The following is a 112,766-nucleotide window of genomic DNA, read 5'->3' on the forward strand; positions in this document are numbered from 1 at the left end:
ACGATCCCGGCCCCTGAGCCGGCGTCGGGACAGGACACCACGTGCTCCTTGCCTGGCCTGGCCTCGGTTTCCCGGTGCGCGCTGCCGGCCGTCGCGCCTGCGGTTGTCGTCCGTCGTGGGGCACGGGATGCTGAGGGAGCACGAAGGGAAGCGGTGTCATGGATCGTTTTCCGAACGCCCCCGACGTCGATTTCCACAGTCCTCTGGAACTCTCCAAGGCCGCCGCCGCAGTACTGGACGCCGCGGGCCGCATCTCCGGGTGGGGGTCCTCGGCCCAGCGCCTCCTCGGACACGCGCCCGAGGACGTGCTCGGGCAGCCGGCCACCGTGCTGCTGGCGTCGGGCCCCGGGCATCGGCTGTCCGCCCTCTGCAAGGCGCACAAGCCCCGGAGCACGGTCCTGGACCTCTGCTGCCGGGACGGACGTACCCTGCGGGCCGCCGTGACCTTCAGCCCGCTCGCGCATCAGGGCGTCGCCGCGACCATCGTGGTCGCGGCCGACCTGGAGGCGCTGCGCGGCTGGGAGGCGCAGCTGGCGCTGTTGCAGGGGATGGCGACCGAGTCTCCCGTGGGCCTGACGATCTTCGACACCGACATGCGCGTCGTCTGGGGGAACGTCTCCACCGATCTGGAGCTCGCCGGGATCGCCGACTACATCGGCCGGCCGGCCGAGGATCTCTTCCCCGAGGGCGAGTTCATCTCCCGCCACCACCCCCCGGACGAAGACCAGATCATGGAGCACGTCATGTCGACGGGGGAACCGATCATGGGCATGCACTATCGCGGGCGTGCCCCCGCCGACCCGGTGCGCGAGCACGTCTGGTCCTGTTCGTACCACCGGATGGTGGACGCCCGTGGCGAACCGCTGGGGCTGTTCGAGGAGTCCCTGGACATCACCGAGCGATACCGCGCCCAGGAACGGCTTTCGCTGCTCGTGCGCGCGGGCAAGCGCATCGGCGCCTCGCTGGACGTGCGCCGTACGGCGGCGGAGCTCGCCGACGTGGCGGTGCCGCAGCTGGCCGACGAGGTGCAGGTGGACCTGCCGCCGGCGGTCATCGAGGGACGGCAGCCGCCGACGGGCTCGGCGCCGGGGCACAGTCTGCTGCGGATGCACGGCCGGACCCCCGAGGAGTTCCGGACCAGTCCCGTCTCCTACCCGCCGTCGTCGCCGCAGGCTCTGAGTCTGGCCACCAGCCGCCCCATCGTCGACGCCGCCCCGCCCGAGTCGTCGGGCGAGGTGGGACCTGCCGCCGCGCACTCCTGCCTCTTCGTCCCGCTGCTCACCCGTGACGCGGTCCTGGGCCTGGCCACCTTCCGGCGCAGCAGCAACCCCGACCCCTTCGGGCCCGAGGAGCAGACGCTCGCCGTGGAACTCGCCGAGCGAGCCGCCGTGGGCATCGACAACGCCCGCCGCTACACCAGCCAGCACGCGGCGGCCCTGGTCCTGCAGCGGAGCCTGCTGCCGCAGCGCCTGCCCGAGCAGACCGCGGTCGACGTGGCGTACCGCTACCTGCCCGCCGACAGCCGCGTGGGCGTGGGCGGCGACTGGTTCGACCTGATCTCGCTGTCCGGCGCCAGAGTGGGCCTGACCGTCGGCGACGTGGTGGGCCACGGCATGCACGCGGCCGCGACCATGGGCCGGCTGCGCGGCACCGTACGGACCCTGGCCCTGCTGGACCTGGACCCGGCCGAGCTGCTCACCCGGCTGGACGGCCTGGTCGCGCAGGACTCGGAGCCCCGCGGTGACGACGGACTGAGCGACGAGACGCTCGGGGTGACCTGCCTGTACGCGATCTACGATCCGGTCAGCGGCCGGTGCGTCTGGGCGAGCGCGGGCCATCCCCCGCCGATCGTGGCCGACGCGAGCGGCTCGGTGGCCCTGTCCGCGCTGGCGCCGGGACCGCCCCTGGGGCTGGGCGGCCTGCCCTACGAGAACGTCGAGCTGAGCCTGTCCCGCGGCAGCGTGGTGGCGTTCTTCACCGACGGCGTCGTGGAGGACCGGCGCACCGACATCGACAGTGGCATCGACCGTCTCTCCCAGATGCTCACCTGGCACCGGTGCCCACTGGAGGAGTTGTGCGACCGGGCGATGTCGGCCCTGCCGCCCGGACCGCAGGCGGACGACGCCACGCTGCTGCTCGTCCGCACCCGGCGGCTCGGCGCCGACCATGTGGCGGACCTGGAACTGCCGCCCGACCCGGCGATGGTGGCGCACGCCCGCACGGTCGCCGAGCGCCAGTTGGAGACCTGGGGCCTGTCCGAACTGTCGTTCACCGTCGAACTCGTGGTGAGCGAACTGGTCACCAACAGCATCCGGTACGCCACCGGACCCGTCATGCTGAGGCTGATCAAGGACCGCTCCCTGCTGTGCGAGGTCTCGGACAACGCGCACACGGCACCTCACCTGCGGCGGGCGCGCCGGGACGACGAGGGGGGCCGGGGCCTGTTCCTCGTCGCCCAGATGTCCCAGCGCTGGGGCACGCGGTACACCGCGTCCGGCAAGACCATCTGGGCGGAACTGGCGATCCCTTAACTAGCGGCTGGACCTCGAACCCGCTCGTCGAGTACTACATCGTCGACAACTGGGGCACCTAGCGGCCGACCGGAACGTACAAGGGCACCGTCACCAGCGACGGCGGCACCTACGACATCTACGAGTCCACCGGCAACCACTTCGACGCCTGGGCCAGTCACGGCATGAAGCTGGGCAGCTTCAACTACTACATGATCCTCGCGACGGAGGGCTACCAGAGCAGCGGCAGCTCCAACATCACCCTGGGCGACTCCGGTTCCGGAGGCGGGGGCGGTGGTGGCGGGTGCACCGCGACTCTCTCCGCCGGCCAGCAGTGGAGCGACCGCTACAACCTCAACGTCTCCGTCGCCGGCGCCGGCAACTGGACCGTCACCATGAACGTCCCCGCCCCCGAGAAGATCCTCGCCACCTCGGCTCCACCACCTGGCTCACCGTCACCTGCACCCCCAACTGACCACCGGGCTCGCCGGAACGTCAGGGCAGCGTCCAGAACCGGACCGTGACGAGGTAGAAGATGACGGCCCAGGAGGCCATCACCACCGCGACGATACCGAGGCCACGGAGGTTGCTCCGTGCCGCCGGCTCGTCCGGCGGTGGCCGCAGCCATCGCCCGAGCAGCGGGTTCACGTAGTAGGGCATGGTCAGGAAGCTCATGATGAAGCTCGACAGCAGGTTGCCCACGAGCAGTCCGATCCAGAGCCGCAGGTGCAGCGGGGACAGAGCGAGCGTCAGCAGCACGACGGTCGGGTAGAGGCCGACCCAGATGGCGAGGGAGGTCCTCGTCTCGGATGGCGGCGGCGGTGCCTCCTTGCCGTTGCCCTCGAAGGCGAACCAACTGCCGAACGAGTTGTCGATCGTACGGAGTTTGAAGTCGCTGAACTTCTCGCCCTCGGCCAGGATCTTCTGCCGCTGGGGCGACGTCAGCCAGGCGTCGAGGTGCTCGGCGCTGTCGTAGCGGTACAGCGTGGTCCACTCCTCCTGGAGCCCTTCGATGGGGCGGAAGAGCTCGGACCCGCGAAAGCCCTCGAACTTGCTCTCCTCCTGGACCATGTGGTGCTGCCAGGCGAGGAAGTCGTCGACCTGGTTCGGGTGGACGCGGTGGGTGACGACCACGGTGACCAGCGGATCCAGTGACTGGGTGCCGCTGCTCACGACCTGCTGGGTCGCCGGCCCGTCGAAGTACTTGGCGCCGACGTCGAGATACGTCTGCCTGGTCGCGCTGTTGATCCACGCCTGCAGATGCGCCACCGAGTCGAACCGGTACACGACGACCCAGTCGGGTTGCAGCTTTGTCGGCGGGGAGATCTCGGCACCGAGGAAACCGGGGTAGTAGGAGGCCGCGGTGTTGAGGTCCTTCTGCCACGACTCGAACTCGCGCTCCTTCCCGGGCAGGACCTTCTGGCCGATGATCGCCGTCGCCGCGGCGGCTAGGTTCTTTCCGGTGCTCATGGTGGGTCAGCCTGTCGACACCGACTGCTCCGCGGGGAGCCGGCCGTATATGCGTTCCGGGGTCAGCGGCAGCGCACGGTAGCGGACGCCCGTGGCGTCATGCACCGCGTTCGCGAGCGCGGGGGCCACCGGGTTGATGCAGCACTCGGCCATCCCCTTCGCCCGCATGGGCCCCACCGAATCCGCCGAGCCCACCAGGAGCACCTCGGTGCGGGGGATGTCGGCATAGGTGGGGATGCGGTAGTTCCGGAGGTTCGGGTTGACCATGACGCCGCTGTCGTCGACGTGATGGTTCTCGGTCAGCGCGAAGCCGATTCCCTGGGCGACACCGCCCTCTATCTGTCCCCGGACCTGCGCCGGGTTGATGATCACCCCGACGTCCGCCGCCTGCACGCTGTACAGGATCCGTATCTCACCCGTCACGCGGTGCACGGCGACCCGGAACCCCTGCGTGTTGGAGGTGACGCTGCGGGGCGAGCCGTAGGCCTTGCGTGCGGCGGTGAAACGGATTCCACGCGCCCGGGCCAGCGCGACGAGTTCGGCCAGGGACACCCGCCGGTCCCCGCAGACGACACCGTCGTCGTCCATCGTGCACATCACGACGTGGACGCCCGTGTGCGCCGCGGCGAATTCCAGGATGCGGTCGCGCACCGCATTGGCCGCCCGCAGGACGGCGTTGCCCGCCACGAAGAGGCCCGCGCTCGCGAAGGCGCCGGTGTCGAATCCGGTGCGGTCGGTGTCGGACTGCACCAGACGGATCCGCGAGGGTGTCGTGCCCAGCTGGTTGGCCGCGATCTGGACGTGGGCCGTGGAGGTTCCCTCACCGAACTCGGGTGTCCCGACGGCCAGTTCGTAGATGAGATCGTCGCCCAGCGTGACCCAGGCCTCGGAGAGGTGTTCCGTCGGGGGTGCGGTCTCGTGCAGGGAACTCGCCACGCCGGCTCCGACGAGCCACTCCGGGCCGGGCGGCGGCTGGCCTGCCGTACGGGCCAGGGCCTCGCCCACCAGGTCGATGCACCGGGCGAGTCCGTCCTCGGTGTAGATCACGTCGTCGGGACCGTCGTGCATCGCGACCAGGGGCTCGCCCGGCCGCACGATGTTGCGTCGGCGCAGTTCCAGCGGGTCGAGGTGAAGGGCGCGGGCCAGTTCGTCCATCGCCGACTCCACGGCGAACGCCGGCTGCGTCATCCCGTAGCCGCGCAGCGCCCCGCTCGGCACGGTGTTCGTGTAGACGGAGTAGGCGTCGTACTTCTTGTTGGGGCAGCGGTAGATCATGACGGCCGCTCCGCCCGCGTACACCGTCTCGCCGCCGTGGTTGCCGTAGGCGCCCGTGTTCGACACGTTGCGCACCTGGAAGGCGGTGAGCGTTCCGTCGGCCTTCGCGCCGAGCTTGACCGTCAGGGTCATCGGATGCCGCGGCGAGGCCGTGGTGAACTCCTCCTCACGGGTGAACTCGAGACAGGTGGGCCGCCCGGTGTCCAGGGTGGCGAGCGCGACCAGGTCCTCCGCGATCACCTCCTGCTTGCCGCCGAATCCGCCGCCGACGCGCTTGCAGAACACCCTCACCTGGTCCGGGCGCAGCGCGAACAGGTACTCCAGTTTGACCTTCGCGATCGACGGTGACTGCGAACTGGTACGGACGTTCAGGCGGCCGTCCTCCATCCACGCGATCGAACCGTGGGTCTCCAGATGCGCGTGCTGCACCCGCGGTGTGACGTACGTGCCTTCGTGGATCACGTCGGCCGCGGCGAATCCCGCGTCGACGTCGCCGATGTGCGAGTGGAGTTCGAGCAGGATGTTGTGGACGGGGTCGCGGACGAACGGATCGTCGGAACCGTGCAGTTGGGGCGCGCCGTCGGCCATCGCCGCCTCGGGGTCGAACACCGCCGGCAGCACCTCGTACTCGACCGCGAGACGCCGGCAGCCCTCCTCGGCCGCTCCGACCGTGTCGGCGAGGACCGCGGCGACGCGCTGGCCGGCGAAGCGGACCGTGTCGTCGAGGATGTAGGTGTCGTCCGGGTCGACCAGGTGGTCGGTGTGGATCGCCGTGGTGAAGCGTCTGCGGGGCACGTCCTCCCAGGTGTAGACCCGGTGCACGCCGGGCACCGCGAGGGCGGCGCTCTTGTCGATCGAGAGGATCCGGGCGTGCGCGTGGGGCGAGTGCAGCACTTTGAGGTGCAGCATGCCGTCGATCCGCGTGTCCATGGTGAACTCGGCGTGACCCGTCACCACGTCGTGGCCCGCGGGCGCGCCGACACTCGTCCCGACGGCCTTGCCCGGTGCCGCCGTCTCCACCGCGCTGACGCCCTTCACGGCGTCCTCGATCGCCCGGTATCCGGTGCAGCGGCAGAGGTTGCCCTTCAACGCCCGCGGCAGATCCGCCTTCTGCTCCTCGGTGAAGGTCGCCGACGTCATGATCATCCCCGCGGTGCAGAACCCGCACTGGAACCCCGGGGCGTCCTCGAACTGCCGCTGCATGGGATGCGGGGCGCCGGGCCGTCCGAGGCCCTCGATGGTAGTCACCTCACGGCCCTCCGCGCGGAACGCGGGGGTGATGCAGCTGTGGACCGGTTCGCCGTCCAGCCACACCGTGCAGGCGCCGCAGTCGCCCGCGTCGCACCCCTTCTTGACGCCGAAGTGGCCGAGTTCGCGCAGGAAGGTGCGCAGGCACTGACCGGGGGCCGGCTCCCGGTCGAACTCCTTGCCGTTCACGAGGTAGCTCATGCCAGGTCCCCAGCCGTGAGTTCATGGCAGATCTCCTCGGCGAAGTACCGTGTCAGATGCCGACGGTGGTCCGGGGTCCCATTGGGGTCGGCGAACCAGACGTCGGCCGGTACGGCGTCGATGCTCTGCCGCAGGGTTCGAACGTCGGGCAGGGAGTCGAAGGCGATGCGGACCGGCCGCGTCGTGCCGGCGGTGATGGTGAGCAACAGGTCGTTCGCTCCCAGCCGTTGCGTGCCGACGAGGAACACCGTCGAACGGCCGAGCCGGGTCAGTGTGAAGCGACGGTGTGCGGTGCGTTTGCGCAGCGCGTGCTCCGGAATGGTGATGCGCCGAAGGATCTCCCCGGGGGCGAGGACGTTGCGGTGGTCGCCCGTGACGAAGTCGAGGGCGTCGACGAAGCGCACGGAGCCGTCCGGCGCCCATAGTTCGTACTGCGCCTCCAGCGCCACCGTCAACGTGATCATCGGGCCGGCGGGCAAGGACATGCAGATGTTTCCGCCGACGGTCGCCGCGTTCCAGACCTTGAACGAGGAGAGGAACGCCTCGCAGCTCTTCCGGAAGAGAATTCCGGCGGTCCAGCAGTCCGGCCAGGGGAAGGCGTACAGATCGCGGATCGTACAGGTGGCGCCGATCTCCAGGCCCTCGCCCGTCGGAACGAGAGGCTCCCAGCCCAACGCCGTCAGGTCGATCAGCCGTCGCAGGTCCGGCTGCTCCGTGGAATAGAGCCATGTGCCGCCCGCGAGCCAGGCGTCGCCCTCGTGCCAGTCCATGCCGGGACGCTCGGCCGGTGGCCGGACTACTTCGGTGATGGTGTTGAGGTCCATGAGAACCGACCTACGGGAGAACGGACCTACGGAAAGACACCTGTCCCCTGGCACTGTTGGAGTCGATCTCCCGCCGACCGAGCAGGTGTCGGCCGCCATGCCGCACCGTTCGGGCGGCTGAACCGCGAGGAACCGGCGGACACAGACACTTTTGCCATATTTGCCACAGCTTATCGCAGCATGCGGATGAGGGCTCGGCCGACAGCGTCCAAGAGTGACCGACTTGCCACAGACGGTCACCTCGATGTTCGGGTTCGCCCCGATGACCCCCGATCCTGCGGAGGCTCCGGCCCATTGACGCCCACTCACCCCGTTCCCAGGCTTTCCGAAATCGATTCCACCCCCCCGCCTCCTTCCCCCCATACGGAGCCAACCATGGTGGAACTGCCCGGAAAGCGGCGGAGACCACTCCTGTGCGCCCTCGCGGACTGGTCGCCCTCGTCCTCGCACTCCTGCCGTCCGTCGCCCAGGCCGACCGGGCGACAGCGCGCGCGGCAGCAGCCGGCGCCGCGACCTTCACCAACCCCATCAGGCAGCACGTCAGCGACCCGTATGTCATCCAGTACGGCGGCTACTACTACATGACCAGTACGGACGGCTGCGACGCGGGCTACCTGTGCGTGTGGAAGTCGGCCACCATCACCGGCTTCGCCACGGCCGAGAAGCACGACGTGTTCCGCATCCCCGCCGTACAGTCGAACTCGGCCGAAGTCTGGGCGCCCCCCGAGCACCTCCACGATGAGCGCCTGGGGGCGTCCCCCTACCGGGCCGTGGGCGTGTACATCGGCGGCAACAGCCGGGCCTGTGCCCAGCCCAATCTCACCTCGTCCTGGGTCAGCACGGTGACCGCCAACGGCTGGCACTTGATCCCGACCTACGTCGGCTCCCAGGCGCCCTGCACCTCCTTCGGCCACCGCGTCTCCACCGACCCGGCAACCGCCCGGGGCCAGGGCACCGCGGAAGCCGACGACGCCGTCGCCCAGGCACAGGCGATCGGACTCCCGGCCAACAGCGTCCTCTACGACGACATGGAGGGCTACGACAACACCAACTCCTCCTGCAGCACCGGCGTCCTGAACCACCTCTCCGCCTGGATCGACGAACTGCACGCGCGTGGCTACCGCTCCGGTGTCTACTCCAGCGCCGCCTCCGGCATGCGTGACCTGGCCGCGCAGTACACCACCGGGGCCTACAGCATGCCGGACCACATCTGGTTCGCCTGGTGGAACAACGCCGCCGACACCAACGCCGGCACGTACGTGCCTGCCGCCGACTGGGCCGAACACCAGCGCATCCACCAGTACTTCGGGGGCACCAACCAGACCTGGGGCGGGGTCACCGTCAACATCGACGGCGACTACCTCGACGTGTCCGACGGAGGCAGCGTTCCCCCGCCGCCCACCAAGTACTGGGTGGACACCTTCGCCACCGCCCCGGTCTACGCCTCGCCGACCAGCACCACCCAGACCGGCACCCTGAAGCCGGCACCAACTACGTCTACTGCAAGGTCTGGGGCCGCCAGATCGGCAACGCCACGGCCTACAACCACTGGTGGCTCAAGACCGACCCCGACACCGGACCCGCCAACCAGTACGTCTCCGCCTACTACCTCTCCCGCTGGGGCAACGACGAGGCCAAGGACAACAACGGCACCGTCATCCCCGACTGCTGAACCCCGTGCCTCCGGCGGACCACCACCCGCCGGAGGCACCGTCCGTCCGCGTGCACCTCGTCCTCTTCGCTCCTTGTGAGCTGCCTCACCCATCGATGTCGGTGCCCGTGCGCAAACCGGCTGGTTGGCAGACCGCTCCCCCTCCCGACGACCGCCTGTTGGCCGGATACGTCAATAAACTGTCATTGCGGCCAGTGCGTTGCCCGATACAGGCTGTGACCGTGCTTGAGCGACGTGTTGTTGTGGTGGTGTACGCGGGTGCGATGGTCCTGGACATCACCGGACCGATCGAAGTGTTCGACACGGCCAACCGGCTCCTCGCCCCGTCGAGCGCCCCCTACCGGATCGACCTGGTCTCCGCCGACGCACCACTGGTGCGCACGAGTTCAGGAGTGACGGTGGAGGCCTCACCCCTGGAGGCAGGGCACGGTCCCATCGACACGCTTCTCGTTCCGGGCGGGTGGAGTCTCGGCGAAGCGCTCCAGGACCGGGCGCTGGTCTCCTGGATCGGCCGTGCGGCGGCCCGTTCGCGCAGGGTGGCCTCCGTATGCGGCGGGTCCTTCCTGCTGGCCGAGGCGGGCCTGCTGGACGGCAGACGCGCCACCACGCACTGGGCGTACACCGACGCGATGGCCTGCCGCTACCCGGACGTGACGGTGGACGCCGAGCCGATCTTCGTCTGGGACGGCCCCTTCGTGACCTCTGCGGGCGTGTCCACCGGGATCGACATGGCGCTCGCCCTGGTGGAGGCCGATCACGGTGCGGGGCTCGCGTTGGAGACGGCGCGGTATCTGGTGCTCTTCCTGAAACGGCACGGAGGGCAGCCCCAGTTCAGCGCCGTCCTCGACGCCCAGTTGGCCGACCATCCACCGATCCGGACCGCACAGGAGTGGATTCTCGAGAACCTGCACAACCCCTTACCCGTGGCCGAGATCGCCCAGCGGGCCAACATGAGCCTGCGAAATTTCGCCCGGGTCTTCCGACGCGAGGTGGGCACGACGCCCGGCCAGTACGTCGAGCGGACACGCATCGCCCGCGCACGCGAACTGCTGGAAACCACCGACCTGACGATCAGCCAGGTCGCGGCCCGCTGCGGATTCGCCGCCACCGAGACGTTCTTCCGCTCCTTCGGACGCACCCTGGGGCTCACCCCGAAGGAGTACCGGCACCGCTTCCAGGTCATCACGCCATCCGGCCTCATCGACCCGCACCATGAGACGGACAGGAGCCCCGCATGATCACCCCGACCTCGGACGTGCCCGAGGCAGGAACGGTACGCCTCGTCGACCACCTGGCCGGGGAACTCGCCACGGCCGGCGTCACCCATGTGTTCGGCGTCGGCGGCGCGAACATCGAGGACCTGTACGACGCCGTTCACCGCACCGGCAGCGTCCGCTGCGTCGTCGCCAAGCACGAGTTCTCCGCGGTCACCATGGCCGACGGTTACGCTCGAACCACCGGGTGTCTCGGCGTGGTTGCCGCCACCTCGGGCGGCGGTGCGATGAATCTGGTACCGGGTCTGGCGGAAGCGCACGCCTCCCGGGTCCCCGTGCTGGCCCTGGTGGGCCAGCCGCCGACCGGCCAGGCGGGCCACGGGGCGTTCCAGGACTCCAGCGGCAAGGGGGGCTCCTTCGACGCCGCGGAGGTCTTCGCACCGGTCTCCCGGTTCTGCGCCTGGGTCGAGGACCCGGGCTCGCTCCAGGAGTTACTGCCCCAGGCGATGGCGGCGGCACAGGCCGAGCCCCGGGGTCCGGCGGTGCTGCTCCTGCCCAAGGACGTGCAGCAGGCACGGATCCCGTTGCCCGGCCGCGGCACGGCGGCGGCACCGGGCGTGGCGCTGCCGGCGTCGACGCCTGGCGTGGCGCTGCCGGCACCGACGGCAGCGGCGCCCCGGGTGGACAGCTCGGCCCTCACCGCCGTGACGGACATCCTGCGCGGAGCCGGCCGCGCCCTCGTCATCGCCGGTGAGGGCGTGGCCGCCGCGGACGCGCGTCCCGAACTGGCCGAACTGGCCCGGAAGCTCGGGGCGTGGGTGGCGGTCACCCCCGACGCCAAGGATGTCTTCGACAACCGTGATCCCCGGTTCGCCGGCGTGGCCGGGGTGATGGGCCATGCCAACGTAGAGGACTGTCTGCGGCGGGCCGACGTGTGCCTGCTGGTCGGTACCCGGCTGCCGCTCCTGGCGCGCGGCGGCCTCGACCGGGCCCTGGCCGCCACCGAAGTCGTATGCCTCGATCCCGAACCGCCGTTCGTGCCGGGCACCGCACTGGGCGGGGGCCTGCGGGACGCGCTGCGCGCGGTGACCGGCCGGCTCCCGACGCGCCCGCAGGACTGCCCGCAGCACTCCGGTCCCCTCCCCTCGCCCATGCGGGCCCCGGTGTCCCCGGCCACCGGGCGGACCGTCCCCTACGCCCAGGCGATCGCCGCGGTGGAGGCGGCGCTTCCCGAGTGTGCGCACGTGTTCGTGGACGCCGGCAACGCGGGTGCCAGCGCGGTCCATCTCCTCCCCGCACCGCGCCACGGCCGGTTCGTGGTGGCGGTCGGCATGGGCGGTATGGGCTACACCTTCGGTGCGGGCATCGGCGCCGCGCTCGCCACCGGGCGTCGCACCTATGTCCTCGCCGGCGACGGTTCCTTCTTCATGCACGGGATGGAAGTGCACACCGCCGTGGAGTACGCCGCCCCCGTGACCTTCGTCGTCTTCAACAACAACGCCCACGCCATGTGCGCGCTGCGGGAGGAGTTCCTCCAGGGCGGCGTCCGCAGCGACGACCTGTTCGGCCGGACCGACCTCGCCGCCGGGGTGGCCGCCGCCTTCCCGTCGCTCGACGTCACCGGAGCCGACGACGCGGCGCAGTTGCGCGAGGCACTGCTGCGCAGCAACACGAGCGGCCGACCCGCGTTCGTCGCACTGGACTGCGACCCGGGGGAGATCCCTCCGTTCCTCCCCTTCCAGTCCTTCCAGTCCTTCCAGTCCCACCCGTCCTTCGCCCCAGCCACCGACAGCACTGAACGCCCCGGCAGCAAGGAGAATTCGGATGAGCGAGGAGTCGTCCACGTTGGCTGACATCCCCGGCCTGATGCGGATCGAGAACCCCGGCAAGGAGGAGCTGGCCGCCCACTGCATGGAGCTCACCCACGCCGTCTACCCGCACCATCAGGTCTACGGGCAGTACTGCACCATCCACGAATACGTCGACTGCCCCCCGGAGCAGGCCTACGATTACCTCCGCCAGGGCCACCACCTGGAGGAGTGGACCTGCAGCCTGCGGGACTTCGCCCCCACCGGCACACCGGGGCTGTGGGTCGGCCACGACCGGCTCGAGGACGACACCAGGATCTACTGCAGGGTGGCCGCGAACCCCGAGGCCATGACCGTGGACTACCACTGCTCCTGGGACCAGGGCGAGAAGCTGTGGATGATCTACCTGATGCGTGTCGTACCGGCCCGCCTGGTGCTCGACAAGCCGGGTTCGGTGATCACATGGACCAACTGCCGGCACCCCTACTACGACGCCAACCCGCACCCCGGCCTGGCCCCCCGCCCCGACCGGCCCTGGGTGGGCGACTACTGGGACCTCTTCTACGCGGGGCACACGCTGGAGATGAACAACCTCAAGGCCATCCTCGAACATCGCCACCGCAACGGCCTGCCCGTCAGCGTGGCTCCGACCACGGCGGTACCGCGATGACCACGGTCAGTCTCACCGACGTCGCGGGCTACCTCCCCGGCGAGCCGGTCCCCGCCGCGTTCTACACCGACTACCCCGGGGCCGAGGACAAGCTCCGCGACCATCCCATGTTCAGGGTCCCGCCGACACGGCACCATGTGGCCCCGGACGAGACCAACACGGACATGATCGAGCGTGCCGTCCAGCCCCTGATCGAACGGCACGGCAGGGCCGCGATCCGAGGCGTCGACGTGCTGTTGGTACACAGCCAGCTGCCGGACCTGCCCTTCGTGGGCGCCGGCACCGAGGTGGCACGCCGGCTGGGCCTGAACCCGGAGTGGCTCGTCGACGTGGCCAACGCGGGCTGCGCCTCCTTCGTACACATGCTGAAGCTGGCCCGGCAGATCCTCACGACCACCGACGCGAAGACCGCGCTGATCTGCAACGCGCAGAGCGCCGCGGGCCAGTGCTTCACGCAGTCCGACGTGCGCAGGCTCGCCCAGGCGGCGGTCCCGGGCGACGGCTGCGGCGTCGGGTATGTGACGACATCGGCCGTCGCCCCGGTCCTCGGCGTGGAGACCCGGCACATCGGCGCGTACGCCGGCGACATGACCGTGGCGCTCGACGACGGCCGCAAGTACTGGGAGCCGGGAGAGTCCCAGTTGCGGATCGGGTTCACCGACGCCGGCGTCGCCAAGGTCCTGGCACGCGGCAACCGACTCGTCCCGGAGGCCGTCACCGAGCTGTGCCGACGGCTCGGTGTGGCGACCGGCGACATCGACGTCCTCATCACCAACCAGCCGAACCGCACCTTCCTGCGGAACTGGCAGGAGGCGCTGCAACTGCCCGCCGAACGGCACCTGAACACCTTCGACCAGTACGGCAACCTCTTCGGAGCGGCCATCCCAGTCACCCTCAACCGCGCGATCCGCTCGGGCCGGCTGAAGGACGGTGACCTGGTGGTCCTGGCGGGCTTCGCCCACGCGGGCGACTTCGCCGGCGCCGCCGCCGTCCGCTGGCACGGCGGGCGGGTCTGACCGCTGGCCGTCCGCGCCGACATGGTGGCCGCACGCCTAGCTGACCCTCGAACTATGGTGCCCCACCACATGTGTTCCTGACCTGCAGCGTCCGGGACGCGCGGCACACGATGGGCCCGACGATCTACGTCGGAACCGGTCAAGTCTTCCGACTCAACCGGATCCGTGTCGAGGCGTTCTCATTGACCGCCCCATTGGCTCGGCACGGCACCGCGCAGCGTCAGTCCGCGGAAGAGCAGCTTCAGGGCAATCCGGCTTCCCCGCATGCTGTGGCAGCGGGACGCACGCAAGGACCGCGACAGGCAGCTCCGGCAAGGCGGCTGACGGCCCCCTATGTCACCGGGATCGGCGGCTGACGCCGGAGGGATGACCCTGCGTCAGCGGCACGCTCCCAGTTGAGCTGGGCGCCTGGCTCCCACGCCTGGTCAAGGCCGGTTCTCCATTTCAATGAGCAGCGACCTCTGCCCGGTACACCAATCGGCGAACCAGGCTGGAACGCTCCGGCCCCTTGCAGGGCGCGCAGTTCTTTGAGGCTGAAGCTCCTGCCCGTCCTGGACGCCAACGCCCTCCTGGTCGAAGCCTGTTCACTGGGCGCTGGTGGGCCGGAGTTCTCGGCGCGGTCGCGGCCGCAGGTCTGGGGGCGTGAAAGGCAGGCCAGGGCTCGGACAGCTTTCACGCCCCCCAAGGGCACGGGCGCAGGGGTAGGGCGCCCGGGTGAATCCCTTGTCCGGTTCGACGAGCTCATGCGGTCTCTCGTCGTCGCGCTCTATGAATCTGTCATGCGGAATCCGGTCGCGGTATCTGTCAGTCGACTGCACGGCGACGGCCGTCGGCCGACAGGCGGCATGCTCGTCAGCGTGCCTCCGAGGCAGATTCGGCTTTCAGCTCTGCACGCCGGCACCTGACAGGGTGCCTTCGAGCACGTCGCGGAGTTGTGAACGGGCGGTGATGCCCAGCTTGGGGAAGACCCGGTAGAGGTGGGAGCCGACCGTGCGCGGTGAGAGGAACAGTTTCTCCCCGATCTCACGGTTCGTCAGACCGCGGGCCGCCAGTTGGACGATCTGCTGTTGCTGGGGGCTGAGTTCGGTGAAGGCGCTGGGCACGACGTCGGTCGCCTCGATACCGGCGGCACGCAGTTCCGCCTGTGCCCGCTCGATCCACGGCCGTGCGCCGAGGCGCTGGAAGGTTTCCAGGGCGGCGCTCAGCAGTGGACGTGCCTCGGCGATACGGCGCCGGCGGCGGAGCCATTCCCCGTAGTCGAGTCGGGTCTGTGCCCGTTCGAACGGCCACTGCTCACCCGCGGGCTGTGCGAGCGCCGCCTGGAAGAACGGCTCCGCGTGCTCGGGATCCGCCAGCAGGGCGCGGCCACGGGCGATCAAGGCGGCCACCCGTGCCGACATGCCCGTACCGAGGCGCCGCGCCGACCGTTCCAGCAGTTCGGCGGCGTGCTCCTGCTGTCCTCGGCGGACGGCCGCGGCCGCGAGGTCAGCCAGGACGGTGTAGGAGACGTGGTAGTGGACCGGATCGCCGTCGTCGGTGAACGCGGAGCGGAACTGCGTGTACGCGGTGTCGTAGTCGCCCTCGGCCACGGCCGCCATCCCCAGGGCACGACGGGCGAAGACCGCGACGGAGCGGCTCTCCAGCGGGTCGACGAGGGCCAGGGCTCGCTCGGCGAGCCGGCGTGCGGCGGCCGGGTCGCCGAGCAGGGCGACAACTGTAGCGTCGAGTGCCTGGGCACAGGCCTCGGCGTGGTCGAGTCCGGCCGCCGATGCCATGGCCGCGATGTCGGCCGCCACCGAGCGGGCCTCGGGCCATCGGCCCTGCTCCAGGCGGGTCCAGCCGGCCGCGCATCCCAGTCCGTCCGGGAGCGGGCCGTGGGCCTGCCACTGGTCGAACGCCTCGTCGAAGGTCCTGGCGGCGAGGGCGGTCTGGTCGAGCAGCCAGGCGACGATGGCCAGCGCGGTCAGGCGCCGGGCGTCGCCCTTGGCCTCGGCGATGAGCCCGGGCAGCACCGGTGCGAGGGACGCTCCTGCTCCGCCGGGGTCGGAGACGGCCATGACCCAGGCGTGCAGCGCGGCTGCGGCGGCATCGTCGGGCGTGCAGGAGAGCAGGCTCTGGATCTGTCGCTGCTGGGACTCCTCGCCCGAGTAGTAGCGGACCACCGCTGCTGCGGCCAGCGCGTCGAGTACGAGGGGTGACCGGGCGTTCGCTGCCTCGTCGGCAACGCGCATGAGCAGGGCGAAGGCCGCTGTGTGGTGGGGGCCAAGAGACATGAGCTGGCCGGTGGCCAGCGCGGCTCTGCCCCGCAGTGCCGGGTCGTCGGTGCACTCGCGGACTGCGGCGGCCAGGTGCTCCACCCAGCCGAGCTGACCGGTGAAGACGGCGGTGGCAGCGGCTTCGGCCAGCAGGCGCGCCCGGTCCTCGCGACGCGGGCTGAGCTCTGCGGCGCGCTCCTGGGCGGCGGCAGCGGCCGCGAAGCCACCTCGGCGCCGGGCCCGGTCGGCCGTCTGCTGCAACGCGGCCGATACGTCCTGGTCGGGGCGTACGGTTGCGGCGGCCAGATGCCAGGCGCGGCGGTCGGGCTCCTCGCGCAGCAGTTCCGCGAGAGCCAGGTGTGCCTGGCGGCGTTCGTCGAACGACGCGGCATGGTAGACGGCGGAGCGGACGAGCGGGTGACGGAAAACGATCCTGGTTCCGTCCTGGCGTACGAGGCCGGCCCGATCAGCGGGCTCCCATGCTTTGTCGTCCGCCTCGGGCAGTCCCATGGCGGCTGCCTGCGCGTCCGCCGCATCGGCGGTCGCAAGGAGCAGCAGGATGCGGCGGGTCGGTTCCGGCAGGTCCGCCGCATGGCCCGCGAAGATCCGCTCCAGCCGGTCGGTAACCGGCAGCGGGCCCTCCACGCTACTGCCCTCGGGGTGCCGGATCGCGGTGGCGTGGGCGAGTTCCACCAGAGCCAGTGGGTTGCCGGCCGCCTCCTCAAGGATCCGCACGCGGGTTCGGCCGGTGGGCGGCATGGGCTGCCGGTCGAGCAGCCGGTTGGCCGCCTCACCGTCCAGCGGGCCGAGCTCAAGGCGCTCGTACTCCTTGTCGAAGCCGGGAAGCGCGGCCGCGGTGCGGACTCCGACCAGCAGCGTCACGGGCTCGCTGTCCATGCGACGCGCCACGAAGGAGAGAACGTCCAGTGATCCGCGATCGATCCACTGGGCGTCGTCGACCACCACCAGCAGCGGTGTCGTTTCCGCCAGGTCCGACAACAAGGTCAGAACCGCCAGGCCGACGACCATCGCGTCGGGGGCCTCGGCACACTCGTCGAGCCCCAGGACGGCACGGAGCGCGGCGCGCTGCCGCGACGGCAGGCCCTCCGCGGCACCGAGCACCGGGCGCAGCATCTGGTGAAGACCCGCGAATCCAAGGTGCGCCTCGGATTCGCTCCCCACCGCTCGCAGCACTCGGCCGCCTGCCCTCTGCGCGTGATCGGCCGCGATGTCGAGCACGGTGCTCTTTCCGGCACCGGGGTCACCCGTGACGACCAGCACATCACTGCGGGACCGATCAGCGCCGACACGTCGGATGATTTCCGATGTCTCGGTTTCTCGGCCCACCAGCGTCAGACCAGAATTCGGCGTCGAGCGCTGGTCCCCACGAGCCCTTCCATCGTTTTCCACGGATGCTCCAGGGAATTTGAGATACCCCAGATACTAGCGTGGGAGAACCGAGGCAGCGCCCCCGGGAGTGGCCTCGAACCTGCTCAAAGCGCATCCGAGCGCAGTCGTCGTCCGTGATATTCCGGCCCTGGCATCCATGGAGTTCTCCCGGAGGGCGGGTTTCGCCCGCGGAGTCGCGCGCCGCACGGCCATCGTGGCGAGGAGACCGCCGGCCTCCGCATGCGTCGACCCGTACGTCTCCGCGCCGTCACGGCATCGGGATCGCCACGGCGGGACAACGGGTCGGCAGGCGCAAACGCCCCATCCCGCGGCCGACCAGCACCGATGCAGTCACGTGACGCATACCCCCGGCTGTTCGTCCGGCCACAGAATCGTGAAGCGGGCACGGCCGCGCCTTTCCGGGTCGGCGGGCAGGCACGGTCGTGCGTCGCCGGTGGCGTCCTGCCATCACAGACGGGGATCGCGTAAGCCATACATCTCGACTGGGAGGCGCTGCCATGGTCACTGGACGCTCGTGGCTGGTCGGACTCGGGTTCCGTACTCCGTGCGGTCGGCTCGTACGCCACTTCTACGTCGTCGACGGCATGGCCGATCCGGAGCAGGCCCACGGGGCTGCTCTTGCGCGGGCGAACGACCCGGGCGAACGCGCGGTGCGCGGAAGCCTGCGGCTCGACGACGGCTGTGTCGAGATGCGTCGAATGTCGCGTGACCTTCTGGGTTCCTGGCGACTGTCCGTCCCAAGTCCGTGCACTTTGTAGCCCCTTGGAACCGAAAGCCATCCAACGGGTGCAGGCCTGTCAGGCGCTGCGCGGTCGCCGACGCCGGCAACGGACGCTGTGTCTCGTTTCTCCGTCCAGGCCACCGTGAGCTACTTCAGGGCTCCCACCTGTGTGCTGCGGAACCTCCGAGAGCAGTCACCTGAGGCATACCGGCCGGAACCCCGGGCGCCGAGACTGGTGACGCGGGCCGTGGCCGGCCGGAACCTCAAGGCTCTCCCCCGGCCGTGCACACGCGAAAGGACCTACGGAGATCTCCATGGTGGCAAGGACAACGACATCGCTGTGGGACCGCTTCGCCGCCTTTGACCCCGGACTGATCCGTCTGACTTCCGCGATGCGTGCCGTGTGCGGCACCGCCGCGACCCTTGCCGTGCTGACAGCGCTGCGAGCGCCCGAGACGGCGCTGGTGGTCGGCGGCTTCACCGCGATGACGACTTCACTGGCCGTGAGCGACCTGCACCCGCGCAACCAGCGCATCACGCTCGGACTCGGCGCTCCGCTCGCCCTCGCGTCCCTGGCCGCCGGAGCCGTGCTGACGCCGTACCCGACGGCAGCCAAGCTGGTCTTCCTGGTGGTGATCTACTTCGCCGTCCAGGCCCGCCGGTTCGGGCCGCGAGGGCTGGGCCTGGGGATCTTCGGTTTCATGGCCTTCCTGCTGTCTCAGTTCACCCGTGCCCGAGCAGACCAGCTGCCGCAGCTCGGAGCATCGGTACTGGTGGCGTTCGGGGCCGCCACAGCCATGTGGTACTGCGTCGGCCCCGTCACGGCGTCCGGAACTCTGCGGCGGCTGCGGCACGCATTCGACGTGCGACTGCAGGACATCCTCCGGGACACGGCCTCGCTGATCGTCACTGGGCAGGACGTCGACACCCGGAGCCGCGCTTTGCAGGACCGTCTCGACCGGCTGCACGCGTCCGTGCTGCTGATCGAGGACTTTCTCGACGAGCGCGCCGTCGACGAGGACACCGAGGCCCTGCTGCTGCACCTCAGCCAGGTGGAGATGGCCGCGCAGCGCCTGGCCGTACTGGCGGTCCGTGCGATGCGCACCCCGGCGGCCCGCAACGATCTGGCGGGACGGACGGCCCGACATCGGCTCGCTCAGCGGATCAGGGCTCTCCGGCACCAGCTCACCGTGGGAACTACTTGCGCCGCCGAGCGGTGCGCAGAGGGGTACGAGGGCGGCCCGGCGAACCGGCCGACAGGCTCCGCACTCGTGCTGGACTGCTTCCCCGCGGTCGACGAACTCGCCGAAGCCCTGCGGGTTCTCGGCCCACGGGGCCGCCCGGCAGGACTCGGGACGCCTCCACGCAAGCCCGCCTCACCCACCTTCGGGGCGCTGCCGCGCAGGGGCAGCGACACCTCAAGCCTGAAGCGGGGAGCCACCCGTCAGGCGTTTCAGGTGACGGCTGCCTCGGCCCTCGCCATCGCGGGCGGTCATCTCCTGTCGCCGCACCTGTGGTACTGGGCTGTCGCGGCCGCATGGGTCGTCTTCATCAAGAACGAGAGCACCGGCGAGGTGCTGCTTCAGAGTGTCCGGCGGCTGGCGGGCACCGTCCTCGGCGTGGTGTTCGGCTACGGCCTCGCCGCTCTGGTCGGCGGAGACGGCCCTGTCCTCCTGATCCTGCTCCTGCTGTGCATGTTCGGGATGTTCTACACCCCGTCGCAGGCCTACTGGGCCGTGACGTTCTTCATCACCGGCACGCTCAGCATGCTGCTCGCGCTGATGGACACCTTCTCGACACACGTGCTGCTCGTGCGCGTCCAGGAGACCGCACTGGGAGTGTCCTGCGGGATCCTTGCCGCCGTCCTCATCCTTCCCACCACGGTCCGCCGGGCCAGTGACGAGGGACTGGTCGGCTTCCTGCACGTCCTCGACCGCCTCCTTCGGGCCGTCGCGGCAGGAAGCACGGACACAGAGATCCCGACGAGCTGGGGCCGCGCGGCACACGACCTCGACCAGGCACTGGAATCCTTCCGCAAGGCCTGTCTGCCTCTCACTCATCCGTTCAATCCGCAGCGCCGCCGCCGTCACCGCGCCCGCCACCTGCTGGAACTCCTTGAGGCAGGCGCGTACCACGCACGGAGCCTGGCCGCCACGGCCGAACGTCTCCCGGCGGGCCACGTCCGGGAGTGCGCCGCCCGTCTCACAGCTGCTGCCGACCGCGCGCACGAGACCGTGACCCACCTGATCCGCATCACCGGCCACCGACCGGAAAGCGCCTCACAAACGGCACGCCCCACGGTCATCAGGGCGCTGTCCCTGCTCTCGGAGGAGCAACGCGTGAGCCGTAGCCGGCCGTCGCCGGAGCATCGCCTGCTGCTGCACACCAATCGCCTCGACGCGACCCTGACCGCGCTCGTACGAGCCTTGGACCCACTCGCCTCGGACCCCGACCGCACCACCATGGTCCCTGCCGAGAGCGTGGACATCCCGTCATCGCACGTCCCGGCCCCGGCTGCCGCAGGGAGCTGCGCCGATACCGCCGACCGGTGCGAACGCGTCCGAGCCGGCTAGCACCCCGCAGAACGCATTACCGGGCGGCCGGCCACCCTTGCTTTTCGCTGATCGGCAGGTCGTCGAAGCCGCCGACACGAGACCCGGGACGGCCACCGCACACCACACGACCGGCAAGCGGCCCGACGGAGCGGCTCCGGCCTCGTGACCGCAGCGAGGTCGCCATGCGCTCGCCCGCGAGGTATCCAGGAATGCAGGAACGGTAGCCGCCTCGCCATTCACCTGGCCTACAAGCGGAAACGCCACGCTCAGGGCTGTACACACAGGTGCAGTCACGTGACGGATACCGCGCCCGCCGGGGCCGCTCGTACGGTTGAGTAAATCCTCCGAATTCCAAGGAAACCCCATGGAACAGATCACCCTCGGCAATGTCTCCATCACCCGGGTATGGGAATACTACGGTTCTGTCGAAATGACGCCCGACACCTTCTTCCCGGAAAGCTCGAAGGAAGTCTGGGAGAACGGTGCCGACTGGCTGACCCCGCATTTCCTGGATTCCGAGACCAACATCGTGAATTCCGCGATCCAGACCTGGCTGCTGCGCAGCGAGGGCAGGACGATCCTCGTCGACACCGGCGTGGGCAACCACAAGGAGCGTCCCTACGCCCCGGTCTGGAGCCACCTCGAAACGGACTTCCTGGCCAACCTCGCCCGGGCCGGCGTCCAGCCCGAGGACGTGGACATCGTGATCAACACACATCTCCACATCGACCACGTCGGCTGGAACACCTACCTGGACGGGCGGCAGTGGGTGCCCACCTTCCCGAACGCCACCTACCTGATGCCGAAGGCCGACTTCGACTTCTGGAACCCGGAGAACGGCCACAAGCCGCTGCTCGGCCGCGGCAACCAGAACGTCTTCGAGGACAGCGTGGCCCCGGTGCACCAGGCCGGCCAGACGCAGCTGTGGGAGCACAGCCACCAGATCGACGCGAACCTGCGCCTGGACACCGCTCCCGGGCACACGCCCGGCTCCTCCGTCCTGACCCTCACCTCCGGCACGGACCGCGCGGTGTTCGTCGGCGACATGCTGCACAGCCCGGTGCAGATCCTCGAACCGGACGCCAACAGCTGCTTCTGCGAGAACCCCGCCGAAGCCCGCGCCACCCGCCGCAAGGTGCTGGGCTGGGCCGCCGACAACAACGCCCTCGTGATCCCCGCCCACCTGGGCGGCCACGGCGCCACCGAAGTCGTACGCGAGGGAAGCACCTTCGCCATCAAGGGCTGGGCGCCCTTCACCCCGTACACCGAGCAGGGCTGAAGCCCGCGGAAAGGCACCAGAGATGAGCCACCACCCCGAACCCGTCGTGACCACCGCGCAGGGAGCCGTCCGCGGTCTGCGCCAGGACGACGGAACCGCTGCCTTCCTGAACATCCCCTATGCCGCCCCGCCCCTGGGCGCCGGCCGGTTCGCGCCGCCGCAGCCGCACGAGCCGTGGGACGGCGTACGGGACGCCACCGTCCCCGGCCCCAACGCGCCGCAGTCCGAGCGCAAGCTCGGCAGCATCGACATGGCCCCCTACTTCGGCACCGGCTGGAGCCGTGGCGAGGACTACCTCACCGTCAACGTGTGGACGCCCGCCGCCGCGCAGAGCGACCTGCCGGTCATGGTGTTCGTGCACGGCGGCGGATTCGTCGCCGGTTCGACGCGGTCCGCGATGTACGACGGTTCCGCCTTCGCCCGGGACGGCGTCGTCCTCGTCACGCTCAACTACCGGCTCGGCATCGCCGGTTTCCTCGACCTCCCCGGAGCCCCCGCCAACCGCGGCCTGCTCGACGTCGTCGCCGCGCTGCGCTGGGTGCGGGAGAACATCGCCGCGTTCGGCGGTGACCCGGACAACGTCACGCTCTTCGGCCAGTCGGCCGGGGCCACCGTCGTCGGCGGCGTCCTCGCCACCGCGGAGGCCGCGGGACTGTTCCGCAGGGCGATCGTGCAGAGCGGCAGCGGCCTGGGCGCGTTCACCACCGAGCAGGCCGCCCGCGTCACAGTCGCAGCCGCCGAGGTCCTGGGCGTCGAGCCGCACGTGGACGCCTTCGCGGAGATCTCCGACGAGCGTCTTGTGGAGGCCGCCTCCAAGCTCGCGGGCATCGACCTGCAGACCGCCACCCACCACGACCCGCTGATCGGCCTCAGCCCCTTCAGCCTGGTCCTGGACACCCAGCCCGCCGTTTCGGTGGCCGCCGGGCACAGCTCGGACGTCGACCTGCTCGTCGGCACCAACACCGAAGAGGGCAACCTCTACCTGGTCCCGGTGGGCAAGTACGCCTCCTCGACCGCCGAGGACGTGGACGACGCGGCGGCGCGCTCGCACCCGGATCCGGCGCGGCTCGTCGAGACCTACCGCAAGTCCCGCCCCGAGGCCTCCTTCGCGGAACTACGCTCGGCCATCATGGCCGACGCGCTGTTCGGAGCGGGCACCCGGGCCCTGGCCGGCGCCCACGCCGCCCACCCCGAGTCCGCGACCTTCGCCTACGAGTTCGCCTGGCGCTCGCACGCCCTGGACGGCGAACTCGGCGCCACGCACGCGGTCGAGCTGCCCTTCGTCTTCGATCTCACGCATCTGCCGCAGCTTGTCGGACCCGCCGCCCTGCTCGGCCCCGACAAGCCCCCCGTGGATCTCGCCGCCCGCATGCACGAGACCTGGATCCGGTTCGCCACCACCGGCGACCCCGGCTGGGACCCCTACGACACCGAGCGCCGGGCCACGATGCACATCGACGCCCAGTGGACCCAGATCGACGACCCCCGCAGCCAGGAACGACAGGTCTGGAGCTGACACCCCTCCATGCGCTTCGCCTGCCCACCCCTGCCACCGGACACCGCCACCACGAGGAACACCATGACCAGAACCGTCATCACCACGGAGAACGCCCCCTCCCTGCCGGCCCCGCTCTCCCAGGGCATCCGCAAGGGCCCCGTCCTGCAGGTCTCCGGACAGCTCCCCTTCGACCCGGACACCGGCGAGGTCGTCGGAACCACCGTCGCCGAGCAGACCGCACAGGTCCTGCGCAACGTCACCGCCGTCCTCAAGGCGGCCGGCGCGGGCCTGGAGGACGTCGTCATGCTCCGCGTCTACCTCACCGACCCCGCCCACCTGCCCGAGCTGAACGAGGCGTACGCGGCGGCCGTCGGCGAGCCCTTCCCCGCCCGCACCACCGTCTACATGCAGCTCCCGCCGGGACTCCTCGTGGAGATCGACGCCCTGGCAGTCCTGGACGACTGACAGCGCCACAGCGCAAGGCTGGTCCGGCGCGGTCCCCGGGACCGCGCCGGACCAACCAGCTGACGGTCAGACCGCGCTTAATAGTGACGCTTTCGCTGTGCCTCACACCAGCCGGGGGCGACACAGGCACAGGCAGGGCTCCGGCCGGAGCCGACGTCATGCCGCCGCGCGCTCGCCGGCCGGTCGGCGGCGCAGTTCGGGGCGCTGGAGGGCTGGCGGCTGGTAGGCCATGTCGAGCGTGCCGGTGTCGGTGCCGGGCGGCACGATCGCGTCGATCCGGTCCAGCACGTCGTCGGTGAGGGTGACATCGACGCCCGCGAGCAGGTCGTCCAGGTGTTCCATGGTCCGCGGTCCGAGGAGGGCGGACGTGACGCCCGGGTGGGCGAGCACGAAGCCCATCGCGAGATGCGTGAGCGGCAGGCCGGCCTCCTCGGCCAGCGGGATGAGCTGTTCGACCACGTCGAGCCGACGGTCGTCCGTGAGGTGCCGGAAGCCGTACCTCGACCGGTGCGTCGCGGCCTCCTGGCCCTTGCGGTACCGCCCCGTCAGCAGACCGCCGCCGAGGGGCGACCAGACCAGGGTGCCCATGCCGAACTCCTGTGCCGCCGGGAGCACCTCGCGCTCGATGCCCCGGTTCAGGATCGAGTAGACCGGCTGCTCGGTGCGCGGCCGGGCCAGCCCGCGCCGCTCGGCGACCCAGTGCGCCCGGACGATGTCGGAGGCCGGCAGGGCCGACGTGCCGAAGGTGCGGATCTTTCCGGCCCGCTGCAGATCGGTGAGGGCCGCGAGGGTCTCCTCGATGTCCGTGTCGGGGTCCGGGCGGTGGATCTGGTAGATGTCCACGTAGTCGGTGTCGAGGCGGCGCAGCGAGTCCTCCAGCGCGCGCACCAGCCAGCGCCGGGACGCGCCCTGGTGGTTCGGCTCGTCGCTCATCGGGTTCCGGGCCTTGGTCGCGAGCACGACGTCGGCCCGTCGTCCCTTCAGCGCCCGGCCGACGATCTCCTCCGACTCGCCGTGCGCGTACATATCGGCGGTGTCGACGAGATTGATGCCGGCGTCGAGCGCCCGGTGGATGATGCGGACGCAGTCGTCGTGGTCGGGGTTGCCGAGGGCGCCGAACATCATCGCGCCGAGGGCGTAGGGGCTGACCTTGATCCCGGTCCGGCCGAGGCTGCGGTAGCGCATGGTGTCTCCTTCAGGTCGTCCTGCCGTGTCGCTGACACCAGCCTGTCTGTCGTTCGCCGGACTATGAATACTTGTGCATCCCGATTTCTTGCGCGAAAGTACGCACGTGGATCCCGACCGACTCTCCGAGGCACTCGACCTGGTCGAGGTGCGCAGCGTGCTGACCGGCGGCGTCGCGGCCCGCGGCGGGTGGTGGGCCCGCGGCCCGCTGGCCGATCCGGTCAAGTTCTTCGCGATGGTGAGCGGGCGCGCCCGGCTCACCACCGACGGCGTCGTCGAACCGATCGACCTCGTGGCGGGTGACGTGGCCATCCTCACCGGGCGCTCGTGGGTGGCCTTCGAGGCCGGCGCGGCGCCGCGCCACGAGATCCAGCCGGAGTCGGACTTCTCCACCGCCCGCTTCGCGGGCTCGGACCCTGCCGTCGACGACGTCGTGATCGGCGGGTGCGTCAGCGTGAACGAGGCCGGGCGGACGCTCCTGCTGGAGTCGCTTCCACCAGTGGCCCACATCCGGTCCTCCGCCGCCGGAGACGGGGACCGGCTGCTCGCCGCCCTGCGGCGGCTCTTCGACGAGGCGACCGGCGACCGGCTCGGCTCGGCCTTCGCGATCCGGCAGTACGGCCAACTGTTCCTGCTGGAGGTGCTGCGCTGCTACGTCGACCAGACCCTCCTGCCCTCCGGCTGGTTGCGCCTGCTCGTCGACGAGCGCCTGCGCCCCGCCGTCGACCTGCTCCACGGCCGCCCCGAACACGCATGGGGACTGCAGGAGTTGGCGCACGCCGCCGCGATGTCCCGGACCACATTCGCGGAGCGGTTCCGCGAGGCCGCCGGTGTACCGCCGCTCACCTACCTGGGCCGGTGGCGCATGCTGCTGGCCCAGCGCGCGCTGCGGAACGGCGACGCCCGCGTCGCGGCGCTCGCCGCCGAGCTGGGCTACGGTTCGGAGAGCGCGTTCAGCACGGCGTTCAAGCGCGTTGTCGGGGAGTCGCCGCAGCGCTACCGGACGCGCGTGCGCCAGGAGGCCGTTCCGATCGCGGGCCGGTGACGGAGATCAGCCCTGAGCGGAGCCGGCGCGCCTCGGGTACCTATCCGGGCTCAGGAGAACTCGCGGATGTCGCACAGTGGGCCGGAGGCCGGCCCGCCTGATCAGTCCTGACGACGAGGAGTTCGGCGCCCAGACGGCCACCACCCGCCCGACCAAGCTGGGCCGGTCACCGGGACGTCCTGGCGGCAGAGCGCCGTGAACGCGCCCGGGTCCGCAGCAAGAAGGGCATCCGCTGGGCCGGGCGAGCGCGAATCGCGGCCCGATCACTCACTGGCGTTCAAGGTCGCACAGTCCGCGACGCCCAGCTCGGACAGCACTGACCGAAGCCGCTCCAGGGCCGCAGCAGGGTGTGAGCCCTCCGCGATTTCGAGGTCCAGATGGCAGCGACCCATGCCGCTGACCGCGCCGGTGACCTCGCCGTCGAGCTCGAACGCCGCCTCCAGAGCCTCCTCGACCTCGTCACGATCGACCGGCAGCCCCGCGAACCTCCGACGATGTGGCCACACGGTCCCGCGCCGACTCTCGCCCGTGGCGGCCCGTCCAACCAGGCTCGGATCACTTATCCTTTGCCGCGACCGGACCGTCGGACGAGGCAGCGTGCTTCTCCGTTGTCGAGCTGGAGTCGCAGGAGCTGGCCGGCGAGGCCCTGCTCTGGGGCATTGACACACACAACCGGACGGCGCACATCGGGATCGCCCTGCGCCCCGCATTCCGCGGCCGCGGGCTCAGCGTCGATGTCCTGCACACGCTGTGCGAGTACGGATTCGCCGTACGCGGACTACAGCGCCTGCAGATCGAGACCCACGGCTCAACTTTGACGAAGCCCTGAGGGTCTACCCGGTGCTGGTCGGCGGTGGCATCTCGTTCTTTCTTTCCCCGGCGCGAGCGCCGGGTGGATCTCGAACTCGTCGAGACCCGCACGTTCGGATCGAGAGTCGTCCACCTGCGCCACCGCGTGGTGCGCCGGCTGACTTGAGCCGAAGGCACGGAGCCGGGCCGCGGTGATGTTCGGGGCGGAGGTCGGCCCGGCGATCCTCGAATTAATCCGCGCGACAGGGCATTTAATCCTCCCCTTCGGACCTTGCTGCCGCTCTCCTCATGGTTCTAGCGTCTGGCAAAGGCTCACGGCAGGGCAAACGAGTGCCGAGTGGATCGAACCAGTAACCGCGATTCGGGATCGAGCGGCGGGACGCCGGCCGTGTCACACCTCCGCACGTAGCGCTTGGCCCGGACGAACCCAGCAAAGGAAGCTCCCATTCCAGCTAAGACAAGATCGGCCTCCTGGGTGAGGACCAGGCCGTTGCGGAGCAACACCCGGTGGGCCGTGGACCGCGTCGGCGCCGTCTCCGGTCCGCGGCCCGCGAGTTCGGGGAGATACAGCGGGCGCCCCACCGGGCAGGCCGGCGTCGCAACCGGCAGATCCCAGCATCAACCTCGGCGGACATGCGCGCGGATTGCTCCGCGGGCGGCTGGAGCGCTCCGGCGGACACCGCTCCCAAAGGAAACGTGAGAGCGCGTGATATCCGGAGATGGTGACCAGGTGACCACGCGTTCGGAACGGGTGATCGCCGGACGGTATCTGCTTCACGACGTCCTCGGCAGAGGCGGCATGGGCACGGTCTGGCGCGCCCACGACCAACTGCTGGACCGGCCGGTCGCCGCCAAGGAACTGCACGTCCTCACCGACGGCGACGAGGACCACCGCGTACGGGTACGGCGTGCCATCCGCGAGGCCCGCGCGGTCGCCCGGGTGCCGCATCCCCATGTGGTGGGAGTCCACGACCTGGTCGAGTCCGAGGACCGGCTGTGGATCGTCATGGAACTCGTCGAAGGGTCCTCACTGGCGAATCGGACGGCCGAGACCGGACCGCTCACACCGCAGCAGACCGCCGCCGTCGGCCTGCAACTGATCGACGCGCTGGACGCCGTCCACGCGGTCGGGACTCTGCACCGGGACATCAAGCCCGCCAACGTGCTGCTGCGCCGTGACGGCAGCGCCGTCCTCACCGACTTCGGCATCGCGGCCCTGGACGACGGCGAGTTCCTGACGAGCACCGGTCAGGTGGTCGGCTCCGTAGAGTTCATGGCGCCGGAGCGCGTGATGGGAACAGAGGTCGGACCGGCCTCCGACCTGTGGTCACTGGGCGCCACACTCGCCACGGTGTGCTGCGGCGAGTCCCCCTTCCGCAGGCCGGGAGCACCCGCGACGATGCACGCCGTGGCGTACGAGGAACCCAGCCTGTCGGAGCGGCTCGGTCCGCTGCGCCCGGTCGTCGAAGCGCTGCTGCGCAAGTCCCCGGCCGAGCGTCCTTCGACGGCAGCCGTGCGTTCCGCGCTGCGAGGCGTCGTGGCCGGCGAGCCGGACGTCGAGTTCCTGCCGCCGGCGACCGTACTCGCGCTCCGGCCTGCGGCCCCGATGGCCGACGCGAACACGATGGCCGCCAACCCGAAATGGCGCGTCCCGGCCGCGGAGACCGTGCCGCCGGGGCGCCACACCACGCCGCTCGAACTCCCACAGCCGCAGCCGCAGGCGCAGTCATCCCGCTCGGCGTGGCCGAAGCGGCTGCGATGGGGGCTGGCCGGAACGGCCATACTGGCGGCGGGCGTTGCGGGCGGTCTCTTCCTCACCGGAACGCTGCCGCTCAAGGATGATCCGAAAACTCCGAACGCTTCGAACGCTTCGAACGTTTCGAGCACTCCGAGCACTCCGAAAACGGCCCGTCAGGTCGTCGAGTCGACGGCCGGTTGGCAGCCGGTCACCGGCGTGTCCGTCCATCAGGGCGACCGGATTACCGTCCAGTTCGTGTCCGGAGAATGGACGGCCAACTCCCGAAGGCTGCCCATGACCGGGCCGGCCGGTTACGACCCGAAAACCAACCAGCTGCCGGAGGGAACGAATGCCTGCAAGGTCAAAGTCGGGGCTCCGTTCGGCTCCTTGCTGGCCCGACTCGTGGGTGAGCAGGACTTCCCGATGCACATCGTCGGGCGGAAGCTGACTTTCCGGGCGACCGGCGACGCCCGCCTGCAACTGGGCATGAACGACGCCTCCGGTGCCTGCTCCCAGGACAACAGCGGCACGCTGACCGTGCAGGTGCACGTCACGCCTCAACCCTGACCCGGGCGGCGTCAGCCCCTCCGGCGCGCGGCAACACCGCATACGCCCAGGTGTCCTCCCTCTGAGTGGCTCCACAGAATTCCCACAAAGACGCCCTCTAGCTTCTTGCGCCACGGGGGACGGACGACTGATCTCCGTCCCCTCACGCAACAGTTGTGCTCAAAGAGGGGGGCGCCTTCCGCCATGCTGACTGAGACGACGACACGGGCCTCCAGCGCGCACGAGGCCCTGGTACTGAGCCTGCTGCGCGAGCACGGTCCGCTCACTCGGGGAGACTTACGGATCCTGAGCGGTCTGTCCCGCACCACGCTCTACGACGCCGTCGGGGCGCTGATGGACAACGGCAGCGTCCTCGCCTCGGTTCCGGAGGCGGCCCGGCGCAAGCGGGGCCGCCCGGCGGAGGTACTGACCGTGAACCCCGGGGCCGGCCGGCTGCTCGGCATCGAGTTCGCGCGACGGGCGGTGCGGGTGGCCGCGATGAACGCGGCGCACGAGATCGTCGGCACCACCGGCGAACCGCACGACCCCGACACCCCGTGGCAGACCCGCATCGACCTTGCGTGGCGACTGGCGGACAAGCTGACGCATGGGACGCTGCGACCGGGCGCCCTGAACGGCATCGGCGTCGGGGTGGTCGGACCGGTCGGCACGCCGGGGCAGGGCCCGCTGTGGGCGCCTCGGCACGACATCGTGGCGGCACGCGTGCGCGAACGCTTCGGCGCACCGGCACTGATCGACAACAGCACCCGGCTGGCCACCCTGGCCGAGACGATCTGGGGTGCCGCCGCGGGTGAACAGAACGTGCTGTACCTGCGGTTGTCGCACGGCGTCGGCGGCGGACTCGTGATGGCCGGCACACTGCACCGCGGCGCCCACGGCCGCTCCGGGATGTTCGGCCACATCACCGTGGACCCGGGCGGCGCGCCCTGCGAGTGCGGTGCGATCGGATGCCTGGAGACAGTGGCGTCGATCGGGGCCGTACTCGACGCCTGCCGCACCGCGGGAACCGCGGCAGCGGACCTGCCGGAACTGGTGAGCGCGCTGGAGTCCGGCGACGCGGCCGCGCACGCGGTTCTGGCACGGGTGGGCACGCAGGTCGGCAGGGTGCTGGCCGATGTGAGCCATGCCGTCGGACCCGACCTGATCGTCATCGGCGGCGAGCTGGTCGACGCCGGTCGAGCCCTGATGGCACCGATCGAGCACATGCTCGACACGCACGTCGCGCGCTGCTCGTACGGGGCGCCCCGAGTGATTCCGACCGGACTCGGCGATACCGGCACCGCCCTCGGCGCCCTCGCTCTGCTCCGGCGGCACCCGGATCACGAAGCGCCCGGGCTGCGGAAGGCAACCCGGGCGCTCATACCGTGACACGGAGACGTCAGCCGCTCCGGCCGCCGGTCACCCCGTCTACCTCAGAGGGTCACTTCAGCACCTTCTGCCGGACGACGATGTGACCGGCGTCGGGGTTGAGGCTCCCGCCGAGCCGCCTGAAGGCGCCGTCGGTCAGGTCCAGGCACTTGGGTTCCGCCTTCGTGTGCTTGAACGTGCCGCGGTCGTTGATGCGCACGACCAGGGACTTGCCGTTCGCCACGTTGGTGACCCGCACCCTCGTGCCGAAGGGCAGCTGGGGATGGCGGGTGAGCGAAGTCGCCGCGGTGTTCTTGCTGTTGTCGAAGATGTCGCCGTTGGCGGTGGTGCTGCCGGCGGGTATCGGGCCGTAGTGCGTCGCCCAGCACTTCGGCCTCTGAGCCTGCGCGGAGGCGGTCGCGGCGGAACTCGCCGGAGCCAGGGCGACCATCGCGGTCAGTACGGCCGCACCGGCCGCGATGGAGGCGTGCAGGGTCCGCTTGCTCATGTTCTTTCCCTCGTTTCTCGTGATTTTGACTGATTGATCTTGTGTTCAGCCCGCGGAGCGATAGGCGACGCCCACCCGGTTGGCCGTCGCACCGTGGTAAAGGCCGGTGCCGTCGCCGTGGTCGGTGGAGAGGGTGAACCACGCGTAGCGCCGGACGTAGTCCAGGTGCTGGAGCATGGCCGTCGACTGCTTCACGAATGCGGCCTGTTGCGCCTTGGACGGATAGCGCGGGGTGCCGGACGAGAAGTCGGTCAGGGCGTATTCGGTGAGCCAGATCGGCTTCTTGTAGCGCTTGTGCACGGCCTCGAGATAGCTGCGCAACTGCCCCGTCGCGCGCTGGGCGTCGAAGTCCGCGCCGTACCAGTGCAGGGGGATGAAGTCGACCTGGTAGTGGCGGGCGGCGGCGCCCTTCATGAACCGGTCCAGCCAGCCGCCGGCGACATCGCCGCCGGTGGCCACGGCGGGGGCGCCGAGCCGCAGACCGGTCGACTGGAGCCGGGGCCACAGGTCGAGTGCCTGCTTCACGGTCATGTGGGCCTGATCCGACCTGTCGGGCTCGTTGAAGCCGAGCAGGTTCTTGCCCTGCTTCTTGGCCAGGCCGAGCTCCTTGTTCGTCACCGAGCCCGCGTCATGGATCATGGGCACGAACTCGACACCGCGCGGCGGCTTGATTCCTCCCTTGCCCGACGACCAGGTGTAGAACCAGCCGGAGTTCGAGTCGGCGAGCGCCTTGGTGACGCCGTCGAACTTCCAGGCGCTGATGCCCTTCTTCTTCGCCGCGGAGGTGGCGGCAACGGAATGGCCGTCGGCCGCGAACGCAGTGGGCGTGGCGCTCTGGCTGCCGGCCACGAGCACGGCCGAGAGCAGGAACGGCAGGGCGAGGACGCGTACCTTCCGCATGACGCCTCCCTCAGCAGCTGAGGTGCGCGCCGGCACCGACGTGGAGCATCTTGGTGAACTTCTTGTACTTGGCAACGCGGTCCTTCATCTCGGCCGGGTTGCCGCCGTTGCACTCGATGGCGCCGTTGATGCTGCGGATGGTCTCGCCGAAGCCGCCGCTCTTGACCATCGCGTGGTGGGGCGTCATGGTGCCGGGGCCGGACTGGGTCATCCAGTACCAGAGCGCGAGCTTCCAGGTCACGACGGGGTTCGTCGCCGCGAGGTTCGGGTGGTTCAGCAGGTCGATGTGGACCGCGTCGCCGGCCGCCTTGTAGTTGTAGTTCCAGCTGATCTGGAGCGGGCCGCGGCCGTGGTACGCGGACTGGCCGGCCGGGCAGCCGTAGGGCTCTTGCTGGCAGTAGGTCGGCCAGTTGGCCTTGTTCTGCTCGTTGATGTAGATCAGCCCGCTGGTCTCGTGGCTGACGTTCGCGAGGAAGGCCGCGGCCTCACGCTTCTTGGTCTTGGCGTCGCCGGTGTGCGCGAAGGCCGGGAATGCCTTCATCGCCTTGACCAGCCCCTCGTAGGTGTAGAGCTTCTTGTGGTGCGGGAACATCTTGTTGTACTGAGCCTTGCTGACGACGAATCCACCGCTTTGCTCTGCGGCGGACGCCGTGTTGGTGCTCAGATTGACCGCGGAGATCGCTATCAATGCGGCGGTGAGCACGGCGTAGACGGCACGTAGCCTTCGCATACGGGAAACTCCTTTGAGTAAAGGCGGGTTGCCCATCGGAACCCGGATACGAAGCTACCTGCCGCCGCCCGGAGAAAGGGCTCAGAAATTGCTTCGGGAACGGCAGTTGTTGCTCGCAGCTGTTGCTCGGGGAGTTCGAGCGCGACAACGGCGAGTTCGAAGTCCGCCACCATCTGGTGGACGGACCACAGCCTCCTCGCGGTCTCCACCAGACCCGAGGAGCTGGAAGAAGGCGACGAGGAACTCGGCTGCGAGTTCCGACTGTCGCCCACACTGGTCAACGATGTGCATGTGAACCTGGCCATCGGACACCTGGACTTCTGGGAGTTCGCGCACAACGCGGTGCGCGCCGAGGACAGGATCCTGCGCTGGTGACGGAGAGCAATAGCGGCCGGTCTTGAAGCAATTTAGGTGCGCTGTACCGGAACGTCGCCGGATGGCTTGAGTTACCGCTCTCGATTCCTGTCTTGATTAGAGAGAACTCTTGTCTGTTCACCGGTACTTGGCGACGGCACTTGTGGGCACGATCGCCCCCGCCGCGCTGCTGATCGCGCCCGCCGCGCAGCGCCACACGGTGGACATGGCGCAAGACCACTACGTCGGGCACACCGGCTCCAACGGCAGCACCATGGTGGACCGGTTCGAGGCAGCCGGCTACACCGGCTGGAGCTCACTGGCGGAGAACGTCGCGGCCGGTCAGGCCACCGCCGCCGGCGTGGTCAAGGCGTGGATGAAGTCGCCGGGCCACCGGGCGAACATCCTCAACTGCTCGCTCAAGCACATAGGCGTCGGCTACGTGAAGGCGTCCGGCTCGGCGGGTGGCCCGTACTGGACGCAGGACTTCGGCGTGAATTTCTGAACCCATGCCTCTGAACCGACGTGCCTGAGCCGACGCGTCTGAACCGAACATGAGCCGGCCGCCCCGCGGGAGCATTCGCGGGGCGGCCGACTCGTGGAGCAGGGGGTCATGGGGTCATGGGGTCATGGGATCACCAGAACGTCACGACGAAGCCCTTGCACTTGGCGCACTGCCGCATCGTCTTGTTGCCGGTCTCCTGGTCCTGCTTGGACCAGGCGTAGGCCTTGGGGCAGTGCTTCTTGATGGCATCGCTGTAGGCGGAGGTGGCATCCCGGTTCGGGTTCACGCACAGCACGGTCTTCCCGGCGGAGTTGTGCTGCCGGTCGGCCTTCGGGCAGTAACGCAGCAGGTTCTTCCGGCAACCCTGCTGCGAGCACGAGCCGTTCTTGGTGACCTTCTCGGCTCCCTTGGGCGCGATGGTGATGGGGAGTGAGAAGGCGTTGACGTAGCTGACGTCGTACCAGGGCGCCTTCGTGTCCTTCTTGTCGAAGTTGAACTCGGCGAGGCTGACCGGCTGTTCGCCCGCCTTGCAGCGCTGGGCGAATACTCCGCAGTCGCCGACGGCGCAGTGGAACGTGCTTCCCGACTTGCCCGAACATCCCTGGCGGGCGAAGAACTTGCCCCGCCAGTGGTGGGGGGCCTTGTCCTCCGGGATGGTCACGGTCGCCGACTGCCCGGGCTTGAGCACGGGCAGCGACTTCAGGTTCTTCGAATCTCCGTCGGGCTCGTCCTTGTTGACGGTGCTGCCGATCCACAGCTTCTTCCCGGACCGGTTGACGAACGTCACCGTGTGGGCGCCGGCGGCCGCACTCGCCTCGGGTGCGGCGACGGTGGTAGCGGCGGGCACGGTGCGGGAATCGTCGGCCACGGCGGCATGCGCGGCTCCGGCGGACGCGACGGCCGGCATGAGACACAGCACGGCCGCGAGAAGCAACTCACGTAATCTCTTCACCTGGTACTCCCTCGGTGGTCGCTTGCTGCACGCAAGAGCGGGTGTCTCAGAACGGGGTCAGCGTCAGGTGCATGTGCTGGGGGGTGGGGTCCTCGATGTAGGAGGCCCAGTCGGCGACGTCGTCGAAGGCGAAGCCGTAGGCCTTGCCGTTGCTGGTCGCGGCGTGAATGGCCTTGGCGTAGTGGTTGGTGACGGCGGTGTCGTAGAAGGTGGCCGCGCGGGTGGTGGGCTGCTTGCTGTGGCTCAGCAGCGTCGAGCGGTTGAACGCGGCGCCCAGGGCGGCGGCGACGGGGCCGGTGATCCCGTCGTTGGGGGCGGCGAGCGCCCCGTCGCAGAAGAGCACGTCACGGGTGGAGGGCTTGGCGAAGGAGACCTGCGCGGGGCCGCTGAAGGTGAGCTGCTGGTTCCTGACCCGGCCGGTGAATGTGCCCGCGTTCGTCCTGACGACGAGGTTCTTGTTCTGGTAGGTGTGCCAGACCTTGTCGATGTAGTCGTCGAAGTAGTGCTGGGGGAACCGGCCGGCGTCGAGGCCGTGGCTCGGGGCGATGACGCGCCGGTCGGCTATGACGAGGTGCTTGAAGTCCGGGTGGTTCCTCAGGGCGTTGAAGACCTTCACGCGGCCGCCGGCGGGCAGCCGGCCGGTGCTGTGGTTCTTCGCTCCGTTCAGCCCGATCATCATCGGAACGCTGAACATGTCCACCATGGTCGTGTTGCAGTGCATGCCGGACGCGTCGTGGGTGAACTCCACGAAGTCGTGCAGCACGGAGAAGTTGGGGTCGGACTCCACCCAGCCGGCCGGCTGCTGAAGACCGATCTTGCCGTCGGCGCCCCTGACGGCCTTGAACTTCAGCTTGTGGCCGAGGGCCACGTAGATGCGTCCGGACATCTGCGGCAGTCGCAGCTTGGTCGCGCCGTGGGCGGTCAGCGGGATGGAGTAGTCGGCGAAGCCGCCCGCGTGGTTGTCGGAGAGCTTGACGGGGGCCAGGGTGCCCCGCCGGGTGAGCCGTACCTGCCGGTCTCCCTTGCTGCCCACGACGTACAGGTGGACCTTGCCGTTGGCGAACTTGCCGCTGCTGTTGACGACCGTGAGCGGCAGCCCCCCTCGCGCGGCCTCGGCGGCCGGGTCGGCGCCGTCGGAGTCGGCGAAGGCGCGCGGGGCGGCGGAGACGATCGCCGATCCGGCGAGGGCACCCGCCATCGAGGCGAGCGCTCTGCGGCGGGTGGGCGGGTGGGCGTCGGACGAGAACATGCGGAAAATTCCTCTCTCCAGTGCTGTGTGTGACGGAACACGCTGGGGAAACGGGCGCGCGCGGACGCCCGCCCACGCGGTGCCCTGGCCGCGGCGGGCGGCCAGGGCACCCATGGGAAGCCCTGCTACGGGTGTCCGGCGCTCCAGCAGCCGTCGCCGTGGCAGTTCTTCAGCCCGGTCAGCGCGTCTTGCAGCTTCGCCAGGCGGGCCTGGCTCAGCTGTCCGGCGATGTTGTGCAGCTCGTCGGGGTCGGTGCTCAGGTCGTAGTACTCCTTCGCGCCGCTGTCGTACTCGACGTAGGTGTAGGAGTTGGTGCGCATGGCGTGGTAGTTCGGCGGGCTGACGCTCTCGGTGCCGTCGTTGTCCGGGTCGCCATGAGCCGGCTTGGCGTGGCGGTGCTCGATCAGGTTGGCCGTGCGCCAGCCCGCGTCCGAGCCGCCGTCCAGGAGGGGCAGCATGCTGTGCCCGTCCACCTTGGACGACACCGCGGCGCCGCCGATCTTCTCGAAGGTGGGCGCGAAGTCGATGTTCGACACCTGGGCGTGGCTCGTCCGTCCGGCCGCGACACCGGGTCCTGCGATCACCAGCGGCACCCGGACGTCGGTGTCGAAGGCCGTCTGCTTGCCCGCCTTGAGCCGATACTCACCGAGGTGGAAGCCGTTGTCGGAGCTGAAGACGACGTAGGTGTTGTCGGCGACGTGGGCGCTGGTCAGGCTCTGGCGCAGCTTGCCGAGCATCTTGTCGACCGCCTGGAGCGACTGTGCGCGCTTGCGGAACTTCTTGTCGATCGCGGTCTTCTCGCTCTGGGTCAACGGGTTCTGCCGGGCCAGCCACGGCGGCGCGTTGGTCGGGAGCTTGTCGAAGGCGGGGCCCTGCGGCGCCTTCAGGCCGGGGAAGTCCTTCTTGTCCCGGCGGGCCGGCGTGGACGGACCGTGCGGTGTGAAGAGGGCGACCTCCAGCATGAACGGCTTGTTCGCCGCCGCGGACTTCTTGATGAAGGACTGGCCCTTCTTGCTGAGGACGTCGGTCAGATAGTCCTTGTCCTTGTCGCCGTGGGGTTCCATCTTGTGGTTGTGGGCGAGCTTGTAGTTGTACTCCGGGTAGCCGTTGCCGACGACGTCCCACTGGCTCCAGCCCTGCGGCACGTACGGCTGCTGGCCGTCGACCGTGGACTTGGGGTCGTAACCGTTGAGGTACTTGCCCATCATCGCGGTGCGGTAGCCCTTGGCCTTCAGGGCGGCGGCGAAGGTGTCCTTCTCCAGGCCGTTGTCGTGGAAGGCCTTGAAGCCGCCGTTGGACCCTGCGGTGTTGCTGAGGACGCCGGTGTTGTGCGGGTACTCACCGGTGAAGATGGACGAACGGGACGGGCAGCAGAGCGAGTTGCTGACCACGAAGTCGCTGAACGACGTGCCCTGTGACTGGAGCTTCTGCACCTCGGGCATGTACTGGAGCAGGTTTGTGGACATGTCGTCGGTGAGTACGAAGACGATGTTCGGTTTGGCCGCTGCCGTGGCCGCGGCCGGCTTCACGGTGGGGGCGGTGGCGTGGGTTGTCGCCGCGCTCATTCCGCTCTGAGCGGCGAACACCATCGCCGCCAAGCCGGCTGCAAGTGTCAGCAATTGACGAGTGCGAATCATGTTGGGAGCGTGGCAGCAGGAATCCGCCCCGGTCAACATCAGATTGCCTCCCGCCGAATTATTCCGTGCTCAGGCCAATTAATCCGGACCAGTCGCCTTGCGGCAGCCTCTGATTCCCCTGCACTCTATACACGGCACCTGCATCGAGAGCCGTGGAACCGGACGAGAGGAAACCGGGCGTTGGAGGTAACCAGCGGGGTGGGGAGCAAAGCATGGAACTCCCTGCACGTGTGGAAGCAAACGTTCAAGAAGGGCGTCCACACGTTCCATGTGCCGTCGTCTTCAGGAATCAAACTTAATGCCCATCTGAGGGGGCTTCTGGAAATTCGCGAAGGTCATGGCACACGGACAGGGAAAGAGGCGTTCCCACTTCCCGACGACGTGTGCATCATTCCCCCGGGGCTGAGCCGGACGCTGGTCGTGGCACCGACCGGTGACGAGCCCGTGACGATCGCCACCCTCACCCTCCCGGTCGACACGCTGCGCCGGTTCATCACCGAGGAGGACCTGCGGTCACGCGTCCCATATTTGTCGGATCCGCACCCGGTGACGCGGTTCGACCCGCTCCTCGCGGCCATGGTGAAGGCGGTGGCGGCCGCGAGCGAGGTCGGCGCTGACGACCTGTACGCGCAGTCGGCGGCGCAGTTCATCGCCGCCCACCTGCTCGCGCCGCACTCGTCCGGTTCGGGCAGGACAGCCGGTCTGCTGAGCTCAGGGCAGCTCGAGACGATTCTGTCCTATATGCGGGCCAACCTCGAACAACCGGTCTCGGTCGGCGACCTGGCGTCCCTGGTCTCCTTCAGCCGTTTCCACTTCGTACGCTGTTTCAAGGCCACCACCGGATTCACCCCGTACCGCTATCTCACCGAACTCCGGATCGACCTGGCCCGCAAGTATCTCGAGACCGGCGACGACACCATCGCCCGCATAGGACGGCGCTGCGGATTCTCCAGTTCCGAGCACTTCTCGCGGAGCTTCCGCCGCATCATGGGATGTACGCCGTCGCAGTACCGGACGAGGCGCACCTGCGGTCTCGGGCAGAGCCTGCCCGTGCTTTGATCGGTCTCCTCCGGGCAAGCTCGTTCGACGCGGTGAAACCGAGGTGTGCATGGCAGGCAAGGCCGGGCGGGTCCTGGTGGTCGACGACGACGCGGCGATACGGCGGTCACTGGCACGGGGGCTGAGGCTGAGCGGATTCACGGTGACGGTCGCGGACGGCGGCCACAGCGGTCTGGCCGAGGCCCGCGTCGGCCGCCCCGACATCGTCGTCCTGGACGTCAGCATGCCCGATCTCAGCGGTATCGACGTGTGCCGGGCCCTGCGTGACGACGGCGACGACGTACCCGTGCTGATGCTCTCCGCGCTGGACGAGACGGCCGACCGGGTGGCGGGCCTACAGGCGGGCGGGGACGACTACCTGGTCAAGCCGTTCGCACTCCAGGAGTTGGTCCTGCGGCTGCACGCCCTGCTGCGCCGCCGCCCGCCGGCTGCCACCGCCCTCCTCCGCGTCGGCGGCCTCGTCCTCGACCCGGCCGCCCACCAGGCCGTTCTGGACGACCGGCCACTGCAACTGACCCGGCGCGAGTTCGCGCTGCTGGAGATCCTGGCCCGCAACGCGGGCATCGTGCTCACCCGCGAGCAACTGCTGGAGTGGGTCTGGGGATACGACTTCCAGGTCCGCAGTGACGCCGTCGACACCTTCGTCAGCTATCTGCGGCGCAAGCTGGAGGCAGGCGGCCGGCCCCGGATGGTGCACACCGTGCGCGGGGTCGGTTTCGTCCTGCGCGCGGACCGCCAGACCCCGCACATCGAGGGCACGCCGTGAAACTGTCCACCCGTATCGCGCTCGCGGTCGGCGTGAGCGTGCCCGTGCTGGTCCTCGCTTCCGGCTGGCTGCTGCTGCACCTGGTCAGCAGCGACCTGCGCACGCACCAGAACGACCAACTACGCGCCCGCGCGACGGTCGTCGCCCAGAACGCCAAGGCGTATCTGGACGTGGCCGGGACCGACCACCCGCTCCTGGAGCAGGTCCGCCGACGCCGGCTGATCAACTCCGCCCGGGATGTGGGCGTCCGGCTGAAGGGGCCGCAGGACACGATCTCGGCCGGCCCGCAGCCCGAGCCGAACCCCACGCTGCCCCGCAACGCCCCGACGCCCGTCACCGTGACCTCCGGCGGCAAGGACTGGCTCGTCCTGTCACTGTGCGTCGGTGCCGCGGCGCAAGAGAGCAACACCCCGAATCTGTGGCTGCTGTCACCGGACACGGCCGAGGACGAACTGGCGCTGGTGCGCCAACGGGTACTGACCGGTGCGCTGGTGGCCGCCGCACTGGCCGGTGCCACCGCCTGGGCCATCGCCGCCCGGGCGGTTCTTCCGCTACGGCGGCTTCAGCGGCGTACCAGTGGACTGGACCCCAGGACCAGCACCGTACGCCTGGAACACACGCCGACCCGGGTCACCGAGGTGGACGACCTGGCGTACACGGTGCAGACCGTACTCGCCCGCTACGACGAGCAGGTCGCGCGCACCGGGGAGGCGCTGGCCACCGCCCGCGCGTTCGCCGCGACCGCCTCCCACGAGCTGCGCACCCCGCTGATGAGCATGCGCACCAACCTCGACATCCTCACCGACCACCCCGGCCTCGACCCCGAGGACCGGGCGGAGGTGCTCGGGGACCTCGGGCGCGAACACACCCGGCTGCTCGGGCTGCTGGTGATGCTGAAGGCGCTCGCACAGGGCGACCTGATCGAGGCGGACGCGTTCTCGCCACTGGACCTCGGGGAGCTCGTGGAGGCGTCGGTCTCCGACCTGCGGCGCACCCGCCCCGACGCCGAAGTGTCCCTACGCACCACCGCGGGGGTGCGTGTCGACGGCTGGGAGCAGGGTCTGCGCTCGGCGGTGGACAACCTGCTGACCAACGCCTGGACCCACGGCCGCGCCGAAGACGGCGTCGCCCGCATCGAGGTGACCCTGCGCCCGCCGCTCGGTGGGCGTGAGGCGACCGCGGTGCTCGTGGTGGACGACCACGGCCGCGGCATCCCTCCCGAAAGCCGCGAGGAGATCTTCCAGCGTTTCCACCGCGGCCCCGACAGCCCCGGCTCCGGCCTGGGCCTCACCCTGGTCGCCCAGCAAGCCGCCCTCCACGGCGGCCACATCACCGTGTCGGACCGCCCTGACGGCCGGCCCGGCACACGCTTCGAGCTCCACCTGCCGGCCACGGGCGTCCAGGACATGGAGTACACCCTGCCGCTGCTGCACCGCGACTGGCTGACCCGAACCCCCGAACACGCCCAGCCGGGCCTGTTCACCAAGCGAACCTAGGTTTACGTTCCGCTAGGATCGATATCCGCTTTCCTCCCTGTCGAATTATTCCCCGCCAGTGCCAATTAATCCGGCGGCGGTCGCCTTGCGGCTGTCGCCGGTACGCCCGCATTCTGACCTGGCGTCCCTGTCTCCTTCCGAACTCTGCAGCGGACTCGCATGCAATTAACTCTCAGTGATGCGGATGCAAAGGATCTGGCATGAGTACTGAATTGCGAGAAACTCCCGCGGCCGCCTGCGACGAGGAGTTGGTGGAGCGGGCCCGCACCGCGGCACGGACGTTGGCGGCGAACGCCGCACGGACGGAGCATGATCTGCGTCCGGCCGCGGATTCCCTGGCGGTGGTACGGCGGGCCGGACTGTTCGCGATGGGCGTCCCGCGCGATGCCGGTGGGGCCGGAGCCAGTCTGCGGACCCAGGTGCGGGTGATCGCCGAACTGGGGCAGGGGTGTCCGTCGACGGCGTGGATCACCGCACTGTCCGCGGCCTTGAAGACCGTGTGCTCGTCGGTGTTCCCCGAGGCCGCCCGCGAGGTTCTGTTCGCCGACCCAGACGCGATCATGTGCGGTTCCACCACACCGCTGAGGGCCCTGGGCGAGCGGACCGGTTACGGTTTCATCGTCTCGGGGCGGTGGCAGGCCGTCGCCGGCTGCGAGGACTCGGCGTGGGCGGTCCTCGCGGTACCCGTGCACGCGGAGGGCCAACCCGCCCTGTATTGCCCGGCGTTGATCTCGACCAGGGACCTCTCCGTCGAACGCGACCGGCCCGTCACCGGCATGGCTGGAACGGGCAGTCACACGCTCGTGGCCCAGGACGTGGCGGTACCCCCGGCCTACGTGGTGTTCCCCACCGCCGAAGCGGACCGGGCCCCCGGCTTCCCCGCCGCTTCGACGGCACTGCTCGGCATCGCCGTCGTCATGCTCGCCCCGCTGCTCGGAGCCGCACGCGGCGCCCAGCACGCGATGGAGAAAGTGTCGGCGGGCGTCGACGCCCTCACGTCGGCCGTCCATCACCCACCGTCCCGGCCGTGGCTCACCACCGCCTGCCGGCTCCTCGACTCGGCGACAAGCCGCGTTCTGCGCGTAGCGGATGCCCTCGACGACCGGCTCCATCAGCTCCATGCTCCTGCGAACTCCGTGTTCCGCCCCGCGCGGGAACACGCACGCATGCGGGCGGAGATGGCGTCCGCCGCGCAGGAATGCCGGGAGGCAGTGGACTGGCTGCTGGACCCGCACAGCCTGGGCGGCTTCGCCCCGGGCGCCTCGCTGCGGCGCATCTGGCGCGACCTGGCGGTCATCATGCGCCACCCGCAGTTCGGCCCCCACACCGTCGCGGAGGACTACGGCCGGGTTCTGTTCGGTCCGGGGACAGCGGCCGTACCGATGCCCTGACGGGTTTCGGCCGCGCGACTGACGGAGAAGCTGGGGCGCTGGGTGCCATAGCTGCCCCGCTTCGCCACACTGGCCACCAGGCTGAGGCCCGCCACCGCCTGGCCCGGCGGATCTTCTTCGGACAGCGCGGCGAACTGCGCCAGCACTACCGCAAGGGCATGGAGGACCAGGACCGGCCCTTTCCCCGCCCCGCGCAGGCCGCCGACCGCTGCGCCAACCGTCGGCCGATGAGAACGCCAGCGAGGCGAAGCGGAGCGTTGCCCAGGGCAGAACAGTTCACGTTTCGTAGCGGCCATGGTGCGCGCGTGAGAGGGCGGCGGCGCCCTGGCAGGCGAGGGTGGCGGCATCGTCTGCGTACTGGGGGATGTCGTCGGGCCATTTCGAGGTCGGCTGGAGGATCAGCAGCGAGACGGCACCGTGCAGGCACGCGCAGATGGCCCGAGTCAGCGCCGTCACATCGCCGTGGAGCACGCCGGCGTCGGCGCATCGCTGCACCGTTTCCCGCAGGAATCGGAAGCAGGCGTCGGCGACCTGCTCAGTGGCGGCTGTCGCGGGTCCGGTCGCGACCAGGCGGTAGCGCAGGGGATGGTCGAGCCCGAACCTGATGTAGGCGACACTGCGCTGGTGGAGTTCGGCGAACGGGTCGGTGGTCTGGGCGCTGATGCTCAGCATCCGTCGGCCGAGCTCGTCCCAGACCCCGAGGCACACGGTGTGCAGCAGTTCCAGTCGGTTGTCGAAGTGCAGATACACCGAGGGGGTGCTGACCCCGACAGCCTGTGCCACCGCACGGATGGTCACGCCGTCCTCGCCGGCGTCGTCGAGCAGCGTGCCGGCCGCTTCGATGAGCTCGTCCCTCAGTCGGCCGCCGTGGCCTCGCTTGGCGCGACTGCGCCGACGGCCTTCGGTTGTGCTGGCGCGGCCGTCGGCCGTGGTCTGGCCGGGTCCCTTAGTCATGGCGCCTCCGGAGGGCGACGAGTTGAGTGACGCGGACGCAGAGCCGGTCCTTGTCATCCCTGATGTCGATTTCGACGGCGACCGTTGAGTTGCCGACGTGCAGCGGGCGGGAGCTCGCGAAGGCGCCGGTGCCGTGTACGGGCCGCAGGAAGTGGGTGGTGGATTCCATGGTCGCGGGGACGCTGTCGGCGGTCCCGTTCAGCGTGGCGCACACGGCGCCGGCTACATCGGCCAGCCCCATCAGTGCCCCGCCGTGCATCGCGGCGCCGACGGTGGACTGCTCGGGCGTGTAGGCGAGTTGCGCGGTGACAGCGTCGGCCTTGAGGGATCCGAAGCGTATCCCGAGCGTCCTGGCGAACGGCGCCAAGGTGTAGACGTCTTGCGCGGTGATGGTCATCGCGGCCCCTCAGGTTGTCGCCGTTAAGTTAACAGTGACATGTTATGTGGACGTCACGGTTCGCGTCCACGCCTGTGGAGCGAGGCTGCAGGGCTGTGCAGTCTTCCGGTGCCGATCGGAGGCGCACTGAGAGACGTCGAGCTGTCACTCGGATGAGACAACTTCAAGTGTCCGGAGAACCACCCCATTTCGGCTGGAACACTGGCTCACCCGGAAGCGCGCTGGGCGGTGGCAGCTGGTCACGGGCCTGCGCCAGCAACGGTTCAACCGGCGGTTGCAGCACCGTGCACCCGGTCTACGGCACCACGGTCGGGACCGCGAGTCGTGCCGGCGATTTCGACGCCACACCCATCGAAGGAACCGCCGCCCATGCTCACCGTCGGCCGCGTCGCCCACCAGACCGGGCTCACTCCCAAGGCCATACGCCTCTACGAAGCCCACGGACACATCGACCCGCCTGCCCGCACCGCCTCCGGCCGCGGCAGTCCAGGTCCTGGGACTGACAGTCAGAGAGCAAGACCATCCTCGACACCGGGCGTGGTGGCCACCCCACCTGCTCGATTCTGGCCCAACTCCTCGACAAGCACCTCGCGGAGACAGAACGCCGTATCGCCGAACTCCAGCTACTCCGCGCCCTTCAGCAAAACGCCCGCGACCGGGGCTGCCATGGGTCACCGCACCCTGGCCTGCCTCGGCGAGCTCTGCCCCATCTGGAATCGCGCAACACGCCGTCACCCTGAGAGCCGATACCGGCCCATTCGCAGTCGCCTTCGGAGTTCGCTCCGCCAAGCTGCCCGCCAGGCACAAATGTGTTGGCGGTGTCGTCCAGTCGGCAGTAGCTGAGCGGGCTCACCGGATCGTGCAGACCGGCCCATGCGGACCGGTAGGCGTGAAGTGCCGCGGCCACGGTCCTGACGTGGGGCATCAGCCTTCCTGTCCACACCCCCCTGTACTGGCAGATCGGCTGTCGCACGGCAGATCCGCGCGCGCACGATGGGTCTGCCGTGCGACCGCTTCGCGGCACACACCGGGCAGGGTCAGGACCCGGTGATCTCGATGTGCCGCGCCCTTGGTGGCCTGTGCTTTGGGCACCGTGACGGTCAGCACGCCGTCGTGCAGGGTTGCACTATGACGTGGGCTTTTAGTCAGCACCAAACCAGCACGGGAGTCAGCACCGCACCGTCAAATCACCCCGAACTGCGCGTCCCGGACGGCACTCGTTTCGACTACCTTCGAGCCCCTGAACCGCCCTTCCGTGAGCCGACATAGTGGCCGCACGCATAGCCAACCCTCGAACTATGTTGCCCCACCACATGTGTTCCTGACCTGCCTCTTCCTACCGTGTGCCGACACGTACCCGTCCCCACCGCACACGAGGAAGTGGCGCACATGGCCTCCGGAACCACCGCTCCCCCACCCCCCGCCAAGCTCCCCCGTATCGTCGCCGCCAGCCTCATCGGCACCACCATCGAGTGGTACGACTTCTTCCTGTACGGGTCCGCCGCGGCGCTGGTGTTCAACAAGCTGTTCTTTCCGGACTCCGACCCGCTCGTCGGCACGCTGCTGTCGTTCCTGACGTATGCGGTCGGATTCGCGGCCCGGCCGATCGGTGCGCTGGTGTTCGGGCACTACGGTGACCGGCTGGGGCGCAAGAAGCTGCTGGTGCTGAGCCTGCTGCTGATGGGCGGGGCGACCTTCGCCATCGGTCTGCTGCCCACGCACGCGACCATCGGGAGCGCGGCGCCGGTGCTGCTGACCGCGCTGCGGCTCGTGCAGGGGTTCGCGCTCGGCGGTGAGTGGGGCGGTGCCGTCCTGCTGGTGTCCGAGCACGGGGACGCGCGGCGGCGCGGTTTCTGGGCCGCGTGGCCGCAGACCGGTGCGCCGGCCGGGCAGTTGCTCGCCACCGGTGTGCTGTCCCTGCTCACCGCGGTGCTGTCGGACGACGCCTTCGGCAGCTGGGGCTGGCGCATCCCGTTCCTGCTCTCCGGTGTGCTGGTGATGGTCGGTTTGTGGATTCGTCTCTCTGTCGACGAGTCGCCCGTCTTCAAGGAGGCGCTGGCGCGGGCCGAGGCCCGCAAGGGCGAGGGCAAGGAGAAGCTGCCGCTCGTCTCCGTGCTGCGCCACCACTGGCGTGACATCCTCGTCGCGATGGGCGCCCGCATGGCGGAGAACATCAGCTACTACGTCATCACAGCTTTCATCCTCGTCTACGCCACCACCTCGGCCGGTGTCTCGAAGCAGACCGCGCTCAACGCCGTCCTCATCGGCTCCGCCGTGCACTTCGCCGTGATCCCCGCCTGGGGCGCGCTCTCCGACCGGGTCGGCCGGCGGCCCGTGTACCTGTTCGGCGCGGCCGGCGTCGGGTTGTGGATGTTCCCGTTCTTCTCGCTCGTCGACACCGGTTCGTTCGGGTACCTGGTGCTGGCCGTGACCGTCGGCCTGGTGCTGCACGGTGCCATGTACGCGCCCCAGGCCGCGTTCTTCGCCGAGATGTTCGCCACCCGGATGCGGTACTCCGGTGCCTCCATCGGCGCGCAGTTCGCCTCCGTGGCGGCCGGCGCGCCGGCACCGCTCATCGCCACCGCGCTGCTGTCCGAGTACGACAGCTCCACGCCGATCGCGCTGTACGTGATCGCCGCCGCCGTCCTGACCCTGGTCGCGGTGGGTGTGGCCCGGGAGACCCGGCACCGTGACCTCGCCCAGGTGGAGGCGGACGGCGGGGAGCAGGCCGCGGCGAGCCCGGCGGCCGGGGCCCGCACGGCCTGACCGGCGCCCCCGCCGCCACAGACACTCGCCTACGCCGACCGGCTCCCCACGCGGGGAGCCGGTCAGTGCCGTCCCGGCGCCGCCAACGAGTGCAGGCGCAGGGCCAGTTGGATCTCCAGAGCGCGGGAGGGTGTCTGCCAGTCCTCGCCGAGCAGGCGGCCCACCCGCTCCAGCCGCTGGGCGACGGTGTTCACGTGCACGTGGAGGGTGTCCTTGGTGCGGGCCGGACTCATCGCGCAGGCGAAGTAGGCGTCCAGGGTGCGCAGCAGATCCGTGCCGCGCCGTTCGTCGTACGCCACCACCGGGCCGATGGTGCGCTCGACGAAGCCGCCGATGTCCCGTTCGCCGGCCAGCAGCAGGCCGAGGAAGCCGAAGTCCTCGGCCGCCGCGCCGTCTCCACTACGGCCCAACAGGTGCAGGGCGTCCAGGCAGCGGCGGCCCTCGGCGTAGGCGGCGGCCACCGTGTCGGGGTGCGCGGCGAGGTCGGTGACGGGGGCGGAGGCGCCGACGGTGACGGGCTGTTGGACGGCCGTGCCGAGGTCGCGGGCGGTGCGGCGGGCCAGGTCCGTGGCGGTGTCGCCGGTGCCGAGCGGCAGCAGCAGGACCGTGCCGCCGTCGCGGGCGGCGGCCAGGCCGTGCCGGGTGGCGGCGAGGTGGGAGGCGGCGGACCACAGGCGGCGGCGGGCGGCGGCCTCCTCCTCGGCGTCGGCCGTGGGGCCGTCGAGGCGGGCGGCGAGGACGACGTGGGTGGCGTCCAGGTCGGCGTGCAGCCGTGCGGCGCGCTCGCGCAGCAGGCGCGGGTCCCGGTCGCGGGCGTCCAGCAGGTCGTCCAGCAGCTCTCCCCGCACCCGCTGTTCGGCCTCCGCCGCGGAGCGGCGGGCGAGCAGCAGCAGGGAGGTGACCATCGCCGCGCGTTCCAGGGTGCGCTGGTCGACGGGGTCGAGGTTCGGGTGGCCGCGCAGGACGAGCGCGCCGAGGAGTTCCCCGCCGGCGGCGACCGCGGCGATCCAGTCGGCGCCGTGGGGTACGGCGTGCCCCTCGGTGCTGGACGCCTTCAGTGCCTCGGCCGGTGCCGTGCCGGTCTCGGTGAACTCGACCGTGCCGTCGAGGACCTGGGAGACGGCGGCGGCCACGTCGTGGACCCCGCCGCCGCGCAGGACGAGTTCGGCGAGCCGGTCGTGCACCTCGGAGGCGCGCTCGATGACCGCGCTGCGGTCCCGGATGATCTCGGTCGCGTGCTCCAGCTCGGCCAGGGCCGAACGTGTCTCGGTGAGCAGGTTCGCGGTGTCGATGGCGGCAGCGGCGAGCGCGGCGAAGGAGCCGAGCAGGGCGATCTGCGCGCGTTCGAAGACGCGGGCGCGCCGGTCCGCGGCGAACAGGACGCCGATGACGTGCGGTCCGAGCATCAGCGGGACGCCGAGGATGGCGACCAGGCCCTCGTCGCGCACTCCGGCGTCGATGGCGAGGGTGTGCTGGAAGCGGCTGTCCTGGAAGTAGTCGTCGGTGACGTACGGCCGCGCGGTCTGCGCGACGAGGCCGCCGAGCCCCTCCCCCATGCCGAGGCGCAGCTGCTGGAAGCGGGCGGAGACGGAACCCTCGGTCACCCGCATGTAGGTGTCGCCGCGTGCCGGGTCGTTCAGGCTGAGGTAGGCGATGTCCGTGCCGAGCAGGGAGCGGGCGCGCTGCACGATCGCCTGGAGGACGGCGTCCAGGTCTCTGAGTCCCGCCAGGTCGTGGGCGGTCTCGAAGAGCGCGGACAGCTCCGCCTCGCGTCGCCGGCGTCCTTCGAGTTCGGAACGGACGCGCAGGGCGAGGAGCTTGGCCTGCTCCAGCCCGGCGATCCGGGCGGCCGGCTGTGCCCCGGCGCGGGCGAGCAGCACCGGCTGCTCGTAGGCTTCGACGGAGGCGTCGCGGGCCAGCAGCGCGAGGTACGGGACCTCCGCGCTGCCGTCGGACACGTCGGACACCCCGGTGGCGTTCCGGGTGGCGTTCCCGGTGGCGGGGCGCTCGGCGGGCTGGACGTGATCGCGGGACATGGTCACAGGATTCCGCATCGGCCGCCCGGCGCGGCAGGCCTGTGGACAACTTCCCGGACCCGCCGCGCGGACCTGCTCAGTGCGCGGTCCATCCGCCGTCCAGGACCAGCGAGGTGCCGGTGACGAAGGACGCCTGCGGGCCGCACAGATACGCGACGGCCTCGGCGACCTCCTCCGGCTCGATGAGCCGCCGCACGGCGCTGTCCTTGAGCAGCACCTCGGACAGCACGCGCTCCTCGGGGATGCCGTGGGCCTGTGCCTGGTCGGCGATCTGCTTCTCGACCAGTGGGGTGCGCACATAGGCGGGGTTCACACAATTCGAGGTCACACCATGGGGAGCGCCCTCCAGGGCGGCCGTCTTGGAGAGTCCTTCGAGACCGTGTTTGGCGGCCACATAGGCGGCCTTGAAGGCCGACGCGCGCAGCCCATGGACGGAGGACACATTGACGATCCGGCCCCAGCCCTGCGCGTACATGTGGGGAAGCGCGCCGCGGATGAGCCGGAAGGGGGCCTCCAGCATCACGGTCAGCACGGTGTGGAAGACCTCGGGCGGGAACTCCTCCAGGGGGCGCACCAGTTGGATGCCGGCGTTGTTCACCAGGACGTCGGTGCCGGCGGCCGCGTGTTCGGCGGCGTCGAGGTCGGTGAGGTCGAGGACGAGCGGCTCGACCGTGCCCGCGAGGTCCCCGGACCCCTTGGCCAGCTCCACCAGCTCGGCGAGGCCCGCCGCGTCCCGGTCGACGGCTCTGACCTGGGCCCCGGCGGCCGCGAGCCGCAGCGCGCAGGCGCGGCCGATGCCGCTTGCGGCGCCGGTGACGAGGGCGGTGCGGCCGCCGAGGTCGAGCGAGGGGGCGTGGGGGCCGGGCAGGGCGCTGGGCTGGGTCATGGGTCGACCCTAAGCAGCACCGCCGACCGGCCACATGTGGTCACACCCCATACTTCATTCGAAACTCGTGGGTTCGAACCATGTGGGTTCATCGGACAGGGCCTGCTTGATCCGGAACAGGTGACGCTCGTCCATCGGCGGCAGCGCGTCCACCTCGAACCAGCCGACGTCCAGCGACTCGTCGTCGTTGACGCGTGCCTCGCCACCGACGGCCCGGCAGCGGAAGGTGATGTCCATGAACTGGCAGATGTCGCCGTTGCCGAAGGTGACGCGCTCACTGGACTTCACCATGACGACCCGCTCGGGGACGCACCGTACGGCCGTCTCCTCGTAGACCTCGCGCACCGCGGCGGCGGCCGGCTGCTCACCGGGCTCCGGGATGCCGGAGAGCACCGCCCACTGGTGGTTGTCCGCGCGCTGCCCCAGCAGGACTCGGCCCTGGTCGTCGAAGACGACCGCGCTGACCCCGGGGAGCCACAGCAGCTGGCGGCCCGCGGAGGCCCGGATCGTGCGGATGAAGTCAGGAATAGCCATGGGACCGACCCTAACGGGCCGGTCCCCGCGCTTCAGGTGGAGTCGCCGGGCGGTCGACGGGCCTACGGCTACGCGTCACCCGCGCGCCGGGCCCGGATCCCGGACCCGATCGCCCACCCGAGCCCGCCCGCCGCGACCAGCACCAGGGCGAGCTCGGGCAGGATGCCCAGCCGGGTCGCGGGTGTCTCGGACGTGCGCAGCGGGACCTTCTGGACCAGGTAGGCGGGCACGAACATGCCGGTCCTCTGGGTGATCTTCCCGTCCGGCATGATGACCGCGCTGACCCCGCTGGTGACCGGCACGGTCACGGTCCGGCTGTGCTCGACGGCGCGGATGCGGGACATGGCGAGCTGCTGGTAGGTCATCTCGCTGCGGTCGAAGGTGGCGTTGTTGCTCGGCACGGAGATCATCTCCGCACCGTGGGTGACGGTGTCCCGTACGGCCCAGTCGAAGGCGGCCTCGTAGCAGGTGGCCAGGCCGACCTTGGCGCCGTCGATGTCGAACACGCCCGGCCTGCCGCCCCGGCTGAAGTCCTGGCGGACCATGCCGGTCCAGTCCTGGTTGATCGCGCCGACGAGCCCGCGCAGCGGCAGGAACTCGCCGAAGGGCTGGATCTGCCGCTTGTCGTAGGTCTGGACCGGTCCCTTGGCCGGGTCCCACAGGATCTGCTCGTTGAGCAGCTTGCCGTCCCTCTCGACGACTCCGCCGACCGAGACGGGCGCGCCGATCGCCTTGGCCGCGCCGTCGATGACGGCGGCCGCGTCGGCGTTGGCGAAGGGGTCGATGTCCGAGGAGTTCTCGGGCCACAGCACGTAGTCCGGCTTCGGGGCCTTGCCGGCCTTCACGTCGGCGGCGAGCTCGCGGGTCTCGCGCGCGTGGTAGTCGAGAACGGCCCGCCGCTGGGCGTTGAACTCCAGCCCGGAGCGGGGCACGTTGCCCTGGATGACCGCGACCGTCGCGGTGCCGTCCTCGGCCTTGTCGCTGACCAGCGGCCGGGCGGCGACCGCGCCGGCGACCGGCACGGCGACGCTCAGCAGCGCGACGGCCGCGGCCGAGCGCCGGACGGCCCGCGTGCGGCGTCGCTCGGCGATCAGCCGCCCCGCCTCGTACAGGCCGAAGCCGCACAGGACGAGCGCGAAGCCGAGCACCGGGGTGCCGCCCACCGCGGCCAGCGGCAGGAAGACACCGTCCGCCTGCCCGAAGGCGATCTTGCCCCAGGGGAAGCCGCGGAACGGTACGCGCGCGCGTACCGCCTCTCCGGCGATCCACACGGCGGCCGCCCACACCGGCCAGGCCGGGAGCCGGGACACCGCGGCGGTGCCGGCGCCGACCAGGGCGACGAAGACCGCCTCGATGGCGACCAGCGCGAGCCAGGGACCGGGACCGACCTCCACGCCGGTCCACACCAGCAACGGCAGCAGGAAGCCGAGCCCGAAGAGATAGCCGAGGCCGAGCGCCGCCTTCAGGCTGCGGCCGCGCAGCACCCAGGCGAATCCGGCGAAGGCGGGCAGGGCCAGCCACCACAGGGTGCGCGGCGGGAAGCTGACATAGAGGAGCACTCCGCAGAGCGCTGAGGCGACGGCCGGGACCAGACGCAGGAGCCGGCGGCCGCGCGCACCGGGTGCGGGGGACGGCTGTAGCTGATCCGGCTGGTCCACGGAAGTTGCGGTGACGGTCACCCGGGGAGTCTACGGTGGCCGACCTGGGCGGGAACAGGACGGTCCGCACAGGGTCGGCGCCCGACGCCCGCCCACGGCCGGCCCGCGTCCGGGCACGGTCTTCGCGGCGAGCGGCCCCCGTCAGTCGTGCACGGGAATCACGACGATCCCGAGCAACTCATCCACAAACCGGTCAACAGCCGTTACGGTGTGGCCAGCCTCGGCGGTGCGGCGGTGTCCGTTGCCCGCGGCCGGGGGTGCCACAGGACGGGGGACCAGGTACGAGGGGCGAGGGGTGGGGTCGACGGGGATGAGGTCCGCGGCCGGTGCGGACGCGGGCCATGTCAGACGAAACGTTTCTGACGGGGCGGGCATGATCTTCTTGGGGTCCTGCGCCGCCTGGTCGCTGATCACGGCGGCGGCCCACGACGGGCGGCCGGAGGGCGTGCTGCTCGCGGTGCTCGCCACCGCCGCCGGCTATGCCGCCGGAAGGATCTCCGGATCGCTGCTGCCGGTGGCAGCGCCGGGCGCGGGTGCGGCCGCCGGGCTGGTGCTGGCCGTGCTGATGCCCGACGTCCTGCCCGGGCACCGTTACGCCGCACCGCTCGGGCACGCCGGTGCCGGCGCCGCCCTGCTGGCCCTGGCCACGGGCGCGGCCTGCTGCGCCGCCTGGGCGACATCCGTGCCCGCGCTGCGGCTCGGCCTGCGCCTGCTCGCCGTCGGCATCGCCCTGACCGGGGCCGCCATGGGATCGGCCGGCGGCTGCGCGGCCAGCGTCGCCGTGCTGCTCTGCTCGCTCACCGGTGGCTCGATGCGCCACCGGGGCGTCGGCATCGCGGGTCTGGCGCTTGCGGCGGCCGTGGCGGCCGGAACGGTGTGGGCGGTCGCCGCGGGTGCCCTGCCCGGTGGTCTCGGCGAGGCGCTGGAGGGCCGGCTGGACCCGCAGCGGGTCCAGTTGTGGCAGAACGCCCTGCGGCTGGCCCGCCGGGCGCCGGGGCTCGGCATCGGCCCCGGCCACTTCGGCGAGCCGGGCGGGACAGCGTCCGGTGCCCTGCCCGACGGCAAGCCGCACTCGGCACCGCTGCAGCAGGTGGCCGAGCAGGGTGTGGTGGGCGTACTGCTGCTCGCGGCCACCTTCTGCTGGGTCCTCCACGCCCTGTGGCGCACCCCGCGCCCGACCCCGGTCGCCCTGACCGCGGGCGCGGCGCTGACGGCGCTCGCCGTGCTCGCCTCGGTCGGCAACGCGCTGAGCTTCACCACGGTGACGGCGGGCGCGGGACTGCTGGCCGGATGGGCGACGGCACGGCCGTGGGCCGGCGAGGAGACACCTCTCTGAGGGGAGCCGGCGTCAGCGCGCGCGGCGGAGCGTCAGCGTGCGCGGCCAGGTGTGACCGTGGGGCGCCGAACGGGTCGTACGCGACCTAACGGGTCGTACGCGACCTGCCGTCAGCGCGTGCCGGGCGTGGTCGTACGCAGCCGGGCTCTGATGACCCGTACCGCCGACTCCGCGTTGTCCACGGTGATCGTGAAGGTGTGGCCGTCCCACAGGCTCAGGACGATGCCCTCGCCCCGGCGTACGACGACCGCGGTGCCCTTCTCGGGGCGCCAGCGGTAGCCCCAGCCGCCCCAGTGGCACGGGGTGACGTGCGGGGCGAAGTCGGCGCCGGCGACGTCGGACAGCGGGATGCGGCGCCGCGGTACGCCGATGTGGCCGCAGCGCACTTCGAGGGAGTCCTCGTCGAGCCTGAGGTCGACGTGCACGAAGGCGAGGGTGCCGAAGAGGACCAGGAGGCCGGCCGCGATGCAGCCCACGACGGACATCGCCAGCGGCGCGATGCCCGAGGTCCACGCCGAGTCCACGGCCAGTTCGATGCCGAGCGCCATGCAGGCCGCGCCGACCAGCGCCAGCAGCCACTGCACCCGGTTGGTGGCGCGCCCGGTCCAGACGTCGGGGTGGGGGGTGTCCTCGGCGTCGTGGTGGTCCCTCATATTTATGAGGTTACTCAGGTTTCGCTGCGCGGGTACCCGCTCGCGGACGGTGACTGCTCCGGGCGGCCGTGCGGGGGCGGCCGGCGGGCCGCCGTGTCAGTGCCGGTCGGCGAGCGGGCCGGCGGCGGGCAGCAGCCGCCCCTCGGCGTAGTGCAGCGCGGGCGCGGGCAGCCCGCCCTCGCGGCCGCTCAGCAGCACCGTCAGGGTGCCCTCGGCGGGGTCGTCGGGGGCGGGCAGTTCGCCGAGGCGGCGCAGGGCCTGGGCGGCCACGGCCCCGGCGGAACCGTGCAGGACGAGCGGGGCGGCGCCGGGGCGCTGCACGGCGGCGCGGATACGTTCCGCCACCAGCTCGTAGTGGGTGCAGCCCAGGACGACGGTCGTCACGTCGTCCGGGGTGAGCGCGGCGGCGGCGACGACGGCGGCGTCGATGGCCGTCTCGTCCGCGTGCTCCACGGCCTCGGCGAGCCCCCAGCAGGGCACCTCGGTGACCTTGACGCCGTCGGCGAAGTCCTCGATGAGACCGCGCTGGTAGGGGCTGCCGGTGGTGGCGGGGGTCGCCCAGATCGCGACCGGGCCGCCGCCGGCCGCGGCCGGCTTGATCGCCGGGACCGTGCCGATGACCGGGATCACGGGTTCCAGGCGGGCACGCAGGGCGGGCAGGGCGTACACGGTGGCCGTGTTGCAGCCGACGATCAGGGCGTCGGGCCGGCGGGCCGCGGCGGCCTCGGCGACGGCCAGGGCGCGCCCGGTGAGGTCCTCGGGGGTGCGCGGACCCCAGGGCATGCCGTCGGGGTCGAGGGAGAGGATGAGATCCGCGTCGGGCCGCAGGCGCCGTACCGCGGCAGTGGCCGCCAGAAGGCCGATTCCGGAGTCCATGAGCGCGATCTTCACCCGGCCACGATAGACGATCGGACCATACGGCCCGGTCGGGTGGGGCAGACTGCGGCAGTGAGCGCCCTCATGTGGACGACCGTCGTGTCCCTCGCCGCCTGGTGCTGGCTGCTGCTGTGCCAGGGCCTCTTCTGGCGCACGGACGTCCGGCTGCCGCGGCGCCGGGAACTGGTGGCGTGGCCGTCGGTGTGCGTGGTGGTCCCGGCTCGTGACGAGGCGGCCGTCCTGCCCGCGAGCCTGCCGTCGCTGCTGGCCCAGGACTATCCGGGGCGGGCGGAGATCTTCCTGGTGGACGACGGGAGCACCGACGGCACCGGGGAGCTGGCGCGGGAACTGTCCCGGCGGCACGGCGGGCTGCCGCTCACGGTCGACTCCCCCGGCGAGCCGCCGCCGGGCTGGACGGGCAAGCTGTGGGCGGTGCGGCACGGCATCGGACTGGCACGCGCGCGTGGACCCGAGTACCTGCTGCTGACGGACGCGGACATCGCGCACGCCCCGGACAGCCTGCGCGAGCTGGTGGCGGCGGCCCGTACCGGCGGCTTCGACGTGGTGTCACAGATGGCGCGGCTGAGGGTGGAGAGCCTCTGGGAGCGGCTCGTGGTCCCGGCGTTCGTCTACTTCTTCGCACAGCTGTACCCGTTCCGGTGGATCGGCCGGAAGGGTTCGCGTACGGCGGCCGCGGCGGGCGGCTGTGTACTGCTGCGGGCGGAGACGGCCGAGCGGGCGCGGATCCCGGACGCCATCCGGCACGCCGTCATCGACGACGTGGCGCTCGCGCGCGCGGTGAAGGGCGCCGGCGGCCACGTCTGGCTGGGGCTGGCCGAGCGGGTGGAGAGTGTGCGCCCCTATCCGCGGCTGCACGATCTGTGGCGGATGGTCTCGCGCAGCGCGTACGCGCAGCTGCGGCACAACCCGCTGCTGCTCCTCGGGACGGTCGCCGGGCTCGCCCTGGTGTATCTGGTGCCGCCCGGGGCGGTGGTGACGGGCGCCGTCACGGGCGACGCGGTGACGGCGGCCGTCGGGGCGGCGGCGTGGGCGGTGATGACGGCGACGTACGTGCCGATGCTGCGCTACTACCGGCAGCCGCTGTGGCTCGCTCCCCTGCTGCCGTTCACCGCGTTCCTCTATCTCCTCATGACGGTCGACTCCGCCGTGCAGCACTACCGGGGGCGGGGCGCGGCCTGGAAGGGCCGCACCTACGCGCGCCCGGACGCCGTGCCCGACGAGGGCTGAACCGGGTCACTTACGGCCGGGCGTCCAGTTCATGCCCCATCCGTAGGCGTGGTCCACGGTCCGCTGCGGACTCACCCCGCGCTCCGGCACCAGGTACCGCGCCTCGCGCTGGACGAGGAGGTCACCGCCCGTGTTGGTGATCAGCGCGAGGGCGCACACCGTGGAGGGAACCGTGCACTCGTCGAGCGAGAAGTCGATCGGGGCGCCGTGCTGCGGCTGGAGGGTGACGGTGGCGTGCAGGTCGGCGAACGAGGACGCGCCTTCGTAGATGGTGACGAACACGAGAATGCGCCGGAAGTCCCGCGTGTGGTCGAGGTTGACGGTGAGGTTCTCGCCGCCGGCCACGGCGCCGGTGCGGTCGTCGCCGTCGAGGAGGATGTACGGCGGGCGATGCAGGGATCCGAAGGCGTTGCCGAGGGCCTGTACGACACCCTTGCGGCCGTCGGCGAGCTCGTACAGGGCGCACAGGTCGAGGTCGAGGTCCCCCTGGCCGGCGCCCCATCGGCCGCCCCAGCCGGGGAGCTGCTTGCGCACCTGCCAGTTGAGGTTGACCCGCATGGCGCCGGAGGTGCCGCCCTGCTTGGCCAGGGAGACGGAGGGGGCGGCCTTGGTGAGGGTGACCTTGGAGAGGCGGACCGGCGCCGCCGAGGGGGGCGGGGGCAGCGGCGCGGGAGTCGCTCCCAGGGGCGGCGGAGGCAGGTGGGCCGCCGGGGTGGCCGAGGTCGGCGGAGGCATGGGGGCCGACGTGGCGGCCGGGGGCGCGGGCGGCATGGCGGCCGGGGGCGGCATGGTTACGGGGGGCCGCACGGGCGGTGCGGGTGCCGCGGCGGGCGGTGCGAGTGTCGGAGCGGGGGGCGCCGCGGGGTGCTGGGGCTCGTCGACGGTGATGCCGAAGTCGGTTGCCAGGCCCTCGAGTCCGCTGCTGTAGCCCTGGCCGACCGCGCGGAACTTCCAGCCGCCCTGGCGGCGGTAGAACTCGCCGAGCACGAAGGCCGTCTCCACGCTCGCGCCCGGGTTGTCGAAGCGGGCGACCACGCCGCCTCCGCCCGCGTCGGTCACCTCGATGTAGAGGCCCGGGACCTGTCCGAAGGTCCCGCCGTCCGCGGAGGCCGCGAGGACGATCCGCTCGATCGCGCCCTCCACGCGCGCGAGGTCCACGAAGAGGGTGTCCGTGACACGGTCGCCGGCAGTCCGCTTGCCTTCGTGACGGACCGCGCCGGAGGCGTGCGCGGGCTGGTTGTAGAAGACGAAGTCCCCGTCGGACCGGACCTTTCCGGCCGCGAGCAACAGCGCCGAGGCGTCCGCGTCGGGCACGCCGGGTCCGGGGCGCCAGCCCATTTCGACGCGCAGTGCCGCGGTGGGCACCGGCGCGTTCGATCCCTTCGGCATTGACATGTCCGCCCCCTCGGTTTTCGGTGTCCCGGACGCTTCCGGTCGCCCTGACTGATCTCTACCCGCCCAACCTATTCCGGGCCACGGCGAACGCCCATGACCGGGGCAGGAACATCGCCCGTCAACCGCCGGTAACCCCGCAGGAACTCGGGCTTTACACGATCCAAACGCTGTACGGCGTCCATTTTTGCCAAGTTCGCTCGTATTGGGGATGCCAGGTCACTGCCGACACGGAAAACAACCCTCTTATCGGTCTCCCCAACCAGCACATCGTGGGCTTAACTTATGTGCCATGACCTCCCCCCGCTCCACTTATGGTGGCGGCTACTACTCCGCCTCCTTCCCGGACACCCCGATCTACGACTCGCTCGTGGCCGAGCGGGGCACCCCGCAGATCGCCCCGATCCGGGTCCCCGCCGCCTACGACATGGGCAGCAGCCTGCCCGCGATGGGCAGCAACCTGCCCGCGCTGCCGTCGGCACTGCCCGCCCTCCCGGCGGCCCCGTCCCCGCAGGCTCCCGCGTACGGCTACCCACAGGTGCCGCAGCCCGCCCCGCTGCATCAGGCGCCGACGGCGTACATCCCGCAGCAGGCAGGCGCGCCGCGCGGCTACCCCGGACCGCAGGCCCCGCAGCAGCGCCCGATGGCCACGGGCACGGGCTACGAGGCCATGCGCCCGGCCGCCCCGCGGCCCCCGCAGCCGTCCTACCAGGACCCGTACAACAACCAGCAGTACCGCGGCTACTGACCTGAGTGCCCCCGCTGCGGCGCCACCTGGCAAGGTGGCGCCATGGGGAACGCAACGCTGCAGTCGATCCACATCCATCCGGTCAAGGCGTTCCGGGGCCTGTCGCTCCGGGAGTCCGTGGTGGAGCCCTGGGGGCTGGCCGGGGACCGCCGCTGGGCACTTGTCGACGACGGGGGAAAGGTCGTCACACAACGCGAGCAGCCACGCCTCGCGCAGGCCGCCGCCGAGCCTCGGCCCGGCGGCGGCCTTCTGCTGTCCGCGCCCGGCCGGGCACCGCTGACGGTGCCTGTCCCGGAGCCGGGGCGGACCGTGGTCATCGACATCTTCGGCACCAAGGTGGAGGCGGTCGCGGCCTGCGGTGCCGCGCATGCGTGGTGTGCCGGATATCTGGGGGCCGATGTCCGGCTGGTCCACCTCGACGATCCGGCCACGTGCCGCCCCGTCGACCCGGACTTCGCGCTGCCCGGCGAGACGGTGAGCCTCGCGGACGGATACCCCCTCCTGGTCACCACGCTCGCCTCCCTCGACGCCCTGAACTCCCTGCTGGCCCAGGGCGACCACGCCGACGAGGGTCCGCTGCCCATGAACCGGTTCCGGCCGAACATGGTCGTGGCGGGCACCGAGGCATGGGCCGAGGACCAGTGGTCCCGCATCGCCGTCGGCGAGGTCGTCTTCCGGGTCGCCAGGCCGTGCGGGCGTTGTGTCGTGACCACCACCGACCAGGACAGCGGCGCGCGCGGCCGGGAGCCGCTGCACACGCTGGCGCGCCACCGCAGGCGCGACGGGCAACTGGTCTTCGGCCAGAACCTGGTGCCCCTCGGCACCGGCACGATCCGGGTCGGGGGTCCGGTGCGCGTGCTCGCGTAGCGCGCGGCGGCGGGCGGTCCGCGTTCGGGCGGACGACCGGGAACCGGGGACGAAGCCTGGTCGTTGGGGTGATGTGAGAGATTCGTGAGAGGCACGGTCGGGCGTGATGTCGCTCTCTCCTGGCCGGGCTTCGGGGTGAGCGGCTCCGCCGGGGACTGTCACGGAGCCGAAGGGGGTGGGGGACGTGCGGGTGTTGAGCGGTCTGTGGCGCTGGCGGCGCAATCCGCTGCGCCGGGGGACCGATCTGGCCGAGGCCTGGCTGGCCCTGGCGGCGCTGCTGCTGATCGTCGTGGCGGCGCCCCTGATCGGCGCCTTGGCCGGTGCCGCCGCCCAGGACGCCCTGCAGCGGTCGGTGGGACAGCAGCAGCGCTCCCGCCAGCTGGTCACGGCCACCGTGGTCCGCAAGCTGAGTGACGCGCCGCCGGACGCCGACCCGGACATCGGCGCCGCGCACGAGGTCCGCAGCCGGGTCATGGCCGACTGGACCGCGCCGGACGGCACCCGGCGGCACGGCCCGGTCCTGGCCCGCCTCAAGTCCCCGCATCAGGGCGACCGCTTCGGCCTCTGGACGGATCGGCACGGCCGAATAACGACCCGCCCGCTGGACGCGGCCACGGCGACGACACACGCGGTGTTCGCCGGGATAGGCGCGGCCCTGGCGACGGCGGGGCTGGTCGAGGGCGGCCGGCGCCTGATCCTGTGGCGCATGGTCCGCCGCCGGTACGCGCGTTGGGATCATGCCTGGGACCGGGCGGGCCCGGACTGGGGCAAGGCGGGCACGGGCAGCTGACGGCCTTCCGCCTCTGGTCAACCCGCGGTCCGCGCGCACGCTACGGTGGACCGGCCGACTCTGTCTCGGCATCAACCCGCGCGCGAGCGAACCGAAGGGGCGCGCCGGTGTCCGGAGCACGACCGCGTCGAGGCCCGAGGGCCGAGCGCGCTCGCGGTCCCGCCGCCGGCCACCGCGCCCCGCAGGTGAACGAGCACACGTACCACGAGGTGGGGGCACAGCAACGCCATGGCACAGGGCACGGTCCAGGTGACGCACACCGGTACCTCGCGGTGGCGGCGCCGCACGGGTGAGTACGCATCGCTCGCCGCCGCCCTGGACGCCGCCTCCGACGGCGACGTCCTCACCATCGCCCCCGGTACCTACCGGGAGAACCTCGTCGTCCAGCGGCCGGTGACGCTGCGTGGGCCCGAGGGGTCCCCGGGCTCGGTGCGGATCGCGCCCATGGACGGGGTGCCGCTGACCGTGCGGGCCTCGGCGGTGGTGCAGGGTCTGCACATCGAGGGCCAGGACGCGGCGGCGCCCGCGCTGTTGGTGGAGGAGGGCACGCCGGAGCTGACGGACGTGCGGATCGTGACCCGGTCCGCCGCGGGCATCGAGGTGCGGGGCGCGGCCCGGCCGACCCTGCGCCGCTGCACGGTCGACAACCCGGCCGGCATCGGTATCGCCGTGCTCGACGGCGGCAGCGGGGTGTTCGAGGAGTGCGAGGTCGTCGCGGCCGGGCAGGCCGCGGTGGCGGTCCGGGGCGGGGCCCACCCGCGCCTGGAGCGCTGCCGGGTGCATCACGCCTCCGGCATCGGGCTGAGCGCGACCGGTGAGAACACCTCGCTCGAGGCGGTCGGTTGCGAGGTGTACGAGGTCCGGGGCTCCGGAGTCCAGGTCACCCAGCGGGCCACGGCGCATCTGACCGACTGCGATGTGCACCGCACCTCCGCCGACGGCGTCACGCTCGACACGGACGCGGTGCTCACACTGGCCGACTGCCGCATCCACGACATCCCGGAGAACGCGATCGACCTGCGCTCCCGCTCGGTGCTCACGCTGACCCGCACGACGGTGCGTCAGTTCGGGCGCAACGGGCTGTCGGTGTGGGACCCGGGCACCCGGGTGGACGCCAACCAGTGCGAGATCTTCGACAGCACCGGCGACTATCCGGCGGTGTGGGTGAGCGACGGCGCCACGGCGGTGCTGGACTCCTGCCGGGTGCACGACGTGCCGGACGCCCTGTTCGTGCTGGACCGGGGCTCGCGGGCGGACGTGGTGGACAGCGACCTGTCCCAAGTGCGCAACACGGCCGTGTCGGTGAGCGACGGGGCGACCGCACAGCTCGACGACTGCCGGATCAGGGACGCGGCCACCGGTGCCTGGTTCCGGGACCACGGAAGTGGCGGCACGCTCAACAACTGCACCGTGGACGGCACCCAGACCGGTGTGATCGTCACCAAGGGCGCCGACCCGACCATCGAGCGATGCACGGTCGGCTCCCCGGCCGAGGCGGGCTTCTACGTGTCCGCCGGCGGCCGGGGCAGCTTCCTGAACTGCCGGGTCAGCGGCAGCGGCGGCTACGGCTTCCATGTGCTCGACGGCTGTCGTACGACGCTGCGCAAGTGCCGCACGGAGCGGTGCGCGCGCGGTGGTTACGAGTTCGCCGACGCGGGGCCGGACGCGGGCTCGGGGACCGGCCCGGTGGTGGAGGACTGCACCAGCGACGAGAGCGGCAGCCTCCGGCCGCCGGCGCCCCGCGCGACGGCCGTACAGACGGCGTCCCCGTCCCCCGGCGGGCTGCTCGGTTCGATTCCCGGGCAGCGCAGCACGGAGCAGGAGCCGCTCGTCCCCCTGTCGGAGCCGGAGCAGCCGGCCCGGACGTCGAAGGCCGTGCTCGGGGAACTCGACGCGCTGGTCGGGCTGGAGAGCGTCAAGCGCGAGGTGCGGGCGCTGACCGACATGATCGAGGTGGGCCGGCGCCGGCAGCAGGCGGGCCTGAAGGCGGCCTCGGTCAAGCGGCACCTGGTCTTCACCGGCTCCCCCGGCACCGGCAAGACGACGGTTGCCCGGCTGTACGGCGAGATCCTCGCCTCCCTCGGAGTGCTGGAGAAGGGCCACCTGGTCGAGGTGTCCCGGGTGGACCTGGTCGGCGAGCACATCGGCTCCACCGCGATCCGCACCCAGGAGGCCTTCGAACGGGCGCGCGGCGGTGTGCTGTTCATCGACGAGGCGTACGCGCTCTCCCCGGAGGACGCCGGCCGCGACTTCGGCAAGGAGGCCATCGACACGCTGGTGAAGCTGATGGAGGACCACCGGGACGCGGTGGTGGTGATCGTCGCGGGCTACACGGCCGAGATGGAGCGCTTCCTGTCCGTCAACCCCGGCGTGGCCAGCCGCTTCTCACGGACGATCACCTTCGGTGACTACGGCCCGGACGAGCTGCTCAGGATCGTGGAGCAGCAGGCCGACGAACACGAGTACCGGCTGGCGCCGGGCGCCCCGGAGGCGCTCCTGACGTACTTCACGGCGATCCCGAAGGGCCCGGCGTTCGGCAACGGCCGTACGGCACGCCAGACCTTCGAGGCGATGGTGGAGCGGCACGCGAGCCGGGTCGCCCAGGTCGAGGACCCCAGCACCGACGAGCTCACCCTGCTGTACGCCGAGGACCTGCCGGAGCTGCCCTGAGCCCCGGCGTCACATGGCCGGTGTCCCCGGGTCCGGGCGCGGACCCGGCACGTCGGGGGTGAGGCGGGACAGCAGGCGGTCGCGTTCGCGGGCGAAGGCCGGATCGGTCTGGTAGTCGGAGTGGCCGAGGATCGGCGCCGGGAGCGGGTGCGTGGGTGTGCGGCCGTAGGCGAGCGGGTCCCGCAGCGGCTCGTGGTCGACGTCCGTGGCACCGACCGGGGCGACGCGGACGGGGCCGCCGATGGGGTCGGTCAGGCGGTAGAGGTTGCGCCAGGAGCCGACGTCGTGGTGCAGCGCGGCCAGTGCGGGCGGACCGAAGTGGGCGGGGAACCAGCGGCCGTACAGCCGCTCCAGCGGGGAGCCGTACGTCAGCAGCGCGACCCGTCCGCGGACGGAGGGCGCGAGCTGCCAGGCCGCGGCGGCCGCGAGAACGCTGCCCTGGGAGTGGCCGGAGAGGACCAGCCGGCCGCCGGTGCGCTCGGTCCAGGTCGCCACCCGCCAGGTCAGGTCGGGCACCGCACGCTCGGCGTAGCACGGCGGTGCGAAGGGATGGGCGGCGCGCGGCCAGAAGGTGCCGACGTCCCACAGGATGCCGACCGTGCGCCGGGCGGAGGCGTCCCGGTAGGCACGCCGGCCCCAGGTGACGAACAGCAGGAAGCCGAGCCCGACCAGCCAGGAGCCCAGCGCCTGTGAGGTCTCGGCCGCCGCCCGCAGGACGTCGTCCGTCCTGCGGGCCGCCGCGTCGGGGGACGTGCCGGTCGCCAGGGCGCCGGCCAGCGCGGCCGCGCCCAGCAGCAGGGTGGTGGCGGAGAGCACGGCGACGACCAGGGGCGCGCGGTCGGTGAGGGTGGCCATGGCACGGGCCTGGGCGATGCTCCGGGTGCGGGAGGGGTCCTCGGGTTCGCCAGGGTGCTCGTGACGTACGCGCTCGCGTTCGGTGCGGGCGAGCCTCGCGGTGCGCAGGGCCAGCCAGGCGACGACGACGAGCAGCACCGCGAGGATGGGCGGGATCGCGGACGCCTGCCAGGTCAGCAGCACGGGCGGGCCGTGGAGTGCGGCGCGGGTGCCGTCCAGCCAGTCGGCCACGCGTTGCGCGATCCCGCCGGACATCACCCCGCCCAGCGCGCAGGCGAGCAGCGCGACCGCGGGTCCGCCGAGGCCGCGCATCCCGGCGCGCGGGTCCGGGTGCCGGCGGTACAGGGCGTGGGCGACGACCGCGAGGGCCACGGCGAGCAGTCCCTGGACCGCCATCAGGGCGTCGAAGGCCGGGTCCCCGGGCAGTCGTCCGGCGGACCGCCAGCCGGGCCGTGACCAGCCCGCGTACAGCACGGCGAGCAGCAGCAGACCGAGCGCGCCGAGCGGCAGACCGCGTAGGAGGTGACGGTCGAGTTGCCGGTCCAGGGTCTTCTCGCTGCGGCCGCGACGGCAGACCACGCCGACCACCACGGCCGCGCCGCCGAGCAGGGCCGCGGCGAGCAGCCAGCCGAGCGTGTCCAGGGTGGCGGTGGCGCCCGGTCGGTGGTCGAAGCGGGCCGCGGGCACGACGAGAGCGGCCGCGACCGTCAGCAGGCCGGCCGCGGTGTGGGCGGCGCGCAGCCGCGCCACCAGGCGGCGCCCGTACCAGAAGCCGGGACGGGCCAGGGCGCTGCCGTCGCTGTCCGGTTCGGGGTCGTGGGAGATCGGCCGATGGGACTCGTACGCCCTCCAGGTGCGGTGGGAGAGGTACCAGAGCAGGGCGGTGAGCAGGGTGGGGATCAGCGCGGCGAGGGCGAGCCGGCGGCCGGGCAGGCTCCACCAGCCGTCGCCGGACGCGGCGGGCGAGAGGAAGCCCAGCCAGGAGTGCCGGCCGGCACAGGCGGGGACGCCCGCGCACTGCCAGGCCACCAGGTCCAGGGCGACCTCGCAGGCCGCGGCCACCAGCAGCACGGTCAGGGTGAGCGCGATCAGGCGGACGAGCAGGCCGTAGAGCCGGACCGCGCGGGCGTGGCCGGGTGCGGCGGGGCGCATCCAGTGGGCGAGGTTGACCACCATGAAGGGCAGCAGCAACAGCCACAGGGCGCGGGTGCCGTCGCCGGAGGTGAGGTTGCACCAGACGTACGCCTCCCGCACCGGCTCCCTGCGGGGCACTCCCCCGCCGCCGGTGCCGTCCGCGGTCTCCGTGCTCTCGGCGCCCTCGGCGCTCTCGACATCCTCGGTGCGACGGAAGACGGCGGCCGTGTCGTCGCCGGTGACCCGGACCGTCCGCGGGTCGCCGAGCATCTTCTCGGGCGTGGTGCCGCCGACCCCGTGCACCAGCAGTTCCAGATCTGGCTCCGCCGGTGCGGGCCGCGCGAGGGCGGCGAGGGGCCGGTGCCCGGCGATGCGTTCCTGCGCACGTTCCACTGCTCTCGCACTTCCCCCGTGACGCGTCCGAAGGTCTGAAGGTCCGTGTCCGTGCGCGCTTCAGGTTCTCCGCTTCCCGGGTGACATACACCTCCCGTCATGGAATCTCCCCGATACGTGTGACGCCGGCCGGGACACCGGGGGCCCGCACGGGGCTCGGCTGGCATGCGCGCGTCGTGACAGGCAGTGGCGCAACCAGTGCCGACCCGTGAAAAGATGAGACGCCCGCGCGCTGCCGGAGACATGGAATGTCCAGGTCGGAGGAGGCGTGCCGGGCGTGTCGGACGGTGTGCGGCGAAAGGACCGGAGCGTACGTGAGCGAGAATCAGAACCTCCTCGCGGAGCAGCGCCGCGCCCTGATCGTGGACGAGGTCCGGCGCCGGGGCGGCGTCCGCGTCAACGAGCTGACCCGCAGGCTCGGCGTGTCGGACATGACCGTGCGCCGCGATCTGGACGCGCTCGCCCGCCAGGGTGTGCTGGAGAAGGTGCACGGCGGCGCGGTGCCTGTGGTCGAGCCGAGCACGCACGAGCCGGGTTTCGAGGCCAAGTCGGGCCTGGAGTTGTCCGCCAAGGAGGACATCGCGCGGGCCGCCGCGCGACTGGTCACGCCGGGTACGGCGATCGCGCTGTCCGGCGGTACGACGACCTACGCGCTCGCCCAGCACCTGCTGGAGGTGCCCGACCTGACCGTGGTGACGAACTCGGTGCGGGTCGCGGACGTCTTCCACGCGGCGCAGCGCACCTCCGGGCAGCGGCAGGGCGCGGCCACGGTGGTGCTGACCGGCGGGGTGCGCACCCCGTCCGACTCGCTGGTGGGGCCGGTGGCCGACCAGGCGATCGCCGCCCTCCACTTCGACCTGCTGTTCCTCGGCGTGCACGGCATATCGGTGGAGGCCGGCCTGTCCACGCCGAACCTCGCCGAGGCGGAGACCAACCGGCGGCTGGTGCAGTCGGCGCGGCGGGTCGTGGTGGTCGCCGACCACACCAAGTGGGGGACGGTGGGCCTGAGTTCGTTCGCCACGCTCGGTCAGGTGGACACGCTGGTCACGGACGCGGGGCTGCCCGCCGAGGCGCGGGCCGAGATCTCCGAGCACCTGCAGCGGCTCGTGGTGGCGGGCGAGCCGGACGATGACGAGGACCCCGGGGACCCAGGGGACCCCGAGGACATCTGACCAGGCGTCAGCTAGTCTGAGCCGGCCGCTCTACGCCCGTTCAACTCCCCTGCTTTTCCGGGGACTTCACGAGGGGGTTCGTCGTCATGGCTCATCGTCTGCGCCCGGTGGGGGTCGACTTCGTCGAGACCGCTCCCGTACGGCTCGTGTTCACCCGGGACGTCGGCGCCACCCCGGACGCGGTGTTCCGGGCGCTCGCGGAGGACGTGGCGGGCTGGCCCGAGTGGTTCTCCGCCGTGGCCTCGGCCCGGGCGACCGACGGCGGGCGCGAGGTGCGGCTGCGGGGCGGCACCCGCTTCCAGGAGTCGGTGCTGGTGACGAAGGCACCCGAGGTGTACGCCTACCGCGTCGACGTGACCAACACCCCCGGCGCCCGCGCCTGGATCGAGGAGTGGCGGCTCACTCCGGCCGGCACCGGCACGCGCGTTCAGATGACGTTCGCGCTCGACGGCACGGCGGCCTTCCGCCTCGTGTGCCGACTCGCCCGCCCCGGCGTGGGGCGGTCCTTCCAGCAGGCGGCCGCCGCACTGGACCGGCGCCTGGCCGGGTAACGCCCGGCCGCACCCGGGCCGTTCGGCGCCGCCGCACCCCAGCCGCTCGTGCACCGTCCGTCCGAACCACTCGTGCACCGCCCATCCGAGCCGCACGTGCGCCGCCGGTCCGAACCGCTCAGCTCACTCCGGCCACACGCCCGTCGCCAGCAGGGACTCGATCGCCTCCGTGTACGGGGCGATGTCCAGCCCCTGCTCCTCCAGCCAGCTGTCCGAGTAGTACTTGTCGAGGTAGCGGTCGCCCGGGTCGCACAGCAGGGTGACCACGCTGCCCGTACGGCCCTCGGCCACCATCTCGGCGACGATCTTCAGCGCGCTCCACAGGCCGGTGCCCGTCGAGCCGCCCGCCTTGCGCCCGATGGCCCGCTCCAGAGCGCGTACGGCAGCCACGCTGGCCGCGTCCGGGACCTTCATCATCCGGTCGATCGCGCCGGGCACGAAGCTCGGCTCCATGCGGGGCCGCCCGATCCCCTCGATGCGGGAGCCGCAGTCGCAGGTGACGTCCGGATCGCCGGTGGTCCAGCCCTCGAAGAAACAGGAGTTGTCCGGGTCCGCGACGCAGATGCGGGTGTCGTACTGCATGTAGTGGACATAGCGCGCGAGGGTCGCCGAGGTGCCGCCGGTGCCGGCCGTGGCGACGATCCAGGCGGGCTCCGGGAAGCGCTCCAACTCCAGCTGGCGGAAGATGGATTCGGCGATGTTGTTGTTGCCGCGCCAGTCGGTGGCCCGCTCAGCGTAGGTGAACTGGTCCATGTAGTGGCCGCCGGTGTCCGCCGCGAGGCGGGCGGACTCCTCGTACATCTTCCGGGAGTCGTCCACGAAGTGGCACTGCCCGCCGTGGAACTCGATCAGCCGGCACTTCTCGGCGCTCGTCGTGCGCGGCATGACCGCGATGAACGGCACCCCGATCAGCTTGGCGAAGTACGCCTCGGAGACGGCCGTCGAGCCGCTGGACGCCTCGATGACCGGGCGGTCCGGGCGGATCCAGCCATTGCAGAGGCCATAGAGGAAGAGGGAGCGTGCGAGGCGGTGTTTGAGGCTGCCCGTCGGATGCGTCGACTCGTCCTTCAGGTACAGGTCGATGCCCCACCGCTCGGGCAGCGGGAAGCGCAGCAGGTGCGTGTCCGCCGAGCGGTTGGCGTCGGCCTGGACCTTGCGGACGGCCTCTTTCAGCCAGTCCCGGTAGGCGGCGTCGCTGCGGTCGACATCGAGGGTGGCGCCGGTCCGGGTCTGTGGTGTGGTGCTCACGGCGGGGCTCCTTACAGTGGGCGCCGACGGCGCCTCGCGCGGCCGGCATCTCGATGATAGGCACCTTCCACACCGCTTCTCACCTGCATAAACGCATCTTTGAGCCACCCAAAGCGAGGCTGAGGCACACCCGTGCGAGGTGCTCGGGGCGCATTGGCGCGAGTGCTCCGGGCGCCCGTCGCGCGCTCCCTCCACGTACTGGTGCTCCGCGCCGCATCGGGGCAGACTGCACCGCACGGGACGATCGCCCCGAACAGGGGCGCACACGAAATCACCCGGACCACCGAGGAAGCGGAACGACCGGCGTCGGTACGTCGGGAGACGGATCGGCCGGAGACGGTACGACCGGACACGGCACCGACCGGGGACGGTACGACCGGACACGGCACGACCGCGGACGGTACGACCGGACACGGGCCGGATCCGTGCCCGGGCGGGCCGGATACGGCGAGCGACGCGCACAAGGGGGCGGCGAGGGATGGCGGAGCCGGAGTTCACGGCCACGGGCGTGCGGATCGGCAAGGGACTGCGCTCGCTCACCCGGGCCGGCAAGGTCCGCATCAGCGACGGCAGGCTGGAGCTGCTGACCAGTTACGGCAGCGAGATCGACAGCGCGCCGGTGCAGGCGGTCCGCGCGTCCAAGCCCTGGTTCGCCTCGGACGACCGGGCGTTGGCCGACCTCAACGGCCAGCGCTATCTGCTGACGCTCGGTGAGCAGGATCCCGCGCCGGGCGAACCGGGGCCGCCGGCGGCACGGCGGTTCATCGAGGCGGTGCGCCGGGCGGCCGGGCGCGGCGACTGACCTGCGTCCCGTCGCGGCGAGTTGCGGGAGTGCCACCACTGCGTCACGCTGGTCTCACGTCACTCTGGGTTTACCGGCGGTTACGCTGCGAACCAGCCCGCCGGCCACGACAGCAGGCGGACGTTTGGACGCAAGCACCACCCTGCTGGATCCGTTGTTCTCCGTGTTCTTCCGGTTCCTCCGGACCTCACATCGGGGAGTCGCAGCCGTGATCAGTCACCCAAGCAGGCACTGCACGGTGGAGCTCCAAGCCCTGCCGTCGCGGATCGGACAGGTCCGCAGAATCGTATCTGCACAGTTGCGTTACTGGCATTTGGACCCATTGATCGACCGGGCCGCGCTCGGTGTGACCGAGCTGTTGAGCAACGTCCACCGGCACGCCCGGCCCGACAAGTCGTGCACCGTCGAGCTGGAACTGTTGCCCGACCGGCTCACCGTCTCGGTGCGCGACCACGATCCGCGGCTTCCGGTGGTGGCCGACGATGCGGAGGCGGCGGACGCCACCCCCCTTGCCACCTGTGGGCGGGGCCTGGCGATGGTGGCCGCGGTGAGCGAGAGCTGGGGGGCGCGTCCGGACGGCGACAACGGCAAGGTCGTCTGGTTCACGCTGCCCGCGTCCGCGGCGGCGCGCACGCAGTCTGCGCGCCTGCCGCGCCGCACGGCCGAGCCGCAGCAGGCGCCCCGGATCAGCGAGGGTCGACCGGCCCCGGCCCCTGTCGCCGCGGCGGCCCCCGCCCCGGCTCCGGCCCACGCCTCGGCCCTCGCACCTGCGGCGGCCGTGACCCCGGCGTCGCCCCCGGCTCCGGTCACGGCCTCACCTCCGGCTCCGATCTCGGCTCCGGCTCCGGCTCCGGCTCCGATCGCGGCCTCAGCCTCGGCTTCGGCCTCGACACCCGCTCCCGCCCGGTCGGCCGTTCCCGGTTGACCGGGCGGTGACCGCCCGGCGCGGCGGGCGGGCGGTGGGTCGCGGTGACCCACCGCCCGTACGAGCCGGGCCGGATCAGGTGCCGGGCCGGGCCAGGTCAGGTGCCGTGGCAGCGGCCGGTGCGGGGTTCCGGCCGAGCCCTGGACCGTACGCCGTACGACGTCGTACCGGCCGCATCCCGGGTCGTACGACGGCGCTTCGGCCGCGCTCCGCGTCGTACGACGGCGCTCACTCGGTGGCGATCGCCCGCAGGACGTCCAGGCGGGCCGCTCGCCGGGCCGGGCGGAGACCCGCGAGGGCGCCCGCCGCGAGGCCGACCAGGGCCACGACGGCGAGGCGGGCCGGCGGGAGCGCGAAGGCGAACGCGGTGTCGCTCGCGCCGTCGGACGCCTTCACCAGGACCCAGCCGAGGAACGCGCCGAGGCCGAGGCCGCCGGCCGTGCCGAACGCGGCGACCAGGACCGACTCCCAGCGGACCATGGCCCGCAGCTGGGCGCGGGTCTGGCCGACGGCACGGAGCAGGCCCAGTTCCCGGGTGCGTTCGTGCAGCGCGAGGGTCAGCGTGTTGGCGATGCCGAGCAGGGCGATGACGACCGCGAGGGCGAGGAGCGCGTAGACGAGGGTGAGCATCATGTCGATGCCACCGGCCGAGGACTGCGCGTACTCGTCGCGCGTCTGCACCTCGGGGTTGCCGTACCGGTCGGCCGTCTTCTTCACCGCCGCCTTGCCGTCGTCGGTGCTCACTCCCGGCTTGAAGGTGACGGCGATCAGTGTGTCCGAGTCCTGGGTGCGGTGGGGCGCCCAGGCGGCGCGGGTGATGACGTAGTCGCCGGCGAGTTCGGACTGGCCGTAGACGGCCCGAACGGTGAAGTTCTCCGTCGTGCCGTCGGTGAAGGTGAGCCGTGCCGTGTCGCCGGTGCGCAGGCCCTGGCGGTCGGCCTCGGCGCGGGTGAGCGCGATGCCGTCGCTGCCGAGGTCGCGCAGGGAGCCGGTGACCGTGCCGAGGTCGAAGGTGCGGGCGAGCGCGGCCGGATCGGTGACCGTCAGTGCCCTGCCCTTGCCGTCGACCTCGGCGACTCCGCGGCCGAGCCCGACGGCGGTGTCCACCTCGGGCAGCCGTTGCAGGGCCGGGGCGAGCCGGGGGCTGAGCCCACTGCCGCCCGCGCCGAACGAGGGCGCGCTGACCGCGATGTCGCCCGCGAAGGACCGGGACACCGTCTGGTCCATGGTGGCCTTCAGGGAGGCGCCGAACACGGTGAACAGCGAGACGACGGCGACGCCGATCATCAGGGCGCTCGCGGTGGCGGCGGTCCGTTTGGGGCTGCGCACGGCGTTGCGCCGGGCGAGGCCGCCGGTGACTCCGCGCAGCCGGTCCAGGGGGCCGCCGAGGACGCGTACGGCCGTGGTGGCGGCGACCGGGCCGAGGACCACGAAGGACGCCAGCGCGAGCAGGGCGCCGAGTCCCGCGAGCCACACGGAGGGTTGGACCAGGACGCCGGTGAGGGTGGCGGCCAGCGCCGCGGCACCGAGGACCGTACCGGCGATTGCCCGCAGGCGGGAGGCGCCGGAGGCGTCGACGGCCGTCTCGCGCAGGGCGGCCAGCGGTGCGGTGCGTCCGGCGCGCAGGGCGGGCAGCAGCGCGGAGCCCAGGCAGACCAGGATGCCCACGGCGAGCGGCAGGACCATCGACAGGTTCTTGATGACCAGGTCGCCGTCGGGGAAGGGGAATCCGATCGCCGGGAACAGCGCCTGGAGCCCGGCGGCGATGCCGATGCCGCCCGCGAGTCCGGCGAGGGAGGCGGTGAGGGCGACGACGCTCGACTCGGCGAGGGCGGAGGCGGTCACCTGGCGGCGGGAGGCGCCGAGGGCGCGCAACAGGGCGTTCTCACGGGTGCGTTGGGCGACCACGATGGCGAACGTGTTGTGGATGGAGAAGGTGGCGACCAGCAGGGCGACACCGGAGAACACGAGCAGGAAGGTGGTGAAGAGGTTCAGGAACTGGCTGGAGATCATGTCGGTGTTCTCCTGCGCCGACCGCTGGCCGGTGATGGCCTCGACTCCCTTGGGGAGTACGGGAGTCAGCCGCTGCACCAGTTCCTGCTGGCTCACTCCCGGACCCGCCCGCACCTGGATGCTCGCCGCCTGGCCGGGGCGTACGGTGAGGTACTTCTCGGCGTCGGCCCGGGTCATGCCGGTGAAGGTCACCTGGGCCATGCCGTCCTGGCCGCCGAAGGTGGCGAGGCCGACGACGGTCACCTTGACCGGGTCGGGGGTGCGCAGGGTGGTGGTGTCGCCGATCTTCAGCCCGCCCTTCTTGGCGGCGCCCCGGTTCACCACGACCTCGCCGGTCCGGGCGGGTACCCGGCCCTCGGCGAGCTGGTAGGGGTTGAGCTTCGGGTCGTCGATCCAGTTGCCGGCGAGCGTGGGCGGGCCCTGGCCGCCGATCGGTTCGCCGTCGGCGCCGACGAGTTGGCCGGCGCCCTGGATGTTCGGGGCGGCGGCCGCGACGCCCGGGACGCGGTCGATCGCGGTCAGCAGGGAGGTGTCGACGGGCCGCCGTACGCCCTGGGCCTCGCCGGGCGTGGTGATGGCGTCGGCGCCACGCACGACGGCGTCCGTGCCGCTGGTGGCCTCGCCGAACATGCTGTCGAAGCTCGCGCGCAGGGTGTCGCCCATGACCAGGGTGCCGGCCAGGAAGGCGACCCCGAGGAAGACGGCGAGGAAGGTACCGGCGAAGCGACGCCGGTGCGTACGCAGCGAGTTGAGGCTGAGCCGGAGGGACGCGCTCATGACCGCACCTCGAAGGCCTTCATGCGGTCCAGGACCTTGTCGGCGGTCGGGGACCGCATCCGGTCGACCAGCCGGCCGTCGGCGAGGAAGATCACCTCGTCGGCGTGGGCGGCGGCGACCGGGTCGTGAGTGACCATGACGACCGTGCGCTCCATCTGCCGTACGGCCCGGCCCAGGAGCCCGAGCACTTCCTCCCCCGAGCGGGAGTCGAGGTTGCCGGTGGGCTCGTCGGCGAAGACGACGTCCGGGCGGCCCGCGAACGCCCGTGCCACGGCGACGCGTTGCTGCTGTCCGCCGGACAGCTCGGAGGGCCGGTGGCGCAGCCGGTCGCGCAGCCCGACGACGTCGACGAGCGCGTCGATCCACTCCTGGTCGCCGCGCTTCCCGGCGAGGTCAAGGGGCAGGGTGATGTTCTCGGCGACGGTGAGCGTCGGGACCAGGTTGAACGCCTGGAAGACGAAGCCGACCCGGTCGCGGCGCAGCAGGGTGAGCCGGCGGTCGTCGAGCGCGCCCAGCTCGGTGTCGCCGATCCAGGCCGCGCCCGAGGTGAGCGTGTCGAGTCCGGCCGCGCAGTGCATCAGGGTCGACTTTCCGGAGCCGGAAGGGCCCATGATCGCGGTGAAGCGGCCGGCCGGGAAGTCGACGTCCACGCCGTCCAGGGCGCGTACGGCGGTGTCGCCGGCGCCGTACACCTTGACCGCGCCCGCCACACGGGCCGCCGTCCGCAGTGCGGTCGTCGTGGTCATGCCGCACCGCCCTTGCCCGTGTGGCCGAACTGCTCCTCCAGGACGGAGAGCCGGCGCCAGTACTCGTCCTCGTCGATCTCGCCGGAGGCGAAGCGGCGGCCGAGGACCGCGAGCGGCGAGTCGCCCGCCGGGCGCCCCGCGTCCAGAGCCCGCCAGGGGCCGCCGCGTCCGCGCCAGACGGTGCGGCGCAGGAAGGTGACGGCGCCGATCACGACAACCGCCCAGATCAGCGGGAAGAAAAGGATCCATGGGCCGGGTCCGCCGTCCCAGTGCGCCAGGGTCTGCATCTCGGGTTCAACTCCCTCGTCGATGAGTGATCGGGTGATGTCCCGAGACTCCCTCCGACAGGGGGTCCGGGTCGTCGTGCGGCCGGCGGCAGTGCGCGTACCTCCCCGGGAGTACGGGGGCGGGGCGCGGCTGCTCCCCGGGGACTCGCCTTCTGTAACTACTAGTATGTACAGTGACCGCATGAGCACCCCGGAACGGCTGATCGAGTCCACCCGCGAGCTGCTGTGGGAGCGCGGTTACGTCGGCACGAGCCCCAAGGCGATCCTGGAGCGCGCCGGCGCCGGCCAGGGCAGCATGTACCACCACTTCAAGGGCAAGCCGGACCTCGCCCTGGCGGCGATCCGGCGCACCGCCGAGGAGTTGCGGGCCGCCACCGAACGGGTCCTCGGCGGGCCGGGAACGCCGTACGAGCGCGTCGAGGCGTATCTGCTGCGCGAGCGGGACGTGTTGCGCGGCTGTCCGATCGGCCGGCTGACCATGGATCCGGACGTGATCGCCAGCGAGGAGCTGCGCGCGCCCGTGGACGAGACGATCGCCTGGGTCCGGTCGCGCATCGCCGACGTCGTCGAAGAGGGCAAGCGGCAAGGGCAGTTCGCGCCCGGGCTGGACGGCGAGGAGATCGGCGCGACCATCCTCGCGACCCTGCAGGGCGGCTATGTGCTGGCCCGTGCCTCCGGCTCCCCCGCCGCCTTCGACGCGGGCGTGCGGGGCCTGCTCGCGCTGCTCGCACCCCGAACGCCCTGAACGCACAGCCGACTTCCGTGCCGCAACCCCGCCTCAGAAGGGAACCATGACATGCACGCCATGCAGTACGAGTTCACCCTGCCCGCGGACTACGACATGGACATCATCCGTTCCCGCGTCGCCCGCGTCGCGCATCTCCTGGACGACTGGGACGGCCTCGGCATCAAGACGTATGTGCTGCGCGAGCGCGGGGTGCACGGCTCGCCCGTGAACCAGTACGGGCCGTTCTACCTCTGGAACACCATGGAGGGCATGAACCGCTTCCTCTGGGGAGGGGCCTTCCAGGGACCCGTCAACGACTTCGGGCGGCCGGAGACACGGCAGTGGACGGGCCTGGCGTTCGAGGAGGGCACCGTCGCCGGCTCTCCCGCCGCCTTCGCCGTGCGGCGGCGCCAACCGGTGCCGGACGGTGTGGAGTTGGCCGCGTTCATGGCGGACGCGGCGAGCGAGACGGAACGGCTGGCCGCGCAGGACGGGGCGGTGCTGGCCGCGGCCGCTGTGGACACGCGCGCCTGGGAGCTGGTCCACTTCTCGCTCTGGGCACACGGCACACCGAAGGCCGACGGCGACCTCTACCAGGTCCTGCACCTGTCCGCCCCGGGCCGGGACCGGCTCCCGCGCGGGCGGCAGTGGTGAACCAGGGCCCGGCCTGCGGGCCGTGATCCGGCGTGGCCCGATCGTGCGGATCCTTGTCCCTGGCGTGGCCCGATCATGTGGATCGTTGTCCCTGGCGTGGGTTTCGCCTCAGGCCGCCGTCGGGAGGATGGGGGGCGGAACAGCATTGGCCCCCTGCCGGAGGAGACGAGACAGCCATGGCGTTGGAGATGCGCGACCGCTGCGAACGCTGCGGGACGGCCGAGTTGCCCGCGGACGGTCCGGCCCGCATCTGCTCGTACGAGTGCACGTTCTGCGTGACGTGCGGCGAGGCCATGGGACAGATCTGTCCCAACTGCGGCGGGGAACTGGTCGCCCGGCCCCGCCGCGTGGCCGGGGGCGTCTAGAACGGCTCAGGCCGGGCTGTCTGCGTAGTGCCGTACGACCCTTTCCAGGTAGTCCACGTGCGGGCCCTTCAGCCCCCGCAGGTCGGCCGCCGAGCGGACCAGTTCGATGCGGTCGAACTCGGGGTCGCGACCCCGGGCGGTCTCCGTCCGGACCAGCTCCGCGTACCGCTCGCGCAGTTCGTCCGCCGGGCGGGGCGGGGCCAGGAACAGCACGCCGACGTTGCCTCGCGTGCCCCGGATGGTCAGTCCCGGGGTCAGGGCGTCGGCGGGGGTGTCGGAGCCGGTCTCCTCGGCCAGTTCGCGGGCCGCGTGGCGGCGTAGCGCGGCGAGGTCCAACTCGTCCTGGCCCTCGGGGGGTTCGACGGTGCCGCCGGGCAGCTGCCAGCGGCCCGGGGCCGCGGTCGAGGGCGCCATCCGTCCGACCATCACGCGCCCGTCGTCGGACGGCTGGAGCACGGCCACGGACACGAACAGGGACGACCAGCCGGGCGCGTCCGACAGCTCGCGCAGGGCGCGGAATCGGTAGCTCGCCCGCGCCCAGGACAGCACCAGGCCGTCCGGCCCGTCAGGCTCCAGCCCCGTGATCACGGCCACCGGGCCGTCGAAGAGGGTGGGATTGGCCCGTACCGCCTTCGCCCACAGGCGGTCCATCGCCGAGCGGTGCCGGGGAGACAGTTCGGGTGTGGCCGTCTCGACGAGCCGGATGCGTGAGGCGTCCCAGAGTTCCACCGTGCCGGCCGTCACCGCAGCGCCCCCAGCGGGTCGTCCAGGACCGGCTGCCAGGCCAGTTCGGCCGCGCCGACCAGGCTGTCGTGGTCCAGGGTGCAGGGCAGGATGGGGACGCCGCCGCTCTGCCCCCACAGGCTGCGGTCGGCGACCACCGCGCGCAGCCGCTCGGGGTCGGCCTCCAGGAGGGTGCGGTGCAGGCCGCCGAGGATGATGCGGTCGGGGTTGAGGATGTTGACCAGCCCGGCGAGGCCGAGGCCGAGGCGGTCGATCAGGGCCTCGGCGGCGGTGCGCACGGCCGGGTCGGCGTACTGGGTGCGCAGCAGGTCGTTGGCCTGCTGGAGCAGGGAGACCTCGGGGCCGGGCTCGCGGCCCGCCTCGATGAGCAGGGCGAGCGGGTCCGCCTCCACGTCCAGGCAGCCCCGGCTGCCGCAGTGGCAGGGACGGCCCTCGGGGTTGACCGTGAGGTGGCCGACCTCCAGGGCGAGGCCCGAACTGCCCGTGTGGAGGCGGCCGTCCAGGACCAGGGCGCCGCCGACGCCCCGGTGCCCGGTGGCCACGCACAGCAGGTCCCGGGCGCCCCGGCCCGCGCCGTGCCGGTGCTCGGCGAGGGCGGCGAGGTTGACGTCGTTGCCCGCGAAGGCGGGGCCGGTGATGCCCGCCGCGCGCACGCACTCCGCGAAGATCCGGCGCACCGGCGCGCCCACCGGCCAGGCCAGGTGCAGGGGGTTGAGGGCGAGGCCGTCGGGTTCGGCGACGGCGGAGGGCACGGCGAGCCCGGCGCCGACGCAGCGGCGGCCCGTCGTGCGGAGGAGTTCGGCGCCGGCCTCCACCACGGAGCCCAGTACCTTCGCCGGGTCCGCGTCGACGGTCTCACAGCCCGGGGCGGTCGCGACGATCCGGCCGCCCAGGCCGACCAGCGCGGCCCGGAAGCCGTCGGCGTGGACCTGCGCGGCGAGCGCGACCGGGCCGTCCTCGGCGACCTCCAGTCGGTGCGAGGGGCGGCCCTGGGAGCCGGCCGCCGCGCCCGGGCGGGCGTCCACCCTGATCAGGCCCAGCGCCTCCAGTTCGGCGGCCACCGCCCCGGCCGTCGCGCGGGTGACCCCGAGTTCGGCGGTGAGCACGGCCCGGGTCGGTGCCCGCCCGGTGTGCACCAGCTCCAGCGCGGGTCCGAGGGCTCCGCGCCCCCGGTCCAGCCGCGCTCTCGAGGTGGTCCCTTCCCCCGCCTTCCGGGGGTCCGCCTTGCCGCTCATGAGGGCGAGTCTCCCATGATCCGCAGCCGTCGTGGCCTCGGTGGTGCTCCGCGCACCGGTCAGCCGGCCGTCGACGGCAGTCCGCTCACCCGCAGGGTGATGTTCAGCCGCCCGGCCAGGCCCAGCTCGGGCGGCGCCGTGCCCGGGTGCACGCGCGGCACCCCGTGGTAGGCGAAGCGGGACGGCCCGCCGAAGACGAACAGGTCGCCGCTGCGCAGCTCCACATCCGTGTACGGCTTCGTCCGGGTCTCGGTGTTGCCGAAGCGGAACACGCAGGTGTCGCCCAGGCTCAGCGAGACCACCGGCGCGTCCGTCTTCTCGTCGCCGTCGCGGTGCATCCCCATGCGGGCGTCGCCGTCGTAGAAGTTGATCAGCGCGATGTCGTAGGGCCTGGTGGGGACCGCCGGCGGGCCGAGCGCGTCGGCCACCGCGTCCCGGCCCAGCGCGTCCAGCCAGGCCGGGAAGGGCTTGACGGGGGCGCCGTCGCCGTCGAGGACGGTGCGGGCGTAGGCGTACGGGTACCAGTGCCAGCCGAGGCAGACCTGGCGGGCGGTCATCGTGCCGCCGCCCGGGGTGTGGACCGTGCGCAGTCCGGCCGGGGGCCGGGCCCATGCCCGGCAGGCGGCGAGCAGCGCGCGCTGTCGCTCGGCGTCCAGCCAGTGCGGGACGTGCACGGCGCCCGGTGCGACCTCGGACCGCTCGCGCGGAAACAGCTCCACGTCCATGTGCTCCATCCTGCCCGAGGGCCTGTCCGGCGGATCAGGTCGCAGGAAAGCAACGGCGCCTCATAAGCGCCGGTGAGCGGGGTCTGGTGCGTGCAGCTGCAAGGCGGAGGAGGGAGTCGACGCGTGGGGGTCCCCCCGCGCGAGCCCCATTCGAGCGTGGGGGAGTCGGCGACCGACGACAACGCCGCAGATGTGCGTGCCAGGCCGCGCGTCTGCGACAGGATCCGCCGGACAGGCCCTAGGGCCGCCCGACCGGTGCTGAGCTGCGGCTCGGCTAGCCTGGAGCACGATGAACGACCGTATGACGACGCCGTGGGGCGAGTGCGAGCTGTCCCGCTTCCCCGAGGATCCCCGCGACCGGCTGCGCGCCTGGGACGCCTCCGACGCCTACCTGCTGCGGCACCTGGCCGAGGAGGGAGTGGCGCTCACGGGCACGGTCGTGGTGGTCGGCGACCGGTGGGGCGCGCTGGCGACGGCCCTCGCGAAGCACCGGCCGACGCAGATCACCGACTCCTTCCTGAGCCAGGAGGCGACCCGGGTGAACCTGGCGCGGGCCGGGGTCGAACCCGGTGCCGTGCGTCTGCTCACCACCCAGGATCCGCCGCCGGAGCGGGTGGACGTGCTGCTGGTGCGGGTGCCGAAGAGCCTGGCGCTGCTGGAGGACCAGCTGCTGCGGCTCGCGCCCGCCGTGCACGCGGGGACGGTGGTCGTCGGCACCGGAATGGTGAAGGAGATCCACACGTCCACGCTTCAGCTGTTCGAGCGGATTCTGGGGCCGACCCGGACCTCGCTGGCGCGGCAGAAGGCCCGGCTGATCTTCTGCACCCCGGACCCGTCCCTGGCCCGGCCGGAGAACCCGTGGCCGTACAGCTACGCCCTGCCGGACGGCATCGGCGCGGTGTCCGGGCGCACGGTCGTCAACCACGCGGGCGTGTTCTGCGCGGAGCGGCTGGACATCGGCACCCGGTTCCTGCTCCAGCACCTGCCGGCCGGGCCGCGCGGGGGCCGGGTGGTGGACCTGGGCTGCGGCAACGGGGTGGTCGGTACGGCGGTGGCGCTGGCCGACCCGGAGGCCGAAGTGCTGTTCGTGGACGAGTCGTTCCAGGCCGTCGCCTCGGCGGAGGCGACGTACAAGGCCAACGGGGTGCCCGGGCACGCCGAGTTCCGGGTCGGGGACGGGCTGGCCGGGGTGGCGCCGGGCAGTGTGGACCTCGTCCTGAACAACCCGCCGTTCCACTCCCACCAGGCGACGACCGACGCGACGGCGTGGCGGATGTTCACCGGGGCGAAGCGCGCGCTGCGGCCGGGCGGCGAGCTGTGGGTGATCGGCAACCGGCACCTGGGCTACCACGTCAAGCTCAGGCGGCTGTTCGGGAACAGCGAACTGGTCGCCAGCGACCCGAAGTTCGTGCTGCTGAGGGCCGTCAAGAACTGACTCGCCCGACGAGCCGGCCCGGCGCCAATGACGGCGGTGCCCGACGCGCTGGTCCGGCGCCACTGACGGCGGCGCCGGACGCGGTCGGCCGAGTGCGGGTCAGGGCACCGGTGCGCTGAGGACGCGGATGATCCGGGCCACCTCCTGGGCCATCGCTTCCCGGCCGACGCTGAGGTACTTGCGGGAGTCGACGGCCTCGGGGTGGGCGGCGAGGAACTCGCGGATCGCGCCGGTCATGGCCGCGTTGAGGGCGGTGCCGACGTTGACCTTGCCGATGCCGCCGGCGACCGCCGCGACCAGGGAGTCGTCGGGGACGCCGGAGGAGCCGTGCAGGACGAGCGGCACGGAGAGCGCGGTGGACAGCCGCCGGAGCAGGCCGTGGTCGAGGGCGGCGGTGCGGGTCGTCATGGCGTGCACGCTGCCGATGGCCACGGCCAGGCCGTCGACCTCGGTACGGGCCACGAAGTCGCGGGCCTGTTCGGGGTCGGTGCGGGCGCCGGGCGCGTGGGCGTCCAGCGGAGGGCGCCCGTCCTTGCCCCCGACCTGCCCCAACTCGGCCTCGATCCACAGGCCTTGGCCGTGCGCCCAGTCGGCTGCGGCCCGGGTGGCGGCGAGGTTCTCGGCGTAGGGCAGGCGGGCGGCGTCGTACATCACGGAGCTGAACCCGGCGCCGGGCGCCTGGCGCAGCAGGTCGTCGCTCTGCACATGGTCGAGGTGCAGCGCGACGGGTACGTCGGCGCGTTCGGCGGCGGCGACGGCCGCGCGGGCGAGCGGCAGGAGCCGTCCGTAGCGGAACTTGACGGCGTTCTCGCTGACTTGGAGGACCACGGGCGCGCCCGTGGACTCGGCGCCGGCGATCACGGCCTCGACGTGTTCGAGGGTGATGATGTTGAAGGCGGCGACGGCGGAGCGGGTCCGGGCGGCGTGGGTGACCAGCTCGCCGGTGGTCGCGAGGGGCACGGCTTCTTTCCCTTCCGGTTCTTTCCCTTCCGGGGCTGCGGGTCAGGGGGCGAGGATCACCGAGCGGGTGAGGTGGCGCGGCCGGTCGGGGTCGAGGCCGCGCGCGTCGGCGACGGCGACCGCGAGACGCTGGACGCGGACGAGTTCCGCGAGCGGGTCGAGCCCGCCGTCGACCCACAGCCCGCCGGTGGTGCGGACCTGTTCGGCGAGGCCGTCGGGTGCCTCGCCGAGCATCCACGTGGCGGTGCCCCGCGTGGTGATGCTGATCGGCCCGTGCCGGTACTCCATCGCCGGGTAGGCCTCGGTCCAGGACAGCGCCGCCTCGCGCATCTTCAGGCCCGCCTCGTTCGCGAGTCCGACGGTCCAGCCCCGGCCGAGGAAGGTGAACTGGGTGCATTCCACGAGGCCTTGGGGCAGGGACGTGGTGAGGGCCGTACGGGCGTCCGCGACGACGGCCTCGCTGTGCAGTCCGAGGTGGGCACGGAGGAGGGTGAGCGCGGTGGTCGCGAACCGGGTCTGTACGACGGACCGCTCGTCGGCGAAGTCCAGGACGACGAGGTGGTCGGCGGCGCTCATCACGGGGGTGGCGGGGTCGGCGGTGATCGCCGTGGTCCGCACGGTTCCCCTCAACTGCCCGAGGAGGTCGAGCACTTCGGTGGTGGTGCCCGAGCGGGTGAGGGCCACGACCCGGTCGTACGACCGCCCTCGCGGGAACTCGGACGCGGCGAACGCGTCGGTCTCGCCCTGCCCGGCCGTCTCGCGCAGCGCGGCCACCGCCTGCGCCATGAAGTACGAGGTCCCGCACCCGACGATCGCGACCCGTTCCCCCGGCTCCGGCAACGCCTCGCGGTGCCGCCCCGCCTCCTCGGCCGCGCGTATCCAGCACGCGGGCTGGCTGTTCAGCTCGTCCTCGACATGGCTCATGTCGCACCCTCCCCTTGCTGATTGTTCCTGCAAGATATAGCGAGCTTTCGAGCACAATCAAGCATTCGTGCGCAGAGCGGGGTGCGCTAGGGTCGCCGGGTACACGAAGAACGGAGGCTGCGGATGTCCCGGGACGCCCGCTGGAAGGCGCTGCTGGAACTGCTCGTCGAGCGCGGCCGACTGGAGGTCGAGGAGGCGGCGGCCGAGCTGGAGGTGTCGGCGGCGACGATCCGCCGGGACTTCGACCAGCTCGCCGAGCAGCAGATGCTGGTGCGCACCCGGGGCGGGGCGGTCGTGCACGGGGTGTCGTACGAACTGCCGCTGCGCTACAAGACGGCCCGTCGCGCCTCCGAGAAGCAGCGGATCGCCAAGGCGGTGGCCGATCTCGTGGCGCCGGGCGAGGCGGTGGGGCTGACCGGCGGCACGACCACCACGGAGGTGGCCCGCGCCCTGGCCGTCCGCCCGGACCTCGGCACCGGCTCGCCCGCGCTGACCATCGTCACCAACGCGCTCAACATCGCCAACGAGCTCGCCGTACGGCCCCAGTTCAAGATCGTGGTGACGGGTGGGGTCGCGCGCGCACAGTCGTACGAACTCATCGGTCCGCTCGCGGACGGGGTGCTCGGCCAGATCACGCTCGACGTGGCGGTCCTCGGCGTCGTCGCCTTCGACGTCACGCACGGCGCGGCGGCCCACGACGAGGCCGAGGCGGCGATCAACCGGCTGCTGTGCGAACGCGCCGAGCGCGTGGTGGTCGCCGCCGACTCCAGCAAGCTGGGCCAGCGGGCGTTCGCCCGGATCTGCGCGGCGGAACTGGTGGACACCCTCGTCACGGACACAGCCGTCGCGGAGGAGACCGTGCGGCGCTTCGAGGAGGCGGGAATTCAGGTCCTGGCCGTGTGAGGCCAAAGCGGGCCGCAGGCCGCAGCCGCCGGTCACAGTGTCGTCAACCGGCGCGCGTGCGGCCGGGTCGCAGGCCGCAGCCGCCGGCCGCGGTGTCGTCAACCGGCGCGCGTGCGCCGGGCGTCAGACACCGCTGCGGTCGGCCTTCACGAAGCCCGCACCCCGCTGGTCGTTGCAGCCGACCGGGGACCGGTCGACCGGGTCGGGCCAGGCCTGCTGGGCCTGGAGCGCCACACTCACGAGGGTGAGCAGCAGGTCGACGTCGCTGGTGGCGTCGAGCCGGAGCGTCACCCACTGCGACCCCGGCACGATACGAATGGCGCCGGTATGCAGGAGGTCCTTGGCGAACCGCCGGATGGCCCGGTCGGTCAGCCGTAGGTCCACGTCCCGGGCCGAGTGGAAGTGGGCGATCTCGCCGTGCGCCGAACTCACCGCCTGTCCCAGGCCGCAGCTCGGGACGGCCTGTCTCAGGTCCGGCCAGGTCGCCAGTTGCGCGAGCGCGCGCGAGGCCAACGTCATGGCTCCATCATGGACCGCTCACCCGTCCGCAACCAGCGCGTGAGCAAGCATTAACCGACCTGTATCCGCGAGCGGCCGGTCGTCCTGGGGCGGCTCGGCACCCCGAACAGGGTGCGCCCGACGCCCGGTTGAGTCCGTCGGGGCAGGGCGAGCAGGGCGGGCAGCCGGAAGTCTCTGCTGGTCGAAGGGGGTTCATGGGGATTCAGAGGGATTTACGGGATTCAGGGGCTCTCGCCGCGTACCTAAATCCGTATGCGAAAAGCCGCGCGTGTGACAAACTCGCGCGGCTGTTCCCATCCGTCCATCCATTCGTCCGTCCACGGAGGCCCCCACGTCCCGCACGTCCCGCGCGTCCAAGCTGTACTGGTACCAGCTCTCCTGGTCCGCCACCGACCCCGCACGCAACCCCTTCGCCTGGGACGAGGACGAACGGTCCAGGCTCATCGAGCTGATCGTCCCGATGGTGCCGACCTCCGAGGCCATGGACGCCGACAGGATGGCCGGACACCGATTCACCCACGAGGTCACCGCGTTGCTCGCGGAGCGCTACGGCCTGTGGGCGTGCGGCTGGAGCAAGTCGATCGGCGAGGGCGGTGGCGGTGGAGTGGTCGCCAGTTGGTGCTGTGAGAGCCATTCAGTGCGTGAACCGCTCCCCACGGCCGAGCGGATCGTGGCCTCGCTCCTGGAGTGGCGCGACTGGCTGGAGGAGCTGGCGGAGAAGTTCGCCCGGCTGGCCCCGCCGCCCGACGCGAGCCCCGAGGACCGCAGTTGGCACCTGGAGCGGGCGGCGACACGGCTGGTCACCCTGGTGATGGACCGCACGGGCAGCGAATGCGCCTGGTACGGCATGTGCGCACACGTGCTCAGCTGGTTCCTCACCTCCGCCGGCCTGTCGCCCGAGGAGGCCGACCGCGCGGTGGACGAGGCCATCGGCGGCCGGTTCGCCAGCTGGACCGCGCCCGCACGGACACTGGTGGACTCCGTCGCCGAGGACTTGGCCGTGGGGCTCACCGGGGAGCGGCCCTACCGTGACCACTGACGCGCTCGCGCAATGGTGCCGGATCAGGGAGCAGGTGGACTGGACGGGCGCGGTGGCCGCGCGGCCGCACGGCACGGGCCCCGTCCAGCCGTACGTCGACGGCCTCTTGGCCTGGTACGACGGCCCGGTCCGCCACCGCGACCCCGAGCGCGCCGACCGCCTGCTGGCCGCGCTCGCCCGCACCCGCGCGGACGCCGCCCGGCGCGCTCCCCTCACCCCGGCCCTGCTGGCCGGCTGGCAGTCCCTCGTCCTCGGCACGGCCGAGGTGCCCTTCCGGCAGGGCGACGCCTTCGCCAAGCGGGGCCGGGAGCGCTACGGCCTGACCCCGCGCACCTGGCGCGACTTCGCCACCTGCCTCCGGCAGGCCACCGAGGCCCCGCTGCCGTTGCCGTCCCGCGCGGCCAGGGTCTACCTGGACGTGGCCTTCTTCCATCCCTTCCCGGACGGCAACGCCCGCCTGTCCCTGCTCGCCCTGGGACATGTGCTGGAGCGGGAGGGGGTACGGCTGGACGAGGTGGGGCCCCTTCGGACGACCCGGTACGCGGACGACGCTGAGGGGGCCGCGGATCTCGCGGCGCTGGTGGCCGTACTGCTGCGCGACACGCGCCGGCGGGCACCGGCCACGGTCGAAGGGCTCACTCGGGCTGGTCCTCCGTGGCCCGGCGGGTGATGGCCAGCCACTCGGGCGCCGTCTCGGCGTCGCTGTACGCGTCGTGCCAGTTCCACCATTGGTACGGCGGGGTCTGCGGATAGCCCTCGGGCGAGTCCTCCCAGGTCTCCTGACGCCCGAGCGCGGTCATGTCGAGGTAGCTCCAGGTACTTCCCATCGCCTCGTCACCGCGGTTGTTGATGAAGTACGTGCGGAACACGCTGTCGCCCTCACGGATGAACGCGTTCGTGCCGTGCCACTCGTCCACGCCGAAGTCGACATCGAAGTCATCGATGATCGTGTACCAGGGCATCGTCCACCCCATGCGCGCCTTCACCCGCTCGATGTCCGGCTGCGGCGCACGCGAGGCGAACACAAGAGTGGTGTCACGGGCGTTCAGATGCGCGAGATTGCCGACGTGGTCGGCCAGCATGGAGCAGCCGCGGCACGCGTGGTCGGGCCAGCCGAACACGCCGGGCTCGAAGAAGGCGCGGTAGACGATCAGCTGACGACGACCGTCGAACAGGTCGAGCAGCCTCACCCTCCCCTTGGGTCCGTCGAACTCGTACTGCTTCTCCACGGCCAGCCAGGGCATCCGCCGGCGCTTGGCGGCCAGTGCGTCACGGGCACGGGTCAGCTGCTTCTCCTCCACGAGCAGCTGCTGACGCGCAGCCTCCCACTCCTGAGGGGAGACGATCGGGGGTGTCTTCATGATGACGTTCACCTTCCGGTTCCCTCTTCCAGCATTCCTCGGAACTAGGACACCGTCCCGGCCGGAAATTCATCGGTGCCGGCCGCGACACGCCACGGATCCCGCGCAGGTACGCGCGTCTCTTGCCCCGATCCGGCAGTCCACCTAGCCTGACTTTGTGCCGCAAATAAACAAAACCCGAATGCACAGCGTCGTGCCGGGCAACGACCTCACCGCGCTCCGCGTCGCGATCACGGCGTTCTTCGCACTCGACGGCTTCGTCTTCGCGGGGTGGGTCGTGCGGATCCCCGACATCAAGCACCAGACGCACGCCTCCACCGGCGCCCTCGGACTCGCGCTGCTCTGCGTGTCCGCGGGGGCCGTTCTCACCATGACGCCGACCGGGTGGCTGTGCCGCCGCTACGGCAGCCATCCGGTGACGGTCGCGTGGATGGTGGTCCTGGCCCTCAGCGTGGCGCTGCCGCCGCTGACCCGCTCGGCAGCGGCGCTGGGTGGCGTCCTGCTGCTCTTCGGGGCGGCGTACGGCGGCGTCAACGTGGCCTTCAACAGCGCCGCCGTCGATCTCGTGGCCGCGCTGCGCAGACCGGTCATGCCCAGTTTCCACGCGGCCTTCAGCCTGGGCGGGATGATCGGCGCCGGGCTGGGCGGGCTGGTCGCCGGCGCCCTCTCCCCGACGTGGCACCTGTTCGGCATCACGCTGGTCGGACTTCTGGTCACCGCGATCGCCGGACCCGCCCTTCTGCGACACGAGGCGCCGATCGCGCCGGACCGCCGACCGTCGGGTCCGGAGCCCGCGTCGGATCCGGAGGGTGGTACGCGGCGCCCGGACGGCCGTACCCGCGGGCTGGTCGTCGTCTTCGGTCTGGTCGCCCTGTGCACCGCCTACGGCGAGGGCGCCATGGCCGACTGGGGCGCCCTCCACCTGCGGCAGGATCTGGCGGCCTCGTCGGGGACGGCCGCCGCCGGGTATTCGTGCTTCGCGCTCGCCATGACCCTCGGCCGCCTCACGGGGACCCGGCTGCTGGAACGCCTCGGACGTGCCCGGATCGTGATCGCCGGCGGCGCCACCGCCACGGCCGGGATGCTCCTCGGCTCACTCGCGCCCTCCGTGTGGGCGGCGTTGATCGGCTTCGCGGTCACCGGACTCGGGCTCGCCACCTCTTCCCGGTCGCCGTGGAGCGGGCCGGTGCGCTGGCGGGACCGTCGGGTGTCGCCGTTGCCTCCACGCTGGGCTACGGCGGCATGCTCCTCGGCCCGCCGACGATCGGCTTCGTGGCCGACTGGTTCTCGCTGCCCACGGCGCTCACGAGCGTCGCCGCGCTGGCCGCCGTCGCCGCGCTGATCGGGCTGGCGACGCGGCGGACGCTGGGCGGTTGAGGCCGGGGCGCTGAGCGGTTGAGGCCAGAGGGCCGGGCGGTTGAGGCCGGGGGCGCGCGGCGTGACCGGAGACAGTCATGCGCCGCGAGCCGTGAACCGTGAGCCGCAAGCCGAGAACGCGAGCCAGGACCGGGCGCGGCCTCGAGCGCGCTTCATCCGGCACACTGAGCCCCATGGAGACTGCCGAGTTCCTTCAGACCCTGGACCGGGAAGGCCGGCTGCTGGCGGCGGCCGCCGAGGAGTCCGGGACCGACGCCAAGGTGCCGACCTGCCCGGAATGGCAGGTGATGGACCTGCTGCGGCACACGGGCGCGGTGCACCGGTGGGCCGCCGGCATCGTCGCGGAGGGGCACACCGCTCCCCGGCCCATGGCCGACGCACCGGACCTGGACGGCGCCGAACTGGTGGCCTGGTACCGGGACAGCCACCGTCTACTGGTCGACACCCTGGCCGCCGCTCCGGCCGACCTGGCGTGCTGGACCTTCCACCCTGCGCCGTGCCCCTCGCCGCTGGCGTTCTGGACCCGGCGGCAGGCGCACGAGACGACGGTGCACCGGTACGACGCCGAGGTGGCGCGGGGCGGTGAACCGTCCCCGATCGCGACCGACTTCGCGGCGGACGGCATCGACGAACTGCTGCGTGGCTTCCACGCCCGCTCGCGGAGCCGTCTGCGCACCGAGGAACCGCGCGTGCTGCGGATGCGCGCGGTCGACGCGGGCGCGGGCGCTGACGCGGTGTGGACGGTGCGGCTGTCGGCGGAGCCGCCCGTGACCTCGCGGGACGCGTCCGAGAAGACCGACGCCGAACTGTCCGGCCCCGCCGACCGGTTGTACCTGGCGCTGTGGAACCGGATCCCCGTACCGGACGTCGTCGGCGACCGCGCACTGGTCGACCTGTGGCGGGAGAAGTCCCCGATCGGTTAGCGGAGTCGAGCGACCCGTAGCCGCGTCACTCGGCCAGCATCCGGGCGAGCACCGCACGCTGTACGGGCCGTACTTCCCCGTGCAGCGCGCGCCCCTTCTCCGTGAGGACCACGCGTACTCCGCGCCGGTCCTCCAGGCACATGGCTCGCTCGACGAGGCCGTCCTTCTCCAGGCGGCCGATGAGCCGGGACAGGGCGCTCTGGCTGAGATGGACGCGGTCGGAGATCTCCTGCACGCGGTAGCCGCAGCCGCCGTCCGCGGACACGCCGCCGGCGAGCACGTCGAGCACCTCGAAGTCGCTGGCGCACAGGCCGTGTCCGTTCAGGGCCCGGTCCAGCTCGCACTGAGTGCGGGCGTGCAGGGCCAGAATGCCCCGCCACTCCTCGACGAGCGTCTGCTCGGCCTTGTTCGCCGCCATGAGCGCACCGTAGCAGAGAAACGGGATTGTTGCATCGTAATTAAATGCGCTTGCATCCGATGCATGCGCATGTAGTCTCTTCGGCATGACCTCTCCGCTCACCAACCCCGCGGCCCCGTCCCCGGCGGTTCGCTGGACCCCCCGGCTGTGGGGCACCCTGCTGGTGCTGTGCGCCGCGATGTTCCTGGACGCGCTCGACGTGTCGATGGTCGGCGTCGCGCTGCCGTCCATCGGCTCCGATCTCCACCTGTCCACGTCCACCCTGCAATGGATCGTCAGCGGCTACATCCTGGGCTACGGCGGACTGCTCCTCCTCGGCGGCCGCACCGCCGACCTGCTCGGCCGGCGCCAGGTGTTCCTGGTGGCCCTCGGCGTCTTCGCGCTCGCCTCGCTGCTCGGCGGGCTCGTCGACTCGGGTCCGCTGCTGATCGCCAGCCGCTTCATCAAGGGCCTGAGCGCGGCCTTCACCGCACCGGCGGGCCTGTCGATCATCACCACGACGTTCCCGGAGGGCCCGCTGCGCAACCGCGCGCTCTCCATCTACACCACCTGCGCGGCCACCGGCTTCTCGATGGGCCTGGTCCTGTCCGGCCTGCTCACCGAGGCCAGTTGGCGCTTCACCATGCTGCTGCCCGCCCCCATCGCGCTGATCGCCCTCGCCGCGGGCCTCAAGCTGCTGCCGCGCAGCGCCCGCGAGGAGAACCACGACGGCTACGACATCCCGGGCGCCGTCATCGGGACCGCCGCGATGCTGCTGCTGGTCTTCACCGTCGTCCAGGCACCCGAGGCCGGCTGGGCCTCGGCGCGCACGCTGCTGTCGTTCCTGGCCGTGGCCGTGCTGCTGACCGCGTTCGTACTGGTCGAGCGGCGCTCGCCGAGCCCTCTGGTCCGGCTCGGGGTGCTGCGCTCGGGCAGCCAGGTCCGCGCCCAGCTCGGTGCGGTGGCCTTCTTCGGTTCGTACGTCGGCTTCCAGTTCCTGACGACCCTGTACATGCAGTCGCTGCTCGGCTGGTCTGCGCTGCACACGGCGCTCGCCTTCCTGCCGGCGGGCGCGCTGGTGGCGGTGTCGTCGACGAAGGTCGGCGCGATCGTCGACCGGTTCGGCACCCCGCGGCTGATCGCGACCGGCTTCGCCCTGATGGTCCTCGGGTACGCGCTGTTCCTGCGCGTCGACCTGGACCCGGTGTACGCGGCCGTCATCCTGCCGTCGATGCTGCTGATCGGCGCGGCCTGCGCCCTGGTCTTCCCGTCGCTCAACATCCAGGCCACCAACGGGGTCGAGGACCACGAGCAGGGCATGGTCTCCGGGCTGCTGAACACCTCGGTGCAGGTGGGCGGCGCGATCTTCCTCGCCGTCGTGACGGCCGTGGTGACCGCGGCGGCCCCCGCGCACGCCACCCCGCAGGCCGTCCTCGACAGCTACCGGCCCGGATTCATGGTCGTCACGGGCGTCGCGGCGGCCGGCCTGCTGATCACCCTCACCGGTCTGCGCGGCCGACGGAGCGCGCCGTCGATCGTCGTCGCCAGGTCCACCGTGGAGGAGGCGAAGGCGGAGCGCGTGGCGGTCCGCGACTAGGGCCTGTCCGGCGGATCAGGTCGCAGGAAAGCAACGGCGCCCTATCCGCCCCGCGTCTGCGACAGGATCCGCCGGGCAGGCCCTAAGGGGGAACGCCTCCCTGTGTGTGCGCCCGGCGGGTGGCGAACAGCCCCGCCGGGCGCACGCCTTCGCGGCGGACGGCAAGTGCGGCTGACGGCACGCCGGAGAACGGCGTGAGCGGCTGACGGCATGTCAGACTGTCGGTATGGACACATACGGGGGACGACGCACCAGGGCCGAACAGGACGCGGCCACGGTCGAGATCGGGTACGCGCTGGTCAGTGCCGCCTTCGCGGCGGCCGTCCTGTTCGGGGCCGTCGCCGGGCCCGCCCTGCTCTTCCCGCTGCCGCATCTGCTGTCGGCGGTACTGCTACGGCTCGGACTCGCCCTGGCGCCGGTGGTGTTCATGGCCCGGGTGGTGAGCGTGCTGGTGCGCTTCCGGCGGGAGTCTCAGCCGAGCCAGCCCGGCCGTACCAGCCCCGACTCGTAGGCGAGGACGACGAGTTGGGCGCGGTCGCGGGCGCCCAGCTTCACCATCGTGCGGCTCACATGGGTCTTCGCCGTCAGCGGGCTGACCACCAGGCGGCGGGCGATCTCCTCGTTGGACAGGCCGATGCCGACCAGCGCCATCACCTCCCGCTCCCGCTCGGTGAGTTGACCGAGGGCGTCCGCCGCCGCGGGTTCCTTGGAGCGGGCGGCGAACTCGGCGATCAGGCGCCGGGTGACGCCCGGGGAGAGCAACGCGTCGCCGCCGACCACCGCCCGCACCGCGCGCACGAGTTCGTCCGGCTCGGTGTCCTTGACCAGGAACCCCGAGGCGCCCGAGCGGATCGCCTCGAAGACGTACTCGTCGAGTTCGAAGGTGGTGAGCATGACCACCTTCACGTCCTTCAGCGCCGCGTCCTCGGTGATGCGCCGGGTCGCGGCCAGCCCGTCGAGCAGGGGCATGCGGATGTCCATCAGGACGACGTCGGGCCGCAGTTCGCGCACCCGGCGCAGCGCCTCCTCGCCGTCCGCCGCCTCCCCGGCGACCTCGATGTCGGGCTGCGCGTCGAGCAGCGCCCTGAAGCCGGCCCGCACGAGCGACTGGTCGTCGGCGAGCAGTACCCGGATCACTGGTCCTCCCTGGTGTGCAAGGGCAGTACGGCGAGCACGCGGAAGCCGCCGTCGGGGCGCGGGCCCGCCTCGATCGTGCCACCCAGCCCGGCGGCGCGCTCCCGCATGCCGGCCAGTCCGTTGCCGCTGCCGCCCGCCTCGGCTCCGGTGGCGGGCCCGTCGTCGTCGATGCGCAGCCGCAGCTCGTCTCCGTCGTACTCGAAGCGCACACGCGCGTGCCGGGATCCGGAGTGCCGTACGACGTTGGTGAGGGCCTCCTGCACGATCCGGAAGGCAGCCAGGTCGGCGCCGGGCGCCAGATGCGGTGGCTCCCCCTGGACGTCGACCGTCAGACCGGCGGCCGCCGCCTGCTCGACGAGTTCGGGAAGCCGGCCCAGGCCGGGCGCGGGGGCGCGCGGCGCGGCGCCCGGTGCGCGCAGGGTGTCGAGGACCTGACGCACCTCGCCGAGCGCCTCCTTGCTCGCGGCCCTGATCGTGGTGAGCGCGGTACGTGCCTGCTCGGGGTCGGTGTCCAGCAGGGCGAGCCCCATGCTCGCCTGCACGTTGATGACGGAGATGCTGTGCGCGAGCACGTCGTGCAGCTCGCGGGCGATCCGCAGCCGTTCCTCGTCCGCGCGCCGCTTGGCGGCCTGCGCGCGGTCCGCGCGCTCCCGTGCCCACTGTTCGCGGCGCACCCGGGCCAGTTCGGCCAGCGCGACGATGGCCAGCACCCAGGTGGCGACGACGATCTCCTGCCCGATCCCCGCGCCCTTGTCCCCCGTCGGCGGAAGCCGGCGGTACAGCCAGAGCGCGACCAGCGCGTGCCCCGCCCACAGCAACCCGAGTGACGCCCAGGCGGCCCGCCGGTGCCCGGCGACGACGGCGCTGAAGCAGCTGACGGCGACGGTCAGGAACACCGGGCCGTAGGGGTAGCCCGCGCTCACGTAGACCAGCGTCACGGCCGCCGTGCCGAAGGCGACGGCCGCCGGGTGGCGGTGCCGCCACAGCAACAGGAGCGAGGCCGCGAGCAGCAGCACGCGCGCGGTGGTGTCGAGCGGCACCCGGTGGGGCTGCCCGTGCGCGGCGAAGTGCGAGCCGGCGAGCACGAACACGGTGATCAGCACGGTGGACCGCCAGGGCAGGCGGGCCGGGCGGGACTCCGGGTCGCCGGCGGAGCCGTTCCACCACGGCGGCCCGTACCGCCACCAGTGCGAGGGCCCGGGGCCGCGCTGCTCTTCCATGCCCGCCACGCTAGACGCCGACGGGCCGCGAGGACGTCAGCCGGACGAGGTGATCACGGATACGCCCCGGGGAGTACGACCGTTCGCGCGCTCAGCGCCCGCCGGTGAGCCCCTTCACCTCGGCGTCGAACAGCAGCTCCGGGTCGAAGCCCATGCCGGTGAAGTGGCCGGCGAGTTCCAGGGAGAGGACACCGTGCAGCCGGGTCCAGACGGCCAGGGCGCGGCGGAGGACGGGCGGCGCGGCGGGGTGGTCACCGGCCCAGCGGCGATGTTCCGCGAGGTGGGTCTCGAAGGCGTCGGGCGACGCGGTGTCCTTGGCATCGGCCGTGTCATCTGCCCCGGGCACGTCCCCTTCGGCCGCGTCATCGGCCCCGGGCACATCGTCATCGGCCGCGCACACGTCCAGCAGGGTGGCCATGATCTCCTGGGCGATGGCCGTGGTGTCGTCCGGCGCCCGGTAGCCGGGGACGGGTGTGCCGTAGACGAGGAAGTACCGCTGCGGGTCCGCCAGTGCCCAGCCGCGCAGCGCGCGGGCCAGGCCGGGCAGCCCTGAACCGGCGTCGGCCGCGGCGCGGAAGGTGTCGGCGAGGCTGCGGTAGGCATCCCGGACCAGCTCGGTGATCAGGTCGTCCCGGCCGGCGAAGTACCGGTACAGCGCCGGGCCGCTCATGCCCAGGTCCTTGGCGATGGCGTTGAGGGACAGCCCCGACGCCCCGGCCGTGGCGATCTGCTCCCAGGCCCGCGCCTTGATCTCCGCCCGCACCTGGCTGCGGTACCGCTCACGGGGACTCACCGCGCCTGCCGCCATCGTCCTCACGCTCCTCCTCGCCGGTTCGTTTCAACCTATCACCAGCGAGAGAGGCCGTAACAGAACTCGCTGCGAGAGCTTGACACTCACCCTGGAAGGCTTCATGTTGGTTATAACTTCTAACTCAATCAAATGGCTCTAGCACCGCTGACCGACCTGGAGGTTCGTCATGGGAAGCAAGGAACTCAAGGACCGCAAGGACCTCGACGAACTCGTCGAGGTCGTCCTGCCGGGCGCCGTCGAACCGGAGGAGCTGCGGTTCCGGCACCGGGACATACCGGTGCCGGGGGCGGGGCAGATCGTGGTCCGGGTGGAGGCCACGGGGGTGTCGTTCGCCGAGCAGCAGATGCGCCGGGGGCGGTACTACGACCAGCCGCCGTTCCCCTTCGTGCCCGGCTACGACCTGGTCGGCACCGTTCTCACGGCCGGCTCCGGCGTCGCCCCGGACCTCGTCGGCCGACGGGTGGCGGCGCTGGTCAAGGTCGGCGGCTGGGCCAGTCACGTGGTGCTCGACGCGGCGGACGCCGTGGAGGTCCCGGCCGGGATCGGGGCGGCGGAGGCGGAGACGCTGGTCGTCAACGGCATCACCGCCTGGCAGATGCTGCACCGCAAGGCCCGGGTGCGCGCCGGGGGGACGATCCTCGTGCACGGCGCCAACGGCGGCGTCGGCACCGTCCTGGTCCAGCTCGCGCGTGCCGCCGGCCTGAGGGTGATCGGCACCGCCTCCGCCCGCCACCACGACGCCCTGCGCGAGCTGGGCGTGACCCCGGTCGACTACCGCGCCGAGGACGTCCCGGCCCGGGTCCGGGAACTGGCGCCCGGCGGGGTCGACGCGGTCTTCGACCACCTCGGCGGGCGCAGCGTCCTCGACTCCTGGCGGCTGCTCGCCCCCGGCGGGACGCTGGTCTCCTACGGCAGCGCCACGACCCGGGACGACACGGGCTCCAAGCAGTGGCCCGTGCTGAAGATCCTCGGCCGGGTGTGGCTGTGGAACGCGCTGCCGAACGGCCGCCACGCGTACTTCTTCAACGTCTGGGCGGGGCGCGCCCTGAACAAGGACCGCTTCCGGGCCCGGCTGCGCGCCGACCTCACCGAGGTGTTCCGGGCCCTGGAACGCGGCGAGGTCACCGCACACGTCGCCGCCCGGCTGCCGCTCAGCGAGGTGGCCCGGGCGATGCGGCTCGCCGAGTCCGGGACGGTGGCCGGGAAGGTCGTACTGATTCCGGACGCCCAGCGGAATCTTCCGGAGGCGTAGCCGAATCGGCGACGCCGCGGCGAGGCCGGCCGCGGTTCCGTCAATCTGCCCCGAGGGGCCACGCTCTTCTGCCACAGTCGATCGACACGGCTGTCCCCGGGAGACGCCACCGAGTCACCACCGAGGGGAAAGAATGATCGCGCGCGTAGCGGTGTGGGAGCCGATGCCGGATGACGACTGGGACTGGGTGCTGGACGCGGCAGCCGGGGTTCCCGGTGTCCATGGGGCGTACCACCTCGTCGACCCGGCCACCGGCAACGGGCTGTCCGTCGCGTTCTTCGAGGACGAGGCGGCCGCGGCGGCCGCCCGTGAAGCCATCGTGCAGCGCGCGCAGGAGATCGGCTGGCACAACACGCCTCACCCCGCGCCGGTTTCGGAGACGATCTACCAGGTCATGCGCCACGCGTGACCGCCCAGTCCTGACGTGGCGCCGGGGGTGACCGGTCACCCCCGGCCACCAAGCGACCCAGCCACCCAGCCGCCCGGCGTTCCGGAGCACGTCAGGAACCGACGGTGTCCTCCGCCGCGACGGTGGCCGGATTCCGGTCCAGCAGGGTCAGGGCCCGCTGGGCGATCGGGCGGGACCTGACGAGCTCGCCCAGCGAGGTCGAGCCCTGGGTGATCTCCTTGAACGCCCGCCAGGCGGGGCGGAAGCCGGTGAGGGCCGCGTGGAAGATGCCGGGACGGCGCTCGAACGCGGCGAGCATGCGCTTGCCGACGCTCATCTCCACGCCGAGCCCCGCCTTGATCGCGAACGCGTAGTTCAGGGCCTGGCGGCGGGTGTCGACGGCGTCGTGCGCCTCGGAGATGCGGACCGCCCACTCCCCCGCCAGCCGGCCCGAACGCAGCGCGAAGGAGATGCCCTCGCGGGTCCACGGCTCCAGCAGCCCCGCCGCGTCGCCGCAGACCAGCACCCGGCCGCGGGAGAGCGGCGAGTCGTCGGCGCGGCACCGGGTCAGATGCCCGGAGGAGATGGTGGGCTCGAAGCCGGACAGCCCGAGGCGGGCGACGAAGTCCTCCAAGTACCGCTTGGTGGCCGCGCCTTCACCGCGCCGTGAGATCACGCCGACGGTCAGGGTGTCGCCCTTCGGGAAGACCCAGCCGTAACTGCCCGGCAGCGGGCCCCAGTCGATGAGCACCCGGCCCTTCCAGTCCTCGGCGACGGTGTCCGGCACCGGGATCTCCGCCTCCAGGCCGAGGTCGACCTGCTCCAGCTTCACCCCGACGTGCGCGCCTATGCGGCTGGCGCTGCCGTCGGCGCCGACGACCGCGCGGGCCAGCACCGTCTCGCCGCCCTGGAGCACCACCGCGACCGTGCGCCGGTCCGGCACCGCCGAGCCGTGCTGCTCGACGCGCTGCACCGTGACGCCCGTGCGCAGCTCGGCGCCCGCCTTCTGCGCGTGCTCCACCAGCTGCTGGTCGAACTCGGGCCGGTTGATCAGCCCGAACAGCATCTGCTTGGAGCGGCGGGTACGGGTGAAACGGCCGTTGTGCGAGAAGGTGACCGCGTGCACCCGGTCCCGGAAGGGCAGCTCGAAGCCGGGCGGGAGCGCGTCGCGCGAGGGGCCGATGATGCCGCCGCCGCAGGTCTTGTACCGGGGCAGTTCCGCCTTCTCCAGCAACAGCACGCGCCGTCCGGCGACCGCTGCCGCGTAGGCGGCGGAGGCCCCCGCGGGTCCCGCGCCCACCACGACGACGTCCCAGACCCGCTGCACGTCGTCCGCCGAAGAGTTCTCGCCGCTCACGATGGTCTACCGCTCCGATCAAGCCGCTGCCGTGGTGTCCCCCGCATCCTACGGCGGCCGTCGCCGCAGGCCACTGTGGGAGTATCGGGGTACCTACCCTGTACATGCTGTTCAACGTCGCACCCACGAGGAGCGTGCCCATGTCGTCGAATCCGGTCGCCGAGACCGTCGCCTCGCTGCTGCCCCGGGCGAAGGCGGAGTTGGCCGAGCTGGTCGCCTTCAAGTCGGTGGCGGACTTCACGCAGTTCCCGAAGAGCGAGAGCGAGGCCGCCGCGAGCTGGATCGCGGACGCGCTGCGCGCCGAGGGATTCGTCGACGTGGCCCTGTTGGACACCCCGGACGGCACGCAGTCCGTCTACGGCTACCTGCCGGGCCCCGAGGGCGCGAAAACGGTTCTTCTCTACGCGCACTACGACGTGCAGCCGCCGCTGGACGAGGCCGGCTGGACCACCCCGCCGTTCGAGCTGACCGAGCGCGACGGCCGCTGGTACGGCCGCGGTGCCGCCGACTGCAAGGGCGGCGTGATCATGCACCTGCTCGCGCTGCGCGCCCTGAAGGCGAACGGCGGCGTCCCGGTGAACGTCAAGGTCATCGTCGAGGGCTCCGAGGAGCAGGGCACGGGCGGTCTGGAGCGGTACGCCGAGGAGCACCCGGAGCTGCTGGCGGCGGACACCATCGTGATCGGCGACGCGGGCAACTTCCGTGTCGGCCTGCCGACCGTGACCACCACCCTGCGCGGCATGACCCTGGTCCGGGTGCGGATGGAGACCCTCGCGGGCAATCTGCACTCCGGCTCGTTCGGCGGCGCCGCCCCGGACGCGCTCGCCGCGCTGATCCGCGTGCTGGACTCGCTGCGGGCCGAGGACGGCACGACGACGGTCGACGGACTGGACTCCACGGGCACGTGGGACGGCCTGGAGTACCCCGAGGAGCAGTTCCGCGCGGACGCCAAGGTGCTCGACGGGGTCGGGCTGATCGGCAACGGCTCGGTCGCCGACCGCGTCTGGGCCCGCCCGGCCGTCACCGTCCTCGGCATCGACTGCCCGCCGGTCGTCGGCGCCACCCCGTCCGTTCACTCCGGCGCCCGCGCGCTGATCAGCCTGCGGGTGCCGCCGGGCGTGGACGCGGCGGAGGCGACCAAGCTGCTGGAGGCCCACCTCACGGCGCACACCCCGTGGGGCGTCCGGGTCACCACCGAGCAGATCGGCCAGGGCCAGCCCTTCCGCGCCGACGCCACCAGCCCGGCCTACCAGGCGATGGCCGACGCGATGGCGGTCGCCTACCCGGGCGAGACCATGCAGTACGCGGGCGAGGGCGGCTCCATCCCGCTGTGCAACACCCTCGCGGGCCTGTACCCGCAGGCGGAGATCCTGCTCATCGGCCTGAGCGAGCCGGAGGCGCAGATCCACGCGCTCAACGAGAGCGTGTCCCCCCGGGAGCTGGAGCAGCTGTCGGTTGCCGAGGCGCTGTTCCTGCGCAACTACGCGGCGAGCTGAACCCTTCTGCCGACGGCAGAGCGCCCTCGTCCGCGGACGGGGGCGCTGCCTACGGTCGGCGCATGGACGTCATCGAACTGCTGCCCCGCCTCCGTCTCCTGCGCTTCCCGGTCGGCCAGGCCTATCTCTGGCGCGACGGCGAGGAGTTGACGCTCATCGACGCCGGTCTGGTCGGCTCGGGCCCGGCGATCGCCGACGCGGTCGCCGGGCTGGGCCGCGCGCCCGGGGACGTACGACGGATCGTGCTGACCCATTTCCACGAGGACCACGCGGGCGGGGCGGGCGAGTTCGCCGCTCTGAGCGGTGCCGAGGTGGTGGCCCACCACCTGGACGCGCCGTTCGTCAGCGGTGAACGACCGGGCCCGGCACCGGTGTTCGAGGACTGGGAGCTGCCGATCCACGCGGAGGTGTCACGGCACCTGCCCGAGGGCGAGCCGGTGCGGCCCCGGCATGTCACCCCCGTGTCCGACGGTGACGTGCTGGACTTCGGCGGCGGCGCACGGGTGATCCATGTCCCCGGGCACACGGACGGCAGCATCGCCCTGTTCGTCCCGGACGAGGGCGTGCTGTTCACGGGTGACACGGTGGCGGCCTCGCCGGTCGACGGCGCGATGATGCCGGGCGTGTTCAACCTGGACCGGCCGCGACTCCTCGACTCCTTCCACCGGTTGGCCGGACTCGACTCCGAGGTGGCGTGTTTCGGCCACGGCGACCCGGTGGTGGGGCGGGCCTCGCGCGCCCTTCGGGAGGCGGCGGACCGCCACCCGGCCGCCGGCTGACTCCCCCGCCCGCTCGGCGGCCGGACAGCCGCGTCAGCCGACCGGGACGCCTGCCTCCAGATAGAGCGCGGCCCCGCGCTCACGGGCCCTGAGGGCCCAGCGCAGCCGCTCGTAGCGCACGGGGGGCAGCATGCCGGCGGCCTCCTGCTCGGTGGCGAAGCGCCAGGCGCGCAGCTCCGGCCCCGGCAGCAACACCCGGGAGGCCTCGGCGGAGTCGAGCCGGCCACCGTCGAAGAGCAGCCGCAGTCCGCCGTAGCCGGGGGGCGCGGGCCGCTCCCAGTCGACGACGAGCAGCCGGGGCACCTCCCGCAGCCGTATCCCGGTCTCCTCGGCGACCTCGCGCATCCCGGCCCGGGCCGGGGCCTCGCCGCGCTCCACCACACCGCCGGGGAACTCCCAGCCGGGCTTGTAGGTGGGGTCCACGAGCAGCACCCGGTCCCGCTCGTCGAAGAGGAGCACACCGGCGGCGACGGTCTCGGCGGTGGGCTCGGGGGTCTGCACGATGTCGCAGGGCGGTACGGCGCCGGTGCCGACGGCGTCGGCGACGCGGACGGCGGTCTCGTACGGGGTGAGGGCGCTGGTGTCGACGAGGTGGGCGTCGGCGGTGAGCCAGGAGGCGAGGGCGGCCCGGTAGGGCTCGATGTGGTCGTACGCCCACTGCCGCTGCCGTATCTCGCCGTCGGGCAGGTCGGGCGGTGTCTCCCGGCCGGCCATCCGCTCGCGCAGGATCGTTTCCGCCGGGGCGAGGAGCAGATGCCGTACGGGGATCCGGCGGGCGGCGAGACCGCCGAAGATCTCGTCGCGGTACTCCTGGCGCAGCAGGGTCATGGGCACCACGAGGGTGCCGCCCAGCTCGGCGAGGAGCGCGGCCGCCGTGTCGATCACGAGCCGCCGCCAGATGGGCAGGTCCTGGACGTCGCCGGCCTCGGCGAGACGCTTGGGCGGCAGCAGGTGCGAGAGCGTTCCCCCGATGATCTCCGGGTCGAAGAGCGTGCTGTTCGGGATCAGTTCGATCAGTTCCCGTGCGGCGGTTGTCTTCCCCGCACCGAACGCGCCGTTGATCCAGACGACGGTCACGGACTCCCCCTCTTCTGTTGGCCCCCTGTGGCTTGCCCGCTCCACCCTGCCACGGAAACCCCCTGCTGATGAGGGCGCGCACACGGGAGGGCCGGCACCCCTCCCGCAGGGGTACCGGCCCTCCGCCCGCCGGGCTACTCCTGGCCGAGGGCGTTCTCGTCCAGGGCGAAGCTGTCCTGGCTGACGAGATGGTCGACCGTGCCGAGGGTGTCGGTGACCTTGAGGTCGTCGAGCGCCCCCTGCTCCGCCGCGTGGGACGGGGTGACGGCGGCCACGACGAATCCGGTGGCGAGGGAGGCGATGGCGAGCATGCTGCGCTTCTTCATGCCGTGGTCAACTGCCGAACCCGCCCGGAGTCACGCGGGTCCCGGCGAAACCTCGTGGCAGCGGCGATCAAGGGGCCGGTATCGTCCGGATCCCCGCCGGCCGGAAGCCGGCGATCCACGAACCAGGAGTACGACGGCCATGACCAGCCCCCACCCGACCACCACCCTCTGGCGCCCCACCGGCCCCAAGGAGCTGGACCTGGTCCGGGAACTGGCGTGGAGGGCGTGGCCGCCCCGGCTGCCCGAGCAGCCGATCTTCTACCCGGTGCTCAACGAGGACTACGCGATCCGGATCGCCCGGGACTGGAACGTCAAGCACGACGGCGCAGGTTTCGTGACCCGCTTCGAGGTGGACTCCGCGTTCGTCTCCCGCTATCCCGTTCAGCAGGCCGGCGGCGAGACCATCCTCGAACTGTGGGTACCGGCCGAGGAACTGGACGAGTTCAACGCGCACATCGTCGGCCGTATCGAGGTCGTGCACGAATTCCGCTGAACCTCACACGGCCGTCGGCCGCGGTACATGCAGGGCCGCCGCGGCCGCCCCCACCAGGCCCGCGTCCGTGCCCATCTGTGCGGGTGCCACCGTCAGGCGCCGGACGAAGGACAGGGTCGCGTAGTCGGCGAGGGCCTTGCGCAGCGGGGTGAAGAGGATGTCGCCGGCCTTGCCGACGCCGCCGCCGATCACCGCGATGTCGATCTCGACGAGGGTGGCGGTGGCCGCGATGCCGGCCGCGAGGGCCTGTGCGGCGCGCTCGAAGGAGGCCACGGCGACCGGGTCCCCCGCGCGGGCGGCGGCGGCCACCGCGGCGGCGGACGTGTCGCCGTCGGGGCCGGGCCGCCAGCCCCGCTCCAGGGCGCGCCGGGCGATGTTGGGGCCGCTGGCGATGCGCTCGACGCAGCCGCGCGAACCGCACGGACAGGGGTCGCCGTCCAGGTCGACGCTGATGTGTCCGATGTGGCCGGCGTTGCCGGTCGGGCCGGGGTGCAGCTGCCCGTTCAGGACCAGGCCGCCGCCCACGCCGGTGGAGACCACCATGCACAGCGCGTTGTCGTGGCCGCGGGCGGCGCCCTGCCAGTGCTCGGCCGCGGTGATCGCCACGCCGTCGCCGATCAGCTCGACAGGCAGGCCGCCGGTGGCCGCCCGCACCCGCTCCACCAGCGGGAACTCGCGCCAACCCGGCACGTTCACCGGGCTCACCGTGCCCGCCGAGGCGTCGACCGGGCCCGCGCTGCCGATACCGATGGAACCCGCGCGTCCCCACAGCGGCGACCCGGCGAGGTCGACGAGCACCTCCTCGACGGCCCGCATGACCGTCTCGCCGTCCTGCTGCGCGGGCGTGGCGCGCTGGGCGCGCGTCTGGATCCGGCCGTTGCCGTCCACCAGCGCGCCGGCGATCTTGGTGCCGCCGATGTCCAGGGCCGCCACGAGGTCGGTGTGCATCAGAGTCAGATCTCCCCGTTGATCCGTGGGACGGAGCGAAGCGAACCGTCAGAAGAAGCGAAATCAGAGAATCGCCGCAGGCCGGTCGCGGTGGGGGCGCGGGCCGGGGAACAGCGCTGGACAGTCTCTCGCGGATCTGACAACGTTGTCCAGGCTCTATGCTCGACGCCACATCCTCATACATCCGCCGGATCGACGCACCACCACCCCCGGTGGACGCTCCGGACGACAGGACAGGACGCAGCATCGTGCCCGAGACCACCCGCCGCGCAGACCGCATCACCGGGACCCGCTACGGCAACCGTCCGACGATGAAGGACGTGGCCGCGCGGGCCGGGGTCGGCCTGAAGACGGTGTCCCGCGTGGTCAACGGCGAGCCCGGGGTCACCCCGGACACCGAGCGCCGGGTGCAGGAGGCGATCGACGCGCTGGGCTTCCGCCGCAACGACAGCGCGCGTGTGCTGCGCAAAGGCCGTACGGCAAGCATCGGCCTCGTCCTGGAGGATCTGGCGGACCCCTTCTACGGCCCCCTGAGCCGGGCGGTCGAGGAGGTGGCCCGCGCGCACGGCGCCCTGCTGATCAACGGCTCCAGCGCCGAGGACCCGGAGCGGGAGCAGGAGTTGGCGCTGGCGTTGTGCGCGCGGCGGGTGGACGGTCTGGTGGTGATCCCGGCCGGGGACGACCACCGTTATCTGGAGCCGGAGATCAAGGCGGGCGTGGCGACGGTGTTCGTGGACCGGCCGGCCGGGCGGATCGACGCCGATGTCGTCCTGTCCGACAACTTCGGCGGCGCCCGTGACGGCGTCGCGCACCTGATCGCCCATGGTCACCGGCGGATCGGCTTCATCGGCGACATGCCCCGCATCCACACCGCGGCCGAGCGGCTGCGCGGCTACCGGGCCGCCATGGAGGACGCGGGGATACCGGTCGAGGAGCAGTGGATGTCCCTCGGGGCGACCGACCCGGAGCGGGTGCGCCGGGCGGCCGAGGAGATGCTGTCCGGGCCCTCCCCGGTCACCGCCGTCTTCACGGGCAACAACCGGGTGACGGTCACCGTGATCCGGGTGCTCGCCGAGCAGTCCCGCCCGGTCGCTCTCGTCGGCTTCGACGACTTCGAACTGGCCGACCTGCTCCAGCCCGGCGTGACGGTCGTCGCGCAGGACGCGGCCGCGCTGGGCCGTACCGCCGCCGAGCGTCTCTTCCGCCAGCTGGACGGCGTCCTGGTCGCCCCGGAGCGCATCGAGCTGCCGACCCGGCTGATCGCGCGCGGCTCCGGCGAGCTGCCGCCCGCGGACTGAGCCGCCCGTGGCCGGCCGCACCCTGGACGAACTCGGCCTCGGTGAGGCACCCCGCGACCATCCGCTGACCTACCCGGGCGCCTGGCCCGCCGACTCCGGCCTGCTGCACGGCGACCGGTTGCTGCCGCTGGAGCGCCTGGTCTACGACGACCGGGTGCCGGTCCTGGCCGTCGGCTCCAACGCCTGCCCCGGTCAACTCCGGTACAAGATGCAGGAGTCCGGGGTCGACTCCCCCTTACCCATGGTCCGGACGCGGGTGCGCGGGATCGCCGTGGGCGTCTCCGCGCACGTCAGCCTCATGGGCTATGTCTCCGCGTCGCCCGTCAAGTCCCCGCAGGCGTCGGCCGAGTTGTTCGTCATCTGGCTGGATCCACGGCAACTGGCCGTGGTCGACGCCAGCGAGGGCGCCCCGCGCGCGGACGGCAACTACCGCCGGACGTGGCTGACCGCACCGGACGTACGCGTCGAATTGACGGGCGGTCAGGTGCTGCCCGGGGTGCACACGTACGTCAATCAGCACGGGGTGCTGCGCGGCGGCGACGGCATCGCGCGCCGCCACCCCGGCCAGCACGCCCTGCTCACCGAACTCCTGCTGGACTGCGCCCCGTTGAGAGAGCTGTTCGGCGACAGTCCGGAGGAGTTCTGCGCCCGGGCCCGCGCGGACGCGGCCCTGTGCGCGCAGGGCACGCGGCTGTTCCGGGAGCAGGGGTGGGTGACGCAGTCGGGACTCGAGCCCTACGCGGAGCCGGCCGCCCGGGACGTCCGGCACCGGTGAGTCGGGACCATGGCCGGCCGTGCCGGGTACGGCCGACGGCCATGGTCGCGACACCCGCCGGTCAGTGGTGCGACGGGTGTGCGCTCACGGAGTCCGGTTGAAGCGCGCGACGATGCTGCGGTCCTTGTCCATGGTGATCTGGTAGTCCGTCGTGGTGTCGGTCTGCGCCACGCCGTCGACGTCCCAGCCCGCGAACACGTAGCCGGAGGCCGGGTGGGCGGTGACGGTCACCTGCGTACCGGGGTCGTAGGGGCCGAACTCGCTGACCGTGACGGTGCCGCCGCCCGCTGGGGAGACGGACAGCTTGAGGTTGTGCCGGTTGGTCACCTTCGAGGCGCGGTAGCCGGACACGAGGGGGGTGGCGAGACGTGCGATGCCGGCGTTGTTGTTCTTCGCGTCGCCGAGGGCCTGTCCGCCGACCGTGTTGGTGGTGTTGGAGTACTGATTGATGACCTTGCAGGTGGGCAGGCAGGGCGTGTTGTAGGCCATCAGCGTGTGGTACTTCTTGTCGGCGGTGATCCAGCCGAAGTTGGTGTCGTTCGCTCCCGGCGGCGTCTCCCCGTTGTTCGTGATCGTCTGGCGGTCGTGCCGCATGCCCAGGTTGTGGCCGATCTCGTGGCCCAGGTTGTCCCATTCCTTCACCGACAGGACGCTGGTGACGGAGTAGGCGCTCTCGCTGGTGCCCGAGGTCACGGGCAACGGCAGGTCGGCCGTGCCGGAGCTGTTCTGGGCGGGGATGGAGGCGAGCAGGGCCACCAGGTCGGCGCCGTAGAGGTCCCGGTTCGCGTGGGCCAGGGAGCCGAGCGTCAGGTCGTTGCGGTTGTTGAGCTTGGCGAGCAAGGTGCTGGTGGACGGGTCGGCGCCGCCGAACGGCGTCGTCTGGTACGAGTGGACGACGTGCACGCTGGCCGGCACACGGCTGGTGGCGAAAGCCTTGTTGAGCTGGCTCACTCCGTAGCGGATCCGGGCCTCCACCTCCGGCACCCCGCCGAGTTCGGTGACGGCCGCGGGGGTGTAGGCGACGAGGACGTCGATGGCGACCGGGCTGTTGTCGTCGGCCCTGGGTGTCCTCTCCGCGTGCCCGGGACGGTGGGCCCGCGGCTCCAGGGTCACGGTGTCGCCCGGCTGTCCGCTGGGGGGCAGCTTCAGCGTGTCGATCTCCTGGAGGAGGTACTCGCCCCGACGCTTGGGCAGGGGGGTGAACACATAGTCCTTGGTGCCGATCTCGATGACGCCGTCGAGGGTGACCGAGCCGCCCTTGTCCTTGCAGGCTCCGATGACGGACAGGGAGACCGTGTTCTCGGGGTTCTTCGGGTCGAAGCCGTCCCAGTAGACGGTGCCGTCCGGGTCCTTGTGGTAGTAGTCCCGCTCGGCGGTGAAGCCCCGGGTGTTGTGGAAGAGAGGCCAGGTGCGGCGCTCCGGCACCCCCTCCTCCTGCGTGCGGCACAGCGAGGCGTAGTCCTTGGCGTTCGCGCGCAGCACGGCGCTGCGCACCACCCACGGCTCGTCAGAACCCGTCCCGCCGTGTGCGGGAGGAGTGGCCATGGCCAAGGGCAGGGGGGCCAGGAGAGCGGTCGCCGCGGTACAGGCGACCAACAGGGAACGACGCATCGACGACGTCAGCCTTCCTGTGGGGGAATTTGTCCCATGATCAGCGTCGAAGCGCGTCAGGCCGTCGAGCGCGTACCCGCAGGAGCGATGTCGTTCAGAGGTTCATCCGGTCAGCCGCCCCGGCCGGCCCCGGCGCCCGCGGCGCCCGCGGCGACCGGGGAGGCCGGGGAGGCCGGGGAGGCCAGGGCAACCGGCAGGCCGGGGCCGTGAGGACGGCGGGCTACTTCGCCGAGGCCGTCAGGTCGCCGCGCCGGGGCGCCGCGAAGCCCTCCAGGTCGGCGCGGGTCAGGCCGGTGAGCCGGGCGACCTCGGCGATGTCGAGGGCGCCGCAGTCCAGGCCGCGCAGCAGGTAGCCGCTGAGGGCCTTGGCGGTGGCGGGCTCGTCCATGACGTCGCCGCCCGCGCGGTTGGCGTAGCGGGCGAGCCGGGCCGCGGCCTGCTCGAAGCCCTCGCGGTAGAAGGCGAAGACGGCCGCGTAGCGGGTCGGGATGTGGCCGGGGTGCATGTCCCAGCCCTGGTAGTAGGCGCGGGCGAGGGCGCGCCGGGTGAGGCCGTAGTGGAGGCGCCAGGCGGCGTGGACCTTCTCGGTGGGGCCGACCGGGAGGACGTTGGTCGAGCCGTCCGAGACGCGTACGCCGGTGCCGGCGGCGGCGACCTGCATGATCGCCTTGGCGTGGTCGGCGGCCGGGTGGTCGCTGGCCTGGTAGGCGGCGGAGACGCCGAGGCAGGCGCTGTAGTCGAAGGTGCCGTAGTGCAGGCCGGTGGCGCGGCCCTCGGCGGCCTGGATCATGCGGGCGACGGTCGCGGTGCCGTCGGTGGCGAGGATGGACTGGCTGGTCTCGATCTGGATCTCGAAGCCGAGCCGGCCGGCGTCGAGCCCGTGGGCCTTCTCGAAGGCCTCCAGGAGGCGTACGAAGGCGCCGACCTGCTCGGCGTACGTCACCTTCGGCAGGGTCAGCACCAGTCCCTCGGGCAGGCCGCCGGCCTCCATCAGTCCGGTGAGGAACACGTCGAGGGTGCGGATGCCCCGGTCGCGCACCGGGGCCTCCATGCACTTCATGCGGATGCCCATGTACGGGGCCGCCGTGCCGTTCCGGTACGCCTCGGCGATCAGGCGGGCGGCGCGGGCGGCGGCCTCGTCCTCCTCGGCGTCCGGGCGGGGGCCGTAGCCGTCCTCGAAGTCGACGCGCAGGTCTTCGATCGGCTCGCGCTCCAGCTTGGCGCGAACCCGGGAGTACACGGGCTCGGCGAGGTCGTCGGAGAGGCCGAGGACGGCGGCGAACGAGGCGGCGTCCGGCGCGTGTTCGTCCAGGGCGGCGAGGGCCTGGTCGCCCCAGGAGCGGATGGTGTCGGCGGCGAAGGCGTCACCGGGGACGTACACGGTGTGGACGGGCTGCCGGGTGCCGGGGTCTCCGGGGTAGCGGCGCTCCAGCTCCGCGTCGACCGGCGCGAGGGAAGCGCTGATCTCCTCGCTGACCGCGCCCGCGAGGCTCGTCGCCACCTTCTCCTGCTGACCCATCCCAACCCTCCAGTTTTCCGCTTTACGGAATCAATAATCCGCAGAATGAAGTTATCCGGGGTGGTTCCCGCTGGTCAACACCCTGCGGAGGCTGGTCGACTCCCTCCGGAAGACTGGTCGGCTCCCGCCGGGACTCATCCAGCATGCACCGAGGCCCCTGTGACCGCGCCGGTCACAGGGGCCTCGGGCAGGCGCCGCGGGGAGGCTCAGCCCTTGCGGGCCTTGACCTCCTCGGTCAGCTGCGGGACGACGTCGAACAGGTCGCCGACGACGCCGTAGTCGACCAGCTCGAAGATCGGGGCCTCGGGGTCCTTGTTGACCGCGACGATCGTCTTCGAGGTCTGCATACCGGCGCGGTGCTGGATGGCGCCGGAGATGCCGTTGGCGATGTACAGCTGCGGCGAGACGGACTTGCCGGTCTGGCCGACCTGGTTGGTGTGCGGGTACCAGCCCGCGTCCACCGCGGCACGCGAGGCACCGACGGCCGCGCCGAGCGAGTCGGCGAGCGCCTCGATGATCGCGAAGTTCTCCGCGCCGTTGACGCCACGGCCACCGGAGACCACGATCGCGGCCTCGGTCAGCTCCGGACGGCCCGTCGACTCACGCGGCGTGCGGCCGGTGACCTTGGTGCCGGTGGCCTTGTCGGAGAAGGTGACGGCCAGCGCCTCGACGGCACCGGCGGCCGGGGCGGCCTCGACGGCGGCCGAGTTCGGCTTGACCGTGATGACCGGGGTGCCCTTGATGACACGGGACTTGGTGGTGAAGGACGCGGCGAACACCGACTGGGTGGCCACCGGGCCCTCGTCGCCGGCCTCGAGGTCGACGGCGTCGGTGATGATGCCGGAGCCGATGCGCAGCGCCAGGCGGGCGGCGATCTCCTTGCCCTCCGCGGAGGACGGGACCAGCACGGCGGCCGGGGAGACGGCCTCGTGGGCGGCCTGCAGGGCGTCCACCTTCGGGACGACCAGGTAGTCGGCGTACTCGGACGCCTCGTGGGTCAGCACACGGGTCGCGCCGTGCTCGGCGAGGGTCGCGGCGGTGTCGGCGGCGCCGCCTCCCAGCGCGACGGCGACGGGCTCGCCGATGCGGCGGGCCAGCGTCAGCAGCTCCAGGGTCGGCTTGCGGACGGCACCGTCCACGTGGTCGACGTAGACGAGGACTTCAGCCATGGGATTGCTCTCCTGCGTAACGAAGTTGAGGGGCGGTCAGCGGGGGCGAGCCCTTAGATGAACTTCTGGCTCGCGAGGAACTCAGCGAGCTGCTTGCCGCCCTCGCCCTCGTCCTTGACGATCGTGCCCGCGGTGCGCGCGGGGCGCTCGTTCGCGGCCTCGACCTTGGTGTACGCGCCGTCCAGGCCGACCTCCTCGGCCTCGATGTCGAGGTCGGACAGGTCCCAGGACTCCACCGGCTTCTTCTTGGCCGCCATGATGCCCTTGAAGGACGGATAGCGGGCCTCACCGGACTGGTCGGTCACGGAGATGACGGCCGGGAGCTGCGCCTCGAGCTGCTCGGATGCGGCGTCGCCGTCGCGGCGGCCCTTGACGGTGCCGTCCTCGACCGAGACCTCGGAGAGCAGGGTGACCTGCGGGACGCCCAGGCGCTCGGCCACGAGAGCCGGGACGATACCGCCGGTGCCGTCGGTGGAGGCCATGCCGGAGACGACCAGGTCGAAGCCGGCCTTCTCGATCGCCTTGGCCAGCACCAGCGAGGTGCCGATGGCGTCGGTGCCGTGCAGGTCGTCGTCCTCGACGTGGATGGCCTTGTCGGCACCCATGGACAGCGCCTTGCGCAGCGCGTCCTTGGCGTCCTCCGGGCCGACCGTCAGAACGGTGACCTCGACGTCGTCGTCCGAGTTCTCGGAGATCTGCAGCGCCTGCTCGACCGCGTACTCGTCCAGCTCGGAGAGCAGACCGTCCACGTCGTCGCGGTCGACGGTCAGGTCATCGGCGAAGTGCCGGTCGCCAGTGGCGTCGGGCACGTACTTCACAGTGACAACGATCCTCAAGCTCACGCCGGCTCTCCTACTGCATCGTTATTTCCTGGCTGCCTCTTGCAGGCAGCATAGGCGCCTCAAGCGGCCGATCCCGGTCGGGACGTCCGCGCGCTCCGACCGAAATATTACTCGTCAGTACACCCAGTTCCTGCCCGCTAAGCAAGCGCTTTGAACTGTGACCTTCGCAACGCAGCGTAACCGGAACTCGACGGCTTCGCAGGCGGGGAGAAGGGTGATCAATCCCGCAGAGCGGTGAACCTGCCCTGGTGGTAAAGGAGCGGGCGGCCCGTGCCGGTGGGGTCGCCGAGGACCACCTCGGCCAGCACGATCCGGTGATCACCGGCCGGGACACGGCCGACGACCCGGCAGACCAGCCAGGCGAGCACGTCGTCCAGGACGGGTACGCCTTCCGGTCCCTCGCGCCAGGCGGTGGGCGCGCCGAAGCGGTCGGCGCCGCTGCGGGCGAAGGTGGCGGCCAGGTCGCTCTGGTGCTCGCCGAGTATGTGGACGCCGACGTACTCCGTCGCCGCGATGGCCGGCCAGCTGGAGGCGCCGGTGCCGATGCCGAAGGAGACGAGCGGGGGGTCGGCGGAGACGGAGGTGAGAGAGGTGGCGGTGAAGCCGACCGGGCCGGCGGCTCCGCGCGCGGTGATCACCGCGACACCGGCGGCGTGCCGGCGGAAGGTGGAGCGCAGGAGGTCGGGGGTCGCGAGCTGGAAGGTGCCGAGGTCGGGCGTGGCCGTCATGGAGTTGTCCTTCTGCTGGGGATGGCGAGCGGGTGCGTGACTGCTCAGCAGTCCGGACAGCGCGCGCTCGCGGTGCGGGCCAGGTCGACGTGGACCCGCCCGTAGAGAAGGAGTTCGATCGGCATACGGTCAGGCTGACGATAGGTGACGCTTGCAGTCAAGTTCGGTCCGGGATCTGGGAGAGGTCTCACCAGGTGCCGACACGGCGTCACACGGCCTCCCCGAGTGCCGCGATGACGTCCGCTTTGCGGGGCTGTCCGGTGGCGCGCCGCACCACCCGGCCGGTCGCGTCGAGCACCAGCACGGTGGGCGTCCTGAGGATCTCCAGCTCGCGTACGAGGTCCAGGCGGGCCTCCGCGTCGATCTCGACGTGGGCGACGCCCGGGACCATTGCGGCGACCTCGCCGAGGACGCGCCGGGTGGCCCGACAGGGCGCGCAGAAGGCGCTGGAGAACTGTACGAGCGTGGCCCGCTCCCCCAGTTCGCCGCCCAGGTCGACCGCGCCGAGCCGCCTGCCGTCGTTCCGCCCGCGCACCCGTGTCCTCCCGCTCCGCCGCGCCGTCCGTCCGGTCTCCATCCGCACAAGCATCCACGAGGCGGCGAGGATTCCCGACGCCGGGATCGGTTTTGACTGTGAATCGACTGATGGACGGATGTTCCGGGAGCGGGCCGGGAACGGGTCGGGACCGGCTGCGGAGCAAAGGCACCTTAAAGATCCGAGGTCGGATGTAGGCCGACGTGACGAGGATCTCGCCGCCACGGGGCACCAGGACTGGCTCCGCGTCCGTTCTTCGGGCACGATCTGCGAGACGCCGAAAACCTACGGCTGCGTAACTTCCCGCCGGGAGCCCCTTTCCCGAGCAGAGCAGAAAGGGTCGATCCCACCCATGGCAGAGCTGGTCTACCGTCCCGTCGTCGGATTCGCCAAGACGCTGTTCAAGGTGTGGGACCTCAAGATCGACTGCATGGGCTCGGAGAACATCCCGCGCACCGGCGGCGCCGTGCTGGTGAGCAATCACATCAGCTATCTGGACTTCATCTTCAACGGCCTGGCGGCGCTGCCGCAGAAGCGTCTGGTGCGCTTCATGGCGAAGGAGTCCGTCTTCCGCCACAAGGTGTCGGGGCCGCTGATGCGCGGGATGAAGCACATCCCGGTCGACCGCAAGCAGGGCGAGGCCGCCTACGCGCACGCGCTGGACTCGCTGCGCTCCGGCGAGGTCATCGGGGTGTTCCCGGAGGCCACGATCTCGCAGTCCTTCACCCTGAAGAGCTTCAAGTCCGGTGCGGCGCGCCTCGCCCAGGAGGCGGGCGTCCCGCTGGTCCCGATGGCGGTGTGGGGCACGCAGCGGCTGTGGACCAAGGGTCACCCGCGCAACTTCAGGCGCAGCCACACCCCGATCACGATCCGCGTGGGCGAGGCGGTCGAGGCCCCCCGCGACCAGTACGCGGGGGCGATCACCCGTCGGCTGCGCGAGTGTGTCCAGGAGTTGCTGGACACCGCCCAGCGCGCCTACCCCGCGCGCCCCAAGGGACTCGACGACTCCTGGTGGCTGCCGGCCCATCTGGGCGGCACGGCACCGACGGCGGAGCAACTGAAGGCGGCCGAGGCGCACTGACACCCCGTTGACGGCCGGGCGGGGGTGGCGGACGGCGCGGTGGGCGTGGGCGTCGGCCGGCTCGGTTCAGAGTGCGGTGGGGAGCGTCTTCCACAGGTACGGCCGGTCCGGGGCCGCCTTCAGGGCGTCGAGGACGACCGGATGGGGTGCGGCGTACAGGACGGGATAGTCCAGCTCGTCGGACGCGGGGTCCGGGGTCCAGGCCAGTCGCTCCCCGTCGAGGGAGAACTGTGCGTCGACGCCCGGTTTGTTGCCGCGCGGATCCTGCCGGTGCCACGCGCCGTTGAAGCGCGCGGCGACCAGGCCGTGGACGGCGTGGCCACCTTCGTCGTCCGCCAGGCGCTGGTAGCACAGGGCGGTGGGGATGTCCTCGGCGCGCAGCAGTGCGGCGAGGGCGTGGCACTTGGCGTAGCAGATGCCGGTGCGCAGGCTCAGGACGTCGGAGGCGCGCCAGGTGACGCGGAGGTCGCCGGAGTCCTGGGAGTGCGGGATGGTGTCGCGCACGAACTCGTACGCGGCGCACGCATACTCATACGAGTCTGCCGCCCCTGCGGCCAGGCGGGCGGCCGTGTTCCGCACGATCGGATGGTGATGGTCGATGACCTCGTCGGCGGCCAAGTAGGCGGACAGGTCGGCGTTTTCCTGGATCAGCTCCATGGCCGCAGAGCATAGGAATGCGACCACCCGAGCGTCAATGACTTTTCAGTAGACCGCATATCTATGCACAACCGTGCATGCGCAGAGCCGCGCCGGACCGGCGCCCTTTCGGGCTGCGGTCCGGCGCGGCCCCGGGTCAGCTCGCGGTGCGGGCGGGCGGATCAGCCCCAGGACGTGCCGGCCGGCTCGCGGACCACGGCGTTGAGGCGGTTGAAGAAGTTGGTGACGCCGATCAGCAGGATCAGCGCGGAGAGCTGCTCCTCGCCGTAGTACCCGCGCAGGCGGTCCCACAGTTCGTCGGACACCGCGTCCTCGGAGCGGTCGGCCAGCCTGGTGGTCCGTTCGGCGAGTTCGAGCGCGGCGCGCTCGGCGTCTGTGAAGAACGGTGCCTCCCGCCAGGCGGCGACCGTGGCGATCCGCTCCTCGCTCTCGCCCGCCTTGCGCAGGTTCTGCACATGGGCGTGGACGCAGGCGCTGCAGCCGTTGAGCTGGCTGGCGCGCAGCGCGACGATCTCCTGCAGCTCGTGCGTGATTCCGCCCTGGCCGATGGCCTTGATGATGCTGCCGATGCCCTTCATCGCGTCCGGCAGGACGAACGCGGGATTCTTCATGCGTGATTCCATGCCGCCCAGCCTCCCGGCCGACCATCACCATGATCAACGTAGACTTCCGCGCTGATCGATAACCGTGGGATTATCGATCGAGGACACGGGGGGTCCAGTGGAAATCCGGGACATCGAGATCTTCCTGGTGCTCGCCGAGGAGTTGCACTTCGGCCGGGCCGCCGAGCGCCTGCACGTCTCCCAGGCGCGAGTCAGCCAGACCATCAAGAAGCAGGAGCGCCGGATCGGCGCCGCGCTGTTCGAGCGCACCAGCCGTACGGTTCGGCTGACCGAGGTCGGCCGGCAGCTGCGCGACGATCTGCAGCCTGTGTACATGGGCCTGCACGAGTCGCTGGAGCGGGCCAGGATGGCCGGGCGGGGAGTGACCGGGCGGCTGCGGGTCGGCATGATGCCGTTCAACATCGTCGACCTGCACCACTACTGGCGTACGTTCCGCAGGCGCCATCCCAGATGGGAGCTGCAGATCAGGCCGGCGCCGTACGCCGACCCGTTCGGCGCGCTGCGCGCCGGCGCCATGGACGTCTTCGTCGCCTGGCTGCCGGTGGAGGAACCGGATCTGACGGTCGGCCCGACGCTGCTCACTGACCCTCGGGTGCTGGCCGTGGCCGACCACCACGAGCTCGCCGGGCGCGACACCGCGCCGCTGGAGGCGTTCGCGGACTTCGCGCACGCGACCACCACCGGCGTCCCGGACTACTGGGAGGACAGCTACCTGCCCTTCCACACCCCGCGCGGCCGTGCCATCGAGCGTGCCCATCTGGTGCTCGGCCCGGACGAGTTGATCAGTCTGATCTCGATGGGTGACATCGTGCAGACATTCCCCCGCCACGTGACGCGGTACTGGGGCATGCCGAACATCCGCTGGCTGCCGGTGCCCGATCTGGCCATCCTCCGCTACGCGCTGGTCTGGCGCGGCGAGGCCGAGAACGACGCGATCCGCGCGCTCGCCGACACCGTGCGCGACCTGGGCACGCTCGTGCTCTGATCAGTGCCTGTGGCTGATGATCAGCCGACTATGCCGACGGCGAGCCGGTCGGATGCGAGGAGATCGCCAAGGACCTGAGCCGGCGTGCCTCGTGCAGGTGGAGCGGTTCTGGGCCCGGGTCGGCGGGAGGGAGGAGCTCGGCGCCCTGCTGAACCCGACGAACGCCTCCCCGCCCAAGTTGCTGCACTGGTCGAACCGGCGCAGACACCACCGAGCCGCCGCCCGTCGCAGCCACTACCGATGACGACTCGGCAGTCCTTCAACCGGATGAATCACGAAGTCACACTGGAGTGCTAGCGCGCCATCTCCTCCTTGAGCGCCGCCACGAACGCGTCGACGTCCTCCTCGGAGGTGTCGAACGAGCACATCCAGCGGACGGTCCCGGCCGCCTCGTCCCAGAAGTAGAACCGGAACCGCTTCTGCAGCCGCTCGCTCACGTCGTGCGGGAGCTTGGCGAAGACGCCGTTCGCCTGCACCGGGTAGAGGATCTCCACGCCGTGCACCGCGCGGACGCCCTCGGCCAGGCGCTGCGCCATCTCGTTGGCGTGCCGGGCGTTGCGCAGCCACAGGTCCTTGGCGAGCAGGGCCTCCAGCTGCACGGAGACGAAGCGCATCTTGGAGGCGAGCTGCATCGACATCTTCCGCAGGTGCTTCATCTGCCGCACCGCGTCCTGGTTGATGACGACGACCGCCTCGCCGAACACCGCGCCGTTCTTCGTCCCGCCCAGCG

At 71.6% G+C, this 112,766-nt stretch carries 98 protein-coding genes and 7 pseudogenes (2 of these 105 only partly in view); 56 read left to right on the plus strand and 49 right to left on the minus strand.

The genetic code is table 11. The features are described 5' to 3' along the window. The 3 genes and pseudogenes from ABZ865_RS24000 to ABZ865_RS24010 form a co-directional block, all read left to right on the plus strand. Positions 1-17 carry the end of a SpoIIE family protein phosphatase gene (locus tag ABZ865_RS24000; protein ID WP_361233833.1) on the plus strand. 2,824 nt of this gene lie to the left of the window's left edge, so the window shows 17 of its 2,841 coding nt (coding positions 2,825-2,841); the start codon falls outside the window, past its left edge; its stop codon occupies positions 15-17. A 141-nt stretch (positions 18-158) separates the two neighbouring features. Further along, positions 159-2,531 (plus strand): SpoIIE family protein phosphatase, encoded by a 2,373-nt coding sequence (locus tag ABZ865_RS24005; protein ID WP_361233836.1) that lies wholly within the window; start codon positions 159-161, stop codon positions 2,529-2,531. Between the two features lie 5 nt (positions 2,532-2,536). Next, positions 2,537-2,941 (plus strand): annotated as a pseudogene (locus ABZ865_RS24010) (glycoside hydrolase family 11 protein); the annotation flags it as partial. A gap of 64 nt (positions 2,942-3,005) precedes the next feature. Here ABZ865_RS24010 and ABZ865_RS24015 read toward each other — a convergent pair. Genes ABZ865_RS24015 through ABZ865_RS24025 form a run of 3 tightly spaced genes read right to left on the minus strand, consistent with a single transcriptional unit; the run spans position 3,006 to position 7,528 of the window. Next, positions 3,006-3,980 carry an antibiotic biosynthesis monooxygenase gene (locus ABZ865_RS24015; protein WP_361233839.1) on the minus strand — a complete coding sequence of 325 codons (975 nt, stop codon included), beginning with the start codon at positions 3,978-3,980 and terminating at the stop codon, positions 3,006-3,008. A 6-nt stretch (positions 3,981-3,986) separates the two neighbouring features. Further along, a complete protein-coding gene (locus tag ABZ865_RS24020; protein ID WP_361233842.1) occupies positions 3,987-6,704 on the minus strand; it encodes a molybdopterin cofactor-binding domain-containing protein in 2,718 nt (905 codons plus the stop codon). Further along, positions 6,701-7,528: an FAD binding domain-containing protein gene (locus ABZ865_RS24025; protein ID WP_361233845.1), complete on the minus strand. Its 828-nt coding sequence runs from the start codon at positions 7,526-7,528 to the stop codon at positions 6,701-6,703. The genes ABZ865_RS24020 and ABZ865_RS24025 overlap by 4 nt, the downstream gene beginning before the upstream one ends. Before the next feature lie 581 nt (positions 7,529-8,109). Between ABZ865_RS24025 and ABZ865_RS24030 the strand changes: the two are divergent. The 6 genes and pseudogenes from ABZ865_RS24030 to ABZ865_RS24055 all read left to right on the plus strand — a co-directional run. Then, positions 8,110-8,877 (plus strand): annotated as a pseudogene (locus ABZ865_RS24030) (glycoside hydrolase domain-containing protein); the annotation flags it as partial. 54 nt (positions 8,878-8,931) lie between these two features. After that, positions 8,932-9,200: pseudogene (locus tag ABZ865_RS24035) on the plus strand (M23 family peptidase); the annotation flags it as partial. 221 nt (positions 9,201-9,421) lie between these two features. Further along, positions 9,422-10,438 (plus strand): GlxA family transcriptional regulator, encoded by a 1,017-nt coding sequence (locus ABZ865_RS24040; RefSeq protein ID WP_361233848.1) that lies wholly within the window; start codon positions 9,422-9,424, stop codon positions 10,436-10,438. Continuing rightward, positions 10,435-12,267 (plus strand): thiamine pyrophosphate-binding protein, encoded by a 1,833-nt coding sequence (locus ABZ865_RS24045; protein ID WP_361233851.1) that lies wholly within the window; start codon positions 10,435-10,437, stop codon positions 12,265-12,267. Before ABZ865_RS24040 ends, ABZ865_RS24045 begins: the two co-directional genes overlap by 4 nt. After that, a complete protein-coding gene (locus ABZ865_RS24050; protein ID WP_361233854.1) occupies positions 12,239-12,892 on the plus strand; it encodes an SRPBCC family protein in 654 nt (217 codons plus the stop codon). The genes ABZ865_RS24045 and ABZ865_RS24050 overlap by 29 nt, the downstream gene beginning before the upstream one ends. Continuing rightward, positions 12,889-13,908 carry a 3-oxoacyl-[acyl-carrier-protein] synthase III C-terminal domain-containing protein gene (locus ABZ865_RS24055; RefSeq protein WP_361233857.1) on the plus strand — a complete coding sequence of 340 codons (1,020 nt, stop codon included), beginning with the start codon at positions 12,889-12,891 and terminating at the stop codon, positions 13,906-13,908. The genes ABZ865_RS24050 and ABZ865_RS24055 overlap by 4 nt, the downstream gene beginning before the upstream one ends. An 881-nt stretch (positions 13,909-14,789) precedes the next feature. Here ABZ865_RS24055 and ABZ865_RS24060 read toward each other — a convergent pair. After that, a complete protein-coding gene (locus ABZ865_RS24060) occupies positions 14,790-17,573 on the minus strand; it encodes an AAA family ATPase (protein WP_361233859.1) in 2,784 nt (927 codons plus the stop codon). Between the two features lie 1,035 nt (positions 17,574-18,608). Here ABZ865_RS24060 and ABZ865_RS24065 point away from each other — a divergent pair. The 4 genes from ABZ865_RS24065 (at position 18,609) to ABZ865_RS24080 (ending at position 24,091) form a co-directional block, all read left to right on the plus strand. Then, on the plus strand, positions 18,609-20,867 hold the full coding sequence (locus ABZ865_RS24065; protein ID WP_361233862.1) for an FUSC family protein: 2,259 nt from the start codon (positions 18,609-18,611) through the stop codon (positions 20,865-20,867). A 346-nt stretch (positions 20,868-21,213) separates the two neighbouring features. Next, entirely contained in the window at positions 21,214-22,128 is a 915-nt protein-coding gene (locus ABZ865_RS24070) for an MBL fold metallo-hydrolase (protein WP_361233865.1), read from the plus strand. 22 nt (positions 22,129-22,150) lie between these two features. After that, the gene (locus tag ABZ865_RS24075) at positions 22,151-23,644 is read left to right on the plus strand and encodes a carboxylesterase family protein (protein ID WP_361233867.1); all 1,494 of its coding nucleotides are present in this window, start codon (positions 22,151-22,153) and stop codon (positions 23,642-23,644) included. A 63-nt stretch (positions 23,645-23,707) separates the two neighbouring features. After that, positions 23,708-24,091, plus strand: coding sequence for a Rid family detoxifying hydrolase (locus ABZ865_RS24080; protein ID WP_361233870.1), 384 nt, complete (start codon positions 23,708-23,710; stop codon positions 24,089-24,091). 156 nt (positions 24,092-24,247) lie between these two features. Here the strand turns inward: ABZ865_RS24080 and ABZ865_RS24085 are convergent, their stop codons facing one another. Continuing rightward, positions 24,248-25,276, minus strand: coding sequence for an aldo/keto reductase (locus ABZ865_RS24085; protein ID WP_361233873.1), 1,029 nt, complete (start codon positions 25,274-25,276; stop codon positions 24,248-24,250). A gap of 106 nt (positions 25,277-25,382) precedes the next feature. On the opposite strand from ABZ865_RS24085, the gene ABZ865_RS24090 reads away from it, so the two are divergent. From ABZ865_RS24090 to ABZ865_RS24110, 5 genes and pseudogenes are all read left to right on the plus strand, one after another. Continuing rightward, positions 25,383-26,321, plus strand: coding sequence for an AraC family transcriptional regulator (locus tag ABZ865_RS24090; protein WP_361233876.1), 939 nt, complete (start codon positions 25,383-25,385; stop codon positions 26,319-26,321). Positions 26,322-26,817: 496 nt separating this feature from the next. After that, positions 26,818-27,150, plus strand: a complete 333-nt coding sequence (locus tag ABZ865_RS24095) for a GNAT family protein (protein ID WP_361233880.1) — start codon at positions 26,818-26,820, stop codon at positions 27,148-27,150. Then, positions 27,150-27,297: pseudogene (locus tag ABZ865_RS24100) on the plus strand (dihydrofolate reductase); the annotation flags it as partial. The gene ABZ865_RS24095 and the pseudogene ABZ865_RS24100, both read left to right, overlap by 1 nt. 564 nt (positions 27,298-27,861) lie before the next feature. Further along, positions 27,862-29,436, plus strand: a complete 1,575-nt coding sequence (locus ABZ865_RS24105) for a protein kinase (protein WP_361233883.1) — start codon at positions 27,862-27,864, stop codon at positions 29,434-29,436. A gap of 183 nt (positions 29,437-29,619) precedes the next feature. Then, positions 29,620-30,804 carry an ROK family transcriptional regulator gene (locus tag ABZ865_RS24110; protein WP_361233886.1) on the plus strand — a complete coding sequence of 395 codons (1,185 nt, stop codon included), beginning with the start codon at positions 29,620-29,622 and terminating at the stop codon, positions 30,802-30,804. A gap of 52 nt (positions 30,805-30,856) precedes the next feature. On the opposite strand, the gene ABZ865_RS24115 is transcribed toward ABZ865_RS24110, so the two are convergent. From ABZ865_RS24115 to ABZ865_RS24125, 3 genes are read right to left on the minus strand one after another with little or no spacing between them, the layout of a single operon-like run. Further along, positions 30,857-31,291 (minus strand): septal ring lytic transglycosylase RlpA family protein, encoded by a 435-nt coding sequence (locus tag ABZ865_RS24115; protein ID WP_361233889.1) that lies wholly within the window; start codon positions 31,289-31,291, stop codon positions 30,857-30,859. Positions 31,292-31,336: 45 nt separating this feature from the next. Then, entirely contained in the window at positions 31,337-32,191 is an 855-nt protein-coding gene (locus ABZ865_RS24120) for a glycoside hydrolase family protein (protein WP_361233892.1), read from the minus strand. Positions 32,192-32,201: 10 nt separating this feature from the next. After that, entirely contained in the window at positions 32,202-32,921 is a 720-nt protein-coding gene (locus ABZ865_RS24125; protein ID WP_361233895.1) for a chitinase, read from the minus strand. A gap of 484 nt (positions 32,922-33,405) precedes the next feature. Between ABZ865_RS24125 and ABZ865_RS24130 the strand changes: the two genes are divergently transcribed. After that, positions 33,406-33,780, plus strand: a complete 375-nt coding sequence (locus tag ABZ865_RS24130) for a CAP domain-containing protein (protein WP_361233898.1) — start codon at positions 33,406-33,408, stop codon at positions 33,778-33,780. 130 nt (positions 33,781-33,910) lie between these two features. On the opposite strand, the gene ABZ865_RS24135 is transcribed toward ABZ865_RS24130, so the two are convergent. The 3 genes from ABZ865_RS24135 to ABZ865_RS24145 all read right to left on the minus strand — a co-directional run bounded on the left by ABZ865_RS24135 (position 33,911) and on the right by ABZ865_RS24145 (position 37,600). Further along, complete coding sequence (locus ABZ865_RS24135) at positions 33,911-34,732, minus strand: thaumatin family protein (protein ID WP_361233901.1); 822 nt, start codon at positions 34,730-34,732, stop codon at positions 33,911-33,913. 46 nt (positions 34,733-34,778) lie between these two features. Then, positions 34,779-35,981 (minus strand): beta-1,3-glucanase family protein, encoded by a 1,203-nt coding sequence (locus ABZ865_RS24140; protein WP_361233904.1) that lies wholly within the window; start codon positions 35,979-35,981, stop codon positions 34,779-34,781. A 125-nt stretch (positions 35,982-36,106) separates the two neighbouring features. Continuing rightward, a complete protein-coding gene (locus ABZ865_RS24145) occupies positions 36,107-37,600 on the minus strand; it encodes a sulfatase (RefSeq protein ID WP_361233907.1) in 1,494 nt (497 codons plus the stop codon). Positions 37,601-37,846: 246 nt separating this feature from the next. Between ABZ865_RS24145 and ABZ865_RS24150 the strand changes: the two genes are divergently transcribed. From ABZ865_RS24150 to ABZ865_RS24165, 4 genes are all read left to right on the plus strand, one after another. Further along, positions 37,847-38,677 carry an AraC family transcriptional regulator gene (locus tag ABZ865_RS24150; protein WP_361233910.1) on the plus strand — a complete coding sequence of 277 codons (831 nt, stop codon included), beginning with the start codon at positions 37,847-37,849 and terminating at the stop codon, positions 38,675-38,677. 49 nt (positions 38,678-38,726) lie between these two features. Continuing rightward, positions 38,727-39,443 (plus strand): response regulator transcription factor, encoded by a 717-nt coding sequence (locus tag ABZ865_RS24155; protein WP_361233914.1) that lies wholly within the window; start codon positions 38,727-38,729, stop codon positions 39,441-39,443. Next, on the plus strand, positions 39,440-40,939 hold the full coding sequence (locus tag ABZ865_RS24160; RefSeq protein WP_361233917.1) for a HAMP domain-containing sensor histidine kinase: 1,500 nt from the start codon (positions 39,440-39,442) through the stop codon (positions 40,937-40,939). The genes ABZ865_RS24155 and ABZ865_RS24160 overlap by 4 nt, the downstream gene beginning before the upstream one ends. A 200-nt stretch (positions 40,940-41,139) precedes the next feature. Beyond that, the gene (locus ABZ865_RS24165; RefSeq protein WP_361233920.1) at positions 41,140-42,330 is read left to right on the plus strand and encodes an acyl-CoA dehydrogenase family protein; all 1,191 of its coding nucleotides are present in this window, start codon (positions 41,140-41,142) and stop codon (positions 42,328-42,330) included. A 276-nt stretch (positions 42,331-42,606) separates the two neighbouring features. On the opposite strand, the gene ABZ865_RS24170 is transcribed toward ABZ865_RS24165, so the two are convergent. Both ABZ865_RS24170 and ABZ865_RS24175 read right to left on the minus strand, forming a co-directional pair. Next, the gene (locus tag ABZ865_RS24170) at positions 42,607-43,284 is read right to left on the minus strand and encodes a TetR/AcrR family transcriptional regulator (RefSeq protein WP_361233922.1); all 678 of its coding nucleotides are present in this window, start codon (positions 43,282-43,284) and stop codon (positions 42,607-42,609) included. Continuing rightward, a complete protein-coding gene (locus tag ABZ865_RS24175) occupies positions 43,277-43,681 on the minus strand; it encodes a PaaI family thioesterase (RefSeq protein ID WP_361233926.1) in 405 nt (134 codons plus the stop codon). Before ABZ865_RS24175 ends, ABZ865_RS24170 begins: the two co-directional genes overlap by 8 nt. Before the next feature lie 369 nt (positions 43,682-44,050). Between ABZ865_RS24175 and ABZ865_RS24180 the strand changes: the two are divergent. The 3 genes and pseudogenes from ABZ865_RS24180 to ABZ865_RS24190 form a co-directional block, all read left to right on the plus strand. Next, positions 44,051-44,149: pseudogene (locus ABZ865_RS24180) on the plus strand (MerR family DNA-binding transcriptional regulator); the annotation flags it as partial. A gap of 53 nt (positions 44,150-44,202) precedes the next feature. After that, the gene (locus tag ABZ865_RS24185) at positions 44,203-44,421 is read left to right on the plus strand and encodes a MerR family DNA-binding protein (RefSeq protein WP_361234569.1); all 219 of its coding nucleotides are present in this window, start codon (positions 44,203-44,205) and stop codon (positions 44,419-44,421) included. Positions 44,422-45,070: 649 nt separating this feature from the next. Next, positions 45,071-46,447: an MFS transporter gene (locus ABZ865_RS24190; RefSeq protein WP_361233928.1), complete on the plus strand. Its 1,377-nt coding sequence runs from the start codon at positions 45,071-45,073 to the stop codon at positions 46,445-46,447. A gap of 62 nt (positions 46,448-46,509) precedes the next feature. Here ABZ865_RS24190 and ABZ865_RS24195 read toward each other — a convergent pair whose 3' ends face one another. The 4 genes from ABZ865_RS24195 to lnt all read right to left on the minus strand — a co-directional run bounded on the left by ABZ865_RS24195 (position 46,510) and on the right by lnt (position 51,582). Further along, entirely contained in the window at positions 46,510-48,483 is a 1,974-nt protein-coding gene (locus ABZ865_RS24195; protein ID WP_361233931.1) for a GAF domain-containing protein, read from the minus strand. Positions 48,484-48,559: 76 nt separating this feature from the next. Beyond that, positions 48,560-49,369 carry a 3-hydroxybutyrate dehydrogenase gene (locus ABZ865_RS24200; protein ID WP_361233934.1) on the minus strand — a complete coding sequence of 270 codons (810 nt, stop codon included), beginning with the start codon at positions 49,367-49,369 and terminating at the stop codon, positions 48,560-48,562. 54 nt (positions 49,370-49,423) lie between these two features. Beyond that, complete coding sequence (locus ABZ865_RS24205) at positions 49,424-49,903, minus strand: NUDIX domain-containing protein (protein WP_361233937.1); 480 nt, start codon at positions 49,901-49,903, stop codon at positions 49,424-49,426. Positions 49,904-49,971: 68 nt separating this feature from the next. Continuing rightward, positions 49,972-51,582 (minus strand): apolipoprotein N-acyltransferase, encoded by a 1,611-nt coding sequence (gene lnt, locus ABZ865_RS24210; RefSeq protein WP_361233940.1) that lies wholly within the window; start codon positions 51,580-51,582, stop codon positions 49,972-49,974. Positions 51,583-51,934: 352 nt separating this feature from the next. Between lnt and ABZ865_RS24215 the strand changes: the two genes are divergently transcribed. Then, on the plus strand, positions 51,935-52,897 hold the full coding sequence (locus ABZ865_RS24215) for an O-antigen ligase family protein (protein WP_361233943.1): 963 nt from the start codon (positions 51,935-51,937) through the stop codon (positions 52,895-52,897). Between the two features lie 110 nt (positions 52,898-53,007). Here the strand turns inward: ABZ865_RS24215 and ABZ865_RS24220 are convergent, their stop codons facing one another. Both ABZ865_RS24220 and ABZ865_RS24225 read right to left on the minus strand, forming a co-directional pair. Beyond that, the gene (locus tag ABZ865_RS24220; protein ID WP_361233946.1) at positions 53,008-53,550 is read right to left on the minus strand and encodes a hypothetical protein; all 543 of its coding nucleotides are present in this window, start codon (positions 53,548-53,550) and stop codon (positions 53,008-53,010) included. Between the two features lie 96 nt (positions 53,551-53,646). Beyond that, positions 53,647-54,441, minus strand: a complete 795-nt coding sequence (locus ABZ865_RS24225; RefSeq protein WP_361233949.1) for an aspartate/glutamate racemase family protein — start codon at positions 54,439-54,441, stop codon at positions 53,647-53,649. Between the two features lie 69 nt (positions 54,442-54,510). Between ABZ865_RS24225 and ABZ865_RS24230 the strand changes: the two genes are divergently transcribed. Then, positions 54,511-55,674 (plus strand): glycosyltransferase, encoded by a 1,164-nt coding sequence (locus tag ABZ865_RS24230; protein ID WP_361234571.1) that lies wholly within the window; start codon positions 54,511-54,513, stop codon positions 55,672-55,674. 6 nt (positions 55,675-55,680) lie between these two features. On the opposite strand, the gene ABZ865_RS24235 is transcribed toward ABZ865_RS24230, so the two are convergent. Then, positions 55,681-57,063, minus strand: coding sequence for a TerD family protein (locus tag ABZ865_RS24235; RefSeq protein ID WP_361234574.1), 1,383 nt, complete (start codon positions 57,061-57,063; stop codon positions 55,681-55,683). Between the two features lie 295 nt (positions 57,064-57,358). Here ABZ865_RS24235 and ABZ865_RS24240 point away from each other — a divergent pair, with 295 nt between their 5' ends. The 4 genes from ABZ865_RS24240 to ABZ865_RS24255 all read left to right on the plus strand — a co-directional run bounded on the left by ABZ865_RS24240 (position 57,359) and on the right by ABZ865_RS24255 (position 62,141). Then, positions 57,359-57,814, plus strand: coding sequence for a DUF6643 family protein (locus ABZ865_RS24240; RefSeq protein ID WP_361233952.1), 456 nt, complete (start codon positions 57,359-57,361; stop codon positions 57,812-57,814). Positions 57,815-57,856: 42 nt separating this feature from the next. Then, on the plus strand, positions 57,857-58,681 hold the full coding sequence (locus ABZ865_RS24245) for an MOSC N-terminal beta barrel domain-containing protein (protein ID WP_361233955.1): 825 nt from the start codon (positions 57,857-57,859) through the stop codon (positions 58,679-58,681). Between the two features lie 184 nt (positions 58,682-58,865). Continuing rightward, positions 58,866-59,471, plus strand: coding sequence for a hypothetical protein (locus ABZ865_RS24250; protein WP_361233958.1), 606 nt, complete (start codon positions 58,866-58,868; stop codon positions 59,469-59,471). A 228-nt stretch (positions 59,472-59,699) separates the two neighbouring features. Continuing rightward, positions 59,700-62,141, plus strand: a complete 2,442-nt coding sequence (locus ABZ865_RS24255; protein ID WP_361233961.1) for a right-handed parallel beta-helix repeat-containing protein — start codon at positions 59,700-59,702, stop codon at positions 62,139-62,141. Between the two features lie 9 nt (positions 62,142-62,150). Here ABZ865_RS24255 and ABZ865_RS24260 read toward each other — a convergent pair whose 3' ends face one another. Beyond that, a complete protein-coding gene (locus ABZ865_RS24260) occupies positions 62,151-64,502 on the minus strand; it encodes a hypothetical protein (protein WP_361234577.1) in 2,352 nt (783 codons plus the stop codon). Between the two features lie 335 nt (positions 64,503-64,837). On the opposite strand from ABZ865_RS24260, the gene ABZ865_RS24265 reads away from it, so the two are divergent. Next, positions 64,838-65,695 (plus strand): DeoR/GlpR family DNA-binding transcription regulator, encoded by an 858-nt coding sequence (locus ABZ865_RS24265; protein ID WP_361233964.1) that lies wholly within the window; start codon positions 64,838-64,840, stop codon positions 65,693-65,695. Positions 65,696-65,781: 86 nt separating this feature from the next. After that, positions 65,782-66,246, plus strand: a complete 465-nt coding sequence (locus ABZ865_RS24270; RefSeq protein ID WP_361233966.1) for an SRPBCC family protein — start codon at positions 65,782-65,784, stop codon at positions 66,244-66,246. Between the two features lie 123 nt (positions 66,247-66,369). Here the strand turns inward: ABZ865_RS24270 and ABZ865_RS24275 are convergent, their stop codons facing one another. Continuing rightward, entirely contained in the window at positions 66,370-67,494 is a 1,125-nt protein-coding gene (locus ABZ865_RS24275; protein ID WP_361233969.1) for a PLP-dependent cysteine synthase family protein, read from the minus strand. A 478-nt stretch (positions 67,495-67,972) separates the two neighbouring features. On the opposite strand from ABZ865_RS24275, the gene ABZ865_RS24280 reads away from it, so the two are divergent. Together ABZ865_RS24280 and ABZ865_RS24285 are read left to right on the plus strand one after the other, a co-directional pair. Continuing rightward, positions 67,973-68,296 carry a hypothetical protein gene (locus ABZ865_RS24280; RefSeq protein WP_361233972.1) on the plus strand — a complete coding sequence of 108 codons (324 nt, stop codon included), beginning with the start codon at positions 67,973-67,975 and terminating at the stop codon, positions 68,294-68,296. Positions 68,297-68,504: 208 nt separating this feature from the next. Further along, a pseudogene (locus tag ABZ865_RS24285) lies at positions 68,505-68,924 on the plus strand (ATP-binding protein); the annotation flags it as partial. Positions 68,925-69,449: 525 nt separating this feature from the next. On the opposite strand, the gene ABZ865_RS24290 reads toward ABZ865_RS24285, so the two are convergent. Genes ABZ865_RS24290 through ABZ865_RS24300 form a run of 3 tightly spaced genes read right to left on the minus strand, consistent with a single transcriptional unit; the run spans position 69,450 to position 73,044 of the window. After that, the gene (locus ABZ865_RS24290) at positions 69,450-72,011 is read right to left on the minus strand and encodes an FtsX-like permease family protein (protein WP_361233975.1); all 2,562 of its coding nucleotides are present in this window, start codon (positions 72,009-72,011) and stop codon (positions 69,450-69,452) included. After that, entirely contained in the window at positions 72,008-72,757 is a 750-nt protein-coding gene (locus tag ABZ865_RS24295) for an ABC transporter ATP-binding protein (protein ID WP_361233978.1), read from the minus strand. Before ABZ865_RS24295 ends, ABZ865_RS24290 begins: the two co-directional genes overlap by 4 nt. Continuing rightward, complete coding sequence (locus tag ABZ865_RS24300; RefSeq protein ID WP_361233981.1) at positions 72,754-73,044, minus strand: SHOCT domain-containing protein; 291 nt, start codon at positions 73,042-73,044, stop codon at positions 72,754-72,756. Before ABZ865_RS24300 ends, ABZ865_RS24295 begins: the two co-directional genes overlap by 4 nt. A 166-nt stretch (positions 73,045-73,210) precedes the next feature. On the opposite strand from ABZ865_RS24300, the gene ABZ865_RS24305 reads away from it, so the two are divergent. The 3 genes from ABZ865_RS24305 (at position 73,211) to ABZ865_RS24315 (ending at position 74,790) form a co-directional block, all read left to right on the plus strand. Continuing rightward, positions 73,211-73,789: a TetR/AcrR family transcriptional regulator gene (locus tag ABZ865_RS24305; RefSeq protein WP_361233983.1), complete on the plus strand. Its 579-nt coding sequence runs from the start codon at positions 73,211-73,213 to the stop codon at positions 73,787-73,789. Between the two features lie 51 nt (positions 73,790-73,840). Continuing rightward, a complete protein-coding gene (locus ABZ865_RS24310) occupies positions 73,841-74,425 on the plus strand; it encodes a DUF4865 family protein (RefSeq protein ID WP_361233986.1) in 585 nt (194 codons plus the stop codon). 176 nt (positions 74,426-74,601) lie between these two features. After that, a complete protein-coding gene (locus ABZ865_RS24315) occupies positions 74,602-74,790 on the plus strand; it encodes a DUF1272 domain-containing protein (RefSeq protein WP_361233989.1) in 189 nt (62 codons plus the stop codon). Positions 74,791-74,796: 6 nt separating this feature from the next. Here ABZ865_RS24315 and ABZ865_RS24320 read toward each other — a convergent pair whose 3' ends face one another. Genes ABZ865_RS24320 through ABZ865_RS24330 form a run of 3 tightly spaced genes read right to left on the minus strand, consistent with a single transcriptional unit; the run spans position 74,797 to position 77,494 of the window. After that, the gene (locus ABZ865_RS24320) at positions 74,797-75,534 is read right to left on the minus strand and encodes an NUDIX domain-containing protein (RefSeq protein WP_361233992.1); all 738 of its coding nucleotides are present in this window, start codon (positions 75,532-75,534) and stop codon (positions 74,797-74,799) included. Beyond that, positions 75,531-76,769, minus strand: coding sequence for an ROK family protein (locus ABZ865_RS24325; RefSeq protein ID WP_100824722.1), 1,239 nt, complete (start codon positions 76,767-76,769; stop codon positions 75,531-75,533). The genes ABZ865_RS24320 and ABZ865_RS24325 overlap by 4 nt, the downstream gene beginning before the upstream one ends. Positions 76,770-76,828: 59 nt before the next feature. Then, on the minus strand, positions 76,829-77,494 hold the full coding sequence (locus ABZ865_RS24330) for an alpha-ketoglutarate-dependent dioxygenase AlkB (RefSeq protein WP_361233996.1): 666 nt from the start codon (positions 77,492-77,494) through the stop codon (positions 76,829-76,831). Positions 77,495-77,795: 301 nt separating this feature from the next. Between ABZ865_RS24330 and ABZ865_RS24335 the strand changes: the two genes are divergently transcribed. Further along, the gene (locus ABZ865_RS24335) at positions 77,796-78,929 is read left to right on the plus strand and encodes a methyltransferase (RefSeq protein WP_361234580.1); all 1,134 of its coding nucleotides are present in this window, start codon (positions 77,796-77,798) and stop codon (positions 78,927-78,929) included. Between the two features lie 99 nt (positions 78,930-79,028). Here the strand turns inward: ABZ865_RS24335 and ABZ865_RS24340 are convergent, their stop codons facing one another. Together ABZ865_RS24340 and ABZ865_RS24345 are read right to left on the minus strand one after the other, a co-directional pair. Next, a complete protein-coding gene (locus tag ABZ865_RS24340; RefSeq protein WP_361233999.1) occupies positions 79,029-79,889 on the minus strand; it encodes a class II fructose-bisphosphate aldolase in 861 nt (286 codons plus the stop codon). 42 nt (positions 79,890-79,931) lie between these two features. Continuing rightward, positions 79,932-80,813 carry an SIS domain-containing protein gene (locus ABZ865_RS24345; RefSeq protein ID WP_361234002.1) on the minus strand — a complete coding sequence of 294 codons (882 nt, stop codon included), beginning with the start codon at positions 80,811-80,813 and terminating at the stop codon, positions 79,932-79,934. 123 nt (positions 80,814-80,936) lie between these two features. Here ABZ865_RS24345 and ABZ865_RS24350 point away from each other — a divergent pair, with 123 nt between their 5' ends. Beyond that, the gene (locus ABZ865_RS24350; RefSeq protein ID WP_361234005.1) at positions 80,937-81,716 is read left to right on the plus strand and encodes a DeoR/GlpR family DNA-binding transcription regulator; all 780 of its coding nucleotides are present in this window, start codon (positions 80,937-80,939) and stop codon (positions 81,714-81,716) included. A 123-nt stretch (positions 81,717-81,839) separates the two neighbouring features. Here the strand turns inward: ABZ865_RS24350 and ABZ865_RS24355 are convergent, their stop codons facing one another. After that, a complete protein-coding gene (locus ABZ865_RS24355; protein WP_361234008.1) occupies positions 81,840-82,235 on the minus strand; it encodes a luciferase family protein in 396 nt (131 codons plus the stop codon). Between the two features lie 460 nt (positions 82,236-82,695). Here ABZ865_RS24355 and ABZ865_RS24360 point away from each other — a divergent pair, with 460 nt between their 5' ends. Together ABZ865_RS24360 and ABZ865_RS24365 are read left to right on the plus strand one after the other, a co-directional pair. Continuing rightward, positions 82,696-83,274 carry a hypothetical protein gene (locus tag ABZ865_RS24360; protein ID WP_361234011.1) on the plus strand — a complete coding sequence of 193 codons (579 nt, stop codon included), beginning with the start codon at positions 82,696-82,698 and terminating at the stop codon, positions 83,272-83,274. Then, complete coding sequence (locus ABZ865_RS24365) at positions 83,264-83,944, plus strand: Fic family protein (RefSeq protein ID WP_361234014.1); 681 nt, start codon at positions 83,264-83,266, stop codon at positions 83,942-83,944. Before ABZ865_RS24360 ends, ABZ865_RS24365 begins: the two co-directional genes overlap by 11 nt. Here ABZ865_RS24365 and ABZ865_RS24370 read toward each other — a convergent pair. Further along, the gene (locus ABZ865_RS24370) at positions 83,910-84,635 is read right to left on the minus strand and encodes a DUF899 domain-containing protein (protein ID WP_361234016.1); all 726 of its coding nucleotides are present in this window, start codon (positions 84,633-84,635) and stop codon (positions 83,910-83,912) included. The two genes, ABZ865_RS24365 and ABZ865_RS24370, sit on opposite strands and share 35 nt — an antisense overlap. A 193-nt stretch (positions 84,636-84,828) precedes the next feature. Here ABZ865_RS24370 and ABZ865_RS24375 point away from each other — a divergent pair. Together ABZ865_RS24375 and ABZ865_RS24380 are read left to right on the plus strand one after the other, a co-directional pair. Then, positions 84,829-86,012 (plus strand): annotated as a pseudogene (locus ABZ865_RS24375) (MFS transporter). A 173-nt stretch (positions 86,013-86,185) separates the two neighbouring features. Continuing rightward, positions 86,186-86,935, plus strand: a complete 750-nt coding sequence (locus tag ABZ865_RS24380) for a maleylpyruvate isomerase family mycothiol-dependent enzyme (RefSeq protein WP_361234019.1) — start codon at positions 86,186-86,188, stop codon at positions 86,933-86,935. Between the two features lie 25 nt (positions 86,936-86,960). Here ABZ865_RS24380 and ABZ865_RS24385 read toward each other — a convergent pair whose 3' ends face one another. After that, entirely contained in the window at positions 86,961-87,353 is a 393-nt protein-coding gene (locus ABZ865_RS24385) for a MarR family transcriptional regulator (protein ID WP_361234022.1), read from the minus strand. A gap of 85 nt (positions 87,354-87,438) precedes the next feature. On the opposite strand from ABZ865_RS24385, the gene ABZ865_RS24390 reads away from it, so the two are divergent. Together ABZ865_RS24390 and ABZ865_RS24395 are read left to right on the plus strand one after the other, a co-directional pair. Next, positions 87,439-88,929 carry an MFS transporter gene (locus ABZ865_RS24390; protein ID WP_361234025.1) on the plus strand — a complete coding sequence of 497 codons (1,491 nt, stop codon included), beginning with the start codon at positions 87,439-87,441 and terminating at the stop codon, positions 88,927-88,929. A 226-nt stretch (positions 88,930-89,155) separates the two neighbouring features. Next, a complete protein-coding gene (locus ABZ865_RS24395; protein ID WP_361234028.1) occupies positions 89,156-89,440 on the plus strand; it encodes a DUF6332 family protein in 285 nt (94 codons plus the stop codon). On the opposite strand, the gene ABZ865_RS24400 is transcribed toward ABZ865_RS24395, so the two are convergent. From ABZ865_RS24400 to ABZ865_RS24410, 3 genes are all read right to left on the minus strand, one after another. After that, entirely contained in the window at positions 89,401-90,066 is a 666-nt protein-coding gene (locus ABZ865_RS24400) for a response regulator transcription factor (protein ID WP_361234032.1), read from the minus strand. The genes ABZ865_RS24395 and ABZ865_RS24400 overlap by 40 nt on opposite strands. After that, positions 90,063-91,286 (minus strand): sensor histidine kinase, encoded by a 1,224-nt coding sequence (locus ABZ865_RS24405; RefSeq protein WP_361234035.1) that lies wholly within the window; start codon positions 91,284-91,286, stop codon positions 90,063-90,065. Before ABZ865_RS24405 ends, ABZ865_RS24400 begins: the two co-directional genes overlap by 4 nt. Positions 91,287-91,377: 91 nt before the next feature. Next, positions 91,378-92,094 carry a TetR/AcrR family transcriptional regulator gene (locus ABZ865_RS24410; RefSeq protein WP_361234037.1) on the minus strand — a complete coding sequence of 239 codons (717 nt, stop codon included), beginning with the start codon at positions 92,092-92,094 and terminating at the stop codon, positions 91,378-91,380. Between the two features lie 169 nt (positions 92,095-92,263). On the opposite strand from ABZ865_RS24410, the gene ABZ865_RS24415 reads away from it, so the two are divergent. Together ABZ865_RS24415 and ABZ865_RS24420 are read left to right on the plus strand one after the other, a co-directional pair. Continuing rightward, a complete protein-coding gene (locus tag ABZ865_RS24415; RefSeq protein ID WP_361234040.1) occupies positions 92,264-93,349 on the plus strand; it encodes a medium chain dehydrogenase/reductase family protein in 1,086 nt (361 codons plus the stop codon). Positions 93,350-93,482: 133 nt separating this feature from the next. After that, the gene (locus ABZ865_RS24420) at positions 93,483-93,758 is read left to right on the plus strand and encodes a hypothetical protein (RefSeq protein WP_361234043.1); all 276 of its coding nucleotides are present in this window, start codon (positions 93,483-93,485) and stop codon (positions 93,756-93,758) included. A gap of 91 nt (positions 93,759-93,849) precedes the next feature. On the opposite strand, the gene ABZ865_RS24425 is transcribed toward ABZ865_RS24420, so the two are convergent. Beyond that, positions 93,850-95,094: a geranylgeranyl reductase family protein gene (locus ABZ865_RS24425; RefSeq protein WP_361234046.1), complete on the minus strand. Its 1,245-nt coding sequence runs from the start codon at positions 95,092-95,094 to the stop codon at positions 93,850-93,852. 140 nt (positions 95,095-95,234) lie between these two features. Between ABZ865_RS24425 and ABZ865_RS24430 the strand changes: the two genes are divergently transcribed. Continuing rightward, on the plus strand, positions 95,235-96,590 hold the full coding sequence (locus ABZ865_RS24430; protein WP_361234049.1) for a dipeptidase: 1,356 nt from the start codon (positions 95,235-95,237) through the stop codon (positions 96,588-96,590). A gap of 62 nt (positions 96,591-96,652) precedes the next feature. Beyond that, positions 96,653-97,369 carry an MBL fold metallo-hydrolase gene (locus ABZ865_RS24435; protein ID WP_361234052.1) on the plus strand — a complete coding sequence of 239 codons (717 nt, stop codon included), beginning with the start codon at positions 96,653-96,655 and terminating at the stop codon, positions 97,367-97,369. A 33-nt stretch (positions 97,370-97,402) separates the two neighbouring features. On the opposite strand, the gene ABZ865_RS24440 is transcribed toward ABZ865_RS24435, so the two are convergent. Next, the gene (locus ABZ865_RS24440) at positions 97,403-98,446 is read right to left on the minus strand and encodes an NUDIX domain-containing protein (RefSeq protein ID WP_361234055.1); all 1,044 of its coding nucleotides are present in this window, start codon (positions 98,444-98,446) and stop codon (positions 97,403-97,405) included. Positions 98,447-98,580: 134 nt separating this feature from the next. Then, a complete protein-coding gene (locus ABZ865_RS24445) occupies positions 98,581-98,772 on the minus strand; it encodes a hypothetical protein (protein WP_361234058.1) in 192 nt (63 codons plus the stop codon). A gap of 139 nt (positions 98,773-98,911) precedes the next feature. Between ABZ865_RS24445 and ABZ865_RS24450 the strand changes: the two genes are divergently transcribed. Further along, positions 98,912-99,265, plus strand: coding sequence for a hypothetical protein (locus ABZ865_RS24450; protein WP_361234060.1), 354 nt, complete (start codon positions 98,912-98,914; stop codon positions 99,263-99,265). Between the two features lie 3 nt (positions 99,266-99,268). On the opposite strand, the gene ABZ865_RS24455 is transcribed toward ABZ865_RS24450, so the two are convergent. Then, positions 99,269-100,213, minus strand: a complete 945-nt coding sequence (locus ABZ865_RS24455) for an ROK family protein (RefSeq protein ID WP_361234063.1) — start codon at positions 100,211-100,213, stop codon at positions 99,269-99,271. Between the two features lie 248 nt (positions 100,214-100,461). On the opposite strand from ABZ865_RS24455, the gene ABZ865_RS24460 reads away from it, so the two are divergent. Together ABZ865_RS24460 and ABZ865_RS24465 are read left to right on the plus strand one after the other, a co-directional pair. Beyond that, positions 100,462-101,511, plus strand: coding sequence for a LacI family DNA-binding transcriptional regulator (locus ABZ865_RS24460; RefSeq protein WP_361234066.1), 1,050 nt, complete (start codon positions 100,462-100,464; stop codon positions 101,509-101,511). A gap of 7 nt (positions 101,512-101,518) precedes the next feature. Next, on the plus strand, positions 101,519-102,286 hold the full coding sequence (locus ABZ865_RS24465) for a hypothetical protein (protein WP_361234068.1): 768 nt from the start codon (positions 101,519-101,521) through the stop codon (positions 102,284-102,286). A gap of 84 nt (positions 102,287-102,370) precedes the next feature. On the opposite strand, the gene ABZ865_RS24470 is transcribed toward ABZ865_RS24465, so the two are convergent. The 6 genes from ABZ865_RS24470 to ABZ865_RS24495 all read right to left on the minus strand — a co-directional run bounded on the left by ABZ865_RS24470 (position 102,371) and on the right by ABZ865_RS24495 (position 108,744). Then, a complete protein-coding gene (locus ABZ865_RS24470) occupies positions 102,371-103,897 on the minus strand; it encodes a reprolysin-like metallopeptidase (protein ID WP_361234071.1) in 1,527 nt (508 codons plus the stop codon). Positions 103,898-104,117: 220 nt separating this feature from the next. After that, on the minus strand, positions 104,118-105,416 hold the full coding sequence (locus tag ABZ865_RS24475) for an aldolase (protein WP_361234074.1): 1,299 nt from the start codon (positions 105,414-105,416) through the stop codon (positions 104,118-104,120). A gap of 206 nt (positions 105,417-105,622) precedes the next feature. Next, positions 105,623-106,585 (minus strand): electron transfer flavoprotein subunit alpha/FixB family protein, encoded by a 963-nt coding sequence (locus tag ABZ865_RS24480; protein ID WP_361234076.1) that lies wholly within the window; start codon positions 106,583-106,585, stop codon positions 105,623-105,625. Between the two features lie 53 nt (positions 106,586-106,638). Next, positions 106,639-107,427, minus strand: a complete 789-nt coding sequence (locus ABZ865_RS24485; RefSeq protein ID WP_361234079.1) for an electron transfer flavoprotein subunit beta/FixA family protein — start codon at positions 107,425-107,427, stop codon at positions 106,639-106,641. Positions 107,428-107,645: 218 nt separating this feature from the next. Beyond that, on the minus strand, positions 107,646-108,155 hold the full coding sequence (locus tag ABZ865_RS24490; protein ID WP_361234082.1) for a flavin reductase family protein: 510 nt from the start codon (positions 108,153-108,155) through the stop codon (positions 107,646-107,648). A 208-nt stretch (positions 108,156-108,363) separates the two neighbouring features. After that, entirely contained in the window at positions 108,364-108,744 is a 381-nt protein-coding gene (locus tag ABZ865_RS24495; RefSeq protein WP_361234085.1) for a thioredoxin family protein, read from the minus strand. A 298-nt stretch (positions 108,745-109,042) separates the two neighbouring features. Here ABZ865_RS24495 and ABZ865_RS24500 point away from each other — a divergent pair, with 298 nt between their 5' ends. Then, positions 109,043-109,771: a lysophospholipid acyltransferase family protein gene (locus tag ABZ865_RS24500; protein WP_361234088.1), complete on the plus strand. Its 729-nt coding sequence runs from the start codon at positions 109,043-109,045 to the stop codon at positions 109,769-109,771. Positions 109,772-109,837: 66 nt separating this feature from the next. Here the strand turns inward: ABZ865_RS24500 and ABZ865_RS24505 are convergent, their stop codons facing one another. Beyond that, a complete protein-coding gene (locus ABZ865_RS24505) occupies positions 109,838-110,428 on the minus strand; it encodes a transglutaminase family protein (RefSeq protein ID WP_361234091.1) in 591 nt (196 codons plus the stop codon). Positions 110,429-110,589: 161 nt separating this feature from the next. Then, the gene (locus ABZ865_RS24510) at positions 110,590-111,051 is read right to left on the minus strand and encodes a carboxymuconolactone decarboxylase family protein (RefSeq protein ID WP_361234094.1); all 462 of its coding nucleotides are present in this window, start codon (positions 111,049-111,051) and stop codon (positions 110,590-110,592) included. Positions 111,052-111,148: 97 nt separating this feature from the next. Here ABZ865_RS24510 and ABZ865_RS24515 point away from each other — a divergent pair, with 97 nt between their 5' ends. Further along, positions 111,149-112,036, plus strand: a complete 888-nt coding sequence (locus ABZ865_RS24515) for a LysR family transcriptional regulator (protein WP_361234097.1) — start codon at positions 111,149-111,151, stop codon at positions 112,034-112,036. 293 nt (positions 112,037-112,329) lie between these two features. On the opposite strand, the gene ABZ865_RS24520 is transcribed toward ABZ865_RS24515, so the two are convergent. Continuing rightward, positions 112,330-112,766: the 3' end of a low specificity L-threonine aldolase gene (locus tag ABZ865_RS24520; RefSeq protein ID WP_361234099.1), read on the minus strand. Its footprint extends 634 nt past the window's final position; only the last 437 of its 1,071 coding nucleotides appear in the window; its start codon lies beyond the right edge, outside the window; its stop codon occupies positions 112,330-112,332.

The organism is Streptomyces sp. NPDC047085, assembly GCF_040643735.1.
Classification (GTDB): domain Bacteria; phylum Actinomycetota; class Actinomycetes; order Streptomycetales; family Streptomycetaceae; genus Streptomyces.

What these genes read in the sequence shown, in the direction of transcription:
- ABZ865_RS24200 (WP_361233934.1), bottom strand. Translation starts at nt 49,369, where the DNA reads ATGACCCAGCCCAGCGCCCTGCCCGGCCCCCACGCCCCCTCGCTCGAC.
- ABZ865_RS24390 (WP_361234025.1), top strand. Translation starts at nt 87,439, where the DNA reads ATGACCTCTCCGCTCACCAACCCCGCGGCCCCGTCCCCGGCGGTTCGC.
- ABZ865_RS24325 (WP_100824722.1), bottom strand. Translation starts at nt 76,769, where the DNA reads ATGAGCGGCAAGGCGGACCCCCGGAAGGCGGGGGAAGGGACCACCTCG.
- ABZ865_RS24415 (WP_361234040.1), top strand. Translation starts at nt 92,264, where the DNA reads ATGGGAAGCAAGGAACTCAAGGACCGCAAGGACCTCGACGAACTCGTC.
- ABZ865_RS24025 (WP_361233845.1), bottom strand. Translation starts at nt 7,528, where the DNA reads ATGGACCTCAACACCATCACCGAAGTAGTCCGGCCACCGGCCGAGCGT.
- ABZ865_RS24470 (WP_361234071.1), bottom strand. Translation starts at nt 103,897, where the DNA reads ATGCGTCGTTCCCTGTTGGTCGCCTGTACCGCGGCGACCGCTCTCCTG.
- ABZ865_RS24395 (WP_361234028.1), top strand. Translation starts at nt 89,156, where the DNA reads ATGGACACATACGGGGGACGACGCACCAGGGCCGAACAGGACGCGGCC.
- ABZ865_RS24240 (WP_361233952.1), top strand. Translation starts at nt 57,359, where the DNA reads ATGACCTCCCCCCGCTCCACTTATGGTGGCGGCTACTACTCCGCCTCC.
- ABZ865_RS24300 (WP_361233981.1), bottom strand. Translation starts at nt 73,044, where the DNA reads ATGCAGACCCTGGCGCACTGGGACGGCGGACCCGGCCCATGGATCCTT.
- ABZ865_RS24410 (WP_361234037.1), bottom strand. Translation starts at nt 92,094, where the DNA reads ATGGCGGCAGGCGCGGTGAGTCCCCGTGAGCGGTACCGCAGCCAGGTG.
- ABZ865_RS24155 (WP_361233914.1), top strand. Translation starts at nt 38,727, where the DNA reads ATGGCAGGCAAGGCCGGGCGGGTCCTGGTGGTCGACGACGACGCGGCG.
- ABZ865_RS24245 (WP_361233955.1), top strand. Translation starts at nt 57,857, where the DNA reads ATGGGGAACGCAACGCTGCAGTCGATCCACATCCATCCGGTCAAGGCG.
- ABZ865_RS24345 (WP_361234002.1), bottom strand. Translation starts at nt 80,813, where the DNA reads ATGAGCCATGTCGAGGACGAGCTGAACAGCCAGCCCGCGTGCTGGATA.
- ABZ865_RS24305 (WP_361233983.1), top strand. Translation starts at nt 73,211, where the DNA reads ATGTACAGTGACCGCATGAGCACCCCGGAACGGCTGATCGAGTCCACC.
- ABZ865_RS24335 (WP_361234580.1), top strand. Translation starts at nt 77,796, where the DNA reads ATGACGACGCCGTGGGGCGAGTGCGAGCTGTCCCGCTTCCCCGAGGAT.
- ABZ865_RS24020 (WP_361233842.1), bottom strand. Translation starts at nt 6,704, where the DNA reads ATGAGCTACCTCGTGAACGGCAAGGAGTTCGACCGGGAGCCGGCCCCC.
- ABZ865_RS24510 (WP_361234094.1), bottom strand. Translation starts at nt 111,051, where the DNA reads ATGGAATCACGCATGAAGAATCCCGCGTTCGTCCTGCCGGACGCGATG.
- ABZ865_RS24430 (WP_361234049.1), top strand. Translation starts at nt 95,235, where the DNA reads ATGTCGTCGAATCCGGTCGCCGAGACCGTCGCCTCGCTGCTGCCCCGG.
- ABZ865_RS24500 (WP_361234088.1), top strand. Translation starts at nt 109,043, where the DNA reads ATGGCAGAGCTGGTCTACCGTCCCGTCGTCGGATTCGCCAAGACGCTG.
- ABZ865_RS24165 (WP_361233920.1), top strand. Translation starts at nt 41,140, where the DNA reads ATGAGTACTGAATTGCGAGAAACTCCCGCGGCCGCCTGCGACGAGGAG.
- ABZ865_RS24120 (WP_361233892.1), bottom strand. Translation starts at nt 32,191, where the DNA reads ATGCGGAAGGTACGCGTCCTCGCCCTGCCGTTCCTGCTCTCGGCCGTG.
- ABZ865_RS24450 (WP_361234060.1), top strand. Translation starts at nt 98,912, where the DNA reads ATGACCAGCCCCCACCCGACCACCACCCTCTGGCGCCCCACCGGCCCC.
- ABZ865_RS24015 (WP_361233839.1), bottom strand. Translation starts at nt 3,980, where the DNA reads ATGAGCACCGGAAAGAACCTAGCCGCCGCGGCGACGGCGATCATCGGC.
- ABZ865_RS24085 (WP_361233873.1), bottom strand. Translation starts at nt 25,276, where the DNA reads ATGCGCTACCGCAGCCTCGGCCGGACCGGGATCAAGGTCAGCCCCTAC.
- ABZ865_RS24215 (WP_361233943.1), top strand. Translation starts at nt 51,935, where the DNA reads ATGATCTTCTTGGGGTCCTGCGCCGCCTGGTCGCTGATCACGGCGGCG.
- ABZ865_RS24360 (WP_361234011.1), top strand. Translation starts at nt 82,696, where the DNA reads ATGGTGCCGACCTCCGAGGCCATGGACGCCGACAGGATGGCCGGACAC.
- ABZ865_RS24055 (WP_361233857.1), top strand. Translation starts at nt 12,889, where the DNA reads ATGACCACGGTCAGTCTCACCGACGTCGCGGGCTACCTCCCCGGCGAG.
- ABZ865_RS24280 (WP_361233972.1), top strand. Translation starts at nt 67,973, where the DNA reads ATGGCGGAGCCGGAGTTCACGGCCACGGGCGTGCGGATCGGCAAGGGA.
- ABZ865_RS24295 (WP_361233978.1), bottom strand. Translation starts at nt 72,757, where the DNA reads ATGACCACGACGACCGCACTGCGGACGGCGGCCCGTGTGGCGGGCGCG.
- ABZ865_RS24350 (WP_361234005.1), top strand. Translation starts at nt 80,937, where the DNA reads ATGTCCCGGGACGCCCGCTGGAAGGCGCTGCTGGAACTGCTCGTCGAG.
- ABZ865_RS24190 (WP_361233928.1), top strand. Translation starts at nt 45,071, where the DNA reads ATGGCCTCCGGAACCACCGCTCCCCCACCCCCCGCCAAGCTCCCCCGT.
- ABZ865_RS24315 (WP_361233989.1), top strand. Translation starts at nt 74,602, where the DNA reads ATGGCGTTGGAGATGCGCGACCGCTGCGAACGCTGCGGGACGGCCGAG.
- ABZ865_RS24070 (WP_361233865.1), top strand. Translation starts at nt 21,214, where the DNA reads ATGGAACAGATCACCCTCGGCAATGTCTCCATCACCCGGGTATGGGAA.
- ABZ865_RS24330 (WP_361233996.1), bottom strand. Translation starts at nt 77,494, where the DNA reads ATGGACGTGGAGCTGTTTCCGCGCGAGCGGTCCGAGGTCGCACCGGGC.
- ABZ865_RS24140 (WP_361233904.1), bottom strand. Translation starts at nt 35,981, where the DNA reads ATGTTCTCGTCCGACGCCCACCCGCCCACCCGCCGCAGAGCGCTCGCC.
- ABZ865_RS24505 (WP_361234091.1), bottom strand. Translation starts at nt 110,428, where the DNA reads ATGGAGCTGATCCAGGAAAACGCCGACCTGTCCGCCTACTTGGCCGCC.
- ABZ865_RS24080 (WP_361233870.1), top strand. Translation starts at nt 23,708, where the DNA reads ATGACCAGAACCGTCATCACCACGGAGAACGCCCCCTCCCTGCCGGCC.
- ABZ865_RS24310 (WP_361233986.1), top strand. Translation starts at nt 73,841, where the DNA reads ATGCACGCCATGCAGTACGAGTTCACCCTGCCCGCGGACTACGACATG.
- ABZ865_RS24405 (WP_361234035.1), bottom strand. Translation starts at nt 91,286, where the DNA reads ATGGAAGAGCAGCGCGGCCCCGGGCCCTCGCACTGGTGGCGGTACGGG.
- ABZ865_RS24480 (WP_361234076.1), bottom strand. Translation starts at nt 106,585, where the DNA reads ATGGCTGAAGTCCTCGTCTACGTCGACCACGTGGACGGTGCCGTCCGC.
- ABZ865_RS24235 (WP_361234574.1), bottom strand. Translation starts at nt 57,063, where the DNA reads ATGCCGAAGGGATCGAACGCGCCGGTGCCCACCGCGGCACTGCGCGTC.
- ABZ865_RS24065 (WP_361233862.1), top strand. Translation starts at nt 18,609, where the DNA reads ATGGTGGCAAGGACAACGACATCGCTGTGGGACCGCTTCGCCGCCTTT.
- ABZ865_RS24195 (WP_361233931.1), bottom strand. Translation starts at nt 48,483, where the DNA reads ATGTCCCGCGATCACGTCCAGCCCGCCGAGCGCCCCGCCACCGGGAAC.
- ABZ865_RS24205 (WP_361233937.1), bottom strand. Translation starts at nt 49,903, where the DNA reads ATGGCTATTCCTGACTTCATCCGCACGATCCGGGCCTCCGCGGGCCGC.
- ABZ865_RS24125 (WP_361233895.1), bottom strand. Translation starts at nt 32,921, where the DNA reads ATGCGAAGGCTACGTGCCGTCTACGCCGTGCTCACCGCCGCATTGATA.
- ABZ865_RS24045 (WP_361233851.1), top strand. Translation starts at nt 10,435, where the DNA reads ATGATCACCCCGACCTCGGACGTGCCCGAGGCAGGAACGGTACGCCTC.
- ABZ865_RS24050 (WP_361233854.1), top strand. Translation starts at nt 12,239, where the DNA reads ATGAGCGAGGAGTCGTCCACGTTGGCTGACATCCCCGGCCTGATGCGG.
- ABZ865_RS24220 (WP_361233946.1), bottom strand. Translation starts at nt 53,550, where the DNA reads ATGAGGGACCACCACGACGCCGAGGACACCCCCCACCCCGACGTCTGG.
- ABZ865_RS24380 (WP_361234019.1), top strand. Translation starts at nt 86,186, where the DNA reads ATGGAGACTGCCGAGTTCCTTCAGACCCTGGACCGGGAAGGCCGGCTG.
- ABZ865_RS24175 (WP_361233926.1), bottom strand. Translation starts at nt 43,681, where the DNA reads ATGACCATCACCGCGCAAGACGTCTACACCTTGGCGCCGTTCGCCAGG.
- ABZ865_RS24170 (WP_361233922.1), bottom strand. Translation starts at nt 43,284, where the DNA reads ATGACTAAGGGACCCGGCCAGACCACGGCCGACGGCCGCGCCAGCACA.
- ABZ865_RS24435 (WP_361234052.1), top strand. Translation starts at nt 96,653, where the DNA reads ATGGACGTCATCGAACTGCTGCCCCGCCTCCGTCTCCTGCGCTTCCCG.
- ABZ865_RS24230 (WP_361234571.1), top strand. Translation starts at nt 54,511, where the DNA reads ATGTGGACGACCGTCGTGTCCCTCGCCGCCTGGTGCTGGCTGCTGCTG.
- ABZ865_RS24355 (WP_361234008.1), bottom strand. Translation starts at nt 82,235, where the DNA reads ATGACGTTGGCCTCGCGCGCGCTCGCGCAACTGGCGACCTGGCCGGAC.
- ABZ865_RS24490 (WP_361234082.1), bottom strand. Translation starts at nt 108,155, where the DNA reads ATGACGGCCACGCCCGACCTCGGCACCTTCCAGCTCGCGACCCCCGAC.
- ABZ865_RS24420 (WP_361234043.1), top strand. Translation starts at nt 93,483, where the DNA reads ATGATCGCGCGCGTAGCGGTGTGGGAGCCGATGCCGGATGACGACTGG.
- ABZ865_RS24455 (WP_361234063.1), bottom strand. Translation starts at nt 100,213, where the DNA reads ATGCACACCGACCTCGTGGCGGCCCTGGACATCGGCGGCACCAAGATC.
- ABZ865_RS24005 (WP_361233836.1), top strand. Translation starts at nt 159, where the DNA reads ATGGATCGTTTTCCGAACGCCCCCGACGTCGATTTCCACAGTCCTCTG.
- ABZ865_RS24495 (WP_361234085.1), bottom strand. Translation starts at nt 108,744, where the DNA reads ATGCTTGTGCGGATGGAGACCGGACGGACGGCGCGGCGGAGCGGGAGG.
- ABZ865_RS24370 (WP_361234016.1), bottom strand. Translation starts at nt 84,635, where the DNA reads ATGAAGACACCCCCGATCGTCTCCCCTCAGGAGTGGGAGGCTGCGCGT.
- ABZ865_RS24255 (WP_361233961.1), top strand. Translation starts at nt 59,700, where the DNA reads ATGGCACAGGGCACGGTCCAGGTGACGCACACCGGTACCTCGCGGTGG.
- ABZ865_RS24075 (WP_361233867.1), top strand. Translation starts at nt 22,151, where the DNA reads ATGAGCCACCACCCCGAACCCGTCGTGACCACCGCGCAGGGAGCCGTC.
- ABZ865_RS24290 (WP_361233975.1), bottom strand. Translation starts at nt 72,011, where the DNA reads ATGAGCGCGTCCCTCCGGCTCAGCCTCAACTCGCTGCGTACGCACCGG.
- ABZ865_RS24110 (WP_361233886.1), top strand. Translation starts at nt 29,620, where the DNA reads ATGCTGACTGAGACGACGACACGGGCCTCCAGCGCGCACGAGGCCCTG.
- ABZ865_RS24115 (WP_361233889.1), bottom strand. Translation starts at nt 31,291, where the DNA reads ATGAGCAAGCGGACCCTGCACGCCTCCATCGCGGCCGGTGCGGCCGTA.
- ABZ865_RS24270 (WP_361233966.1), top strand. Translation starts at nt 65,782, where the DNA reads ATGGCTCATCGTCTGCGCCCGGTGGGGGTCGACTTCGTCGAGACCGCT.
- ABZ865_RS24385 (WP_361234022.1), bottom strand. Translation starts at nt 87,353, where the DNA reads ATGGCGGCGAACAAGGCCGAGCAGACGCTCGTCGAGGAGTGGCGGGGC.
- ABZ865_RS24475 (WP_361234074.1), bottom strand. Translation starts at nt 105,416, where the DNA reads ATGGGTCAGCAGGAGAAGGTGGCGACGAGCCTCGCGGGCGCGGTCAGC.
- ABZ865_RS24445 (WP_361234058.1), bottom strand. Translation starts at nt 98,772, where the DNA reads ATGAAGAAGCGCAGCATGCTCGCCATCGCCTCCCTCGCCACCGGATTC.